This is a genomic window from Achromobacter sp. ACM02, from assembly GCF_014851605.1.
Taxonomy (GTDB): Bacteria; Pseudomonadota; Gammaproteobacteria; order Burkholderiales; family Burkholderiaceae_B; genus Achromobacter; species Achromobacter aegrifaciens.
On the sequence record NZ_JACUZY010000009.1, the window covers coordinates 169406 to 280564 of the forward strand.

General features: G+C 67.0%; 114 protein-coding genes, 6 tRNA genes and 2 pseudogenes (2 of these 122 only partly in view). 62 read left to right on the forward strand and 60 right to left on the reverse strand.

All coding sequences use genetic code 11. From position 1 onward, the window contains the following. Both IB258_RS25245 and IB258_RS25250 read left to right on the forward strand, forming a co-directional pair. Positions 1 to 440, forward strand: partial view of an ABC transporter ATP-binding protein gene (locus IB258_RS25245; RefSeq protein WP_119450587.1) — the 3' portion only. The gene continues 325 nt to the left of window position 1, outside the view; only the last 440 of its 765 coding nucleotides appear in the window; its start codon lies off the left edge, out of view; its stop codon occupies positions 438 to 440. Continuing rightward, positions 437 to 1147: an ABC transporter ATP-binding protein gene (locus tag IB258_RS25250; RefSeq protein ID WP_175214358.1), complete on the forward strand. Its 711-nt coding sequence runs from the start codon at positions 437 to 439 to the stop codon at positions 1145 to 1147. The genes IB258_RS25245 and IB258_RS25250 overlap by 4 nt, the downstream gene beginning before the upstream one ends. Here IB258_RS25250 and IB258_RS25255 read toward each other — a convergent pair. The 7 genes from IB258_RS25255 to IB258_RS25285 all read right to left on the reverse strand — a co-directional run bounded on the left by IB258_RS25255 (position 1144) and on the right by IB258_RS25285 (position 8358). Beyond that, complete coding sequence (locus IB258_RS25255; RefSeq protein ID WP_054451445.1) at positions 1144 to 2700, reverse strand: acetolactate synthase large subunit; 1557 nt, start codon at positions 2698 to 2700, stop codon at positions 1144 to 1146. The genes IB258_RS25250 and IB258_RS25255 overlap by 4 nt on opposite strands. Positions 2701 to 2859: 159 nt before the next feature. Continuing rightward, a complete protein-coding gene (locus tag IB258_RS25260; protein ID WP_054451448.1) occupies positions 2860 to 3612 on the reverse strand; it encodes an amino acid ABC transporter ATP-binding protein in 753 nt (250 codons plus the stop codon). Positions 3613 to 3616: 4 nt separating this feature from the next. After that, positions 3617 to 4309, reverse strand: a complete 693-nt coding sequence (locus IB258_RS25265; protein WP_054451450.1) for an amino acid ABC transporter permease — start codon at positions 4307 to 4309, stop codon at positions 3617 to 3619. A gap of 30 nt (positions 4310 to 4339) precedes the next feature. Then, a complete protein-coding gene (locus tag IB258_RS25270) occupies positions 4340 to 5128 on the reverse strand; it encodes an ABC transporter substrate-binding protein (RefSeq protein WP_192353354.1) in 789 nt (262 codons plus the stop codon). Between the two features lie 42 nt (positions 5129 to 5170). Beyond that, complete coding sequence (locus IB258_RS25275; RefSeq protein WP_175181939.1) at positions 5171 to 6079, reverse strand: arginase family protein; 909 nt, start codon at positions 6077 to 6079, stop codon at positions 5171 to 5173. 270 nt (positions 6080 to 6349) lie between these two features. Further along, a complete protein-coding gene (locus tag IB258_RS25280) occupies positions 6350 to 7216 on the reverse strand; it encodes an IclR family transcriptional regulator (protein WP_119450585.1) in 867 nt (288 codons plus the stop codon). A gap of 119 nt (positions 7217 to 7335) precedes the next feature. After that, entirely contained in the window at positions 7336 to 8358 is a 1023-nt protein-coding gene (locus tag IB258_RS25285) for an amino acid ABC transporter substrate-binding protein (RefSeq protein WP_054451454.1), read from the reverse strand. 337 nt (positions 8359 to 8695) lie between these two features. On the opposite strand from IB258_RS25285, the gene IB258_RS25290 reads away from it, so the two are divergent. Genes IB258_RS25290 through IB258_RS25305 form a run of 4 tightly spaced genes read left to right on the forward strand, consistent with a single transcriptional unit; the run spans position 8696 to position 11890 of the window. Continuing rightward, positions 8696 to 9697: a tripartite tricarboxylate transporter substrate binding protein gene (locus tag IB258_RS25290; RefSeq protein ID WP_192353355.1), complete on the forward strand. Its 1002-nt coding sequence runs from the start codon at positions 8696 to 8698 to the stop codon at positions 9695 to 9697. 17 nt (positions 9698 to 9714) lie between these two features. Further along, positions 9715 to 10395 (forward strand): 3-oxoacid CoA-transferase subunit A, encoded by a 681-nt coding sequence (locus tag IB258_RS25295; protein WP_054451457.1) that lies wholly within the window; start codon positions 9715 to 9717, stop codon positions 10393 to 10395. Between the two features lie 26 nt (positions 10396 to 10421). Then, positions 10422 to 11063: a 3-oxoacid CoA-transferase subunit B gene (locus IB258_RS25300; RefSeq protein ID WP_119450584.1), complete on the forward strand. Its 642-nt coding sequence runs from the start codon at positions 10422 to 10424 to the stop codon at positions 11061 to 11063. Beyond that, positions 11063 to 11890, forward strand: a complete 828-nt coding sequence (locus IB258_RS25305) for an IclR family transcriptional regulator C-terminal domain-containing protein (RefSeq protein ID WP_054451462.1) — start codon at positions 11063 to 11065, stop codon at positions 11888 to 11890. Before IB258_RS25300 ends, IB258_RS25305 begins: the two co-directional genes overlap by 1 nt. 10 nt (positions 11891 to 11900) lie before the next feature. Here the strand turns inward: IB258_RS25305 and IB258_RS25310 are convergent, their stop codons facing one another. From IB258_RS25310 to IB258_RS25335, 6 genes are all read right to left on the reverse strand, one after another. Further along, positions 11901 to 12953, reverse strand: a complete 1053-nt coding sequence (locus tag IB258_RS25310) for an L-threonylcarbamoyladenylate synthase (protein ID WP_054451464.1) — start codon at positions 12951 to 12953, stop codon at positions 11901 to 11903. A gap of 12 nt (positions 12954 to 12965) precedes the next feature. Next, complete coding sequence (locus IB258_RS25315; RefSeq protein ID WP_192353356.1) at positions 12966 to 14156, reverse strand: 5-(carboxyamino)imidazole ribonucleotide synthase; 1191 nt, start codon at positions 14154 to 14156, stop codon at positions 12966 to 12968. A 5-nt stretch (positions 14157 to 14161) separates the two neighbouring features. Next, on the reverse strand, positions 14162 to 14683 hold the full coding sequence (gene purE, locus IB258_RS25320; RefSeq protein ID WP_054451468.1) for a 5-(carboxyamino)imidazole ribonucleotide mutase: 522 nt from the start codon (positions 14681 to 14683) through the stop codon (positions 14162 to 14164). A gap of 103 nt (positions 14684 to 14786) precedes the next feature. Next, positions 14787 to 15359 carry a disulfide bond formation protein B gene (locus IB258_RS25325; RefSeq protein ID WP_119450582.1) on the reverse strand — a complete coding sequence of 191 codons (573 nt, stop codon included), beginning with the start codon at positions 15357 to 15359 and terminating at the stop codon, positions 14787 to 14789. A 9-nt stretch (positions 15360 to 15368) separates the two neighbouring features. Continuing rightward, the gene (locus tag IB258_RS25330; protein WP_013395673.1) at positions 15369 to 15527 is read right to left on the reverse strand and encodes a DUF5993 family protein; all 159 of its coding nucleotides are present in this window, start codon (positions 15525 to 15527) and stop codon (positions 15369 to 15371) included. An 803-nt stretch (positions 15528 to 16330) separates the two neighbouring features. Continuing rightward, entirely contained in the window at positions 16331 to 17212 is an 882-nt protein-coding gene (locus tag IB258_RS25335) for a phosphoribosylaminoimidazolesuccinocarboxamide synthase (RefSeq protein ID WP_049075485.1), read from the reverse strand. A gap of 262 nt (positions 17213 to 17474) precedes the next feature. Between IB258_RS25335 and IB258_RS25340 the strand changes: the two genes are divergently transcribed. Next, entirely contained in the window at positions 17475 to 17930 is a 456-nt protein-coding gene (locus IB258_RS25340) for a GFA family protein (protein ID WP_054451472.1), read from the forward strand. A gap of 101 nt (positions 17931 to 18031) precedes the next feature. Here the strand turns inward: IB258_RS25340 and fba are convergent, their stop codons facing one another. Together fba and IB258_RS25350 are read right to left on the reverse strand one after the other, a co-directional pair. Continuing rightward, positions 18032 to 19096, reverse strand: a complete 1065-nt coding sequence (gene fba / locus IB258_RS25345) for a class II fructose-bisphosphate aldolase (protein ID WP_013395676.1) — start codon at positions 19094 to 19096, stop codon at positions 18032 to 18034. A gap of 202 nt (positions 19097 to 19298) precedes the next feature. Continuing rightward, a complete protein-coding gene (locus IB258_RS25350; RefSeq protein ID WP_192353357.1) occupies positions 19299 to 20198 on the reverse strand; it encodes an SMP-30/gluconolactonase/LRE family protein in 900 nt (299 codons plus the stop codon). A 355-nt stretch (positions 20199 to 20553) separates the two neighbouring features. Here IB258_RS25350 and IB258_RS25355 point away from each other — a divergent pair, with 355 nt between their 5' ends. Then, on the forward strand, positions 20554 to 21852 hold the full coding sequence (locus tag IB258_RS25355) for a dicarboxylate/amino acid:cation symporter (RefSeq protein ID WP_119450666.1): 1299 nt from the start codon (positions 20554 to 20556) through the stop codon (positions 21850 to 21852). Between the two features lie 150 nt (positions 21853 to 22002). Then, a complete protein-coding gene (locus IB258_RS25360; protein WP_125470418.1) occupies positions 22003 to 22383 on the forward strand; it encodes a hypothetical protein in 381 nt (126 codons plus the stop codon). 12 nt (positions 22384 to 22395) lie between these two features. Here the strand turns inward: IB258_RS25360 and IB258_RS25365 are convergent, their stop codons facing one another. The 9 genes from IB258_RS25365 to phnG all read right to left on the reverse strand — a co-directional run bounded on the left by IB258_RS25365 (position 22396) and on the right by phnG (position 29318). Next, a complete protein-coding gene (locus IB258_RS25365) occupies positions 22396 to 22830 on the reverse strand; it encodes a hypothetical protein (RefSeq protein WP_054451475.1) in 435 nt (144 codons plus the stop codon). Between the two features lie 137 nt (positions 22831 to 22967). Continuing rightward, positions 22968 to 23510, reverse strand: coding sequence for an MOSC domain-containing protein (locus tag IB258_RS25370; RefSeq protein WP_119450665.1), 543 nt, complete (start codon positions 23508 to 23510; stop codon positions 22968 to 22970). Positions 23511 to 23533: 23 nt separating this feature from the next. Continuing rightward, positions 23534 to 24733, reverse strand: a complete 1200-nt coding sequence (locus IB258_RS25375) for an alpha-D-ribose 1-methylphosphonate 5-triphosphate diphosphatase (protein ID WP_054451477.1) — start codon at positions 24731 to 24733, stop codon at positions 23534 to 23536. After that, positions 24733 to 25455 (reverse strand): phosphonate C-P lyase system protein PhnL, encoded by a 723-nt coding sequence (phnL, locus tag IB258_RS25380; protein ID WP_054451479.1) that lies wholly within the window; start codon positions 25453 to 25455, stop codon positions 24733 to 24735. Before phnL ends, IB258_RS25375 begins: the two co-directional genes overlap by 1 nt. A 2-nt stretch (positions 25456 to 25457) precedes the next feature. After that, positions 25458 to 26234, reverse strand: coding sequence for a phosphonate C-P lyase system protein PhnK (gene phnK / locus IB258_RS25385; protein WP_013395684.1), 777 nt, complete (start codon positions 26232 to 26234; stop codon positions 25458 to 25460). Further along, positions 26231 to 27115 (reverse strand): alpha-D-ribose 1-methylphosphonate 5-phosphate C-P-lyase PhnJ, encoded by an 885-nt coding sequence (locus IB258_RS25390; protein ID WP_175181919.1) that lies wholly within the window; start codon positions 27113 to 27115, stop codon positions 26231 to 26233. The genes phnK and IB258_RS25390 overlap by 4 nt, the downstream gene beginning before the upstream one ends. Beyond that, positions 27112 to 28227 (reverse strand): carbon-phosphorus lyase complex subunit PhnI, encoded by a 1116-nt coding sequence (locus tag IB258_RS25395; RefSeq protein ID WP_054451483.1) that lies wholly within the window; start codon positions 28225 to 28227, stop codon positions 27112 to 27114. Before IB258_RS25395 ends, IB258_RS25390 begins: the two co-directional genes overlap by 4 nt. Position 28228: 1 nt before the next feature. Next, positions 28229 to 28846: a phosphonate C-P lyase system protein PhnH gene (gene phnH, locus IB258_RS25400; RefSeq protein ID WP_192353358.1), complete on the reverse strand. Its 618-nt coding sequence runs from the start codon at positions 28844 to 28846 to the stop codon at positions 28229 to 28231. Position 28847: 1 nt separating this feature from the next. Further along, positions 28848 to 29318: a phosphonate C-P lyase system protein PhnG gene (gene phnG / locus IB258_RS25405; protein ID WP_125470414.1), complete on the reverse strand. Its 471-nt coding sequence runs from the start codon at positions 29316 to 29318 to the stop codon at positions 28848 to 28850. A gap of 185 nt (positions 29319 to 29503) precedes the next feature. Between phnG and phnF the strand changes: the two genes are divergently transcribed. The 4 genes from phnF (at position 29504) to phnN (ending at position 32850) form a co-directional block, all read left to right on the forward strand. Then, positions 29504 to 30226 (forward strand): phosphonate metabolism transcriptional regulator PhnF, encoded by a 723-nt coding sequence (gene phnF, locus IB258_RS25410; RefSeq protein WP_054451488.1) that lies wholly within the window; start codon positions 29504 to 29506, stop codon positions 30224 to 30226. 103 nt (positions 30227 to 30329) lie between these two features. Further along, entirely contained in the window at positions 30330 to 31529 is a 1200-nt protein-coding gene (locus tag IB258_RS25415; RefSeq protein WP_119451063.1) for an alpha-D-ribose 1-methylphosphonate 5-triphosphate diphosphatase, read from the forward strand. A gap of 2 nt (positions 31530 to 31531) precedes the next feature. Beyond that, positions 31532 to 32275: a DUF1045 domain-containing protein gene (locus IB258_RS25420; protein WP_119451062.1), complete on the forward strand. Its 744-nt coding sequence runs from the start codon at positions 31532 to 31534 to the stop codon at positions 32273 to 32275. Further along, positions 32272 to 32850, forward strand: coding sequence for a phosphonate metabolism protein/1,5-bisphosphokinase (PRPP-forming) PhnN (gene phnN / locus IB258_RS25425; protein ID WP_119451061.1), 579 nt, complete (start codon positions 32272 to 32274; stop codon positions 32848 to 32850). The genes IB258_RS25420 and phnN overlap by 4 nt, the downstream gene beginning before the upstream one ends. Before the next feature lie 9 nt (positions 32851 to 32859). Here phnN and IB258_RS25430 read toward each other — a convergent pair whose 3' ends face one another. Beyond that, positions 32860 to 33825, reverse strand: a complete 966-nt coding sequence (locus tag IB258_RS25430; protein WP_192353359.1) for a LysR family transcriptional regulator — start codon at positions 33823 to 33825, stop codon at positions 32860 to 32862. 105 nt (positions 33826 to 33930) lie between these two features. On the opposite strand from IB258_RS25430, the gene IB258_RS25435 reads away from it, so the two are divergent. Genes IB258_RS25435 through IB258_RS25445 form a run of 3 tightly spaced genes read left to right on the forward strand, consistent with a single transcriptional unit; the run spans position 33931 to position 37305 of the window. After that, positions 33931 to 35766 carry a gamma-glutamyltransferase family protein gene (locus IB258_RS25435; protein WP_192353360.1) on the forward strand — a complete coding sequence of 612 codons (1836 nt, stop codon included), beginning with the start codon at positions 33931 to 33933 and terminating at the stop codon, positions 35764 to 35766. Between the two features lie 55 nt (positions 35767 to 35821). After that, positions 35822 to 36796 carry a tripartite tricarboxylate transporter substrate binding protein gene (locus IB258_RS25440; protein ID WP_054451502.1) on the forward strand — a complete coding sequence of 325 codons (975 nt, stop codon included), beginning with the start codon at positions 35822 to 35824 and terminating at the stop codon, positions 36794 to 36796. Further along, on the forward strand, positions 36793 to 37305 hold the full coding sequence (locus IB258_RS25445; protein WP_054451504.1) for a GAF domain-containing protein: 513 nt from the start codon (positions 36793 to 36795) through the stop codon (positions 37303 to 37305). Before IB258_RS25440 ends, IB258_RS25445 begins: the two co-directional genes overlap by 4 nt. A 32-nt stretch (positions 37306 to 37337) precedes the next feature. On the opposite strand, the gene phnE is transcribed toward IB258_RS25445, so the two are convergent. The 3 genes from phnE to phnC form a co-directional block, all read right to left on the reverse strand. Then, entirely contained in the window at positions 37338 to 38132 is a 795-nt protein-coding gene (gene phnE, locus IB258_RS25450; RefSeq protein WP_054451506.1) for a phosphonate ABC transporter, permease protein PhnE, read from the reverse strand. A gap of 81 nt (positions 38133 to 38213) precedes the next feature. After that, positions 38214 to 39194: a phosphonate ABC transporter substrate-binding protein gene (gene phnD, locus IB258_RS25455; RefSeq protein ID WP_054451508.1), complete on the reverse strand. Its 981-nt coding sequence runs from the start codon at positions 39192 to 39194 to the stop codon at positions 38214 to 38216. Positions 39195 to 39225: 31 nt separating this feature from the next. Then, positions 39226 to 40062, reverse strand: coding sequence for a phosphonate ABC transporter ATP-binding protein (gene phnC, locus IB258_RS25460; protein WP_175162104.1), 837 nt, complete (start codon positions 40060 to 40062; stop codon positions 39226 to 39228). A gap of 195 nt (positions 40063 to 40257) precedes the next feature. Here phnC and IB258_RS25465 point away from each other — a divergent pair, with 195 nt between their 5' ends. From IB258_RS25465 to IB258_RS25485, 5 genes are all read left to right on the forward strand, one after another. Continuing rightward, entirely contained in the window at positions 40258 to 40689 is a 432-nt protein-coding gene (locus IB258_RS25465) for a GFA family protein (RefSeq protein ID WP_054452219.1), read from the forward strand. A 53-nt stretch (positions 40690 to 40742) separates the two neighbouring features. Then, on the forward strand, positions 40743 to 41108 hold the full coding sequence (locus tag IB258_RS25470) for a helix-turn-helix transcriptional regulator (protein WP_054451512.1): 366 nt from the start codon (positions 40743 to 40745) through the stop codon (positions 41106 to 41108). Continuing rightward, positions 41101 to 41640 carry an SRPBCC family protein gene (locus tag IB258_RS25475; protein WP_054451513.1) on the forward strand — a complete coding sequence of 180 codons (540 nt, stop codon included), beginning with the start codon at positions 41101 to 41103 and terminating at the stop codon, positions 41638 to 41640. The genes IB258_RS25470 and IB258_RS25475 overlap by 8 nt, the downstream gene beginning before the upstream one ends. Before the next feature lie 500 nt (positions 41641 to 42140). After that, complete coding sequence (gene infA / locus IB258_RS25480) at positions 42141 to 42404, forward strand: translation initiation factor IF-1 (protein WP_013395703.1); 264 nt, start codon at positions 42141 to 42143, stop codon at positions 42402 to 42404. 153 nt (positions 42405 to 42557) lie between these two features. After that, positions 42558 to 42845 (forward strand): hypothetical protein, encoded by a 288-nt coding sequence (locus tag IB258_RS25485; protein WP_125473395.1) that lies wholly within the window; start codon positions 42558 to 42560, stop codon positions 42843 to 42845. A gap of 34 nt (positions 42846 to 42879) precedes the next feature. On the opposite strand, the gene IB258_RS25490 is transcribed toward IB258_RS25485, so the two are convergent. The 3 genes from IB258_RS25490 to mog form a co-directional block, all read right to left on the reverse strand. Further along, positions 42880 to 43749, reverse strand: coding sequence for a peptidoglycan DD-metalloendopeptidase family protein (locus tag IB258_RS25490; RefSeq protein WP_054452221.1), 870 nt, complete (start codon positions 43747 to 43749; stop codon positions 42880 to 42882). Between the two features lie 5 nt (positions 43750 to 43754). Then, positions 43755 to 44093 (reverse strand): hypothetical protein, encoded by a 339-nt coding sequence (locus tag IB258_RS25495; protein ID WP_054451515.1) that lies wholly within the window; start codon positions 44091 to 44093, stop codon positions 43755 to 43757. Positions 44094 to 44154: 61 nt separating this feature from the next. Further along, positions 44155 to 44787, reverse strand: a complete 633-nt coding sequence (gene mog, locus IB258_RS25500; protein WP_054452223.1) for a molybdopterin adenylyltransferase — start codon at positions 44785 to 44787, stop codon at positions 44155 to 44157. Positions 44788 to 45067: 280 nt separating this feature from the next. On the opposite strand from mog, the gene IB258_RS25505 reads away from it, so the two are divergent. From IB258_RS25505 to IB258_RS25515, 4 genes are all read left to right on the forward strand, one after another. Further along, a complete protein-coding gene (locus tag IB258_RS25505) occupies positions 45068 to 46192 on the forward strand; it encodes a D-alanyl-lipoteichoic acid biosynthesis protein DltD (RefSeq protein ID WP_192353361.1) in 1125 nt (374 codons plus the stop codon). A 13-nt stretch (positions 46193 to 46205) separates the two neighbouring features. After that, entirely contained in the window at positions 46206 to 46331 is a 126-nt protein-coding gene (locus IB258_RS30525; RefSeq protein WP_008162923.1) for a hypothetical protein, read from the forward strand. Between the two features lie 104 nt (positions 46332 to 46435). Next, positions 46436 to 47911, forward strand: coding sequence for an inorganic phosphate transporter (locus IB258_RS25510; RefSeq protein WP_054451517.1), 1476 nt, complete (start codon positions 46436 to 46438; stop codon positions 47909 to 47911). A gap of 97 nt (positions 47912 to 48008) precedes the next feature. Next, positions 48009 to 48662: a DsbA family protein gene (locus IB258_RS25515; protein WP_119451067.1), complete on the forward strand. Its 654-nt coding sequence runs from the start codon at positions 48009 to 48011 to the stop codon at positions 48660 to 48662. 16 nt (positions 48663 to 48678) lie between these two features. On the opposite strand, the gene IB258_RS25520 is transcribed toward IB258_RS25515, so the two are convergent. Genes IB258_RS25520 through IB258_RS25540 form a run of 5 tightly spaced genes read right to left on the reverse strand, consistent with a single transcriptional unit; the run spans position 48679 to position 51711 of the window. After that, complete coding sequence (locus tag IB258_RS25520; protein WP_054451518.1) at positions 48679 to 49293, reverse strand: glutathione S-transferase family protein; 615 nt, start codon at positions 49291 to 49293, stop codon at positions 48679 to 48681. A 42-nt stretch (positions 49294 to 49335) separates the two neighbouring features. Then, a complete protein-coding gene (locus tag IB258_RS25525) occupies positions 49336 to 49683 on the reverse strand; it encodes an AzlD domain-containing protein (RefSeq protein ID WP_192353362.1) in 348 nt (115 codons plus the stop codon). Further along, complete coding sequence (locus IB258_RS25530; protein ID WP_192353363.1) at positions 49680 to 50393, reverse strand: AzlC family ABC transporter permease; 714 nt, start codon at positions 50391 to 50393, stop codon at positions 49680 to 49682. The genes IB258_RS25525 and IB258_RS25530 overlap by 4 nt, the downstream gene beginning before the upstream one ends. Before the next feature lie 53 nt (positions 50394 to 50446). After that, entirely contained in the window at positions 50447 to 50764 is a 318-nt protein-coding gene (locus IB258_RS25535) for a chaperone modulator CbpM (protein WP_054452227.1), read from the reverse strand. Positions 50765 to 50766: 2 nt separating this feature from the next. Continuing rightward, a complete protein-coding gene (locus IB258_RS25540; protein ID WP_054451521.1) occupies positions 50767 to 51711 on the reverse strand; it encodes a DnaJ C-terminal domain-containing protein in 945 nt (314 codons plus the stop codon). Positions 51712 to 51897: 186 nt separating this feature from the next. Here IB258_RS25540 and IB258_RS25545 point away from each other — a divergent pair, with 186 nt between their 5' ends. From IB258_RS25545 to fabI, 8 genes and pseudogenes are all read left to right on the forward strand, one after another. Continuing rightward, on the forward strand, positions 51898 to 52389 hold the full coding sequence (locus IB258_RS25545; RefSeq protein ID WP_119451052.1) for a GNAT family N-acetyltransferase: 492 nt from the start codon (positions 51898 to 51900) through the stop codon (positions 52387 to 52389). Between the two features lie 53 nt (positions 52390 to 52442). Then, the gene (locus IB258_RS25550; RefSeq protein WP_192353364.1) at positions 52443 to 52772 is read left to right on the forward strand and encodes a DHCW motif cupin fold protein; all 330 of its coding nucleotides are present in this window, start codon (positions 52443 to 52445) and stop codon (positions 52770 to 52772) included. A 104-nt stretch (positions 52773 to 52876) separates the two neighbouring features. Further along, the gene (yfcF, locus tag IB258_RS25555) at positions 52877 to 53512 is read left to right on the forward strand and encodes a glutathione transferase (RefSeq protein ID WP_054451524.1); all 636 of its coding nucleotides are present in this window, start codon (positions 52877 to 52879) and stop codon (positions 53510 to 53512) included. 17 nt (positions 53513 to 53529) lie between these two features. Then, entirely contained in the window at positions 53530 to 53925 is a 396-nt protein-coding gene (locus IB258_RS25560) for a VOC family protein (RefSeq protein WP_192353365.1), read from the forward strand. 182 nt (positions 53926 to 54107) lie between these two features. Continuing rightward, positions 54108 to 56495 (forward strand): DUF3141 domain-containing protein, encoded by a 2388-nt coding sequence (locus IB258_RS25565; protein WP_192353366.1) that lies wholly within the window; start codon positions 54108 to 54110, stop codon positions 56493 to 56495. Continuing rightward, positions 56492 to 57436, forward strand: coding sequence for a phosphate acetyltransferase (locus IB258_RS25570; RefSeq protein WP_054451527.1), 945 nt, complete (start codon positions 56492 to 56494; stop codon positions 57434 to 57436). The genes IB258_RS25565 and IB258_RS25570 overlap by 4 nt, the downstream gene beginning before the upstream one ends. A 31-nt stretch (positions 57437 to 57467) precedes the next feature. Continuing rightward, positions 57468 to 58652 (forward strand): acetate/propionate family kinase, encoded by a 1185-nt coding sequence (locus IB258_RS25575; RefSeq protein WP_054451528.1) that lies wholly within the window; start codon positions 57468 to 57470, stop codon positions 58650 to 58652. After that, positions 58649 to 59424, forward strand: a pseudogene (gene fabI / locus IB258_RS25580) (enoyl-ACP reductase FabI). The gene IB258_RS25575 and the pseudogene fabI overlap by 4 nt, the downstream one beginning before the upstream one ends. A 24-nt stretch (positions 59425 to 59448) precedes the next feature. Here the strand turns inward: fabI and IB258_RS25585 are convergent. The 4 genes from IB258_RS25585 to tkt all read right to left on the reverse strand — a co-directional run bounded on the left by IB258_RS25585 (position 59449) and on the right by tkt (position 65645). Next, on the reverse strand, positions 59449 to 61137 hold the full coding sequence (locus IB258_RS25585; RefSeq protein WP_082400760.1) for a SulP family inorganic anion transporter: 1689 nt from the start codon (positions 61135 to 61137) through the stop codon (positions 59449 to 59451). Positions 61138 to 61294: 157 nt separating this feature from the next. Then, the gene (locus IB258_RS25590; RefSeq protein ID WP_119451049.1) at positions 61295 to 62491 is read right to left on the reverse strand and encodes a phosphoglycerate kinase; all 1197 of its coding nucleotides are present in this window, start codon (positions 62489 to 62491) and stop codon (positions 61295 to 61297) included. Positions 62492 to 62583: 92 nt separating this feature from the next. After that, a complete protein-coding gene (gap, locus tag IB258_RS25595; RefSeq protein WP_013395726.1) occupies positions 62584 to 63594 on the reverse strand; it encodes a type I glyceraldehyde-3-phosphate dehydrogenase in 1011 nt (336 codons plus the stop codon). A 14-nt stretch (positions 63595 to 63608) separates the two neighbouring features. After that, a complete protein-coding gene (gene tkt / locus IB258_RS25600) occupies positions 63609 to 65645 on the reverse strand; it encodes a transketolase (RefSeq protein WP_175212460.1) in 2037 nt (678 codons plus the stop codon). A gap of 162 nt (positions 65646 to 65807) precedes the next feature. Between tkt and IB258_RS25605 the strand changes: the two genes are divergently transcribed. Then, the gene (locus IB258_RS25605) at positions 65808 to 66539 is read left to right on the forward strand and encodes a 16S rRNA (uracil(1498)-N(3))-methyltransferase (RefSeq protein WP_192353367.1); all 732 of its coding nucleotides are present in this window, start codon (positions 65808 to 65810) and stop codon (positions 66537 to 66539) included. A gap of 10 nt (positions 66540 to 66549) precedes the next feature. Here the strand turns inward: IB258_RS25605 and IB258_RS25610 are convergent, their stop codons facing one another. The 4 genes from IB258_RS25610 to IB258_RS25625 form a co-directional block, all read right to left on the reverse strand. After that, positions 66550 to 67017 carry a barstar family protein gene (locus IB258_RS25610; protein WP_054451534.1) on the reverse strand — a complete coding sequence of 156 codons (468 nt, stop codon included), beginning with the start codon at positions 67015 to 67017 and terminating at the stop codon, positions 66550 to 66552. Then, a complete protein-coding gene (locus tag IB258_RS25615) occupies positions 67014 to 68246 on the reverse strand; it encodes a patatin-like phospholipase family protein (protein WP_082400761.1) in 1233 nt (410 codons plus the stop codon). Before IB258_RS25615 ends, IB258_RS25610 begins: the two co-directional genes overlap by 4 nt. After that, positions 68227 to 70515 carry an NADP-dependent malic enzyme gene (locus IB258_RS25620; protein ID WP_175162117.1) on the reverse strand — a complete coding sequence of 763 codons (2289 nt, stop codon included), beginning with the start codon at positions 70513 to 70515 and terminating at the stop codon, positions 68227 to 68229. Before IB258_RS25620 ends, IB258_RS25615 begins: the two co-directional genes overlap by 20 nt. Positions 70516 to 70657: 142 nt before the next feature. Continuing rightward, positions 70658 to 71545 (reverse strand): FAD-binding protein, encoded by an 888-nt coding sequence (locus IB258_RS25625; RefSeq protein WP_192353368.1) that lies wholly within the window; start codon positions 71543 to 71545, stop codon positions 70658 to 70660. Positions 71546 to 71587: 42 nt separating this feature from the next. On the opposite strand from IB258_RS25625, the gene IB258_RS25630 reads away from it, so the two are divergent. Then, positions 71588 to 72748, forward strand: a complete 1161-nt coding sequence (locus IB258_RS25630; protein WP_054451536.1) for a pyridoxal phosphate-dependent aminotransferase — start codon at positions 71588 to 71590, stop codon at positions 72746 to 72748. 72 nt (positions 72749 to 72820) lie between these two features. Here the strand turns inward: IB258_RS25630 and IB258_RS25635 are convergent, their stop codons facing one another. Continuing rightward, on the reverse strand, positions 72821 to 73639 hold the full coding sequence (locus IB258_RS25635) for a lytic transglycosylase domain-containing protein (protein WP_054451537.1): 819 nt from the start codon (positions 73637 to 73639) through the stop codon (positions 72821 to 72823). A gap of 81 nt (positions 73640 to 73720) precedes the next feature. Here IB258_RS25635 and ubiD point away from each other — a divergent pair, with 81 nt between their 5' ends. Continuing rightward, on the forward strand, positions 73721 to 75265 hold the full coding sequence (gene ubiD / locus IB258_RS25640; RefSeq protein WP_054451538.1) for a 4-hydroxy-3-polyprenylbenzoate decarboxylase: 1545 nt from the start codon (positions 73721 to 73723) through the stop codon (positions 75263 to 75265). A gap of 64 nt (positions 75266 to 75329) precedes the next feature. Continuing rightward, positions 75330 to 75530 (forward strand): hypothetical protein, encoded by a 201-nt coding sequence (locus IB258_RS25645; RefSeq protein WP_156337322.1) that lies wholly within the window; start codon positions 75330 to 75332, stop codon positions 75528 to 75530. Positions 75531 to 75754: 224 nt separating this feature from the next. On the opposite strand, the gene IB258_RS25650 is transcribed toward IB258_RS25645, so the two are convergent. From IB258_RS25650 to IB258_RS25690, 9 genes and pseudogenes are all read right to left on the reverse strand, one after another. Then, the gene (locus tag IB258_RS25650; RefSeq protein ID WP_054451539.1) at positions 75755 to 76123 is read right to left on the reverse strand and encodes a hypothetical protein; all 369 of its coding nucleotides are present in this window, start codon (positions 76121 to 76123) and stop codon (positions 75755 to 75757) included. Positions 76124 to 76126: 3 nt separating this feature from the next. Beyond that, on the reverse strand, positions 76127 to 76543 hold the full coding sequence (locus IB258_RS25655) for a phage holin family protein (RefSeq protein WP_054451540.1): 417 nt from the start codon (positions 76541 to 76543) through the stop codon (positions 76127 to 76129). A gap of 69 nt (positions 76544 to 76612) precedes the next feature. Continuing rightward, positions 76613 to 76930 (reverse strand): YqjD family protein, encoded by a 318-nt coding sequence (locus tag IB258_RS25660; protein WP_013395739.1) that lies wholly within the window; start codon positions 76928 to 76930, stop codon positions 76613 to 76615. An 83-nt stretch (positions 76931 to 77013) separates the two neighbouring features. Further along, a complete protein-coding gene (locus IB258_RS25665) occupies positions 77014 to 77739 on the reverse strand; it encodes a hypothetical protein (protein ID WP_082400762.1) in 726 nt (241 codons plus the stop codon). 128 nt (positions 77740 to 77867) lie between these two features. Then, on the reverse strand, positions 77868 to 80597 hold the full coding sequence (locus IB258_RS25670; protein WP_192353369.1) for a nitrate reductase: 2730 nt from the start codon (positions 80595 to 80597) through the stop codon (positions 77868 to 77870). Positions 80598 to 80618: 21 nt separating this feature from the next. After that, a pseudogene (locus tag IB258_RS25675) lies at positions 80619 to 81821 on the reverse strand (NAD(P)/FAD-dependent oxidoreductase); the annotation flags it as partial. 8 nt (positions 81822 to 81829) lie between these two features. Beyond that, positions 81830 to 82705 carry an ABC transporter ATP-binding protein gene (locus tag IB258_RS25680; RefSeq protein WP_125473315.1) on the reverse strand — a complete coding sequence of 292 codons (876 nt, stop codon included), beginning with the start codon at positions 82703 to 82705 and terminating at the stop codon, positions 81830 to 81832. A gap of 4 nt (positions 82706 to 82709) precedes the next feature. Next, entirely contained in the window at positions 82710 to 83540 is an 831-nt protein-coding gene (gene ntrB / locus IB258_RS25685; RefSeq protein WP_054451543.1) for a nitrate ABC transporter permease, read from the reverse strand. Between the two features lie 24 nt (positions 83541 to 83564). Continuing rightward, positions 83565 to 84866, reverse strand: a complete 1302-nt coding sequence (locus IB258_RS25690) for a CmpA/NrtA family ABC transporter substrate-binding protein (protein ID WP_054451544.1) — start codon at positions 84864 to 84866, stop codon at positions 83565 to 83567. Between the two features lie 367 nt (positions 84867 to 85233). Between IB258_RS25690 and IB258_RS25695 the strand changes: the two genes are divergently transcribed. Both IB258_RS25695 and cysG read left to right on the forward strand, forming a co-directional pair. Next, entirely contained in the window at positions 85234 to 85845 is a 612-nt protein-coding gene (locus tag IB258_RS25695; protein ID WP_225588907.1) for an ANTAR domain-containing response regulator, read from the forward strand. 103 nt (positions 85846 to 85948) lie between these two features. After that, on the forward strand, positions 85949 to 87364 hold the full coding sequence (gene cysG / locus IB258_RS25700) for a siroheme synthase CysG (RefSeq protein ID WP_192353371.1): 1416 nt from the start codon (positions 85949 to 85951) through the stop codon (positions 87362 to 87364). Positions 87365 to 87450: 86 nt separating this feature from the next. Here the strand turns inward: cysG and upp are convergent, their stop codons facing one another. The 3 genes from upp to IB258_RS25715 all read right to left on the reverse strand — a co-directional run bounded on the left by upp (position 87451) and on the right by IB258_RS25715 (position 91045). Next, a complete protein-coding gene (gene upp / locus IB258_RS25705) occupies positions 87451 to 88089 on the reverse strand; it encodes a uracil phosphoribosyltransferase (protein WP_054451547.1) in 639 nt (212 codons plus the stop codon). A 186-nt stretch (positions 88090 to 88275) separates the two neighbouring features. Then, a complete protein-coding gene (gene dacB, locus IB258_RS25710; RefSeq protein ID WP_192353372.1) occupies positions 88276 to 89724 on the reverse strand; it encodes a D-alanyl-D-alanine carboxypeptidase/D-alanyl-D-alanine-endopeptidase in 1449 nt (482 codons plus the stop codon). A 163-nt stretch (positions 89725 to 89887) separates the two neighbouring features. Beyond that, positions 89888 to 91045 carry an ABC transporter substrate-binding protein gene (locus IB258_RS25715; protein WP_054451549.1) on the reverse strand — a complete coding sequence of 386 codons (1158 nt, stop codon included), beginning with the start codon at positions 91043 to 91045 and terminating at the stop codon, positions 89888 to 89890. 230 nt (positions 91046 to 91275) lie between these two features. On the opposite strand from IB258_RS25715, the gene IB258_RS25720 reads away from it, so the two are divergent. The 6 genes from IB258_RS25720 to secF all read left to right on the forward strand — a co-directional run bounded on the left by IB258_RS25720 (position 91276) and on the right by secF (position 97857). After that, on the forward strand, positions 91276 to 92091 hold the full coding sequence (locus IB258_RS25720; RefSeq protein WP_054451550.1) for an IclR family transcriptional regulator: 816 nt from the start codon (positions 91276 to 91278) through the stop codon (positions 92089 to 92091). 134 nt (positions 92092 to 92225) lie between these two features. Continuing rightward, positions 92226 to 93284, forward strand: a complete 1059-nt coding sequence (gene queA, locus IB258_RS25725; RefSeq protein ID WP_054451551.1) for a tRNA preQ1(34) S-adenosylmethionine ribosyltransferase-isomerase QueA — start codon at positions 92226 to 92228, stop codon at positions 93282 to 93284. Beyond that, entirely contained in the window at positions 93281 to 94417 is a 1137-nt protein-coding gene (gene tgt, locus IB258_RS25730; protein ID WP_192353373.1) for a tRNA guanosine(34) transglycosylase Tgt, read from the forward strand. Before queA ends, tgt begins: the two co-directional genes overlap by 4 nt. Before the next feature lie 114 nt (positions 94418 to 94531). Further along, positions 94532 to 94876, forward strand: coding sequence for a preprotein translocase subunit YajC (gene yajC / locus IB258_RS25735; RefSeq protein ID WP_054451553.1), 345 nt, complete (start codon positions 94532 to 94534; stop codon positions 94874 to 94876). A gap of 111 nt (positions 94877 to 94987) precedes the next feature. After that, complete coding sequence (secD, locus tag IB258_RS25740; RefSeq protein ID WP_054451554.1) at positions 94988 to 96868, forward strand: protein translocase subunit SecD; 1881 nt, start codon at positions 94988 to 94990, stop codon at positions 96866 to 96868. Between the two features lie 53 nt (positions 96869 to 96921). Continuing rightward, positions 96922 to 97857 (forward strand): protein translocase subunit SecF, encoded by a 936-nt coding sequence (secF, locus tag IB258_RS25745; protein WP_054451555.1) that lies wholly within the window; start codon positions 96922 to 96924, stop codon positions 97855 to 97857. 46 nt (positions 97858 to 97903) lie between these two features. On the opposite strand, the gene IB258_RS25750 is transcribed toward secF, so the two are convergent. Beyond that, entirely contained in the window at positions 97904 to 98239 is a 336-nt protein-coding gene (locus IB258_RS25750) for a hypothetical protein (RefSeq protein WP_175181897.1), read from the reverse strand. A 120-nt stretch (positions 98240 to 98359) separates the two neighbouring features. Here IB258_RS25750 and IB258_RS25755 point away from each other — a divergent pair, with 120 nt between their 5' ends. The 5 genes from IB258_RS25755 (at position 98360) to IB258_RS25775 (ending at position 101189) form a co-directional block, all read left to right on the forward strand. Beyond that, positions 98360 to 98674 (forward strand): helix-turn-helix transcriptional regulator, encoded by a 315-nt coding sequence (locus tag IB258_RS25755; RefSeq protein WP_054451557.1) that lies wholly within the window; start codon positions 98360 to 98362, stop codon positions 98672 to 98674. Then, a complete protein-coding gene (locus IB258_RS25760; RefSeq protein WP_054451558.1) occupies positions 98671 to 99030 on the forward strand; it encodes an SRPBCC domain-containing protein in 360 nt (119 codons plus the stop codon). The genes IB258_RS25755 and IB258_RS25760 overlap by 4 nt, the downstream gene beginning before the upstream one ends. Positions 99031 to 99074: 44 nt before the next feature. Then, entirely contained in the window at positions 99075 to 99680 is a 606-nt protein-coding gene (locus tag IB258_RS25765) for an ATP-dependent Clp protease proteolytic subunit (protein ID WP_054451559.1), read from the forward strand. 70 nt (positions 99681 to 99750) lie between these two features. Continuing rightward, the gene (locus IB258_RS25770) at positions 99751 to 100428 is read left to right on the forward strand and encodes a VOC family protein (protein WP_192353374.1); all 678 of its coding nucleotides are present in this window, start codon (positions 99751 to 99753) and stop codon (positions 100426 to 100428) included. Positions 100429 to 100478: 50 nt separating this feature from the next. Then, on the forward strand, positions 100479 to 101189 hold the full coding sequence (locus IB258_RS25775) for an alanyl-tRNA editing protein (RefSeq protein ID WP_175163586.1): 711 nt from the start codon (positions 100479 to 100481) through the stop codon (positions 101187 to 101189). A gap of 338 nt (positions 101190 to 101527) precedes the next feature. Here IB258_RS25775 and IB258_RS25780 read toward each other — a convergent pair whose 3' ends face one another. Further along, a complete protein-coding gene (locus IB258_RS25780; RefSeq protein ID WP_119451035.1) occupies positions 101528 to 102289 on the reverse strand; it encodes a phosphatase PAP2 family protein in 762 nt (253 codons plus the stop codon). 171 nt (positions 102290 to 102460) lie between these two features. Between IB258_RS25780 and miaB the strand changes: the two genes are divergently transcribed. From miaB to lnt, 5 genes are all read left to right on the forward strand, one after another. Continuing rightward, entirely contained in the window at positions 102461 to 103894 is a 1434-nt protein-coding gene (miaB, locus tag IB258_RS25785) for a tRNA (N6-isopentenyl adenosine(37)-C2)-methylthiotransferase MiaB (RefSeq protein WP_054451562.1), read from the forward strand. After that, the gene (locus IB258_RS25790) at positions 103891 to 104916 is read left to right on the forward strand and encodes a PhoH family protein (protein WP_054451563.1); all 1026 of its coding nucleotides are present in this window, start codon (positions 103891 to 103893) and stop codon (positions 104914 to 104916) included. The genes miaB and IB258_RS25790 overlap by 4 nt, the downstream gene beginning before the upstream one ends. Beyond that, positions 104906 to 105379, forward strand: a complete 474-nt coding sequence (gene ybeY / locus IB258_RS25795) for an rRNA maturation RNase YbeY (protein WP_119451034.1) — start codon at positions 104906 to 104908, stop codon at positions 105377 to 105379. Before IB258_RS25790 ends, ybeY begins: the two co-directional genes overlap by 11 nt. Before the next feature lie 237 nt (positions 105380 to 105616). Beyond that, the gene (locus tag IB258_RS25800; protein ID WP_054451565.1) at positions 105617 to 106507 is read left to right on the forward strand and encodes an HlyC/CorC family transporter; all 891 of its coding nucleotides are present in this window, start codon (positions 105617 to 105619) and stop codon (positions 106505 to 106507) included. Then, positions 106504 to 108132 (forward strand): apolipoprotein N-acyltransferase, encoded by a 1629-nt coding sequence (lnt, locus tag IB258_RS25805; RefSeq protein ID WP_119451033.1) that lies wholly within the window; start codon positions 106504 to 106506, stop codon positions 108130 to 108132. The genes IB258_RS25800 and lnt overlap by 4 nt, the downstream gene beginning before the upstream one ends. A 7-nt stretch (positions 108133 to 108139) precedes the next feature. On the opposite strand, the gene IB258_RS25810 is transcribed toward lnt, so the two are convergent. Next, positions 108140 to 109195 (reverse strand): aldo/keto reductase, encoded by a 1056-nt coding sequence (locus IB258_RS25810; RefSeq protein ID WP_192353375.1) that lies wholly within the window; start codon positions 109193 to 109195, stop codon positions 108140 to 108142. Between the two features lie 353 nt (positions 109196 to 109548). On the opposite strand from IB258_RS25810, the gene IB258_RS25815 reads away from it, so the two are divergent. From IB258_RS25815 to IB258_RS25845, 7 genes are all read left to right on the forward strand, one after another. Then, positions 109549 to 109624, forward strand: a tRNA-Ala gene (locus tag IB258_RS25815). Between the two features lie 39 nt (positions 109625 to 109663). After that, positions 109664 to 109739 (forward strand) — tRNA-Glu (locus IB258_RS25820). 64 nt (positions 109740 to 109803) lie between these two features. After that, positions 109804 to 109880 (forward strand) — tRNA-Asp (locus tag IB258_RS25825). Between the two features lie 103 nt (positions 109881 to 109983). Next, a tRNA-Ala gene (locus IB258_RS25830) sits at positions 109984 to 110059 on the forward strand. Positions 110060 to 110098: 39 nt separating this feature from the next. Next, a tRNA-Glu gene (locus IB258_RS25835) sits at positions 110099 to 110174 on the forward strand. Positions 110175 to 110245: 71 nt separating this feature from the next. Beyond that, positions 110246 to 110322: transfer RNA gene (locus IB258_RS25840), tRNA-Asp, on the forward strand. 215 nt (positions 110323 to 110537) lie between these two features. Continuing rightward, on the forward strand, positions 110538 to 111159 hold the start of the coding sequence (locus tag IB258_RS25845) for a PAS domain S-box protein (RefSeq protein ID WP_125473620.1). Its footprint extends 872 nt past the window's final position; the window shows 622 of its 1494 coding nt (coding positions 1-622); the start codon lies at positions 110538 to 110540; the stop codon falls past the right edge of the window.

Consider the following 111159-nt stretch of genomic DNA (forward strand, 5'->3'; position numbering starts at 1 on the left):
GCCAGCGCTTCTGGCACTGGTGGCGGTCCGCCGCCGAATGCCGCCACAGCGCGGAGCTTGCGCGTCACGCGCTGGAGCGCACCGGCCTGGCGGACGACGCCGCGCGCGACGCCGGGCTGCTGCCGCATGGCCGCAAGCGCCAGCTTGAGATCGCCATGTGCCTGGCTGGCGAACCGCAGGTGCTGCTGTTGGACGAACCCCTGGCCGGCATGGGCCCCGAGGAAACCGACCGCATCCTGGAGCTGCTGGAAGCGCTCAAGCCCGGCCACGCAATCCTGCTGGTGGAACACGACATGGACGCGGTCTTCCGCGTCGCCGAAACCATTACCGTCATGGTCAACGGCGCCGCCATCGCCAGCGGCACGCCAGACGCGATCCGCGCCAACCCCGACGTGCGCACCGCCTACCTGGGCGAAGACAGCCATGGAGCCAGCGTATGACCGCTTTGATCGAAGCAGGCGGCCTGCACGTTTACTACGGCGCCAGCCATGTGCTGCGCGGCATCGACATGCATATCGCGCCCGGAGAATCCGTAGGCCTGGTGGGGCGCAACGGCATGGGCAAGACCACGCTGATCCGCAGCCTGATGGGCCATGTCAGAAGCGCCCAGGGCAGCGTGCGCGTGGACGGGCGCGACTGCACCCGTGCGCAGCCCCACGCCATCGCCCGCATGGGCGTGGCCTATGTACCCGAAGGGCGCGGCATCTTTCCCAACCTGAACGTGCGCGAGAACCTGCAGGTGGCAGCGCGCGCCGGCCGCGACGGCCGCCAGGACTGGACCTACGCGCGCGTGCTGGAGGTGTTTCCGCGCCTGCGGGAACGCCTGGGCCATGGCGGCCAGCAGCTATCGGGGGGCGAGCAGCAGATGCTGGCCATCGGCCGGGCGCTGATGACCAATCCCGAACTGCTGATCCTGGACGAAGCCACCGAGGGCCTGGCCCCGCTGATCGTGGCCGAGATCTGGAAAATCATCCGCCAGATCCGCTCCAGCGGCATGTCCACGCTGATCGTGGACCGCAATTACCGGGCGGTGCTGGAACACACCGACCGCTGCCTGGTGATGGAAAAAGGCCAGATCGTGCAGGACGGCGACAGCGCGTCGCTGGCCCGGCAGCCCGAGCAGTTGACGCGCTATCTGGGGGTTTAGATCACCGCTTCAATCAGGAACGGGCCGCGGCGCTTCAGGCCTTCCTGCAGCGCGCGCGCGAAGCCTTCCACCGTATCCACGCTGACCGCTTCCACGCCCATGCCGCGCGCCAGATGCGTCCAGTCCAGGTACGGTTCTTCCAGATCCAGCATGCGGCGGGCGTTGCGCCCGGGTTCCTGCACGCCCACGTTCTTCATCTCGCCGTGCAGGGTGGCGTAGGAACGGTTGGCCAGGATCACGGTCAGACAATCCAGGTTCTCGCGCGCCTGCGTCCATAGCGCCTGCAAGGTGTACATGCCGCTGCCGTCTGCCTGCAGGGTGACGACCTTGCGGTCCGGGCAGGCGACGGCAGCGCCGGTCGCCAGCGGCAGGCCGATGCCGATGGCGCCGCCCGTCAGCATGAGCCAATCGTGCGGCGCGCTGTTGACGCTGTAGAGCGGGAATTCGCGGCCCTGGGTGATGGACTCGTCGCAGACGATGGCCTGCTCCGGCAGATGGTGCGCGACCAGGATGTTGACGGCGGCGCCAGTCAACTTGCCGGACTGCGGCACCTCGTAGTTGGCGGGGGCAGCGGCCAGGCGCGGCGCGTCCTGGGCGATGCCGAGCTCGTCGGCCAGCCACTCCAGCGCATGCGCCAGGTCCTGCTCGGGCGTGCCCAGCACCACCTGCTTGCAGTCGGGCGGCGCCAGCAGGCTGGGCTTGCCAGGATAGGCAAAGAAGCCGACCGGCGCTTTCGCGCCCACCAGCACCAGATGGCGCACGTCCTTCAGCTTGGCCACCGCCAGGTCGATCGGATACGGCAGGCGGTCCACCGGCGTGCGCGAGCCGCCGCGCTCGATGCGGCGGTTGGAGGTTTCCGACACCAGCCGCACGCCGGTGGCGCGCGCGATACGGCCGGCGGCGTTCAGCGCGCGTTCACGCAGCGCGGAACCGCCCAGCATCAGCGTCGTGACTTCGCCCGAGCGGATCGCGGCAACCGCCGCGCGCACCGCGTCGGCCGAGGTCTGGGCCAAGGCCTCGCTCTTGGCCAGCACCGGCGCGGTGTTTTCCGGCAAGTCCGTCCAGGCCGCGTCGGCGGGCAGGATCAGCGTGGCGATGTTGCCCGGCGAGCGGCGCGCCACGCCCACGGCCTCAGCGGCGTCCGCGGACAGGTCGGCGGCCTTGGTGGTGCGCTTGACCCAATGCGACATCGGGCGCGCGACGCCTTCGACGTCGCTGGTCAGCGGCGCGTCGTACTGGACGTGATAGGTGGCGTGGTCGCCCACGATGTTGACCATGGGCGTGCGGGCGCGCTTGGCGTTGTGCAGGTTGGCCAGCCCGTTGCCCAGGCCCGGGCCCAGGTGCAGCAGCGTCGCGGCAGGCTTGTCGGCCATGCGCGCGTAGCCGTCGGCCGCGCCGGTCACCACGCCTTCGAACAGGCCCAGCACGCAGCGCATCTTCGGCTTGCGATCCAATGCCGCGACAAAGTGCATTTCGGATGTGCCGGGGTTCGCGAAGCAAACATCCACGTCGTTGGCCAGCAAGGTATCGCAAAGACTATCAGCGCCGTTCATCGTTTTTCCCTGATCATTTTCCATTGGCGGTGCATGGGCGCATGCGCGCCCGCGTGACATGCATGATAGGTAGCGTAGCCGAAACCGGCTAGAGCCATTTCAGGCCGCCGTCATGGAACCATTCCACAGGTTCCGCCAAACGGAATTTGAAAGGCCCGATCAACCCAGTATCTGCCCCAGGAAGGCCTGCGCGCGTTCGGTGCGCGGCGCGCGGAAGAAATTGTCCGGCGTGTCGGCCTCGACGATGGCGCCCTGGTCCATGAAGACCACGCGGTCGCCGACCTCGCGCGCGAAACCCATTTCATGCGTCACGCACACCATGGTCATGCCGTCGCGCGCCAACGCCACCATGGTGTCCAGCACTTCCTTGACCATCTCGGGGTCCAGCGCGGATGTGGGCTCGTCGAACAGCATGATCTTGGGCCGCATGCACAGCGCCCGCGCAATCGCCACGCGCTGCTTCTGCCCGCCGGACAGCTGGCCCGGGTACTTGGAGGCGTGCTGCGGAATCTTGACGCGCTCCAGGTATTCCATGGCGCGGGCCTCGGCTTCCTCGCGCGGCACGCCCTTCACCAGCATCGGCGCCAGCGTGCAATTGTCCAGCACGGTCAGGTGCGGAAACAGGTTGAAGTGCTGGAACACCATGCCGACCTCGGCGCGGATGCGCTCGATGTTCTTCAGGTCGTCGTTCAGCTCGATGCCGTCGACGACGATGCGGCCTTGCTGGTGTTCCTCGAGCCTGTTCAAGAGCCGGATGGTGGTGGACTTGCCGGAGCCGGACGGCCCGCACAGGATCAGCTTTTCGCCTGGCAACACCTCCAGCGCCAGCTCGTCCAGCACCTTGAAGTCGCCATACCATTTGCATACGCCCTGCATCGTGATGATAGGGGCGGCGTAGTTCAATCCATCCATCGCATCAGGCCTTGGAAATGTCATGGTTTTCGCCCGCGCCACTCCAGTAGCCCGGCACGGTCAGGCGCTTTTCGGAACGGCGGAACACGTAGGACAGCACGCTGCACATGGCGAAGTAGATGACGCCCACCATGGTGTAGACGGTCAGCGCCTGGAAGGTGGCGCCCGCCAGCATTTCGCCCGCGCGCATCAATTCGTAAACGCTGATGACGGCCACCAGCGAGGTTTCCTTGATCAGCACCAGCGCGTAGTTGCCCAGCGCCGGGAACACCGTGCGCAAGGCCTGCGGCAGCACGATGCGGCGCAGCCGCTGCACCTTGCCCAGGCCCAGCGCGCGCGCAGCCTCGTACTGGCCGCTGTCCACCGACTGGATGCCGCTGCGGAAGAGTTCGGCCAGATAGGCGCCGAAGTTCAGCGTCAGGCCCAACACGCCGGCAACGAAACCGTTGATGACCACGCCCATCTCAGGCAGGCCGTAGTAGATGTAGAACAGCTGCAGCAGCAGCGGCGTGCCGCGTATCACGTCGATGTAGAAACGCGCGCCGCGGCTGAGCAGCCGCGACGGCGACAGGCGGCACAGACAGACGACCAGGCCCAGGGCCACCGCCAGGAATGCCGAAGAGAAAAACAGCGCCAGGGTCCAGACCGTGCCCTCGGCGAGGGGGGTCAGGTACATGCGCAGGGTCGCGAGATCCAAGTCGTACTCCTTATCCGTGCCGGTGCGGCGTCACTTGCTCATCAGGTCGGCCACGCCCCACTTCTGCCCGATGGCGGCGAGCTCGCCGTTCTGTTTCATCTTCGCCAGCGCGCCGTTGACCGCCTCCAGCAACGCGGCGTTGCCCTTCTGCACCGCCATGCCCACCTGCCACTTGCGCTGCGGCTGATAGCCCGTGTCCAGCTTCACGCCGGGGATGTTCTTGGTCTTGATCTGGTAGATGATGCTGGGCGGATCCACGATGCCGAGGTCGATGCGGCCGGCGCGCACGTCGGCCAGCAGCGTGGAATAGTCCTGGTACGTCGAAACCTTGGTGCCGGGCATGTCCTTGATCATGTTGAACTGCACCGAGTCCACCAGCACGCCTACGCGCTGGCCCTTCATGTCTTCGAACTTGGCGTACTTCTTGTCGGCCTTGTCGCTGACCACGATGCCCTCGCCCCATTCATAGACCGGCGCCGAGAAGTCGATGGCGCGGGCGCGTTCCTCGGTGATGAAGAGCGGCGCGGACATCACGTCGGCGCGGCCCGAGGTCAGCGTGGGAATCAGGCCGGAGAACGGCACGTCGGACAGCTTGTCCGACACCTTCAGGTGCTTGGCCACGGCCGCGGCCACGTCCACCATGATGCCCTCCAGCTGGTTCGACTTCGGATTCTTGAAGCCGTGCGGCGGCGCGGACGCCGTGGTGACGACGTTCAGGCTCTGGTCCGCGCGGATCTCGTCCAGCGTGCGCGCCTGAGCGCCGCCCTGGGCCAGCAGGCCGGCTACAGCCAGGCCCAGCAGAATGGATTTGAGTTTCATCGTTTTCCCCTTGGATGAATTGGTTGGCGTGGCGCTGCCGGCTCAGGCCGGACGCCCCTGCGGATACTGCTGCACCGCTACCGCCGCCAGCGCGCAGAATTCCTGCATGACGGTGGCTGCCAGGAAGGCCGTGGCCCCCTGCACGTCTTGCGGCGGCGACACGGTGTTCACGTCGAACGCCACGAAGTTCAGGCCCGCGAGCTGGCGCAGCAGCGCCAGCCCTTCCTTGGCCGTAAGTCCGCCCCACTCCGGCGTGCACACGCCCGGCGCGCAGGAAGGATCGAAGATGTCCATGTCGAAGCACAGGTACACGGGCCGCTGGCCGATGCGCTGCTTGATGTTGGCCAGCGCGCCCTTCTGGTCCTGGTCGAAGTCGTCATAGGGCAGGATCGTGTAGCCGACCTCGCGCCCGAACTCCAACACGCCCGGCATGAAGGAACTGCCGCGCGTGCCCACGTGAAAGCTGGAGGCCACGTCCAGCAGCCCTTCTTCGGCGGCACGCGTGAAGGTGGTGGCGGTGTTGTAGCCGGGGATGGGATAGGTGTCGGTGTGCGAATCGAAATGCAGCACCACGAAATCCGGATGGCGGCGCGCCACGGCGCGCAGCTGCGGCAAGGTGACCGCGCCATCACCTCCCATGGAAATCGGAATGGCGCCCGAATCCAGGATGGCGCCTATGCCGGCCTCGATCAGCGGATAGGAGGCGTCCGGATCGCCCGGATGGCAGGCCACATTGCCCACGTCGATGGCGCGCAGGAACTCCGGCGGGTTGTCGATGCCGTGGCGCCGGAAGATATCCACCGGCCGCAGCAGCCTGGACTGCTCGCGGATCGCGTCCGGCCCCTGGCGCGATCCGACCCGGAACGGATGCGTGCCGCAATCGAAGGGAATGCCGACCACGCAGGCGCGCGCCGCGCCCATGCCCGCGGCGCGGACGGCAGGCAGGCCCATGAACCCGGCGACGGGATGAAAACAGACTTCGGCTGGCTGCTGCACAACTCGGCTCCTGGGTGACGACCGTTGCCCTGGATAAGGCTGGGATCACTATTTAGATTCAATCAAATCGCTGTGCGATATGATCGTGTCGAAATAAGAGTAGCGTGCGTACAAGCATCCGGCCAATTAGGGAGTTTCCCCTAATCAGCAGTTTTATATCCGACTAAATTAGTATGAATAACGAACGCGCGTGGTCGGCGCGTCCGGGACCCGGGCCTCCTGGAATCAGGCCTCGTCGCCCGCGAACGGCATCGCGTCGCGCAGGGCGCCGCCCGGCGGCTCCATTTCATAGAAGGGGCGCGACCGCCCCAGCGTGCGCGACGCGCTGATGGCGTGCGCCGTTTCCACCACTTGCGGACCGAACACAGCCTGTGCCTGCTCGAACGACCAGCGGCTGGACGGCACCGATACGTTGACCGCGCCTACCGGCGTGCCACCGGCATCCAGCACCGCGGCGCTGACCGTGATGTCGCCCGGATAGAACTCGCCGTTGGAGCGCGCATAGCCGTGCCTGCGGGCAAACTCCAGCTCGGCCAGGAGCTCGTCCATGCTTGTGATGGTGGCGGCCGTGTAGGCCTTGCGGTCGCACCGTTCCAGGAGACCGCGCGCGACCGCGGGATCCAGCCTGGCCAGCACCGCCCGGCCCGCCGCCGTGCAGTACAGCGGCAGGCGCATGCCCACCGGCATGTTCACGAACATTTCCTTGTGGGTGGCAAAGCGCGCCACGTACACCATGTCCAGACCGTCGGGCTCGGCCAGGCTGCAGGTTTCCTGGCTGTTGCGGTTGAGCGTGTGCAGGAAAGGATTGCCGCCCAGCACCAGCGGGCTGGTCTGCACGTACTTCATGCCCAGCTCCAGCGACCAGGGCCCCAGCGAGAACTTCTTGCTCAAGGGGTCCTTGCGCAGATAGCCCAGCGTCCACAGCGTGTGGGTGAAGCGCTGCACCGAACTCTTGCTCAGTCCGGTCGCTTCGGCCAGCTCCGGCAAGGTCATGGCGGGCTGCCCCTCGCTGAAGGCCCGCAGGACGGAGACGCCGCGCGCCAGCGCGGCGATGAACAGTGGGGAATCCTCGGCGTTTCGGGTCTGCGTCATGGCGCGTGGGCCGTCCAGTGGAAAGCGCATAGCGTACCGCAATACGGTGCAGACGTATCGCGTGGCGATGCCATAAAAAAACGGCCCGGAAATCCGGGCCGTCCTGGCTGGCGCGAATCTTAGCGGATCGGCCAGGGATACATGGCGCCGCCCTTGTTCCACAACGCATTGGTGCCGCGCTGCAAGCCGAGCTTGCTGTCCTTGCCCACGTTGCGCTCGAACACTTCGCTGTAGTTGCCCACTGCCTTGATGGCGTTGTAGGCCCACTTCTCATCCAGCCCCATGTTCTTGCCCGCCCCCGGCGTCACGCCCAGGATGCGGGCGATGTTGGGGTTGTTGCTCTTCAACATTTCGTCGACGTTCTTCTGGGTGATGCCGTATTCCTCGGCCTCCATCAGCGCGAACAGCGTCCAACGCACGATGCCCAGCCAGTTCTCGTCGCCCTGGCGCACCATGGGACCCAGCGGCTCCTTGGAGAAGCGTTCCGGCAGGATCTCGTAGTCGTCCGGCTTGGCGACCTGGGTGGCGCGCACCGCGGCCAGTTGCGAGGCGTCGTCGGTGAAGGCGTCGCAGCGGCCCGATTCGAAGGCGCGCACGACCTCGGTCACCTTGTCGATCACCACCGGCTTGAATTCGATGTTGTTGGTGCGGAACCAGTCGGCCAGGTTGAGCTCGGTGGTGGTGCCGGGCTGCACGCAGACCGTGGCGCCGTTAAGTTCCTTGGCGCTCTTGACGCCCAGCTTCTTGCTCACCAGGATGCCCTGGCCGTCGTAGAAGCTGGCCGCCACGGCCGCCAGGCCCAGCGACGTGTCGCGGGTCTGCGTCAGCGTGACGGTGCGCAGCAGCACGTCCACCTCGCCCGATTGCAGCGCCGTGAAGCGTTGCTGGGTGGACAGCGGCGTGCCCTTGAATTTGGTCGGATCACCGAACACCGCCGCCGCGACCGCGCGGCAGATGTCCACGTCCATGCCTTCCCATTCGCCCTTGCTGTTGGTCGCCGAAAAGCCGGATACGCCGTCGGTCAGGCCGCACTGCACGAATCCTTTTTTCTTCACGGCATCGAGGGTGGGTCCCGCCACCGCCGCCTGGGATGCGCAAGCCAGGGCCAAGGCGCCGGCTGCAAACAAGATGGACCGCTTCATGATCACTTCTCCTGAGTATGGATGCCGCGCCGGCTTGTAAGCCGACTGCGGTTGAAACCGAGCCCTGCCTTACTGGGCCGGCCGCCAGATTAAGCCATGTCCACGGCGTGAACAACGCGAAGGCGCCTAGTGGAAACCCGGAGGACGGGGCGCGATTCCTGAAGGTTGCAGACCTGTCCGGTGAACGAACTTTATCCGCCCGCCAGACCGCGATGGCCGCTTGCCTTGGTGCCATACTTTTTTCGCGTCCCGGGCCCGCCGCTGCCGGCGCCGCGATCTCTCAAAAAATAACGGCCGCGACTACGCGAGCGGCCGATTCATGGAGGAGACCCAACCCATGACCCATGCAAGCCACTTGCAGTCCCGCCGCAGCACCCTCAAATCCCTGCTGGGCACGGCCCTGGCGGCCGCCGGCCTGGCCGCCGGCGCTGGCGTTCACGCCGCAGACGACTGGCCCAGCAAGCCGATCAAAGTCATCGTGCCGTACACGCCGGGTGGCTCGACCGATATCGTCACGCGCATCGTGATGGACAAGCTCGGCCCGCGCCTGAAGCAGACCATCATCATCGAGAACCGCCCCGGCGCCAACAGCAGCGTGGGGGCCGCCATCGCCGCGAAGGCGGAGCCGGACGGCTACACCTTTCTTTCCATCCTGCCCGCCTACATCATCAATTTCCATCTATACAAACTGGGCTACAAGCCCGCCGACCTGACGCCCGTGGTGCAGATGGCGGACCTGCCCCTGTTCCTGTTCGTGGCCGAAGACATTCCCGTGAAGACGGTGGCCGAACTGGTCGACTATGCCCGCAAGAATCCGGACAAGCTCACCTATGCCTCCAGCGGCAACGGTTCCAGCGCGCACCTGACCGGCGCGGACTTCGCGCTGCAAAGCAAGATCACCATGACGCACGTGGCCTACAAAGGCAGCGCCCCCATCCTGGCGGACCTGCTGGGCGGCCGCGTGTCCATGGTCTTCGATCCGATCCTCGTGCCCATGCAGTACGTCAAGCAGAACCGGCTGAAGGCGCTGGCGTTCACCGGCAAGCAGCGCTGGCCGACCGAGCCCTCGATCCCGACCATGGAAGAAGCCGGCCTGCCCGGCTTCGTCACCGGTTCGTGGGCGGGCCTGATGGCGCCGGCCGGCACGCCCACGCAGGTCATCGACCGCATGGCGCGCGAGATCAGCGAGATCGTCAAGGAGCCCGACGTCAGGCAGAAATTCCTGGACGCGGGCTTCCTGCCGGTCAGCGGCACCACCGCGCAATTCGCCGACCTGATGAAGACGGACTCGACGCGCTACGCCGGGATCATCAAGCAGGCGCGTATCACCGTGGACTGAAAGCGCAGGAGCCCCGCATGATCGACAAGTTCTACGACACTCCCGAGACCGCCGTTGCGGACGTCCACGACGGCGCCACCGTGCTGATCAGCGGCTTCGGCGGCGCCGGCATGCCCACCGAACTGATCCACGCTCTGATCGCGCAGGGCGCGCGCGAGCTCACCGTGGTCAGCAACAACGCCGGCAACCACGAAACCGGCCTGGCGGCGTTGATCAAGGCCGGGCGCGTGCGCAAGGTGATCTGCTCGTTTCCCAAGGCGTCGCACTCCTGGGTCTTCGACGAGTTCTACCGCCAGGGCCGCATCGAACTGGAATGCGTGCCGCAAGGCACCATCGCCGAACGCCTGCGGGCGGCCGGCGCCGGCCTGGGCGGGTTCTACACGCCCACGGCCTATGGCACCGAACTGGCGCGCGGGAAGGAAACGCGCATGATCAACGGCCGCGGCCACGTCTTCGAACATCCCTTGCATGGCGACTTCGCGCTGGTGAAGGCCGACCTGGCTGATCGCTGGGGCAACCTCACCTACAACAAGAGCGCGCGCAACTTCGGTCCCGTCATGTGCATGGCGGCCAGGACCGCCATCGTGCAGGTGCGCGCCAAGGTCGCCTTGGGCGAACTCTCGCCAGAGGCCGTGGTGACGCCGGGCATCTTCGTCACGCGCGTCACCCAGGTGGCCAACGCCGCCTTTTCCAGCTAGGGCTGGCCGAATCCCAAGGAGTCCGCATGTTCCAACCCTTGACCCGAGAGGCCATGGCGCGCCGCCTGGCCCAGGACATACCCGACGGCAGCTATGTCAACCTGGGCATCGGCATGCCTGTGCTGGTGGCCGCGCATCTGCCGGCCGGCCGCGAGATCGTGCTGCACAGCGAAAACGGCATCCTGGGCATGGGTCCGCCGCCCGCCGAAGCCGACATCAACCTGGACCTGATCAACGCCGGCAAGCAGCCCGTGACCCTGCTGGAAGGCGGCGCGTATTTCCATCACGCCGATTCGTTCGCGATGATGCGCGGCGGCCACCTGGACATCTGCGTCATGGGCGGCATGCAGGTCGCCGCCAACGGCGACCTGGCCAACTGGTCGCTGGCCAAGCCGGGGGAAGCGCCGGCCGTGGGCGGCGCGATGGACCTGGCGGTGGGCGCGCGCAGCGTCTACATCATGATGGAACACAACAGCAAAAGCGGCGAGCCCAAGATCGTCGAACGCTGCACATATCCGCTGACGGGCGCCGGCGTAGTGGACCGCATCTATACCGACCTGGCCGTCATCGAGGTCACGCCGGACGGGCTGCTGGTTCGGGATATGATCGACGGCATGACCCTCTCAGCCCTCCAGGCGCGCACCGGCGCGCCATTGCGCGCAGCCTGATGCGGCCCAATCTTCCGCCGCCCGGCTACGCCGCGCCGCTCGCGGCGGAAGACCATCCCGACCAGCTGCGCGGCGATCCGGATTACATGCTGACGCTGGCGCGCGGGCTGCATGTGATCCGCGCCTTCGGCACCCGCCGCCATCCGCAGACCGCGGCCGAACTGAGCCGCCGCGCCGGCTTGCCGCGCGCCGTGGTACAGCGCTGCCTGCACACGCTGATCCTGTTGGGCATCGCCGAACAGCACGGCAGGCTCTATGTACTGACCCCGCGCATCCTGGGCCTGGGCTACGCCTATTTCTCGTCCACGCCCTTTGTGTCGCTGGCGCAGCCGGTGCTGGAAGAACTCAGCGCCACGATCAACGAGACCTGCGCGCTGGCCATCATGGAAGGCCACGAGATGCTGTACCTGGCGCGTTCCGAGGTGACCCGCCTGCTGGCGACCTCGATGGGGCTGGGCAGCAGGCTGCCGGCGTACTGCACCTCGATCGGCCGGGTGCTGCTGGCGCAATTGCCTGAACCCGCGCTGGCCCGCTACTTCGCCGCGACCGAGCTTCAGCCGTACACGGAATTCACGCTGGTCACCGAGGACAAGCTGCGCGCCGAACTCGCGCGCATCCGCGAGCAGGACTACGCCGTCGTCGACCAGGAACTGGAACTGAACGTGCGCGCCATCTCCGTGGCGGTGCGCTCGGCCAGCGGCAAGGCCTGCGGCGCGGTCAACGTCAGTGTCAAGGCGGCGCGGGTGCCGCTGAACCGGCTGACGGAGGAGTTCCTGCCGCCGTTGCGGCAGGCGGTGGAGCGGATCGGGGAGTTCCTGGCGGCCTGAAGCGCAAGGCCTACAGGTCCGTCGTATCCAGCGTGAAGGCAGCGGCGGCGCGGCCGATGCGGTCGTTGACCGCGTGCCAGTCATCGGTGGCAGGCGGCGCCTGCACGATGATGCGCGCATAACCCTGCTTGTCCAGGTCGCGCAGCAGGCCGTAAAGGGCCTGCGCATAACGCGCCGGATCGGCTGGCACGCCCTGCCACTGCACCCGCCCGTCAAGCGCATCGGGGCGATCGCCGTAGGCGACCACCACGACCTTGCCTTCGGGCAGGCCCTGCCCCTGCACCACGTCCCGCAGGCGTGCGTCGGAAGCCAGCTCCAGCGCCGTGCGCGGCGCGTAGTGCGCCTTCAGCGTGCCCGATGCCCTGGGCGCGGCGGCGTCGGGCGCGAAGACCTGCACGCCCAGCACGGCCTCGATCTGCGCGGCGCTGATGTGGCCGGGACGCAGCAGCACGGGGCCTGCGCCGCGGTCCAGGCGCGACAGGTCAAGGATGGTGGACTCGATGCCCACTTCCGAGGCGCCCCCTTCCAGCACCGGCATGCCGGCCGCGACTTCCTCGGGGAACTCGCTGCGCACGTGCTCGGCGCGCGTCGGCGACACCTGGCCGAACTTGTTGGCAGATGGCGCCGCGACGCCGCCCTGCCCGTTGGGCTTGCCCGCGGCAAAAGCCGCCAGCAGCGCCTGCGCCACCGGATGCGAGGGGCAGCGGATGCCGATGCTGTCCTGGCCGCCGCTGACCGTGTCGACGATGTGCGGCGCGCGCTTGAGAATCAACGTGAGCGGACCGGGCCAGAAGGCGTCGATCAGCAGGCGCGCCTCTTGCGGCACTTCCGCCGCCCAGTACGACAGATCGCCTTGCGGCGCGATGTGCACAATGACAGGATGGTTGGAAGGCCGGCCCTTGGCGGCGTAGATCTTGGCGACCGCTTGCGGGTTTTCCGCGTCCGCGCCCAGGCCGTAGACGGTCTCGGTGGGAAATGCGGCCAGCTCGCCGTCCAGCATGCGCTGGGCGGCGTGGGCGATCTCCGCGGCGGTGGCGGACGCTGACGGGGACAAGGAAGTCATGGAATCCGCGCTTTACTCGGGAGCCTGCATGCCCAGCGCCGCCGCCACGCGGGCGGCGTCGTCGCGAGCCTGCTGCAGGGTGGGCGCCACGATCGTGATGTGGCCCATCTTGCGGCCACGGCGCGCTTCGCGCTTGCCGTACAGGTGCAGCTTGGCGGTTGGCACGGCCAGCGCGGCGGCCCAATCGGGTTCGCGCTGCGCCGTGGCGGTGGCCGACGGATACCAGATGTCGCCCAGGATGTTCAGCATGACGGCGGGCGCCAGCAGGTCGGAGCCGCCCAGCGGCAGGCCGGCCATGGCGCGCGCCTGCTGCTCGAACTGGCTGCTGAGGCAGGCATCCATGGTGTAGTGGCCGCTGTTGTGCGGGCGCGGCGCGATCTCGTTGACGATCAGGCTGCCGTCCTTGAGCACGAAGAATTCCACGCACAGCACGCCGTGGTAGCCCAACCCCTGCGCGATGGCTTGCGCGGCCTGCGTCGCGCGGGCCTGCCTTTCGGCATGGGCTGCGTCCTGCTGCACCGGCGCCGCGGTCGACACCGCCAGGATGCCGTCGCGGTGCACGTTGCGCGCCACCGGGAACACCACGCTCGCGCCATCGAAGCCGCGCGCCAGCACCACGGAAATTTCGTAGTCCAGCGGCATCAGCGCTTCCAGCACGCAGGCCACGCCGCCGAATTCGGCGAAGGCCGCCAGCGCTTCCTCGCGCGTGTTGATGCGGGCCTGGCCCTTGCCGTCGTAACCCAGGCGCGCGACTTTCAGGATGCCCGGAAACACCCCTTGGGGCGCTGCGCGCAGGTCGGCTTCGCTGCGGATCGCGGCGTGCGGCGCGACAGCAATGCCTTGCGAGGCAATGAACGTCTTTTCGGCGATGCGGTCCTGCACGATGGCCACGGCGTCTCCGGCCGGGCTGACGCGGCAGCGCGTGGCCAGCGTGCGCAGGCTGTCCGCGGGCACGTTCTCGAACTCGGTGGTGACGGCCTGACAGGTCTGGGCCAGGCGCTCGAGGCCGGCCTCGTCGTCATAGGCGGCCTGGATGTGCAGGTCGGCCACCATGCCCGCCGGGCATTCGGCGGCCGGATCCAGCACCGCGACCTTGTAGCCCAGGCTCTGGGCCGCGTGGCAGAACATGCGGCCCAGTTGGCCGCCGCCCAGCAATCCCAGCCAGCCGCCGGGAGCAATCATGAAAGCAGTCGATTGAGTCATTCTGATCAGGCCTCGGGCGGAACCTTCATGTCGCGCGCGGCTTGCGTCTGGCGGGCGCGGAACGCCACCAGCTTCTTGTGCAAGCCCGCGTCCGTGCCGGCCAGGGTAGCGATCAGGTGCAGCGCGGCATTGGCCGCGCCGGCTTCGCCGATCGCGAAAGTGGCCACCGGCACGCCCTTGGGCATTTGCACGATGGACAGCAGCGAATCCTCGCCGCGCAGGTACTTGGAGGGCACCGGCACGCCGAACACCGGCACTTCGGTCAGGGCGGCCATCATGCCCGGCAGGTGCGCCGCGCCGCCGGCGCCGGCGATGATGCCGCGCAGGCCGCGGGCATGCGCCGCCGCGCCGTACTCGGCCATGTCCTGCGGCATGCGGTGCGCGGAGATCACGCGCGCCTCATGGGGAACGCCAAAATCCTCCAGCATCGTGACCGCGTGCTTCATGACCTCCCAATCGCTGGAAGAACCCATAATCACGCCCACCACGGGGGTGGCCTCTGCCGCTGCGGAAGTCTTGGCTGTCATAACCGGTGTCGTAGAGTTGAGACCGCGGCGCAGGGCCGCGGAAAGTCAAAGGACCGCGGACGGATGCCGCGAAACCCGGTATTTTACCCGGCGCCGGCAAGGGCTATGTCGCGGAGGCGGAATCCAGCCATTGGTAGCTGGCGGGGTTGTCCGGACAAGGCCCGAAACCGCACTCCAGCGTGGTGCTGCCCACATTGGCCAGCGCCACCAGGAAAAACAGGGCCATGACCAGCACGCCCAGCACCGACACCGGCTTGCGCAGCATGTTGTCGCCCCATTTGCGGTCGACGGCCAGCATCACGGCGCAGAACACGATGATGGCGGCAAAGGCGATGAACGCCCAGGTGTAGAAGTGCAGGCCCAGGAAGGGCGAGCCGTAGCCCGGATCGCCCGGCGCGATGTGCAGCAGCACTTGCCGGCCGGCGGCCAGCATGCCGCCCAATGCGGCCGCGATGCTCATCGCATAGTGCATGGGCGAAGGCCCCAACCGCATGTTCAGCAAGAAGCCCACGCCCGCAAGCAGCAGCGCCACGCGCTGCAACAGGCACAGCGGACAAGGCAGCTCGTCGTAGGCGATCTGCCAGAAGAAGGCCATGCCCAGGGCGCTGGTGACGCCCAGCAGCGCCAGGCCATTGAGGACGCGCGAGCCGCGCGCGGGATTGCGGGAGAAGATCATTGCCCCCCCTCAGAACGACAAGGCCAGAGGGCTGGTCATGTGGTACTGGCACCAGGCGGCGAACAGCGCCAGCGTCAGCAGCCAGAAGGTCACGCAGGGGCGGCGCCTGCCTAGCATGCCGAACCACACCGCGATCAGGCCAGTCAGGAAAGGCAACATCATTACCATGCTGGGAGCTCCTTTCTGGGGAACGTCCCCATGCAAGCAGCCGGGAATTATAACGTCACAATTCGCAATAAATCCTATCGAAAGCCCTGATAACACTTGCAGGGCAAGCGCTTTTCGGGTCGAAAAAACCGCTCCATCTGGACCGCCCGCGGTAAGTTGGACGTAAATCCAACTTGCTGGGGGCGAAGCGGTAGGGCTTCGAGCTTGCGGGCGTCAGGGTTCTTTAGCCGCCGAGGCTGCCCTGCGCCATTCCGATGCTCGCCCCGGTGGGGCTGCGCTTCGGATGGCTCCGGGGTCCTCGGCTGGCGGTCGCCTAATGCGTTGGCCTCAGACCCCGTTCATAGGTAGATGCCGTGAGGCGGGGGCCGGACGGAGGGATCCGAAGCGCAGCCCCACCGGGGCGAGCATCGGAATCCCGCAGTCCGGACGCCGGCGACTCAAGAACCCCGCCTCACAACACCGAAGCGGCAGGGCCTCGAGCTTGCGGATGTCGGAGTTCTTTAGCCGCCGAGGCTGCCCTGCGCCATTCCGATGCTCGCCCCAATGGGGCTGCGCTTCGGATGGCTCCGGGCCGCCTCGGCTACAGTCGCCTAATGCGTTGGTTTTGGACCCCGTTCAGGGGCAGATGCCGTGAGCCGGCGGCCGGGCGGAGGGATCCGAAGCGCAGCCCCACCGGGGCGAGCATCGGAATCCCGCAGTCCGGACGCTGGCGACTCAAGAACCCCGCCCCACAAAACCGAAGTGCGATCCGGATTTTCTTCATCCAGACGCCTTGGGAGCGGGCTTTCCTTACCCGGCAGCGTTCAGGCGACCAGGCGGTCCAAGGCTTCGCGGTACTTGGCGGCGGTCTTTTCCAGCACGTCCTGCGGCAGGCGCGGCGCGGGCGGGGTCTTGTCCCAGGTCTGGGTTTCCAGCCAGTCACGCACGAATTGCTTGTCGAACGACGGGGGGCTGATGCCCACGCGGTAGCCGTCGGCAGGCCAGAAGCGCGAGGAATCCGGCGTCAGCACTTCGTCCATCAGATACAGCGTGCCGTCGTCGTCCAGCCCGAATTCGAACTTGGTGTCGGCGATGATGATGCCCTTGGTGGCCGCGAACTTGGCGGCTTCGGCATACAGTTTGAGGGTCACGTCGCGGATGCGCTCGGCCATTTCCTGGCCGACTTCCTTGACCACGTGGGCAAAGTCCACGTTCTCGTCGTGCATCCCGAACTCGGCCTTGGCGGCGGGCGTGAAGATCGGTTCGGGCAGCTGGCTTGCCTGTTGCAGGCCGGCGGGCAGCTTGATGCCGCAGACGGCGCCGGTGGCCTGGTAGTCCTTCCAGCCCGAGCCGATCAGGTAGCCGCGGGCGACCGCTTCCACCAGGATGGGCTTCAAGCGCTTGACCACCACGGCGCGGCCGCGCACCTGGTCGACTTCGTCCGGCGCGACCACGTCTTCGGGCTTGATGCCGGTGGAGTGGTTCGGCAGGATGTGGGCCAGCTTCTGCAGCCAGAACTCGGTCAGTTCGGTCAGCACCTGTCCCTTGCCGGGGATGGGGTCGTCAAGAATCACGTCAAACGCGGAGATGCGATCCGATGCGACGATCAGCAACTTGTCGTCGCCCACCGCGTACATGTCGCGCACCTTACCGCGGCCCAGCAGCGGCAAGGACTTGATGCTGGATTGATGCAAAGCAGAAGTCACGGGAATGGCCTATGGCAATAATGAAGATTCCCGCCTCGGGCAAGCGCCAGGGCGGGAAGTAGAACGGAATCCGGGAACTGCGGGCAAGGCCGGCGCGGGCGCGCGGGTCCTGCGAAGCGCATAGGTTACTGCAAATGGGCAGGTTTTGCCGGCCCTCCCCTCGACGCCGCCCGGCGGCCGGGTTAGGCTCTTGCCTCCCCTATGATGCGCGCCGGCCGCCTCTCGCGTCACGGCGCTGACCCCAAGCCGGAGACAAAGCCGTATGCAGGATGCTTCCCTAAAACGCAGCGCCCACGCCGATGCGCAGGTACACCTGACCGGCGGTTGCCAGTGCGGCGCTGTCCGCTACGCCATCACCGATGAACCAATCATGGCGGCAACCTGTCATTGCCGGGACTGCCAGTACTCCAGCGGCGGCGCCCCCGCCCATGCCCTGATCTTCCCGACCGGCTCCATCACGCTGTTGCGCGGCAGCCCCAAAGAGCACCGCTACCGCGGCGAATCCGGCCATACCGTGATGCGCAGCTTCTGTGCGGACTGCGGCACTCCGCTGTTCGGCAATTCGGCGGGCATGGGCTATGACATCGTGCGGGCCGGTTCGCTGGACGATCCGGAAGCCTTCCGCGCCCGCGCCACCCTCTGGACCGAGTCGGCCCCGTCCTGGCACCACGTGGACCGTACCGTGCCGCACTTTCCCCGCAACTCGCCGGCGCCCTAGCGGCGGCGCAGACAAAAAAAGGGCGGTCCGCCTGGGTGGACCGCCCTTTTTTGCGCTTTGGCGCCAGACGCCTTTTGGCGTCACGCGCCTGCGGCAGATGCTTACTGCACCACTTGAGCCAGCTTGCCCGACGCGTATTGCGCGGCGATTTCGGTCAGCGGCAGGGCCTTGATCTTGCTGGCATTGCCGGCGGTGCCGAATTCGGTGTAGCGAGCCACACAGATCGCCTTGGCGGCGGCGCGGGCCGGCTTCAGGTATTCGCGCGGGTCGAACTTTTCCGGGTTTTCAGCGAAGAAGCGGCGGATCGCGCCGGTCATGGCCAGACGGATATCGGTGTCGATATTGATCTTGCGCACGCCGTACTTGATGGCTTCCTGGATTTCCTCGACGGGCACGCCGTAGGTTTCCTTCATGTTGCCGCCGAATTCGCGGATCTCGGCCAGCAGTTCCTGCGGCACGCTGGAGCTGCCGTGCATCACCAGGTGGGTGTTGGGCAGGCGGGCGTGGATTTCCTTGATGCGGGAGATCGACAGGATGTCGCCGGTGGGCTTGCGCGTGAACTTGTAGGCGCCATGGCTGGTGCCGATGGCGATGGCCAGGGCGTCCAGCTGCGTGCGGCGCACGAAGTCGGCGGCTTGTTCCGGGTCGGTCAGCAGCTGATCCATGGTCAGCTTGCCGTCGGCGCCGTGGCCGTCTTCCTTGTCGCCTTCCATGGTTTCCAGGGAACCCAGGCAGCCCAGTTCGCCTTCGACCGTCACGCCCAGCTTGTGGGCGGTATCCACGACCTTCTTGGTCACTTCGACGTTGTAGTCGTAGTCGGCGATGGTCTTGCCGTCTTCCTTGAGCGAGCCGTCCATCATGACGCTGGAGAAGCCCAGGTCGATGGCGCCTTGGCAGATCTTGGGCGACTGGCCGTGATCCTGGTGCATGACCACGGGGATGTGGGGATAGGTTTCCACGGCGGCCTGGATCAGGTACTTCAGGAAGCCTTCGCCCGCGTATTTGCGCGCGCCGGCCGAGGCCTGCATGATCACCGGGCTGTCGGTCTCCGCAGCGGCTTCCATGATGGCCTGGACCTGCTCCAGGTTGTTGACGTTGAAAGCGGGAATGCCGTAGCCGTGCTCGGCGGCGTGGTCGAGCAACTGGCGCATGGAGACTAGGGCCATGAGTGGTCCTCCTTAGGTACTGTCTATTGAAAGATGATTGAAGACTTGCTGAATGGGGTGATTTTACGGGGGATTCGACGAAAGGTCTTGCAACCGCCCGTATCCGGTCCATTCAGATGAGCACGAAAGGCTCAGGCCAGCCTTCGGCTCCCCCGAAGGACCGATGGCGCGGCGGCTTGCGCCGCGCCAGAAACCGCAGCGCCTACGGCCGACCGGCGTGCGGCACGTCCACCCGGGTCATCAGGATGCAGCCTTCGTGCCTGGCCCGGCGGTTGGCCTCGATGAAGTCGGGCGCGGCCGCCATGAACAGGGTCCGGCCGTCCGGCCCGCCCAGGGCGGCGGCGAAGATGCCGAATTCGCCGGTGTCGATCTGCTCCAGGATCTGGCCGCCGCGCGCCACGCGCACGATGCGCTTGCCGATGGCGTCAGCCACCCACAAGGCCCCTTCCGCGTCCAGCGCGCCGCCGTCCGGTCCGATGGCGGAGGCGGCGATCAACACGCCCAGGTCGTCGCTGGCCGGCAAGGGGCCGAAATCGGCCCAGTCGCGGCGCGGCCCCAGCCCGCCATCGGCCAGGATGTCGAACTCGGAAATGCGGTTGCCGAAGGTTTCGTTGACGATCATGGTCTTGCCGTCCGGCGTGATGAACGAACCGTTGGGAAAGCACAGTCCGTCGGCCACCTGGCGCGCCGAGCCGTCGGGATCGACGCGCACGATGCCGGTATTGCGGACCGGCTCGCCCGCCATCAGGTCGAAACCGAAATTGCCCACATAGGCCCGACCCTGCGCATCCACCACCATGTCGTTGACCGGGCCTCCGGTGGACGCCGACAGGTCGGCGTGCACGGCCAGCGTGCCTTCCGTCTCGCGCCGCAAGAGCTTGCGATCCTTCATGGACGCGATCAGCAGGCGGCCGTCCGGCAGCCAGCCCAGCCCGGACGGCTGCTGCGGCACCTTGCAGATCTGCTCGACCTTGCCATCCAGGTCCACGGCGATGACCTGCTCGGTATAGAAGTCCGACGCCCACAAGCGGTTTTCGTGCCAGCGCAGCCCCTCCAGATAGGTGTATCCGGACGCCAGCACGGACAATTCGCGTTTCGGCATTGCCTGGTCTCCTTGTGCGGCCCCGCGCAGGGGCTGTTGTTCGTGTTGCCCTGCGCCGCTGCCGCGCACGCCGGGATCGGTCCATTCTGGCATGAGCGCGAGCGATAGCGCAGCAGTTCCAAATTGATACAACTTCGACATCGCCGGTCCCGAAGCCGCTCCCGGGTAAGCCGCCTTATCCGTCCCCGATCTGACAACTACGTGTCAGGTGCGCGGCGTTAAGATCGCGCCCCAAGGGTAAACCCTGGCCTCTCGGCCTACCCTGGCATTCCCTCTCCGGATCCTCTTGCCCGCCTCTTGCCGGCGCGCCCGCCCTGCCGGGCCAGGCAAACGATCCCTGTTTTCCGTTTTGATCATGAACACTAAGAAGCTGACGCGTTACATCGGCATCGCCATGGTGCTGGGCATCGTGGTGGGCTATTTCTGCCACAACTACGCGCAGAACGAGAAAGAGGCCTTGCAGATCGCCTCGTACTTCAGTCTCGTCACCGACATCTTCCTGCGCATGATCAAGATGATCATCGCGCCGCTGGTCTTCGCCACCCTGGTGACCGGCCTGGCCAGCATGAGCGACGCCAGCGCCGTGGGCCGCATCGGCATGCGCGCCATGGTCTGGTTCATCGCCGCCTCGGCCCTGTCGCTGCTGCTGGGCCTGGCGCTGGTCAACATCTTCCAGCCCGGCGCGCACATGAACCTGGCGCTGCCGGACGCGAACCTGACCTCAGGCCTGAAGACGGGCGACTTCACGCTCAAGGCCTTCATCACGCACGTATTCCCGCGCAGCATCGCCGAGGCCATGGCCAACAACGAGATCCTGCAGATCCTGGTGTTCTCGCTGTTCTTCGGCGCCGCCCTGTCCTTCATCCGCGGCAAGGGCCACAACACCATCTACAACCTGATCGACGAGCTGGCCAAGATCATGTTCCGGGTGACGGACTACGTGATGCGCTTTGCGCCCCTGGGCGTGTTCGCCGCCATGGCCGCCGCCATCACCACCGAGGGCCTGGGCGTGCTGGTGAGCTACGGCAAGCTGATAGGCGAGTTCTATCTGGGCCTGGCGCTGCTGTGGGCCATTCTGTTCGCCGTGGGCTATCTGTTCCTCGGCAAGTCGACCTTCCGCCTGGGCGGTTTGATCAAAGAGCCCACGCTGCTGGCGTTTTCCACGGCCAGCAGCGAATCGGCCTACCCCAAGACCATCGAGGCGCTGACGCGTTTCGGCGTGCCCAAGCGCATCTCGGGCTTCGTGCTGCCGCTGGGCTACTCCTTCAACCTGGACGGCTCGATGATGTACCAGTCCTTCGCGGTACTGTTCATCGCCCAGGCCTACAACATCCAGATGAGCTTTACGCAGCAGCTGACCCTGCTGCTGGTGCTGATGGTGACCAGCAAAGGCATGGCCGGCGTGGCGCGCGCCTCGCTCGTGGTGGTGGCCGCGACCCTGCCGATGTTCCATTTGCCGGAAGCGGGCCTGCTGCTGATCATGGGCATCGACCAGTTCTTCGACATGGGCCGCACCGCCACCAACGTGGTCGGCAACAGCCTGGCCACCGCCGTGATCTCCAAGCTGGAAGGCAATCGCGAAGACACGGCCGATACCGAGTCCGCCGCGGCCGAGGAAGCCCCCGCGGGCCAGGCCGCACGCCAGAACGCCTGACGCAGCGGGCAATGAAAAACGGGCCGCATGGCCCGTTTTTTTTCATGGCTAGCGCCAGCTTGACCGGCGCCATGGCGGGGAGCAACATATAAGCCCTTCGCTTCCCATCCCGGCGCGGCGCGCATGGGCGCCACGCTCAGTCCTCATGCCATGAAACGCCTTAGCCTGCGCTGCGCCCTGGCAGCCGCGGCCCTGATGTCCGCCGCGCCCGCCTCCCACGCCTGGACCCGCATTTCCTGCGAGCTGGGCGGCACCGTGGCCAACCTGCCCGTGGTGATGCGCCAGTACCGCACCGACGGTACGGAACTGACGCAACTGATGTTTCGCTTGAAGGTCAGGAACGCGGACATCCCCGATGGCGCCCGCGCCGATACCGACTGCACCGAATTCGTCGGCCGCGAGATCGACGTGGTGCTGGAGAACACCGCCGCCAACACGGTCCGCAAGGGCAAGACCCTGAAGATGCTGTACCGCTACGACGATTCGCTGGGCCAGAGCCAGGCGACGAAGTTCGAGCTGGACCGGCCCTAGGCGCTGTACGCCCTAGTCGTTGACCGAGCACGAGACGGGCGCGCCGTCCTCGAATTCCACGTCGTAGGTGTGCACCGGATCCCAGGGCAGCGTGAACCACAGTTCATAGCCGTCGCCGTCTTCGTCGAACAGCCACAGCGCGCGCAGCACGGCATGCTGGGCCATGGCTTCGGGGGTTTCTTCCTGCAGCAGCTGGTTGTCGTCCAGGCCGAGCTTCTTGTAGTGCTCGTAGGAGTAGTTTTCCAGCAGGAATTCGGCCGCGGCCAGGATCTGGTCGTCGAGGTCGTCGATGATGGCCTTGACCACCTTGGACGCGCTGCTGTCGGGTTCTTCGCCGTCAGTCTGGATCATCACGTGGATGGGCGGACGGCCCTTGCCGGCGGCGACGTTCTCCGCGGCCCACAGATCGGGTTCCTCGGGATCCTGGGTGAAATTGAATCGTGCCATCGCAAACTCCGGAAAAAGGGCCAGCGCACCGCGGAAATCGCGGCCGCGCCTTTCCCGTCATTTAACCAGATGCACGGCCTCCCGGCTGCGCATATCGGCGATGTTTTTGCGACAGGCCGGCCTTGCGCGGACAGCGTTCAGACACGCTCCAGCGGCAGGTGCGGCAGGTCGGGCAGCGCCACGAGGATGGGATCGCCGGCGCTCACCGTGCCGCCTTCGATCACGATGCCCATGATGCCGGCGCGGCGCATCAGGCTGCCGTCCGGATGGCGGCCCAGCACAGCGGCGGTCAGGCCCTGCTGGTAGTTGTCGAGCTGGGAGCAGGGATTGCGCAGACCGGTGATCTCGACCACCGCATCCGCGCCGATATGCAGGCGCGCCCCGCGCGGCAGGCCCAGCAGGTCGATGCCGCGGGTGGTGATGTTCTCGCCCATGGTGCCTTCGGCCACGTTGAAACCGGCAAGCTGCAGCTCGTCGTGCAGCTCGCCGTGGATCAGGTGGACCTGCCGCAGATTGGGCTGGGCGGGATCCGCCTTGACGCGGGAGCGGTGCTTGACCGTAACGCCCATGTGGGCGTCGCCTTCCACGCCCAGCCCCTTCAGCAACATGATGGCCGGCACCACCGGCTTGCTGAACCCGTGCGTCGGGCTGCAGGCCACGGCTGTCACGATGGGATGCAACACATCTCTCTCCAGGAACCGGTTCAGGCCGCCACGGCCTGCTTTTCAGACGCCCGCTGCTCGCTGGCGCGCACGGGCGGATAGTGCGCCGAGAATACCAGCCGCCCCGCCGACCAGGTATGGCTGATCAGCGGCTGCGTGCCCACTTGCGCCACCGCCACCAGGTCCGCGCGCAGCCCCGGCGCGATGCGCCCGCGGTCGGACAGGCCGCAAGCCTGCGCCGGATTCAGCGTCACCAGCGCGACCGCCTGTGGCAGCGTCAGGTCGGTCTGAGCCGCCACCGTGTAGGCGGCGGCGATCAACGCCGACGGCTGGTAGTCCGAACACAGGCAGCTGGCCACGCCCGCGCGTATGGCATCGATGGCGCGCATGGAACCGCTCTGGCTCTGGCCGCGCAGCACGTTGGGCGCGCCCAGTATGGTGGGCAGTCCGCAGGACACCGCGGCGCGCGCGGTATCCAGGGTGATCGGGAATTCGCTCATCGCGACGCCCAGGTTGCGCATGGTGGCGATGCGCTGGATCGAATCGTCGTCGTGGCTGGCGGTGGGGATGCCCAGTCCCTGCGCATGCGACAGCAGCGCCTCCACCCGCGCCACCGCGCCATCCTTGGCGCGCGTCTTGGCCTGCGCGGCCTCCTCGGCCTGCTCGCGGCTCATGGCATGGTTGCCCATCATGTACTGCAGATAGGACTCCAGCGTCTTGAACTGGCCCTGCCCCGGAGAATGGTCCATCACCGACAGCAGGTCCACCGCGCCCTCGTCCATCAGCGCGCGCAGCACGTCCACCGAGGACGCGTCGGTGACTTCGTAGCGGCAGTGGACGCGGTTGTCGACCAGGCTGTGCTGGCCGAAGGCGCGCACCGTGCGCACCACTTCCGCCGCCGTCTGGTTGTTGCGCACGCCCCACTCGCTGTTGGCGAAGGACAGCGCGTGATACGGCGTGGTGATGCCGGCCGCGGCATTGCGGCGGTCCACCTGGGCCACGGCAAAATCCAGCGGAAACAACACGCGCGAACGCGGCTCGGCTTCCTTTTCGATGGCATCGCAATGCAGGTCGATCAAACCAGGCAGCAAGGTCTGGCCACGGAGATCGATCTCGCGGTCCGCGCGCGCGCCGGCAGGTTCGATGGCGACGATGCGGCCATCGTCGATCAGCACGGCGCTGTCCTCCAGGATGCGGTCCTGCAGTACCACGCGGGCATGGGTGAGATAGGTGCTCTGCATCATTGCTCCAGGTCGGCCAGGGCGGGTTGGGCGGGACGCAAGGCCAGCGTCTGCGTGGCGACTGCATCGCGCACTTCGGCGTCGTGGAAGATGCCCAGCAGGCAGCGGCCTTCTGCCATGGCCTCGCGGATCAGCGCGATCACGACCTGGCGGTTGTCCGCGTCCAGCGACGCGGTGGGTTCATCCAGCAGCAGGATGGGATGGCGCGCGATGAAACCGCGTGCGATATTCACGCGCTGCTGCTCGCCGCCCGAGAACGTGGCGGGCGCCAGTCCCCACAGGCGCGGCGGCACGTTCAAGCGTTGCAGCAGGGCTGCTGCGCGGGAGCGGGCTTCGTCGGCCTCCACGCCCGCTGCGCGCAGGGGTTCGGCCACCACGTCCAGCGCCGACACGCGCGGAATCACGCGCAGGAACTGGCTGACGTAGCCGATCACCTCGCGCCGCAAGGCCAGAATACGTTGTTCGGGGGCGCCGGCCAGCTCCACCCATTCGTCGTTCCAGCGCACCCGGATGCTGCCTTCGGTCGCCAGATAATTGCCGTACAGGCAGCGTAGCAGGGTGCTCTTGCCGGTGCCCGACGGTCCCGCCAGCACCAGGCAGTCGCCCGCCGCCGCGTCGAAGTCGACCGACTCCAGCACGGGCAGGCGCATGCCCCCCTGGTTATGCAGGGTGAACATCTTTCCGAGGCCCCGCACCTCGATCATGGGAGTCTTTTCAGGCATGGTCAGCTCTGCAAAATGGAGGACACCAGCAACTGGGTGTAGGGATGCTGCGGATCGTCGAGGATCTGGTCGGTCAGGCCGCTTTCGACCACTTCGCCGCCGCGCATCACCAGGGTCCGATGCGCCAGCAGGCGCGCCACGGCCAGGTCGTGGGTCACGACGATCGCAGCCAAACCCAGATCGGCCACCAGCTGACGCAGCAGGTCCAGCAAGCGCGCCTGCACCGACACGTCCAGCGAAGCCGTGGGTTCGTCCATGAACACCAGGCGCGGGTGCGTAACGAGGTTGCGGGCGATCTGCAGGCGCTGCTGCATGCCGCCCGAAAACGAGGTGGGCCTGTCATCCAGCCGTCCCGCGTCGATCTCCATTTTCTGAAGCCAGTTGCCAGCGGCCTGACGCAAGTCACCGTAATGCCTGTCGCCCACGGCCATCAACCGCTCCGCGATGTTGGCGCCCGCGCTGACCTGCATGCGCAGGCCGTCGCGGGCGTTCTGCCGCACGAAGCCCCAGTCGGTGCGCGACAGCAGGCGCAGGCGTGCGCCGGGCAGCGCGGCCAGGTCGGTAAAGCCCTGGTCGCGGGTGTCGTACCAGACGCTGCCCGCGTCCGGCCTGGTCTGGTACGACACGGCCGACAGCAGCGTGCTCTTGCCGGAACCGGACTCGCCGACCACGCACAAGACTTCGCCCGGATACAGATCGAAGTTGACGTTGCGGCAGCCGTGCACGCCGTCCCAGGTGCGCGTCATGTTGCGCACTGAAAGCAAAGGTTGGGCGTTCATGCCGCGGTCTCCTGGTTGGCTTGCTGTTGCGCCTGCCGGTCGTTGCAGTACTCGGTGTCGGAGCAGACGAAGCGGCGCGTGCCGGCGTCGTCCAGGATGATTTCATCCAGATAGCTCTCGCGCGATCCGCACAGGTCGCAGCATTCGTTCCAGGTCTCGACCCTGAACGGATGGTCCTCGAAGTCCAGGCTCTTCACCTGCGTGTAGGGCGGCACCGCGTAGACGCGCTTTTCGCGGCCCGCGCCGAACAGCATCAGCGCAGGACTGCGGTCCAGCTTGGGGTTGTCGAACTTGGGGATGGGCGAAGGCCGCATCATGTAGCGTCCGTTCACGATGACAGGATAGTCATAGGTGGTGGCGATATGGCCGTGCTGCGCGATGTCCTCGTACAGCTTGACGTGCATGCCGCCATATTCGGCCAGCGCGTGCATGGTGCGCGTCTCGGTTTCGGAAGGCTCCAGCCAGCGCAGCGGTTCAGGAATGGGCACCTGGAACACCATGATCTGCCCTTCCGCCAGCGGCGTCTCGGGGATGCGGTGGCGGGTCTGGACGATGGTGGCGGCAGAAGTGGATTCCGTCGTCGCCACGCCCGTGACACGGCCGAAGAAGCGGCGGATGTTGATCGCGTTGGTGGTGTCGTCCGAACCCTGGTCGATCACCTTCAGCACGTCGTTTGCGCCAATGATGGACGCCGTGACCTGGATGCCTCCAGTGCCCCAGCCATAGGGCAGCGGCATTTCGCGGCTGCCGAAAGGCACCTGGTAGCCGGGGATGGCGACGGCCTTGAGCAAGGCGCGGCGCAGCATGCGCTTGGTGGATTCGTCCAGATAGGCGAAGTTGTAGTGGTCGTCGCGTTCGACCGTTGCGTGTTGCGTAGTCATGGGGAAACCGCCTCGTCCATCAGATCGTTGCGCGCGGCCTCGGGCGCGGCGCGTTCGGCGCGCATGCGCCGCAACAGTTCAAGATTGGCCTGGAAGTCCACGTAGTGCGGCAGTTTCAAGTGCTGCACGAAACCGGAGGCTTCGACGTTGTCGCTGTGATAGAGCACGAACTCGTGATCATTGGCAGGCGAATCGGCGCGTTCGCCCAGGTCGCGCGCCTTCAGCGCGCGGTCCACCAGCGCCATCGACATGGACTTGCGTTCGCCATAGCCAAAGGTCAGCCCATAGCCCCGGGTGAACTTCGGGCCTTCCTCGGCGCTGCCCGCGAACTGGCTGACCATCTGGCATTCGGTGATCTCGATCTCGCCCACGGTGACGGCGAATCCCAATTCCTCGATGTGCATTTCCACCTCGAGCGCGCCGTAGCGGATCTCGGCGGCGAAGGGGTGGGTATTGCCGTAGCCGCGCTGGGTCGAATAGCCCATGGACAGCAGGAAACCTTCGTCTGCGCGCGCCAGGTTCTGCAGGCGGGCCGCGCGCGAGGCCGGGAAATCCAGCGGCTGCCGGGTCAGGTCGAAGGGTTCGGGATCGCCTTCGGGCACGGCTTCCGCGTCGATCAGGTCGTCATGCGCCAGCAGGTCGGTGACGCGCGGCATCGCGCTATCCAGCGCCTCGCCGCCCGGCGGCAAGGCGTCGGCTTCGCGCTGCGCTTCGAGCGAGAAGTCCAGCAGACGCTGGGTGTAGTCGTAGGTCGGTCCCAGGATCTGGCCGCCAGGCACGTCCTTGAAGGTGGACGAGATGCGGCGCTGCAGGCGCATGCGGCCGGTGTCGATGGGCTGGGTATAGCCAAAGCGCGACAAGGTGGTGCGGTAGGCGCGCAGCAGGAACACCGCTTCGATCAGGTCGCCCGCGGCCTGCTTGATGGCCAGCGCCGCCAGTTGCGGATCGTAGAGCGAGCCCTCCGCCATGACCCGCGATACCGCCAGCGGCATCTGTTCGCGGATCTGGTCCAGGCTCAGCTCGGGCACTTCGCGGTCGCCGCGCCGGTAGTCGTCCAGCATGCGGTAGGAATTGAGGATGGCGCGTTCGCCTCCTTTTACGGCTACGTACATGTCAGTTCTCCTTGCGCGTGCTGCGCGGCAGTGCGCAGATCCGACGCTCGTGCGTCAGGAACACGTCGACACCGAGCGGAAACCGTTGATGATTGAGACGCCACTCGCGCCAGAAACCCTCGGGCAGCCCTGCCGCATGCAGCAGCTGCTGGCTCTTGATACCCGGGCCGCTGAGGATGGCGGGTTCCCCGCCCGACAGGGATTCGACCTCGATCAGCAAGGTGGTAGACAGATCGGGATAGGCCGGATCGCCCTGGTGGCAAGCCGAAAGCGCCGGCGCCTTGCTGCCAGCCGGCACCGCGGCAAAACGCGCGAGCGAGGGCGATGGCACGATGGGGCAGGCGCAATGAAATCGCAGAAACGCGATCGCGTCCACGCTGACGGTTTCAGGCAGCCAGAGCGGCGTGTCCACGTCCACCAACGTCAGCAGCAGCGCGGTCATGGCAGGCGACAGGCCCGCCGGCACGCCGGTTTCGATCAGGATTTCATGGATGCGGCCCGGGTGGGCCATGGCGTCCAGCGCGGCGCGGAACGTGGCCTGCGCGTCGCCGACGGGATCCGCGAATCCGGGGAGCAGCGCCCGGCCCGAGGCCGCGGCGGCTTGTATCTGTTGCTGCATGTCAGTCCTCGCCTCGCACCATCGTGAAGAATTCCACCTTGGTCTGCGCCGCCACGCGGGCCTGGCGCTCGACCCGTTCGGCATGCAGGCGGGCCAGCGGCTGGATCAGCTGTGCCTGCACCGTGTCATGCCATTCCGGCAGTTGCAGCAAGGCGTCGGCCACGGCGGCCTGCTCGGCATGGCGCTGCGAGCGGCCCTGCACATAAGCCACGCCCACCACGCCATCGCCCATCGTCACCGCGCAACGTGTCACGCTCATTTCGCCCAGGTTGAAGCGGGCCCCAGTGCCGCCGCTGCGGGCGCGCACCATGGCCATGCCGGTTTGCGCGGGGCGCAACGTCTGGTGTTCCGGCTTGCCCGCCAGCGCGCAAAAAGCGCCATCCAGCGCGGCCGGATCGGCCAGCGCCAGCACGCGCATCCAGGCGGCGCGTTGCGCGCCCGCCGCATCCTGCCCTGTCTTGGGGTGATCCATCTTTTTCCTCTAAACGTCTAGACGACCGGATGGAGTATGATCGCTCCGAAATGAAAGTTCAACAGCCTGGCGTGAATTTTTGATGACAGTTGCAGCGCGTCCGCAGCGCCTTTGCGGCCGCCGCCGCATGGTGCACAATCACTGCCATTCTTCATGAAGCTGATGTGACAGCACGAGCACACCCTATGGTCGAAAGAGGTTCCGGCATCGCCGTCTGGCGGCAAATCGGCGAGGCGCTGGCGGACGATATCCGCAACAAGCTCTATGCGGCAGGCGAACAGCTGCCGTCCGAGCCCGAGCTGGCCGCCAAGTTTTCCGTCAACCGCCACACCATCCGCCGCGCGATGGGCGAACTCGAACAGGGCGGCCTGGTCCGCATCGAACAAGGCCGCGGCACCTTCGTCCAGGAACACGCGATCGACTACGCCATCGGCAAGCGCACGCGCTTTTCCGAGAACCTGCGCAGCCAGGGCATGCTGGGCCACCAGGAAGTCCTGGGCAGCCAGAGCCTGCGCGCCGGCGACATCGCCAAGCACCTGGGCCTGACGCGTACCGCGCCGCTGTTGCGCGTGCAGATCGTAGGCAAAGCCGAGAACCGCCCGATCAGCGTCTCGGAACATTTCTTCGACGAAAAGCGCTTCCCCGACTTCGCCGACCGCCTGGCGTCGCTGCGCTCGATCTCCAAGGTCTATGCCCACTATGGCATCGGCGACTACACGCGCAAGTGGTCGCGCATCACCGCCGCCCTGCCCACGCCCGAAATCGCCCGCCTGCTGGGCCAGCCCAAGACCCGCCCCATTCTTCAGGTGGAGGCCTTGAATGTGGACCAGGAAGGCTCGCCGCTGCAATATAGCGTGGCGCGCTTCGTGGGCGACATGGTCCAGCTGATGGTGACGGACGACAGCTGACGCAAGGCCGCCGCCTGCGCGCGCAGGCGGCGCGGAAGACTCCGGCCAACGGATTAACTCATCTAGACATCTGGTTGTAATGCAATCCCGCTAACGTCACGCCATGAACACACACACGCACGCCCCCTCGCCCTTGGCCGGTGTCACAGGCCAACGCATCCTGACGCCGCGCGGCGTCGAACAGGCCAGCCTGCGGTTCCATGGCGGACTGATCGAAGGCTCCGCCGCCGCCGCGCCGCGGGGCGCGCCCTGGTTCGACGCCGGCGATCTGCTGGTGTTGCCCGGCATCGTGGACCTGCACGGCGACGCCTTCGAGCGCGCAGTCATGCCGCGGCCCAGCGTGACCTTTCCGTACGACAGCGCCCTGTTCGACGTGGACCGCCAGCTGCTGGCCAACGGCATCACCACCGAGTTCCATGGCGTGACCCTGTCCTGGGAAGGCGGGCTGCGCGGCGAGGCTTACGCCGAACGCATGTTCGACGCGCTGGAAAGAATGCGCTATCTCATGGGCGCGCGGCACTATGTGCACCTGCGCTTCGAAACCCATCACGTGGGCGGCCTGGATATTGCCCAGCAATGGATACGCGACGGCCGCGTGCGCTTCCTGGCGCTGAACGACCACCTGCCCAGCATGGCGCGCCGCCTGGGCGATGAGCGCAAACTGATGCAGTACGCCAACCGCGCCGAGTGCGACCTCGACGTCTTCCAGGACCGGATCCGCGCCGCCATGGCCGCCGCCGATTCGGTGGCGGACGCCATGCGCGAGCTGACCGGCTGCGCGCAGGAAGCGGGCTTGAAGGTGGCCTCGCACGACGATCCGGACGCCGCCACCCGCCGCTACTACCACCAGCTGGGCTGCGGCGTGGCGGAGTTTCCGCTGACCCGCGAGGCCGCCGGCGTGGCCCGCGACCTGGGCGATTCCGTGGTCTTCGGCGCGCCCAACGTCGTGCGCGGGGGCAGCCACACCGGCGCGCCCAGCGCCACCGAAATGGTCCGCGCGGGCCTGTGCGACATCCTGACGTCCGACTATTACTACCCCGCCCCGCTGGCCGCGGTGATGAAGCTGGCCAACGACGGCGTGCTGCCGCTGGCGCAAGCCTGGGATCTGGTGTCCTTGAATCCGGCCCGCGCCGCCGGCCTGAAGGATCGCGGCGCGCTCGCGCCCGGACTGATCGCCGACGCCATCGTGGTGGATGACCAGGTGCCGGGGCTGCCCCGCGTCTGCGCCGCGATCGTGGGCGGCGAACTGCGTTACGCCACGCGCGCCTTCGACGACAGCCACAGCCAGCGCATGGCGGCCTGACCATGCCCCTCGCCCATCGCTACGCCCTGTACCTGGCGCCCACCGGCCCCTGGCGCGAACACGGCAGCCGCTGGCTGGGCCGTTGCGCCGACACCGGCCTGGCGCTGCCGCCGCGGCCGGGCCAGAACGCGGAAGCGCGCAACTGGACCGAAGCGCCGCGCCACTATGGATTGCACGCCACGCTGAAGCCGCCCTTCCGCCTGAACCCGGGCGCAAGGCCCGAACAGGTCGACGCGGCCGCCCGCCAGTTGGCCGCAGGCGGCACGCCGTTCTCGTTGGAACTGGAATGCGAACCGCTGCGCGGCTTCCTGGCCTGGCGCATCGCTGCGTCCGACACGCAGGGACGCGTGCGGATCCAGGCCCTGGCCGAAGCCGCCGTGCGCGACCTGGATCCCTTGCGCGCGCCGCCCACGCCCGAGGAAACCGCGCGCCGCCAACCGCAATCGCTCAGTCCGGCGCAGCAAACCATGCTGGCGCGCTGGGGCTATCCGTACGTATTCGATACCTACGTCTTCCACATTACGTTGACCGGCAAGCTGCAAGGTGAGGCGCTGTCGCAAGCGCAGGCCGAAATCGCCGCGTTCGCCGATCCCTTGCGCGGGCAGCCCATGGCCGTGCCCGGAGTCAGCGTCTACGTGCAGCCCGCGCCGGGCGCGGACTTCGTCGCGGCGAGGCACTACGGTTTTGATGGTTCCAGCATCGATGCGGCTGGAGCCGGCTATCTGCAAGGACCGGCGGCGGCATGAGCGCCTCGGTTCCCGCCGACGGCGCCAGGCTGATCTACCTGATGGGCGCTTCGGGCAGCGGCAAGGACACCTTGCTGCGCCTGCTGCGCGCCGAGCTGCGCGGCGATGAGCCCGTGCTGGTCGCGCATCGCTACATCACCCGCGACAGCGGCGCCACCGAAGACGCGCTAAGCCTGACCGAAGACGAGTTCGGACGCCGCGCCGCCCTGGGCTGCTTTGCCCTGCGCTGGGCCAGCCACGGCCTGCACTACGGCATCGGCATCGAAATAGACGCCTGGCTGTCATGCGGCGCCGCGGTCATCATCAACGGCTCGCGCGCGCACCTGGAACAGGCGCACTCGCGCTACCCGGCCTTGACCGCCGTGGAAGTCACGGTTGATCCCGGCCAGCTCGTCCGCCGCCTGGCGGGACGCGGGCGGGAAAGCGCGGAACAGATCGCGCAGCGCCTGGCGCGGGCGACGCAGGCATTCCCCGTACCGCCACAATGCCGCTTGCTGCGCGTCAGCAACGATGCCGCCCCGGAAACCGCTGCCGCCGCACTGTTGAACATCGCCCGCAACAAGCTCAACGCCTAGCGCCGCCGTTCAACGCGGGTCGCCCTGGCCCCAGGGCGCGGCGGCGTCTCCGCACAGATCCAGCAGGATCTCCGAAAAGCATTCCTCCGCTGCGAGCGGCTGTTCGCGCTTGCGCCGTATCAGGTTGATCGGCGGCAGTTCCCAGCCGAAGTCCCAGGGCACCAAGCCCAGCTTGCCGCGCTGGCAGAGTTCGCGCGCGATGTCTTCCGGCACCACGGAGATGAGGGTCTCGTTCATCGTCAGCATGCCTTCGATCACGTCGGTGGAGTACGCCTCCAGCACCGGCGATGGCGGCTGCAATTCGGCGCGGATGAAATGCTCCACGATCAGTTGCCGCGTCGGCGTGTTGGCCGCCGGCAGCACCCAGTCCATCGCCGCCACAGCGGCCCAGTCCGGCTTGCGCCGCGCCAGCCGCTGCGCAAGCCGGCCATGCGCGATCAGGCGCGGCCGCTGGCGGTACAGCACGCGGTGGATCAGATCCTCCGGCGCCACGGTCGAGGTGGCGCGGCTGATGATGCAGTCCAGTTCGTGCCGGCGCAGCATGGGCACCAGATGGTCGGTGGTGGCGCGGTGCAGGCTGAGCGTCACGCCGTGGCGCTGGTGCAGGCGGCTGATGGCCGCCGTCAGCAAGGCGCTGGACACGTAGGGCACCACGCCCACCTGCAGATGCGCGGAACGGCCGGCGTGCAGGGCCTCGACCTCGCGCGCCCACAGGTCCAGGTCGCTGAGCATGTGGCGCGCGCGCACCAGGGCCAGGTCGCCCAGCGGCGTGGGTTGCAGGCCGCGACCGGTGCGCGTGAACAGCGGCGCGCCGAAGATGCCCTCGATCTCCGTGAGCGCCTTGGTGACGGCGGGCTGGCTGATGCCGGCCGCGGCGGCCACGCGCGTGAGCGAGCCGTGCCTGGCGATTTCGATCAGCAGCGCCAGGTGGCGATGCTTGAGACGGTTGGCGAGACGGGCGGCATCCCAGGTCACGATCTTTCCTATAACCAATTGGATATTCAATTATGCCAACAAAGGAAAAATCAGTTATTTCATGACCCTATACTGCAAGCATCCCCTGCTGCCCGGACCGGCCTCATGAGCGCATCCTTCACCACCCGCCCCGAAATACGCGGCACTTTCGGCGTGGTCTCTTCCACCCATTGGCTGGCCTCGCAAGTGGCCATGAGCGTGCTGGAGCGCGGCGGCAATGCCTATGACGCGGCGGTCGCGGGCGGCTTCACCCTGCAGATCGTGGAACCGCACCTGAACGGTCCGGGCGGCGAAGTGCCCATCCTGCTCTGGAGCGAACGAGAACAGCGCATGCGCGCGCTCTGCGGCCAGGGCCCCGCGCCCGCGCTGGCCACGCCCGCCTATTTCCGCGGCCTGGGCCTGGACCTGGTGCCCGGCATCGGCCTGCTGCCCGCCACGGTGCCCGGCGCCTTCGGCGCCTGGCTGACCCTGCTGCGCGACTACGGCACCTGGGAACTGGCCGATGTGCTGCGCCCGGCGATCGACTATGCGCGCAACGGCTTTCCGCTGGTGCCGCGCATTTCGCAGGCCATTCTGGCGGTGCAGGCGCTGTTCCGCGACGAATGGACCAGTTCGCGCGAGGTCTGGCTGCCGAACGGCCGCGTACCTGCGCCCGATGCGCTGTTCCGCACGCCCGCCATCGCCGCCACCTATACCCGCATCCTGGACGAGGCGCACGCCCGCAGCACCGACCGGCGCGGCCGCATCGACGCTGCGCTGGAGGTCTGGTACCGCGGTTTCGTGGCCGACGCGATCGACGACTATTACACGCAGGCCGAGGTACGCGATACCACGGGCCAGCGCAACCGCGGCCTGCTGCGCAAATCCGATCTGGCCGATTGGCGCGCCACCTACGACGAGCCTCTGACTGTCCAATACGGCCGCTACACCGTGGCCAAGTGCGGGGTCTGGTCGCAAGGCCCGGTCCACCTGCAGCAACTGGCGATACTGCGGCACCTGGGCCTGGACGGGCTGGAGCCGACCTCGCCGCAATTCGTGCACTACGTGGCCGAGGCGGCCAAGCTGGCCTTCGCCGACCGCACCGCCTGGTACGGCGACCCTGCCTGCACGCAGGTGCCGCTGGCCGCTTTGCTCAGCGATGAGTACGCCCGCTCCCGCGCGGCAGGCATCGGCGCGCACGCTTCGTCCGAGTTCCTGCCGGGCAGCCCAGGCGGCCAGACACCGCGCCTGCCCGACCTGGACGCAGCCGTGCGCACCCTGGCTGCCTCCGACACCCGCTTCGGCGTGGGCGAACCGACCTTCGCCGCACTGCCGCCGGTAGCCGAATGGGCGGCGCGCGAGATCTTCGTGGGCGATACCTGCCAGATCGACGTCATCGACCGCGACGGCAATATGGTGGCCGCCACGCCGTCGGGCGGCTGGCTGTCGTCCAGCCCCGTCGTGCCCGACCTGGGCTTCCCGCTGACCACGCGCCTGCAGATGACCTGGCTGGACGAAGGCGTGCCGGGCCAACTGCAACCGGGCAAGCGTCCCTGCACCACGCTGTCGCCCGGCCTCGCGCTGCGCGACGGGCAGCCTTACATGGCATTCGGCACGCCGGGCGGCGACCAGCAGGACCAATGGACGGTGGCATTCTTCCTGCGCCATGTCATGGGCATGAATCTGCAGGAGGCGATCGAAGCGCCCTCCTGGCATATCGATCACTTCCCGGGCTCGTTCTGGCCGCGCAGCCTTACCTTGAACCGGCTGACCGTGGAATCGCGCATGCCGGCCGCCACGCTGGAGGCGCTGCGCGCGGCGGGCCACGAGGTCAAGGTGGGGCCGGACTGGTCCGAAGGCCGCATCAGCGCCTGCACCCGCGAGCCTGCCGCGGGCGGCGGCCTGCTGCTGCGCGCCGGCGCCAACCCGCGCGGCATGCAGGGCTATGCCGCCGGCCGCTGAACCTGTTTCATTCAACCGGCATGCAGACCGGATATCAAGCAAAGGGGTAAACACCATGAAACTGCAATTCAAACGACTGCTGCGCTCGTTCGCGCTGGGGTTGGCGCTGGCCGCGCCCGCGCTCACCCACGCCGCGTGGCCCGAAAAACCCATCACGCTGATCGTGCCGTGGGCTGCGGGCGGCTCTACCGACATCCTGGCGCGCGTGCTGTCCGAAGGATTGACCCAGTCGCTGGGCCAGCCCGTCATCGTGGAAAACCGCTCGGGCGCGTCCGGCAACATCGGCACCACCTTCGTGGCGCGCGCCAAGCCGGACGGCTACACCTTGCTGGTGGGCTCGATGAGCACGCACACGATGAACCAGGCGCTCTACTCCAGCATGCCGTTCGACGGAGTGAAGGACTTCACGCCCATCGCCGAGCTCGCGCTGGTCACCAACACCCTGGTGGTGAACCCGTCGGTCCCCGCGTCCAACGTGAAGGAGTTCATCGCCTACCTGAAGGCCAATCCCGGCACCGTGGCCTATGCCTCCGCCGGCCAGGGCTCCACCAACCATCTGAGCGCCGCGCTGTTCGAGAAGGCCGCCGGCGTGAAAATGATGCACATCCCCTATCGCGGCGGCGCGCCCGCGGTGCTGGACACCGTGGCCGGCCGCACGCAGGTGCTGTTCAGCGCCGGCACGCAGACCCTGCCGCATGTGCAGAACAACAAGCTGAAGCTGCTGGCCGTCACCGAGGAAGCGCGTTCGCCGCTGTTGCCCGAGGTGCCCACGGTAGCCGAGACCTTGCCGGGCTACGAGCTGTCGGTCTGGTACGGCGCCTTCGGCCCGGCAGGCATGCCGCCCGAACTGACCGCACGCCTGAACCGCGAGATCAACCTGATCCTCAAGCGTCCCGAAGTCATCAAGAAAATGGGCGACATGGGCGTGCTGCTGACCGAGACCACGCCGGAGCAATTCGGCCAGATCCTGGCGCGCGACGCCGACAAGTACGGCAAGCTGATCAAAGAACTGGGAATCACCGCCGAATGACCGTGAGCATCCAATCCACCGCGCCGGCGCAGGCCGGCGTGGCCGCCATCGCCCGGGCCTACGCGGCCGCCGATCCGGTCGCGGCCTTGCGCGCCATCGACGCCCATGCGCACGCCGCGCTGGCGCACACGCTGTGCACGGTCAACCGCTATGACGCGCAGGCCATGCGGGTGCTGCGGCTGTATAGCTCCAACCCCGAGGCCTATCCGCCCGGCGGCAGCAAGGACAAGAGCGGCACCGCCTGGGGCCGCCACGTCCTGCTCGAGCAAAAGCTGTTCGTCGGCGAAGGCGAGGACGCGATCCGCGAATTCTTCGACGACCATGACGCGATCCAGCGTCTGGGCCTGCGCTCGGTCATCAATGTGCCGGTGGTGTACGGCGGGGTCTGCCTGGGCACCGTCAACTTCCTGATGCCGCGCGCGGCGGTTTCGGATGCCGATGTGCAGGCCGCGCAGCTGGCGGGCCTGCTGGCGCTGCCTGCGTTCCAGGCGCTGCTTCCGCAGGCCTGAGGCCGCGGGGCCCGCCCGGGCCCCGCGCATGCTCAGATGAGCGCGCGCCGGATGCGCGCCGACGCCATGTCGATGATGACCACGAAAGCCACGATGATGATCATCACGGCGCAGGTTTCGGCGTAGCGGAAACTGCGGATGATCTCCCACAGCACGGTGCCGATGCCGCCCGCGCCGACGATGCCGACCACCGAGGCCGAACGCACGTTGGATTCGAAGCGGTACAGCGAATACGAGATCCACAGCGGCAGCACCTGCGGAATCACGCCGTAGACGATTTCCTCCAGCGCGTTCGCGCCGGTGGCGCGCACGCCTTCCACCGGACGCGGATCGATGGCCTCGACGGCTTCCGAGAACAGCTTGGCCAGCACGCCGGTGGTGTGCACCCACAGCGCCAGCACGCCGGCGAACGGGCCCAGCCCGACCGCCACGATGAACAGCATGGCGAACACCATTTCGTTGATGGCGCGGCACGCGTCCATCAGGCGTCGCATGGGCTGGTACACCCAGGCCGGCACCATGTTCGACGAGCACAGCAGCCCCAGCGGCACGGCGACCACGATGGCCAGGAAGGTGCCCCAGACCGCGATCTGCACGGTGACGATCATCTCGTCCAGGTACATGCGCCAGTCGCGGAAATTGGGCGGAAAGAAGTCGGCGGCGAACTGGGCCATATTGCCCGAATCGCGCAGCAGGTCCAGGGGCCGCATGTCGGCGCCCTTCCACGACATGACCAGCAACGCCAGCACGACGGCCCATACGAGCAGGACTGGCAGCGAGGAGCGCGGCGCGGCGGAAAGGCGGGAGGTCTGCATGGCTACGTTCATAGAAAAGGCGATCCGCTAGTTGGGTTTCAGTTGCGGGCAAGCCGGCGCGCCCCGCGGTGCGCCGGCTTGCCGCTTGCAGGCTTATTGCTTGGCGGCTGGCTGGCCCAGGCTGGCCAGCTTGCTGTCCAGCTCGGCCAGCTGTTTCTGCTTTTCGGCCTGGCCCAGCGTGGCGTCGGCTTCGACCTTGGCTTTCTCGCGCGCCAGTTCGATCTGGCGGATCGGCACCAGCTGCTGGTTGTCGGAGGCGCGGAAGCCCTGGTAGGTCAGCGCCTTCAGGTTGGCCAATTCGCGCTCGGCGTCCTTGCCCTTGCCATAGTTGACGAAGAAGTCGCGGATGCGGACCTTCAGGTCTGCCGGCAGGTCGGTGCGCATGACCAGCGGATCGGCGGGGATCAGCGGCGACTTCCACAGCACGCGCACGCTGTCGTTTGCATCCTTGCCCGTGTTCAGGCGATAGCGCTCCAGCGCCTCGGTGTTGTTGACGGCCACGTCGACCTGCTTGTTGATGACCGACAGCAGATTGGTTTCGTGGTTGCTGGCGCGCACCGTCTTGAAGAAGGTCTTGGGTTCGATCTTGTTGGCGGCCCACAGGTAGTAGCCGGGCACAGCCGTACCCGAGGTCGAATTGGGATCGCCCGCGCCGTAGCTCAGCGTGCCGCCGCGCTTGAGCACGTCGTCCAGGGTCTTCAGGTTGCTGTCCTTGTTGACGATCAGCAGCGACCAGTAGCCGGGGTTGCCGTCCTTATCGATGACGGAGGCGAACACCTCGCCCTTGGCGCGGTCCACCGCCTCGATTGCGGACTTGTTGCCGAACCAGCCCATCTGCACCTTGTTGAAGCGCATGCCTTCGATGATGCCGGCATAGTCGGACGCGAAGAAGGGCTTGACCGGTACGCCGATCGCGCGGCTCAGGTCGTCGATGACCGGCTGCCATACGGACTTCAGGTTGGTCGACGATTCCGTCGAGATGATGCCGAAGTTCAGGGTCTTGGCGTCTTGCGCGTAGGCCTGCGCGGACAGGGCCGCGGCGGCGATCAGGGTGACAAAGGTTCTGCGTAGCATGGAAGGCTCCGGGGGGAAATGGGTCGGGATATCAGGCGGCTTGCGCCAGGCGGGACAGCGGCGCCATGCCGGGCATGGCCGGCGCTTGCGGCGCATATTCGGGAAGGAGTTCGCTCAATTCGGAGCCATACAGGTCGCTCAGCATCGAAGGCGTGAGCGCGGCGGAGGGGCCGTCATAGACGACCTTGCCATGGCGCAGCGCCACCACCCGCGGGCAGTAGCGCAGGGCCACGTCCACCTGGTGCAGCGACACCACTACGGCCACCTTGCGGCCGCGGTTGATCTGGGCCAGCGTGTCCATCACGCGGCGCGAGGATTCCGGATCCAGCGAGGCGATGGGTTCGTCGGCCAGGATGACGCGGGCGTTCTGCACCAGCGTGCGGGCGATGGCCGCGCGCTGCTGCTGGCCGCCGGACAGCGTCGAGGCGCGCTGAAATGCGTAGTCGTCTATACCAACCTGGGCAAGCGCTTCGAGGCCTTGCTGCACTTCGCCGCGCAGGAACCAGCGCGTCAGGCTGCGCCACAACGGCACGCGCGGCAGCAGCCCGGTCAGCACGTTGGTGATGACCGGCAGGCGACCGACCAGATTGAATTGCTGGAACACGAAACCGATGCCGGCGCGCGCGGAGCGCACGTCGCGGCTCAGGCGGCCATCGCGCTGGATCATGCGGCCGTTTACGGCCACGCTGCCCGAGTCGCCGGCCACGAAACCCGACAGATGGCGCAGCAGCGTCGACTTGCCCGAACCCGAGGCGCCGAGCAAGGCCACCATCTCGCCGTCGGCCACTTGCAGGTTCACGCCGTCCAGCGCCTTGGCGCCGGCGTGGAAGCTCTTGCTGAGCCCTTGTACTTCGATGGCGTAGGTCATCGTTGAATCCCCTTGGATGTGTTCATGGCGGCATTCTGTTTTCACGGCATGACAGCACGATGACCTGGGAATCGATTCATTTGGCTGAAAATAGGGACACTGGAACGATCTGAAAGACGTTCGTCACAAAGGCCGTCTCCAGCCCGGCGCGCCGCAGGTATATTGGGGATATTCCCCACCAGCCTGGCGTTCATCATGATCAAAGGTTCCTGCCTGTGCAGCCGCGTCGCCTACGAGATCACGGGTCCGCTCACCGACGCCCTCAACTGCCATTGCACGATCTGCCGCAAGGCGCATGGCGCGGCATTCCGCAGCCGGGCGACGGTCCAGGTCAAGGACTTCGCCTGGACCCGCGGAGAAAACCACGTCACCTGGTACTGCTCGTCCCCGGGCAGCTACCGCGGCTTTTGCGAAGCCTGCGGCACGCCCCTCCTGACCCGCTTCGACCAGACGCCGGACGTCTACGGCCTGCCTCTAGGTCCGCTGGACGACGACCCGGGCATCAAGCCGGCAGCCCACTGCCACGTGGCCAGCAAGGCGCCCTGGTTCGACATCACCGACGGCCTGCCGCAGTACCCCGATGCGTATGGGGCGATGGAAGAAGACCATCCGCAGGCGGTTACATAAAAATTCAACCGAGTAGTTGAATTTTTTGGCGAGGCCAGACTATATTCAACCTCATGGTTGAATCTATTCCCTCCCCCGTCCTCGATGCCGTCTTTCGCGCGCTGGCCGACCCCACGCGCCGCGACATGCTGCGCAGCCTGGCCGGTGGCGAGCAGACCATCGGCGAACTGGCGGCGCCCCACAGCATGAGTTTCGCGGGCGCCTCCAAGCATGTGCAGGCCCTGGAACGCGCCGGTCTGGTGCGGCGCTCCATCCGCGGCCGCACGCACGTATGCAGCCTCAATCCCGAACCCATGGCCGAGGCCATGCAGTGGCTGCGCTTCTATGAGCAATTCTGGTCGGGCAAGCTGGGCGCGCTGGAAGCCGCGCTCGCCGCCAGCCGGTCCCCGGCCGCGTCTTCTGGAGAACCACATGAGTGATCACGGCGTCGTTCTGGACCCCACCTCCATCCGCTTCACGCGGATACTGCCCGCCAGCGTCGACGAGGTCTGGGCTTTTCTCACCGAATCCGAAAAACGCGGGCGCTGGCTGGCATCCGGCGACATGGAACTGCGCGAAGGCGGCGGCGTGACGCTGCGCTTCGTGCATGCGGACCTGTCCTCGGTGGCAGAACCGGTGCCTGACGCCTACAAGCCGTACGAAGGCGGCGTCACCACGCAAGGCGTCATCACCCGCTGCGAACCGCCGCATTTGCTGGCTTTCACCTGGGGCGGCTCCCCCGGCCATCCTTCCGAGGTCACCTTCGAGCTGTCGCCTCAGGGCGAGGAAACGCGCCTGGTGCTGACCCACCGCAAGCTGTCCTCGCGTGACGGCATGGTGGACGTGGCTGGCGGCTGGCATGTGCACCTGGGCGTGCTCGAAGCCCGCCTGGCCGGCCGTGCCCCCGGTCCGTTCTGGTCCGTGCTTAACCGGGTGGAAGCCGAATACCGTGAACGGATCCCGGCTCGCTAGAGTCGTTGAACAGCAACTATCGCAGCGCGGCTACAGATAAATACTGGCTAAATATTGCGCTTTGCAGTACCATAAGTCCGTGATTTTTCCGCAAAAACCGGGCTTCGGTCACTCTGCGTGCCAACCTGTACCGCCTGCGGGCAATGCTCCGGGGCAACCCGGGACGTGCCTGATTTTTCCGGAAAAACCCCTCCGCCACCGGGCGCGCCTCCACCTCCATAGTTGCGCGGCCTGGCAGCACAAGCTCCACCCCGCTTCTTCCGGCGATTTGCGCAAAACGCGCCGCCGCGACCAAGCCGCGCACCGCGCGCACACTGCCCACGCGGCGCGAGTATCCGTCATTTCAGACATCCGCTTCGGATGCCGTGGCCCTTACCCGCGCTTGCCCGGACGTTTTACGTTCAAACCGCTGGACCCGCCCGTTCGGGTCCGACGCGCTTGCCGCCTCGCGCGGCGCGCCATGCCGTCGGTATGGCTGCGCGTTTTGATAGGAGAAAAGAATGGCTAAAGAAGAACTCATCGAACTGGACGGCATCGTTGACGAAGTGCTGCCCGATAGCCGCTACCGTGTGAAGCTGGACAACGGCATCGAAGTCGGCGCCTACGCCTCCGGCCGCATCCGCAAGCACCGCATCCGCATCCTGGCCGGCGACCGCGTCACCCTGGAAATGTCGCCGTATGACCTGACCAAGGGCCGCATCAACTTCCGCCACAAGGACGAGCGCGGTCCCGCGCCGCAGCGTCCCCAGCAATTCCGCCGCTAAGCCAGGGCGACAGGGCCGGCCCTGCGCCGGCTCCCTTTTTCGCGCCAGCCTTAAACCTGGGCCGCGCGATGCCGTAATGCGTGGAGCGCCCGTTCATGAAAGAATGGCGCCCTCTGCCCGGCGCGACGCCCGGCAGGATGAGCATGAAGCAAGATGGACCTGACACAAGATCTGCAAGCCGCCGCTGACCAGCTTGCCCTGGCGCGAAGAAAATTCGTCAAGGGCGAGGAAGGCCTGCGCCTGCTGCATCAGTCGCGCGAGGCCTTCATCAACAGCCTGCGCAATACCGGCCTGACCTACGCCGAGGCCAAGACCAAGTACGACAACTGCCTGGACGAGCAGGAAGCCGAGCAGTTCGAAGTGCGGCAGCAGATGGACTATGCCGAGCGCGTGCATCAGCACGTGCTGCAACTGATCGCGCAGCAGGCCGCAACGGCCTGAGGGCGCGGGTCCGCGCCCCCATCCCGGGACAGGATCAGGGCTTGAACGCCCCGATGAAGATGGCCGGATCGACGCGCGCGTCGTTCAGGCTGACGTTCCAGTGCAGGTGCGGGCCGGTGGCGCGGCCGGTGGCGCCCACCTTGCCCACCAATCCGCCGCGCGGCACTTCGTCGCCGACCTTCACGTCGATCGCCGACATGTGGCAGAACATGCTGACGAAGCCCTGGCCATGGTCCAGGAACACCGTCTTGCCATTGAAGAAGTAATCCCCCACCAGCACGACCACGCCAGCGGCCGGCGCCTTGATCGGCGTGCCCGAGGGCACTGCGAAATCCAGGCCCGAATGCGGATTGCGCTCTTCGCCATTGAAGAAGCGGCGCAGGCCGAAGGGACTGGACAGGCGGCCGCCGTTCACCGGGCGATCCAGCAGCAGGTTGCTGGGCGTGATGCCAGCGCGGTAGGCGCGGTTGGCGGCGGCCTGCTCGGCCTGCTCGCGTTCGATGCGCTTCATGTCGTCCGGATCCGGATTGACCTGGCGCGGATTCTTCAGCGTGATGTGCTGGGCCTTGTATTCCTTGGCGCCGACCTTGAAGGACACTGAACGCTTGCCTTGCGCGTCCTTGATATCCACCTGCTGCTCGCCCGGCTTCACGCTGAGCGGGATGCCGACCACGGCGATCCACTGCTTGCCCTCTTCACGCACGACCAGCACGCGCCGGCCCAGGAAGCTGACCTCGGGCGCGCGTTCGGCATTGCCCAGGCCCAGGACGGCGACGCCGCCAGGCACGGGAACGTTTAGCTTGCGGCTGATGAAACCGCTCTGCTGCTGCGCGCGGGCCGGCAGGCCCAGGCAAAGGGCGGCCGCGGCCAGGCCCAGCCGCAGGACGTCGCGACGATGCTGCATGGCGTTCACAGGCACAGGTTGGCGGGCTCGATGATGCTTTGGTCGCGGCGGGCGATGCGCGTGGACAGGCGCGCTTCGGTCTTGCCCTTCCAGTGCGTGGTCGTCAGCACGGCTTCGACACCCAGGCTGTCCTCCTGGATCAATTCAAAGCCGTTGCGCACCGCCTTCTGCTGGAAATTGATGCCCAGGTTCTTCCAGGATTCGGCGACGCAGGCCGTGTAGTCCTCGGGCGTACGTTGGGTGGAACCGTAGAAGACCGGATCGCGGTCGCGCACGTCTTTGACGTTGGCGCAGGCCGACAAGGCTGCCAGGACAGTAAGGGACAAAGCGGTGCGGACCTTCATGGCGATGGAACTCTCGAGCGGTTGGAGGTGGATGGGGCGGCCAATATAACGCAGCGCCAGGTCAAGCCTGCGGCGCGCGCCGGGCCGATTTGGGGCGGAAGGCCGCGATGACTTCCGGCCGGGTTTCGGCGTATGGGCCGCCGATAAGATCGATGCAATAGGGAATGGCGGCGAAGATCCCCGGCACCAGCACGGCGCCGTCCTCGCCCTTCAGTCCTTCCAGCGTTTCGCGGATGGATTTCGGCTGGCCGGGCAGGTTCACGATCAGGGCGGCGTGCGCGGGCGTTTCCCGGATGACCGCCACCTGGCGCGACAGGATGGCCGTGGGCACGAAGCGCAGGCTGATCTGGCGCATCTGTTCGCCGAAGCCGGGCATTTCCTTGGTGCCGACGGCGAGCGTGGCCTCGGGCGTGACGTCGCGGCGCGCCGGGCCGGTGCCGCCGGTGGTCAGGACCAGGTCGCAGCCGCAGCCGTCCACCAGTTCGATCAGCGTCTGGGAAATGCGTGCGGGTTCGTCGGGGATCAGGCGGTCCACCGCCTGCCAGGGCGAGGCCAGGGCGCCGCCCAGCCATTCGCGCAGCGCGGGCAGCCCCAGGTCCTGATAGGTGCCGCTGGAGGCGCGATCGGAAACGGACACCAGGCCCACGATCAGTTCGTCGGGGTGCTTGCGGGCGATACGGGTAGTGGCGGTCATGGGCTGCGCAATCTTGGTAAGAAACTGTCGGGCGGCGCGGATGCGGCCGTGGGCGAGGTCAATCATGGAAATCCAGAAGAGGCCCGCCAGAGCGATGCTATCGCATTCCTTCCCTGCGGGAATCGCGTCAGCAGGCAGCGCGCCGGCGGCGGCCCCTGTCGCAAAAAGGCGAATCGGCTTTGGCCCCGCTTTCCCGCGCTTGTTCCGGACATGTCCGCTCGATAACATCCGCTAACAAACCTATCCCAATAAAGAGGGCCCCGAGCGGCATTGGTTCCCCATGTTCAAACGCACACTACGGCAGCATGCGCTGGCGGCGGCGCTGGCCCTGGCCGCGGCGGCGGCCGCCGGATGGGGCGCCCTGCACTCCCTGGCGCTGAAGACGGAACCCGTGCCGGCGGCCGCTCCGGGCATCTACATCCCCAACCTGGGCAATACGCTGGAGGAACAGACGCGCAACCTGTCCCGCATGAGCCAGGCCTTGCGCACGGGCGACAGGCTGGTGATCCTGGGTTCGTCGGAGCTGACCAGCAACGACCTGCGCTTCGTGCCGTACCGCTACCTGGCCGACGAATTGCAGATGCCGGTGCTGGCCTATGGCCATTCGGGATTCCAGTCTCTGGGCATGCAGCTGGTGCTGGCGGCGATGGCCGAGGACCTGTCGCCGGCCTCGCGCGTGGTGGTGATGCTGTCGCCGGGCTGGTTTGACGGTGACGGCGGGCTGGGTCCGGACGAATTCAAGGAACACGCCAATCCGCTGCTGCCCCGCCTGCTGCGGCAGCCCGAGGGCCGGGCGGAGGTGGTCCGCTGGCTGCAGGCCAAGGGCGACGCGGGCGTCGCCTGGTCCATGGCGGCCGAGCAGGCCTACGTCTTCCGCCAGCGGCTGGTCAACCTGTGGGCGCCCGTCCACGCAGCGCCTGCCCCCGAGCGCGAACGCGAGGGGCCGCCCGCGGCCGCCCGGGTGGTGGACTGGGAGGCGCTGGCTGCCGAAGCCCAGGGCGCAGAACAGGCCCTGATGGGCGGCAACCGCTACGCCGTGCGCGATGAATTCTTCAATAAATACCTGCGCAGCATTCCCGAGGGCGGCAAGACTGCCTATCTGCCCCAGCCGCTGACCGGCCGGGACGAGCTACGCGAACTGGACGCGCTGATGGCGCTGCTGCGGGAGCGCGGCGTCAATGCCCTGTTCGTCATGCAGCCGCTGCATCCGCTGGTGTTCAAGGACCTGGACCGCTTCGGGCCGGTGCAGCGGGAAGTCGCGGCGCTGTGCCAGCGCTATGCCATGCGCTGCATGGACATGTACAGCGCCCCCTTCGAGGTGGGGATGCTGCGGGACGTACAGCACCTGGGGGAACTGGGCTGGCTGCGCGTGAACCAGAAGATCGCTGAAGTGTTCTACCCATGAAGGATGGCCGGCAATGAAACGAACCCTGTGGCTGTGCCTGCTCTACCTGGGCGTCCTGGCGGTGATGGTGATCCAGGCGGATACCTCGGCGAACCTGGGCAAACCGATGGAAATCGAGTTCCAGTATTCGAAATTCTGACCCCGGGCGGGGTCAGCTGGCCGCACTTGGTAGCCGCAAGCAACCAGTGACAGGTCACAAATCTGCAATAATCGGCTCCTCTCGCCGGAACCTCCCCCGCCTCCATGTTCGACCTCTTCCACGGCCTAGACCTCTGGGTCGGCCTCAGCCTTGCGCTGGCCCTGACATTCGTCCTGGCCTTCGAATTCATCAACGGATTCCATGACACGGCGAACGCCGTGGCCACGGTCATCTACACCAAGGCCATGCCGCCGCATCTGGCGGTGGTGCTTTCCGGCATATTCAACTTCCTGGGCGTGCTGCTGGGCGGGGTGGGCGTGGCCTATGCCATCGTGCACCTGCTGCCGGTGGAGCTGCTGATCAACGTGGACACGGGCCGCGGGCTGGCCATGGTGTTCGCCATGCTGGCCGCGGCCATCGCCTGGAACCTGGGCACTTGGTACTTCGGCATTCCGGCGTCCAGCTCGCACACGCTGATCGGCTCGATCCTGGGCGTGGGCCTGGCCAACGCGCTGATCACCGACCTGCCGCTGGCGGACGGCGTCAACTGGGGCAAGGCCATCGACATCGGCCTGTCGCTGGTGGTGTCGCCGGTGGCCGGCTTCCTGGTGGCGGGCGGCCTGCTGCTGGCGCTCAAGCGCTGGCTGCCGCTGTCCAAGATGCACAAGACGCCGGAACAGCGCCGCGCCATCGACAATAAAAAGCATCCGCCCTTCTGGAACCGCCTGGTGCTGGTGCTGTCCGCCATGGGCGTGAGCTTCGTGCACGGCTCCAACGACGGACAGAAAGGGATTGGCCTGATCATGCTGGTGCTGATCGGCATCGTGCCCGCCAACTTCGTGCTGGACACCAACAGCACCACCTACCAGATCGAGCGCACCCGCGACGCCGCCAACCACCTGAACGTGTTCTACCAGCGCAATGAAGCCATGCTGGGCGAATACCTGGCGCTCAAGCGCGTGGACGCGACCACCGAACTGCCGCGCAACTTCCGCTGCGACCCCGAACTGACCATGCCGACCATCGCCGCGCTGCAGGCCGATCTGCACGGCGTGTCCAACTACGCCGACCTGTCGGCCGAGAAGCGCATCTCCGTGCGCCGCTACCTGCTTTGCCTGGACGACACGGCCAAGAAGGTCGCGCGCATCGAAGGGCTGCCGGCCCGCGAACGCGCCGACCTGCAACGCCTGCGCGCCGACCTGACAGCCACCACCGAATACGCCCCCTTCTGGGTGATCGTGGCAGTCGCCCTGGCGCTGGGCGCGGGCACCATGGTCGGCTGGCGCCGCGTGGTGCTGACGGTGGGCGAGAAGATCGGCAAGCAGGGCATGACCTATGCGCAGGGCATGTCCGCACAAGTCACCGCCATGGGCGCCATCGGCATCGCCAACGTCTTCAGCCTGCCTGTTTCCACCACCCACGTGCTGTCCTCGGGCGTGGCCGGGACCATGATCGCCAACAAGAGCGGCCTGCAAGGCAGCACCGTACGCAACATCCTGATGGCCTGGGTGCTGACCCTGCCCGCCTCGATGCTGCTGGCCGCCGGCCTGTTCTGGATCGGCGTGCAGATCGCCGGCTGATGATTCGCGGCCGTGCAGGCAATCTGCACGGCCGATGCAACACTCTGGCTATCCCGCCAGGCTTCCTGCCAGCCGTGCCCGCGTCTACCATGGCGCCATGGCTACCTCAAATCCCACCCTGCATTACATTTTCGACCCGCTCTGCGGCTGGTGCTATGGCGCCGCGCCGCTGGTGGAGGCGGCTCGAGCCGTCTCCGGGCTGGACATCGCGCTGCATGGCGGCGGCATGATGACGGGCGGCAACCGCCAGCCGGTCACCGACAGACTGCGCCGCTACGTCATGCCGCATGACGAGCGCATCGCCGGCCTGACCGGCCAGCCCTTCGGCGAAGACTATTTCAACGGCCTGTTGCGCGATGAGGGCGCGGTGTTCGATTCCGAGCCGCCCACCACTGCCATCCTGGCCGCGCAGACGCTGGCCGGTCGCGGCCTCGACCTGCTCAAGCGCATCCAGCGCGCCCACTACGTACAGGGGCTGCGCATCGCCGATCCGGCCGTACTGGCCTCCCTGGCGGCCGACATCGGCCTGGACCCGGCAGCCTTCCGCGCGGCCTATGACGCAGCCCAGGGCGCCGAAACCGCCACGCACATCGCCGCCAGCCGCAGGCTGCTGGCGCAGGTCGGCGGCAGCGGTTTTCCCACCCTGGCACTGGAGCGAGATGGCGTCTACGAGATGCTGGAGCCCAGCCGCTACCTGGGCCGTCCGCAGGAATGGCAGGCGGACCTCGGCGCGCGCATCGGCCGCGCTTGAAGGCGGGCGCCCCGCGTCAGGCTTCCTCGATGTCCCCGTCGCGCTGCAAGGCGCGGTGCATGGCCGGACGGTCGCCCAGCCGCTCCGCGTAGGCGGTGAACACAGGGGTCTCGGGCAGAACCTTCACCTGCATCATGTATTGCAGGGTGCCGCCCAGCACGATGTCCGCGGCCGAGAACTTGTCGCCCAGGAAGAACGGCCGCGCCTGCAAGACCCGGGTCAGCACCTGCTCGACCTCCTCGGCCGAACCCCAGCCCAGCGCGCCGCCCGGATGCGGCGTCTTGAAGGCGCGCTCGGCCATGGCCGGTTCGAACACGCCGGTGGAATAGGCCAGCCAGGTCAGGTAGGGCCCGCGCAGGGGGTCGCCCACCACCGGACCCAGCCCCGCTTGGGGGAACAGGTCGGTCAGGTAAAGGGCGATTGCCGGCGTCTCGAACACGGGCACGCCGTCGTGCACCAGGGCCGGCACCTTGCGATGCGGGTGGATGTCGATGTAGTCCGAGGGCATGTGGCCCGCGCTGTCGGTGCCGCGGATGGACACCATTTCGGTGTCGTAAGGCACGCCTAGTTCCTCGAGCAGCCAAAGTATCCGGAACGAGCGCGAACGCGGCGCATGATAAAGCGTAAGCATGGTCGGTCTCCGTGGAAGTCCGACCATTTTGCCCCGCGGGTCTTACGCCGCCAAGGCCAGCAACACCCCGTATCCCGCCATGCCCAGCAGCACCGCGACGCCGGCATTGCTGACCAGGCGGGCCGCCACGGCGGTCACGACCAGGCCGCCTGCGTAGGGGCCGAGGTTCGCCGCCTGGTCGCCGGCGGCCAGCAGGTCGGGCACGATCACCGCCGCGGCGATCCCAGCCAGCAGCGACGGCCCCAGGGCGGCCAGCGCCGAGCCTTCGCGCGACAGGTGGCGCAGCAGGCGGCTGCGCTTGGACAGCATGAAGGGCAAGGCGCGCGTCAGATAGGTGATGGCCGCCATGGCGATCACCGCGCCCCAGAAACCCAGTCCGTCGGTGTTCATGCGGACCTCCTCATTCGATACGCCACGCAGCCGATGATCGCGCCGGCCAGGATGGCCAGGCTGGTATGGCCCAGCGCGGCCACGGCCCCGGCTCCGGCCACCGCCGCAACGATGGGCAGGCCCATGCCGCGCTTCGCGCTCTGGCACACCAGGGCCATGAACAGCGCCGGCAGCGCAAAGCGCATCACCTGTGACAGCATGGGGTAGTGGCGCTCCAGGCCGTCTCCCGCATAGACGCCGACGGCCGTGCCGGCGATCCAGGTCAGCCAAGCGCCCAGCCCCAGCGCGATCATCCAGCGCTGGCGGCCCGCGGGTTCCACGGTCTGCAAACGGTTGAAAGCGGTGGCGAAGACTTCATCGGTGAGCAGGAAGGCGACCTTCAGGCGCTCATTCAGTCCCGCCGGCAGGAACCGCGACAACAGCGGGCCGTACAGCAGATGGCGGGCGTTGAGCAGCGAGCACAGCGCCACCACCCACAGCCACGGGGTGCCGGCCTTGATGGAAGCGAGCAGCAGGAACTGGCTGGCGCCGGCATAGACCAGCACGGAAATCAGCACCACCTGCAGCGGAGACAGGCCCGCGGCCACGCCCGCGATGCCGAAGGTCACGGCCACCGGGAAGTAGCCGATCATGACGGGCAGGCAGGATTTCAGGCCGTCGATGCGGGCGCTGCCCGCCAGAGCGGGCGCATGGGCTGGAGGGGTCTGCAAGGTGTTCCGCTGGTCTCTTCAACAACCAGCTAGTTTACCCACCCGCGCACAGCCTACTTGTCCTCCAGGCCCAGCGCGCGCAGCTGCGCCTTCAGGCGACGGACTTCCTGGCTCAGGTCCAGGATCAGCGCCGCAGCGTCCAGGCCGGCGCCGTAATCCCGCACCAGGCGGCGGGCGTCCAGCGCGCGTTGCAGGTCGGCGCTGTAGAAGCGCCATTCGGCGGGCCTGGGACCGCTGGCATTGACGATGCCGACTTCGACCAGCCTGACGACCCATTCGACTTCCTCGCCGCAGGCGCGGGCCAGGTCGTCGGCGGAAAGCGGCCGGGACTTGCCCACGACCGTGGCGGTGGTGACGACTATTTTTTTCATGGTCATACCCCCAGGTGGCGCCGCGGATTGAAGGGCAGGTCCTGCTGCAGCTTGCGGTAGGCCTCCTTGGCCGCTTCGCTATCGGCGGGCGGCAACACCAGGTCCAGCACCAGGTAGAGGTCTCCGGGCGGATCGCCCGGAATGCCGCGGCCGCGCAGGCGCAGCTTGCGGCCGTTGGCGGACCCCGGGGGGATCGACACTTCGACCGTGCCGCCCGGCGTGGGCGCATGCACGCTGGCGCCGAGTGCCGCTTCCCACGGCGCCACCGGCAGCGTCATGTAGAGGTCGCGGCCGTCGGCGCGGTAGCGCGGATGCGGCTTGAAGCGGACTTCCAGATAGAGATCGCCGTTCTCGCCGCCGCCGTAGCCGGGCATGCCCTGCCCGGCCAGCCGGATGTACTGGCCTTCGCGCACGCCGGCGGGGATGCGCACGCTGAGCGTGCGGGTCTGCATGTGGGGGCGGCCCTGCTCGTCCATCTGCATGGAACGCAGGCTGATGTCGCGCGTGGCGCCCTTGAGCGCGTCTTCGAGGTCCACCTCGATCGCGGCGTGGTGGTCCTCGCCGCGCGCGCGGAATTCCTGTTGCTGCTGCGCCCCGCCGCGCCGGTTGCGGCCGCCGAACAGCGAAGAGAAGAACTCGCTGAACTGGGCCTCGTCGCCGGGCGCGGCGCCGCGGTGGAACTCGAAGCCTTCGTCCCAGCCGGGCGGCGGCTGGAAGCTGCCCTCGGGCGAGACGCCCGCGGCCAGATTGTCGTAGGCCTGGCGCTTTTCCTTGTCGCGCAGCACGTCATAGGCTTCGTTGACGTCGCGCATGCGCGTTTCGGCGTCGCTTTCCTTGCTGACGTCGGGATGGTATTTGCGGGCGAGCTTGCGGTAGGCGCGCCGGATGTCGTCTTCGGAGGCGTCCCGCTCCACGCCCAGCATGCTGTAGTAGTCCTTGAACTCCATGTGCAGCCCTTGGCAAAGCGTTGCGGCCGCTTCCGGTTGCGCCGGGTCCGGCCTGGGATATCAAGAAGATAGGGGTTATGGGGCGATTTTTCAATGCGCCTTGTCAGGCGTCGGGCATCGCGCATAATGTCCGGTTGGCGCCCGGATGCGCCAGCCCCGACCACGACAGGCCCACAGGAACAGATCGTGCTGGAAATCATCGACGCAGACTTCAACAATCCCGAACACGGCCGCCAGGTGCTGGCCATGCTGAACGAGTACGCCAGCGGCCCCATGGGGGGCAACGCTCCCCTGCCCGCCTACGCACAGCAGAACCTGATCGCCGAACTGGCCCGCCGCCCGACGGCGCGGGCGCTGCTGGCCCGCATCGACGGCGAAGCCGCCGGCGTCGCGGTCTATCTCGAAGGCTTCTCCACCTTCGCCTGTCGCCCGCTGCTCAATCTGCACGACCTGGGCGTCGCGGAAAAATTCCAGGGCCGCGGCGTGGGCAAGGCCCTGCTGTCGGCGCTGGAAGAGCGGGCGCGTGACCTGGGCTGCTGCAAGATCACCCTGGAAGTGCTGGAAGGCAACGCGGTCGCCCAGGGGCTGTACCGCAAGCTCGGTTTCGAAGGCTATGCCCTGGACGAAACCACCGGCCGCGCGATGTTCTGGCACAAGAAACTGCCCGCGCTGGCGTAGTCTCCATTCTTTGGCGGACGCCATTGCGTCCGCGTCACAACGCAGGAATCACCATGAAGATGAGCAACATCCCCTTCGGCACCACCGACTGGTCCGAGGTCGAGCGCACCGAACACGCTGGCGAGATCGGCATGGCCTATTGGCGCACCCGGCAGTTCGGCGACCTGCGCGTGCGCATGGTCGAGTACACGGCCGGCTACCTGGCCGACCACTGGTGCAGCAAGGGCCACATCCTGTTCTGTCTGGAAGGCGAACTGCACACCGAGCTGGAAGACGGCCGGCAATTCGTGCTGACGCCGGGCATGAGCTACCAGGTCGCCGACCAGGCCGAACCGCACCGCTCATCCACCGCGACCGGCGCCAAGCTCTTCATCGTCGACTGAAGCCCCCCGGCGCGACAGCCCGGCCGCAGATGCGTTACGCTTTGACGTATCCGCGGCCCGCCGCCGCGGCACATGCCGTTACCCGTCAAACCGGAGACTAGATTTTGGGCGCCCCGCTTACGCTATTCGTCGATTCCCTGTTCCTCAGCCCCTACGCCATGTCGGCCTATGTGGCGCTGACTGAAAAACAGCTGCCGTTCGAGGTGCGCCCCATCGATCTGGAAGCGGGCGAGCAGCGCATGCAGCCCTACCAAAGCCGCGCGCTGACCTCGCGGGTGCCGGCCTTGACCCACGCGGATTTCAGCCTGACCGAATCCAGCGCCATCACCGAATACCTGGAAGACGCCTTCCCCGCCCCCGAGCACCCGGCGCTGTATCCGCGCGACCTGCGCCAGCGCGCCCGCGCCCGCCAACTGCAGGCCTGGCTGCGCAGCGACCTGGGAGCGCTGCGTCAGGAACGCCCCACGGAAACCGTGTTCTACGGCGCCGCCGGCCTGCCGTTGTCGGACGCCGCCCATGCCGCCGCGGCCAAGCTCATCCACGTGGGCGCCCATCTGCTGGGCGCGGACCGGACCTCGCTGTTCGATGAATGGTGCATCGCCGATACTGACCTCGCGGTCATGATCAAGCGCTTGTTCCAGGACGACCTGCCCGACGCCCTGCGCGCCTACGCCGACGCCCAGTGGCAGCGCCCCTCCGTCCAGAAATGGCTGGAGCACAACGCCGCCGCGCGCGCCTGAACCGCCCGGGAGCCGCGATGCAACTGCTGGATCACGTCTCCGTCACCGTTTCCCGCCTGGACGCCGCCCGCCCCTTCTATGACGCCGTCATGCAGGCCTTGGGCGCGGCCAAGGTCTATGACCGCCCCGACGCGCTAGGCTACGGCGAGCGCTGCCGGGCAGGCAGCAGCCAGCACAGCTATCTCTCCGTGTTCGCCGATGACGCAGCCGCCCCCGCGGCGCGCCGGCACTGGTGCTTCAAGGCGCCCAGCCGCGCCGCCGTCGACGCTTTCCATGCCGCCGGCATGGCCCACGGCGGACGCGACGACGGCGCCCCGGGCTTGCGCGAGCACTACCACCCGCAGTATTACGCGGCCTTCCTGCTGGACCCTTCCGGCAACCGCATCGAAGCGGTGTGCCACGACCCTGACTGAACCGCTGCCCGGCTGACCAGTCCTAAAGGGGACGGATATATCGGCCACTGCTTGACCTGCATCAAGACGCTTGATGTTGCACCGCAACATCAGTTGCGGTGTAATGGGGAGGTCAACTCGGCCGGTTCCACTCTGAATCGGCGCGGCGGCCCGCCGCCGCAAGCAACCTACAGGAGATCGCCATGGCCGGATCTGGCAACGATCGCGTACCCGCCCCGCCCTTCAACCCCTGGACTGCCGCCTACGAATACGCGGTGGACGCCTGGCAGCGCGGCGTGCTGTACGCCGATGTGATGCGCCAGCGTGGCAACCAGTACCACGAGCACATGGCCAAGCGCGCGCCCAACGTGCTGAGCATGGAGTCCGAACTGGTCATGGACGGCCGCTGTCTGCCGCGCCCCGTCAATTACGGCCTGCTGCGCATCAAACCGCCGGACGGCGTGGAAACCGACCCCATCAAACGGCCCTTCCTGGTGGTCGATCCGCGCGCCGGGCACGGCCCCGGCATCGGCGGCTTCAAGCCTGAAAGCGAGATCGGTGTGGCGCTGCGCGCCGGCCACCCCTGCTACTTCGCCACCTTCCTGCCGCAGCCCATGCCGACCCAGACCGTCGAGGACGTGATGATGGCCGAGGCGCGCTTCCTGGAAGAGATCATCGCGCTGCACCCCAACGCCGAAGGCAAGCCGGTGGTGGTCGCCAATTGCCAGGCCGGCTGGCAGATCATGATGACCGCCGCGGTCCGTCCCGAACTGTTCGGCCCCATCATCGTGGCGGGCGCGCCGCTGTCCTACTGGGCGGGCTGGCGCGGCATGAATCCCATGCGCTATGCCGGCGGCCTGCTGGGCGGCAGCTGGCTCACCGCCCTGACCAGCGACCTGGGCGACGGCAAGTTCGATGGCGCCTGGCTGGTGCAGAACTTCGAGAACCTGAATCCAGCCAACACCCTGTGGTCCAAGCAGTACAACCTGTACTCCAACGTCGACACCGAGGCCAAGCGCTACCTCAGCTTCGAAAAATGGTGGGGCGGCCACGTCTTCCTGAACGGCCCGGAAATCCAGTACATCGTCGACAACCTGTTCGTCGGCAACCGCCTGGCCACCGCCGGCCTGGTGACCTCGGACGGCATCCGCATCGACCTGCGCAACATCCGCTCGCCCATCGTGGTGTTCTGCTCCAAGGGCGACAACATCACGCCTCCGCCGCAGGCGCTGGGCTGGATCCCCGATCTGTACCAGGACGAATCCGAAGTGCTGGCGCACGGCCAGACCATCGTCTATGCGGTGCACGAAAGCATCGGCCATCTGGGCATCTTCGTGTCCGGCAGCGTGGCGCGCAAGGAGCACCAGGAATTCACGTCCAACATCGACATGATCGACGTGCTGCCGCCGGGCATCTACCAGGCGGAGATCGCCGACAAGACGCCCGACACGCCGAACGCCGACCTGGCCTATGGCAACTACGTGCTGTCGTTCGAGCAGCGCACGCTGGATGACGTGCGCGCCATCGTCGAGCGCAACGAAGAGGACGACCGCCGCTTCGCCGCCGTCGCCCGCATTTCCGACATCAACCTGGGCATGTACCGCAGCTTCGTGCAACCCTGGCTGCGCGCCCTGGTGACGCCGCAATCGGCGGAATGGTCGCAGCGCCTGCATCCGCTGCGCCTGCCCTATGAACTGATCTCCGACCGCAATCCGGCCATCGCGCCGATTGCCCAAGTCGCCGAACAGGTGCGCGAACACCGCCAGCCGGTGTCGGCCGACAACCCCTTCCTGATGGCCCAGGAAATGTTCTCGAACCTGATCGAGACCAGCCTGAACATCTGGCAGGAACTGCGCGATTCCGCCGACGAACGCACCTTCATGGGCGTTTACGGTTCGCCGCTGGTGCAGGACCTGGCCGGCCTGGGCGCGCGCTCCGGCCCGCCGCGCAAGCATCCGGGCGTGTCGCCCGAGCACCGCCGCTTCATGGAAGAGCGCGCCGCCGAGCTGCGTTCGCTGATGCTGGAAGGCGGCCTGCGCGTTGCCGCGATCCGCATGCTGCTGTATGTGTCGGGCGCCGAAGGCGGCCTGGACGAACGCAGCTACGCGCTGATCCGCAAGATGCGCGCCGAATCGGACACCGCGCTGTCGTTGCAGGAATTCAAGGACATCATCCGCGACCAGGCGTTGATGATGACCCTGGACGCCGCCGGCGCCATCCAGGCCATACCGCACCTGCTGGACAATGCGCCCGCCGCCGCAATCCGCGAAACGCTGGACACCATGAAGCATGTGCTGGAAGCCGCCGAGCCCCTGAGCGAGGCCGCCCGCATCAGCCTGGACGAGATGGAACGCATCTTCGAGTACGCCGAGCGCCGTGCGCAGAAGCGTGAGGAGGCTCAACAGCCGGCGCCCAGGAAAACGGCGACCGTTGCGCGCAAATCGGTGCGCGCTGCGGCGGCCAGGCCCGAAGCGGCCTCGGCCTCGGCCGCGGCCGAGCCTGCCGTCCCGGTGCGCGCCAAGAAGCGTAGCGCCTCCGCCAAACCCGCCGCGCGTCCCGCGCGCAAATCCGCCAAGGCGAAATCCGCATGACGCTGCCTCCCACCTCCCACTACGACAGGCTCATCGCGCGCGCGCAGACGCTGGCGCCGGCGCATTGCGCCATCGCCCACCCCTGCGACGAACCCTCGCTGTCGGCCGCGCTCGAAGCCCGCGACCTGGGCCTGCTCAAGCCCATCCTGGTGGGCCCCGAGCAGAAGATCCGCGCCGTCGCTGCCGAGCACAAGTTCGACCTGGGCGATGCGCGCATCGTCGACGCGCCGCACAGCCACGCGGCAGCCGAATGCGCGGTCGCCCTGGTACGCAGCGGCGAAGCCGAACTGCTGATGAAGGGCAGCCTGCACACGGACGAACTCATGCACGAAGTGGTGGCGCGCAACACCGGGCTGCGCAGCAGCCGGCGCATCAGCCACGTCTTCATCATGGAAGTGCCGACCTACGCCGAACCGCTCTTCATCACCGATGCGGCGATCAACATCTTTCCGGACCTGGAAACCAAGGCCGACATCATCCGCAACGTGATCGACCTGCACCACGGCCTGGGCCTGGGCGAGCCGCGCGTGGCGATCCTGTCGGCGGTCGAACAGGTCAACCCCAGCATCCCCAGCACCATCGAAGCCGCGGCGCTGTGCAAGATGGCCGACCGCGGCCAGATCGAGGGCGGCCTGCTGGACGGCCCGCTGGCGCTGGACAACGCCATCAGCCCCGACGCCGCGCGCATCAAGGGCATACGCTCGCCGGTGGCCGGCGTGGCCCAGGTGCTGGTGGTGCCCGACCTGGAAGCCGGCAACATGCTGGCCAAGAACCTGACCTTCCTGGCCAATGCCGAGGCAGCCGGCATCGTGCTGGGCGCGCGCGTGCCCATCATCCTGACCAGCCGCGCCGACAGCCCACGCTCGCGCCTCGCGTCCTGCGCGGTAGCCGCCATCTACGCCCACCACCTGGCCCAGCAACAGGCCCGCCCGCTCGCTTGAAGCGCCCCTCGGAATCCGGAATCACAGCGCCATGACCGACACCATCCTCGTCATCAACGCCGGCAGTTCCAGCATCAAGTTCTACCTGTACGACATCGACGGGGCGCAGGAGCTGGCCCCGCGCCTGGGCGGCCAGCTCGAAGGCATAGGCACCTCGCACCCGAAGCTGAAGGTGCGCGACGCCGCCGGCCAGACCCTGGTCGAACGCGAAATCGCGCCCAGCCACGCGCCCGACGTGCCCAACGGCCAGGAAGTCGTCGGCACCTGGCTCAGCGGCCACCTGGGCGGCGCCCCGCTGGCGGTAGGCCACCGCGTGGTGCACGGCGGCCCCGAGCTGTCCGAGCCGGTACTGATCGACGACGCCATCCTGGCCAAGCTCGACACCTTCACGCCGCTGGCGCCGCTGCACCAGCCGAACAACCTGGCGCCCATCCGCGTGATCCGCGAGCGCCGGCCCTGGATTCCGCAGGTCGCCTGCTTCGACACCGCGTTCCACCGCAGCCACTCCGACGTGGCCGACCGCTACGCGCTGCCGGAACGGCTGTACCAGGAAGGCGTGCGCCGCTACGGCTTCCATGGCCTGTCCTACGAGTACATCGCGCAGCGCCTGAAGAAAGCGCTGCCGGACATCGCCGACGGCAAGATCATTGCGGCCCATCTGGGCTCGGGCGTTTCCGCCTGCGCCATGCATCACGGCAAGAGCGTGGACAGCACCATGGGCTTCACCGCGCTGGAAGGCCTGCCCATGGGCACCCGCCCCGGCCGCCTGGATCCGGGCGTGGTGCTGTGGATGATGGAACGCGGCATGACCCATGACGAGATCGAGCACCTGCTCTATCACGACTGCGGCATGAAGGGCCTGTCCGGCATCAGCAACGACATGCGCGAACTGCTGGCCAGCGACGCGCCCTCGGCCAAGCTGGCGCTGCAGTACTTCGCCTGGCGCGTGGCCGAGGGCATGATAGGCCTGGCCTGCGCCATGAACGGCGTGGACGGCATCGTCTTCACCGCCGGCGTGGGCGAGAATTCCGCCGAGATCCGCCAGGCCATCAGCGAGCACTGGGGCTGGCTGGGCATCAAGCTGGATCCCGAACGCAACGCCCGCCATGGCCCCCGCATCTCGGCCGACGACAGCCGCATCGGCGTCTACGTGGTGCGCACCAACGAAGAACTGATCATCGCCCAGCACACGCTGGAACTGGTGAGGCAGCGATGAGCGCGCTGCTGCCGCTGGCGGGCAAGCGCGGCCTGGTGACGGGCATCGCGAATGCGGATTCGATCGCCTGGGGCTGCGCCAAGGCCTTCCACGCCCTGGGCGCGGAGCTGGCCGTGACCTACCTGAACGACAAGGCCCTGCGCCATGTGGAGCCACTGGCCCGCCAGGTGGAGGCGCCGCTGCTCTTGCCGCTGGACCTGATGCGCGAAGGCCAGCTCGAAGCCGTGTTCGACAGCGTCGCCGCCGAATGGGGCCAGCTGGATTTCGTGCTGCATTCCATCGCCTTCGCCCCGCGCGACGACCTGCATGGCCGCGTGACCGACTGCTCGCGCGAGGGCTTTTTGCAGGCCATGGATGTGTCCTGCTGGTCCTTCATCCGCATGGCCAAGCTGGCCGAGCCGCTGATGCGCAACGGCGGCGCGTTGTTCTGCATGAGCTACTACGGGTCGCAGATGGTGGTCGAGCACTACAACATGATGGGGCCGGTAAAGGCCGCGCTGGAGTCCGCCACCCGCTACCTGGCGGCGGAACTGGGCCCGCAGGGCATACGCGTGCACGCGATATCACCAGGGCCGCTGAAGACGCGCGCCGCCTCGGGCATCGCCGAATTCGATACGCTGCTGGACCGCGCCCAGTCGAAGGCTCCCGCGCGCAGCCTGGTGTCCATCGACGATACGTGGGCGAAGCCACCGCCTGGCTCGCGACCGACGCCGCCCGCCGCATGACGGGGCAGACGATATACATCGACGGCGGCTACCACATCATCGATTAAGCCAAGGCGCCCAGCCGGGGCGCCTTAGCCCAGCGCCGCGGGCGGTGCCTGGCGCCAGCGTTCGATCGCTTCCACGGCCTGCTCGGGGCTGCCGAAGATCTTGTCGCGGCCGATCTTCTTGACCAGGCCGGAGCGTTCCAGCGCGGTGCGGAACTGGCCGTGTCCGCCCGCCACCAGCAGCGTGATGCCGCGCTCGTCCAGCACATGCTTCAGTTCATACAGCGCCTCGACCGCGTCGGCATCGGCCTGGGTCATGGCTTCGGCGTCCAGCACGAACCAGCGCACGTCGCCTGCCTGCTCGATGACCTCGCGCGCACGCCGGCGGAAGGCGTCGGCGTTGAAGAACCACACCGAAGACTCGAACAGCCAGATCACCGTGCCCGGTACCGGCTGGGCCTCGGGATTCAGGTGCAGCTTGCCCAACACCGTTTCGCCGGGCAAACGGCCCAACAAGGCGTCGCGCGGATTGCCCGACACGTACATCGCATACAGCAGCGTGGCGCCCACCGACACGGCCACGCCCTGCAACACGCCAAAGCCCACCACGCCCACCGCGGCAAGGATGCCGAACGCCAGCTCGATGCGCGAGATGCGCGCCAGGCGCATGAAGGCGTGCCCATCGAACAAGCTGATGGCGGCCAGCAGCAGGATGGCCGACAGCACGGCCTGCGGCAGCCAGAACAGCGGCCCGCTCAAAAGGCTCACCACCACCGCCAGCGCCAGCGCCGCGGTGACGCTGACCAGCGGCGAAGAACCGCCAGCCACCAGTCCCACCGCCGTGCGCGAGTCCGCGCCCGTCACCACGAAGCCCTGGAACAGGCCCGCCGCCATATTGGCCGCGCCAAAGCCCACCAGCTCGCGGTTGGGATCCACGTGTTCGCCCGTGCGTGCGGCGAAGCTGCGCGCCGTCACGATGCCGCTGGAGAAGCTCACCACCAGCACACCCGCCGCGCCCAGCAGGATGCCGTCCACGCCCTCCAGGCGCACCGGCAGGCTCAGGGCCGGCAAGCCGGCAGGCACTTCTCCCACGACGGCGATGCCCAGGCCGGGGAAGTTGAACAGCCAGGACAGCACGCAGGCCAGCACCACCAGCAGGATGGGGCCGGGCCAGTTCGGCCGCCAGCGCTTGACCGCCACCAGCAAGGCGCAGGACGTCAGGCCCAGGATCAGGGTGGGAATCTGGATTTCCGGCAGGCGCCGCGACAGCTCCAGGAACGGATGCACCAGTCCGCTGTTGCGCAGGCCCACGCCAGTCAGGCCGCTCAACTGCGACAACGCCAGCGTGATCGCCACGCCCGCCATGTAACCGATCAGCACCGGCCGCGACAGCAGGTTGGCCAGCACGCCCAGCCGCAGGGCGCGCGCGATCAGGCAGCCCACCCCCACCGTCAGGGCGATGCCGGTGGCGGCCACCAGCCGGTCTTCCGGCGTGGTCAGCGCCATGCCGGTCAGGGTGGCGGCGATCAGGGTGCAGGTGGCAGTATCGGGCCCGACGATCAAGGTGCGCGACGAGCCGAACAAGGCATAGCCCAGCATCCCGGCGATCGCCGCCCACAGGCCCGCCACCGGCGGCACGCCCATCATGGCGGCATAGGCCAGGCCCACCGGGAGCGCCACCGCCGCCACGCTCAGGCCGGCGGTGATGTCGCGCCGCGCCGATTCCCGGGTGATGCCGCGGAAATTGTTGAGGCCGGGAATGAAGCGTAGGTTCATGGTGCTGCGGAGAAATCGGGGATGAAGCGAGCCCGGGGCGCGCCGGTTTGCGCCAAGGCTACACCAAGCCAGCCAAACCTGGGCAGCCTGGATCAAGGCGCCGGCATAAAAAAAGCCGCCCCATCGGGGCGGCTTCGGCCTTGCATGGCAAGACGTATTACTTGGCGTAGCGGGCTTCCAGCACGGCCACGGCAGGCAGGGTCTTGCCTTCCAGGAATTCCAGGAAAGCGCCGCCGCCGGTCGAGATATAGCCCACCTGCTCGCCGATGCCGTACTTGGCAATGGCGGCCAGGGTGTCGCCGCCGCCGGCGATCGAGAAGCCTTCCGATTCGGCGATCGCCCGCGCCACCACTTCGGTGCCGTTGGCGAACTGGTCGAATTCGAACACGCCGACCGGGCCGTTCCACACGATCGTGCCGGCCTGCTTCAGGATCTCGGCCAGTTGCGCCGCGGTCTTGGGACCGATGTCCAGGATCATGTCGTCGTCGGCCACGTCTTCGGCTGCCTTGACGGTGGCTTCGGCGTCGGCGCCAAAGGACTTGGCGCACACCACGTCCACCGGAATCGGCACGGCCGCGCCGCGCTGCTTCATGATGTCGATCACGGCGCGCGCCTGGTCGACCTGATCGGGTTCAGCCAGCGACTTGCCGATGGACAGGCCGGCAGCCAGCATGAAGGTGTTGGCGATGCCGCCGCCCACGACCAGCTGGTCGACCTTGTCGGCCAGCGATTGCAGGATCGACAGCTTGGTCGACACCTTGGAGCCGCCCACGATGGCGACCAGCGGACGCTTGGGCTCGTGCAACGCGCGGCCCAGGGCTTCCAGTTCGGCGGCCAGCAGCGGGCCGGCGCAGGCCACGGGTGCGAAACGCGCGATGCCGTGGGTGGTGGCTTCGGCGCGGTGGGCGGTGCCGAACGCATCGTTGACGTAGACGTCGCACAGCGCGGCCATCTTCTTGGACAGCGTTTCGTCGTCTTTCTTTTCGCCGACGTTGACGCGGCAGTTTTCCAGCAGCACGACCTGGCCGTGATCGACCTGGACGCCGTCGACCCAGTCGCGCACCAGCTGCACAGGCATGCCCAGCAGTTCGGACAGGCGCTGGCCGACCTTGGCCAGCGAATCGGCCTCGGTCAGCACGCCTTCCTTGGGACGGCCCAGGTGGGAGGTGACCATGACAGCGGCGCCGGCGTCCAGCGCCATGCGGATGCCGGGCACCGAGGCGCGGATGCGGGTGTCTTCGCTGATGCGGCCGGCGTCGTCGAACGGCACGTTGAGATCGGCGCGGATGAACACGCGCTTGCCGGACAGGGCGCCGGACTTGGCCAGCGCGGACAGAGTGTTGACCTTGGACATATTTGGATTCCTACGATGGGCGTACAAAGGGGACGAACCCATTTTCCGCATACGCGGAAAACAAATCCGTCCCCTCTATCTAGCCGTGTTGCTTACTTGGCCGACATCAGCGCGACGGTGGTGTCGAGCATGCGGTTCGAGAAGCCCCACTCGTTGTCGTACCAGGACGAGACCTTGACCAGACGGCCCGAAACCTTGGTCAGCGACGCGTCAACGGTGCTGGAGGCCGGGTTGTGGTTGTAGTCGACCGAAACCAGGGGCTCGGTGTTGTAGTCCAGGATGCCCTTGAGCTCGCCTTCCGAGGCGGCCTTCAGGATGCCGTTCACTTCTTCGGCGGTCGTGTCGCGGCTGGCCACGAACGACAGGTCGACCAGCGACACGTTGATGGTCGGGACGCGGATGGCGTAGCCGTCCAGCTTGCCGTTCAGTTCCGGCAGCACCAGGCCCACGGCGGCGGCAGCGCCGGTCTTCGTGGGGATCATGCTCATGGTGGCCGAACGCGCGCGGCGCAGGTCTTCGTGGTAGACGTCGGTCAGGACCTGGTCGTTGGTGTAGGCGTGGACGGTGGTCATCAGGCCGTTTTCCAGGCCCAGCTTGTCGTTCAGCGGCTTGACCAGGGGGGCCAGGCAGTTGGTGGTGCACGAAGCGTTGGAGATGACGGTGTCGGTGGCCTTCAGCACGCCGTGGTTCACGCCGTACACGATGGTGGCGTCAACGTCCTTGCCGCCGGGGGCCGAGATGATGACTTTCTTGGCGCCGCCCTTGATGTGCGCGCCGGCCTTTTCCTTGGTCGTGAAGAAGCCCGTGCACTCCAGCACCACGTCGACCTTCAGCTCGCCCCAGGGCAGCTCGGCCGGGTTGCGGTTGGCCAGCACGCGGATCTTGTCGCCGTTGACGACCATGAAGTCGCCGTCGACTTCGACGGTGCCCGGGAACTTGCCGTGGGCGGTGTCGTAGCGCGTCAGGTGCGCGTTGGTCTTGGGATCGCCCAGGTCATTGATGGCGACGATTTCGATATCGTGCTTCTTGCCACCTTCGTAGTGGGCACGCAGGATGTTGCGGCCGATGCGACCGTAACCGTTGATGGCGACGCGAATGGTCATGACTAAGCTCCTTTTTACAAAACTTGCTTGACGGTCTCGGCCACCTTGTCGGCGGTCAGCCCGAAGAACTTGAACAGTGCGCCGGCCGGCGCGGATTCACCGTAGCGGTCGATGCCGACGACGGCGCCTTCCAGGCCCACGTACTTGTGCCAGAAGGCGGTAACCCCGGCTTCGACGGCCACCCGCGGCAGGCCCTTGGGCAGCACGGATTGCTTCCAGGCGGCGTCCTGGCGGTCGAACACGTCGGTGCTGGGCATGGAGACCACGCGCACGGCGATGCCGTCCTTGGCCAGCTGCGCCTGCGCGTCCAGCGCGATGGCGACTTCCGAGCCGGTGGCGATGATGACTGCGCGGGCGCCTTCGGCATCGCGCAGCACATAGCCGCCGCGGGCGATGGCCTCGACGGTGGCGGCGTCGCGCTGCACGAACGGCAGGTTCTGGCGCGACAGCAACAGGGCCGTCGGGCCGCCGTCGTGCACGTCCATGCCGATGCTGGTCGGGCGCGTCACGGCCGCGTTCCAGGCCACGGCGGTTTCAGCCGTATCGCAAGGACGCCACAGCGACAGGTTGGGGATCAGTCGCAGGCTGGCTGCGTGCTCGATCGACTGGTGGGTCGGGCCGTCTTCGCCCAGGCCGATGGAGTCGTGGGTGAACACGTGGACCACGCGCTGCTTCATCAGCGCGGCCATGCGGATGGCGTTGCGCGAGTAGTCGGAGAACGTCAGGAACGTGCCGCCGAACGGCAGGTAGCCGCCGTGCAGGGCCACGCCGTTCATGATGGCGGCCATGCCGAATTCGCGCACGCCGTAGTTGATGTGGCGGCCGAACTGGATGCCCTTGTCGCCGGCGCGGACGGCGGCAACGCCCTTCCAGTCGGTGAAGTTGGAACCGGTCAGGTCGGCCGAGCCGCCCAGCATTTCCGGCAGCAGCGGCGCCAGCGCGGTGATGGCGAACTGCGACGCCTTGCGGGTGGCGACGGTTTCGGCCTTTTCCAGCGTGGCGTCCAGGAACGCCTTGAACTGTTCGGCGTAGCCGGCGGGCATTTCGCCCTTCATGCGGCGCTTGAATTCAGCGGCTTCGGCGGGGAATTCGGTGGCGTAGGCGTCGAACGCCGACTGCCATTCAGCCTGGGCGGCGGCGCCCTGCTTGCGGCCATCCCAGCCGTCGTAGATGTCTTGCGGAATCTGGAACGGTTCCGACGACCAGCCCAGCGCGGCGCGGGTGGCGGCGATCTCGTCCTTGCCCAGCGGCGCGCCGTGCACGTTGTGCGTGCCGGCCATGTTGGGCGAACCCTTGCCGATGACGGTGCGGCAGACGATCAGCGTGGGTTTTTCCGATTGCGAACGCGCGGCCTTGATGGCGGCGTCCACGGCGGCGACGTCATGGCCGTCGATGCCGCGGATCACGTTCCAGCCGTAGCCTTCGAAGCGCTTGGCGGTGTCGTCGGCAAACCAGTGTTCCACGTGGCCGTCGATGGAAATGCCGTTGTCGTCATACAGCACGACCAGCTTGCCCAGCTTCAGCGTGCCAGCCAGCGAGCAGACTTCGTGCGAGATGCCTTCCATCAGGCAGCCGTCGCCGGTGAAGGCGTAGGTGTGGTGGTCGACGATGGTGTGGCCGGGCTTGTTGAATTCAGCAGCCAGCAGCGCTTCGGCCAGCGCCATGCCCACGGCATTGCCCAGGCCCTGGCCCAGCGGACCGGTGGTCGTTTCCACGCCCGGGGTGATGCCCACTTCGGGGTGGCCCGGCGTCTTGGAATGCAGCTGGCGGAAATTCTTCAGTTCTTCGATCGGCAGGTCGTAGCCGGTCAGGTGCAGCAAGGCGTAGATCAGCATCGAGCCGTGGCCGTTGGACAGCACGAAGCGGTCGCGGTTGGCCCAGGCGGGATCCTTGGGATTGTGACGCAGGTTGCCGGCCCACAGGGCTTGGGCGATTTCCGCCATGCCCATGGGAGCACCCGGGTGCCCGGAGTTCGCTTGTTGCACGGCGTCCATCGCGAGGGCGCGGATGGCATCCGCCAAGGCAAGTTTAGGGGCGGTCGGATTGCTCATTCGGAAGGCTCTTTGAAGCTGGCGGGCCTACGGTCAAAATAGGGGCCAGTTGAGTAGGTTGCGAAGCATGGGATTTTAGCATCCAGGGGTTTCCCCGACGCCATCGGCCATAAGGCGGCCCGTGCTAGGCTTCCTTTCTGAATAAAAGAACCATAGATGTCCATGTCAGCCCCCCGCTTCTTCTGCGATATCCCCCTGAGTACCGGCGCCCGCGTGGCGCTTCCCGCAGCCCTGGCGCACCATGCGCTGCGCGTGCTGCGCCTGCGCGCCGGCGAGGCCGTGGCGCTGTTCAACGGCCAGGGCGGCGAGTATCCCGCCACGCTCGAAGTGGAAGGCAAGGCTGGTTTTGCCCAATTGGGCGAATTCCAGCCGCGCGAGGCCGAACTGGGCGGACGCGTCACCCTGGTGCAAGGCCTGCCTTCGGGGGACAAGATGGACTGGGTGGTGGAAAAGGCCGTGGAGCTGGGCGCCGCGCGCGTCAGCCCCATCGCCGCCCAACGCAGCGTGCTGCAGCTGTCGGGCGCCCGGCTCGACAAGCGCGTGGCGCATTGGCAGCGCATCGCGCAGTCCGCCAGCGAACAATGCGGCCGCAACCGGCTGATGACGGTGGACGCGCCGCTGACCCTGGCCGAATGGCTGCAACAGCCCGCCGAGGGCCTGCGCCTGCTGTGCCACCCGGAAGCGCAGGACGATCTTGCCGGCGCGCTGCGAGCCGCCCCCGGCCTGCAGGCGCTGACCCTGCTGGTGGGGCCGGAAGGAGGATGGTCGGACAAGGAATTGGCCCAGGCCCGCGAGGCGGGCGTGCAGGCGGTGCGATTCGGCCCCCGGGTGCTGCGCACCGAAACCGCGGGGCTGGCGCTGCTGTCAGCGGCCAGCGCGCTATTGGCCTGGTAGAACGGCCGGGTCAGTGGTCTTCGCCGTAGGGCGCTGCCGCTACCCCGGGCTCGGGGTCCGGATGGCGTCCGGCGTGTTCGATGACATACGAAAAAACGCGGCCGTTTTCGCGGGCGAAATCGGCCGCGTCGGAGCAGACGGTTTCGATGCGGCCCGAGTCTTCTTCCAGTGCCGGATCGCCCGAATGCAGCTTGTACAGCCACAGCACCACGCCGGTCTTGTGGTCCAGCACGGTATCGCACAGGCAGTCGTAGAGGGCGTCCAGGTTGCCGCCGAAGTATTCGGGGAAATCCACTGCCTTGACGATGGCGCGCAACACCGCGGAACGGCTGCGGGCAGGATCGCAATTGGCGACGAACAGGGCCAGGCCAAGCTCATGGGCGGCGTCCACCACGGCCTTCTTGTCCAGCCCGTCATGGGCCAGCGCACCGCCGCGCATCAGTTGCCGCTGCAGAGTAGATTGGCCATTGCGCGTCATGCCTGAGCCCCCTTGAAAAAGGCGATCACTTCGTCGTTACGCTGCATCGTATCGGCATAACCCAGTTCAATCAATCGCTTGGTGTAGCTGGATTCAAATAAGAGGTAGGACATCAGCGAACCGCCGCCGGGACGGTCTGGATCGGACGATACACCGAGTACGCGGAAAAGAGCACGGGCCTGGGCCGGCATATCCTGCAAATGTTCCAGCGCCATGACGTCCAGCGACTGGCTGGGCGTGATCGTCAGGACCTCGATGCGGCGCGCATGCCCGTGCTGCGCGCCTTCCGGGCCGGACTGATCCATCAGGAAGTTGATGCGCTCCAGGCGCTCGACGTCGGCCGACAGGCCGTCCAGGAAGATGCTGGCCAGCGCATGCCCGCCGACCTGGGCCAGCGACGGGTAAGGCGGCGAGTCTTCGCGGTTTTCCGGGTGGGTTTCGTCGCGGAAACCCGTGCCGATCACCAGCACGCGATGCGCGCCCAGGTGAATGGCCGGACTGATGGGCGCGAGCTGGCGCATCGAACCGTCGCCGCACCACTCCCCCTTGCCGTGCACCTGCACCTGCCGGGCCGGAAAGACGAAGGGGATGGCGGACGAAGCCATCAGGTGGTCGATGCCGATGGGCGTGGGCAACGCCAGGCGCAGATAGCGGTGCCAGGGCTCGATGGGCGTGTGCGCCTGGTAGAAGGTCAGGTGCTCGCCGCTGGTGTAGCCCGAGGCCGTGATCGCCAACGCCGACAGCGCGCCGGTTTCCAGGTTGGTGCGCAGATGCTGGAAGTCCAGCACCCGCTCCAGCAGAGCCTGCATGGGACTGTTGTCCAGCAGCGAATGGGGCCGCTTGCGCGTCAGGCCCGAGTACATCCACCCCAGCGACAGCAGGCCCAGCCAGCGCACGCCGGTACGGATCAGGCCGGGCGCGTCGGCCCGGTAGATCATGTCGGTATTCAGGGAAGACCACAGCCGGCGGATGCGGCGCACGCCCAGATGGGGCCGGTCGGCGCGGCAGGCCAGCGCGGCGGCATTGATGGCGCCGGCGGACGTGCCGCAGATGATGTGAAAGGGATTCTGGAAACGCGAATGCCAGTCCGGATCCAGCAATTCCATGATGGCGCTGAGCACGCCCACCTGATAGGCGGCGCGAGCGCCGCCTCCGGTCAGGACCAGGCCGGTCGGCGTGCGCGGGCACGCCGGACCGGGTGGCGTCACGTCAACGCGGCGTATTGACATCGACCACCGTCATCGCGGTCATGTTGACGATGCGGCGCACGGTGGAGCTGGAGGTCAGGATGTGCACCGGTGCGTTGGCGCCCAGCAGGAACGGACCCACCGCAACGTTGCTGCCTGCGGCGGTCTTCAACAGGTTGTAGGCGATGTTGCCCGAGTCCACGTTCGGGCACACCAGCAGATTGGCCTGACCCTTGAGCGTGGACGACGGCAGGATGCGCATGCGCAGCGCTTCGTCCAGCGCGCAGTCGCCGTGCATTTCACCGTCGATCTCGAGTTCCGGCGCGGCCTGGCGCACCAGTTCCAGCGCGCGGCGCATCTTCGCGCCCGAGGCCGAACTGCCCGAACCGAAGTTCGAGCGCGACAGCAGCGCGACCTTGGGCGCCAGATACATGCGGCGCATCTCGTTGGCGGCGGCGATGGTGAACTCGGCGATCTGCTCGGCCGAAGGTTCATCGTTGACGTGCGTGTCCACCAGCACCACCGTGCGCTCGTTGAGCAGCAGGATGTTCATGGCGGCATACACATTGTGACCGGGACGGCGGCCGATGACCTCGTCCACGAAGCGCAGGTGATCATGGTAGGCGCCGACCGACCCGCAGACCATGCCGTCGGCGTCGCCCAGGCGCACCATCATGGCGCCGATCAAGGTCATGCGGCGGCGCATTTCCACGCGCGCCATTTCCTTGGTGATGCCGCGGCGGCACATCAGCTCCCAGTACGTGGTCCAGTACTGGTGGAAGCGTTCATCGTATTCGGGATTGGTGACTTCGACGTCTTCTCCGAGGCGCAACCGCAGGCCCAGCTTTTCGATGCGGGTCAGCAGTACCGACGGACGGCCCACCAGGATGGGACGGGCCAGACCTTCATCGACGATCACCTGCACCGCGCGCAGCACGCGCTCGTCTTCGCCTTCAGCGAACACGATGCGCGCCGGGCCGCCCTCGCGCACGATGCGCTTGGACGCCGAGAACAGCGGCTTCATGAAGGCGCCCGAGTGGTACACGAACTGCTGCAGCTGCTCTTCGTAGGCTTCCAGGTCCGCCAGCGGACGCGTGGCCACACCGCCTTCCATCGCGGCCTTGGCCACCGCCGGCGCGATGCGCACGATCAGGCGCGGATCGAAGGGCTTGGGGATCAGGTATTCGGGGCCGAACGAAATATCGAAGGTGCCGTAGGCCGCGGCCACGACTTCGTTCTGTTCTTCTTCCGCCAGCTCGGCGATGGCGTACACCGCCGCCTTTTCCATTTCACGGGTGATGGTGGTGGCGCCCACATCCAGCGCGCCGCGGAAAATGTACGGGAAGCAGAGCACGTTGTTGACCTGGTTCGGATAGTCCGAACGGCCGGTCGCCATGACCACGTCGTCGCGCACCGATTGCGCCAGTTCCGGCAGGATCTCGGGCGTGGGATTGGCCAGCGCCAGGATCAGCGGGCGCGGACCCATGGCCGCGACCATTTCCGGCTTGAGCACGCCGCCCGCCGACAGGCCCAGGAACACGTCGGCGCCCTGGATCACTTCGGCCAGCTTGCGGGCGTCGGTCTTTTGCGCGAAGCGCGCCTTGTCCGGATCCATCAGCACCGTGCGGCCTTCGTAGACCACGCCTTCGATGTCGGTGACCCAGATGTTTTCCAGCGGCAGGCCCAGGTCCACCATCAGGTCCAGGCAGGCCAGCGCGGCGGCGCCTGCGCCCGAGGTCACCACCTTCACCTGCTTGATGTCCTTGCCCACGACCTTCAGGCCGTTGATGAAGGCGGCGGACACACAGATCGCGGTGCCGTGCTGGTCGTCGTGGAAGACGGGGATCTTCATGCGCTCGCGCAGCTTGCGCTCGACGGTGAAGCACTCCGGGGCCTTGATGTCTTCGAGGTTGATACCGCCGAAGGTGGCTTCCAGGCCCGCGATGATCTCGACCAGCTTGTCCGGGTCGGTCTCATTGATTTCGATATCGAAGACGTCCAGGCCGGCGAACTTCTTGAACAGCACCGCCTTGCCTTCCATCACCGGCTTGGAAGCCAATGCGCCGATGTTGCCCAGGCCCAGCACCGCGGTGCCGTTGGTGATCACGCCCACCAGGTTGCCGCGCGCCGTGTAGCGGTACACATTGGCCGGATCGGCCACGATTTCTTCGCAGGCCGCCGCCACGCCAGGCGAGTACGCCAGGGCCAGGTCCCGCTGGTTGGTGAGCTGCTTGGTCGGCGTGACCGAGATTTTGCCGGGGCGTCCAAGCTCATGATATTCAAGGGCGGCTTTGCGGAGATTGGCATCCATAGGGGCGGCTACTGGCTAGAGTGTGTGACACGAAAGGGGGGAATTCTATTCCGATGGCGGGCGCCGCGATACCTCGGCAATGCCCGCCTGCCCCTTGGATAAGCGGGCTCGTCCCATGTTAGCGCTGGCTTACAAATTGTCGCTATTCCGCGATGTGGAATGAGAGAAAACGTCCATCGGGATCGAACAGGGCCTTCACCCGAGAGTCCAGGCGGGTGGTAGCCAGCCCCGGCGGCTCGTTCGGGCAGGCAGGAGCGTGCGGCGCCGGCCCGGCGTCTGCCAGTGTCACCGACTGCACCCAGGCCAGCGTACCGCCGTGCCCCAGCAGCAGATGCGCCAGGTTGACGGTGGCGGGCGCTTCCGGCTTGAGCGCGTCCAGCCGGTAGCGGCCCAGCCAATGCTCGCCGTCCCGGGTGGCGAAGGCGTCCCCCCCCGACGCCAGCTGGAACAGCGCCGGCACCAGGCGCTGCACGGTGGCGGAACGCAAGGGCTGGACGTCCGACTCGCCGAACGGCCCCAACGTTTCCTCTATGCCGTCAGCCAGCATCACGTCCAGCGCCACCACGCCGGAGTCGGCGCAGCGCCCGGCGGGCCAGTGGGCCTTGGCCGCCAGCCATGCAGCCAGCGTCAAGCCCCCGGGCAGGCCGGCGAACTGGCGCAGCCCGGCCTGCGCCAACATCGCCAGCGGCGTGCCCGGCTGCGCGCGCCAGCGCCCGGTTTCGCCGGACAGGCGCACCAGGCCGGCCGTGGCGGACGGGTCCACCGTGAGGAGCGGACCATGGACGGTCTCGAAAGGCCCTTCGGCGCCCGCCAGCGCCAGCGTCACGTGGTACTCGGCGCACAGCGTGCGCGCGTGCGCCACATCCGCGTCGCGCGCCGGCGTCAGGAGGCCCCGCGGGCCGCCCTCTCCCGCCTCGCCCGAATCTCGGACAGATCCCTGACAGAGCAGGCTCAACCGCTCCATGAAGGCCGACCACGGGCTGCGGGCCGGACGACGGCCCAGGAGGAAAGCGCGCCGGGATGGCTGCATGACTACAATTCCTTTTTCGCTACAAACGCCTTCGAGAATCCGATGCCCCGCCTTGCCCATCGCACCAATGACTTCCTGACCTTCCAGGTAATGGAACTATTCAAGCAGGCGCAAGCGCTGCAGGCGGCCGGCAAGGACATTATCAGCCTGGGCATCGGCGAACCGGACTTTACCGCGCCCCCCCAGGTCGTGGAAGCGCTGGAGCGCGCGGCGCGCGCCGGCCTCAGCGGCTACAGCCCCTCGGCCGGCCTGACGCCGCTGCGCGAGGCCATTGCCCAGTTCTACCACGAGCAGTTCGGCGCCAGGATCAACCCGGCTCGCGTGATCGTCACCGCGGGCGCCTCCGGCGCCCTGACGCTGGCCTGCGCGGCGCTCGTCAACCAGGGCGGAGAAGTGCTGATGCCGGATCCGTCCTACCCCGCAAACAGCAATTTCGTGCTGGCGGCGGGCGGCGTGCCGCGCCTGATCCCCAGCACGGCGGCCAAGCGCTTCCAGCTGTCGGCGCAGGACGTGGCCAGCCACTGGACGCCCGCCACCCAGGGCGTGCTGGTCGCCTCGCCCAGCAACCCTACCGGCACCTCCATCGACCATGGCGAGCTGGCCGAGCTGCTGGCGCAGGTCCGCGCCCGCGACGGCTTCGCCATCGTCGATGAAATCTACCTGGGACTGTCCTATGAAGGCCAGCCGCGCTCGGCCCTGACGCTGGACGACGACGTCATCGTCATCAACAGCTTCTCGAAGTACTTCCACATGACGGGCTGGCGCCTGGGCTGGATGATCGTGCCCGAGGACATGGTGGCGCCGGTGGAGAAAATCGCCGCCAGCCTGGCGATCTGCGCGCCCACGCTGGCCCAGCATGCCGCGCTGGCCTGCTTCCAGCCAGGAGCAATGAAGACCTTCGAACACCGCCGCGAGGCCTTCAAGCAGCGCCGCGACTACCTGCTGCCGGAATTCGAGCGCATGGGGATCCAGGTGCCGGTGAAGCCCGACGGCGCCTTCTATATTTATGCCGACATCGCCAACCTGGGCATGGATAGCGCCGCGTTCTCGCAGCGCCTGCTGCTGGAGGCCGGCGTGGCCGCGGTGCCGGGCCTGGACTTCGGTCCGGCCCACGGCAAGCACACCATGCGCTTTTCCTATGCCACGGGCCTGGACCGTCTGGAAGAGGCCGTCGCCCGCATCGGCCGGCTGCTGCAGGGCTGAGTCCGACAGCCAAACCGCGAAAAACAAAGCGCGTCCCTAGGGACGCGCTTTGCATTCAGGCCAGGACGGGAATCAGTCGCGCGCCAGCGCGATCCCGGAGGCCAGCGCCAGGCGGCGGCGTTCCGCCTGCACCTTGGCGCCGTAGCCGTTGTCGTCCGGTCCCGTGGCGCCGACGTAGCATGCCAGGCCGCCATCGACCGAGCCGCGGCGATTGATGCAATCGCGCAGGATTGTGGCTCCGACCCCGATATTTGCGGCCGGGTCCAGCGCGGTCTTGCCGACCGCGTCGAATTTGTCCTGGTGCACGCTGGTCATCACCTGCATCAGCCCCTGGGCGCCCACGTGGCTTTCGGCCAGCGGGTTGTAGCGGGACTCGATGGCGATCACGGCCAGCACCAGCAGCGGGTCCAGCTTCTTTTCGCGGCTTACCTTGTACACGGTATTCAGCAGCGGGCCGGTGGCGTCATACGCGACCTTGTACTTGCGCGAAATATAGTTGCGCAAGGCTTCTGCCTGCGGGCCAGTGGCGCTCATCGCAACGGGCTTGGGCGCCGCAGGCGCGACACGGGCGGGCCCCAGCATGCCGGTGGCATTGCTGGCGGGAGCAGAAGGAACGGCCATGGCAATTGCCGACGACATGTCGGAACCCAGTTCGGAACCGGCTTCGGATTCGGTGCCGGTTTGCATGGATGTAGGCGCTAGGGCGGTCAACAAGGCTTTGTGCACTTGCAATGCCTGGTCGCGCAAACCAGGCAGGGCGAATCCCATGCTTACCGTCACAATGACCGCAATGCCCAGATAAACGGAGCAAATGCGCAGGGACTCGGCAAGATATTGGTGCACTCCTTGGGCCAGGCTTCGGAACAGGCTGGCCACTGACGCATCGGGCATAAAACCTCCTGCGTTAAAAAGAGGGAGTCAATGTTAACCTCTCTGCCTACCCAATATGTAACCAAATAGCTGGGATCTGTAGTGAAATACCGCGACCTTAGAGACTTCATCGCCCAACTTGAACGCATGGGCGAGCTCAGACGCATCGCTGCGCCGGTGTCCACCCGGCTGGAAATGACTGAAATATCCGACCGCGTCCTGCGTGCGGAGGGCCCTGCCCTGCTGTTCGAAAACGCGCAGCACAATGGCCAGACGGCGCAGATGCCGGTGCTGGCCAACCTGTTCGGCACCCCGGCCCGCGTCGCCCGCGGCATGGGCGCCGACGACGTCAGCGCCCTGCGCGACATCGGCGAACTGCTCGCTTCGCTGCGCGAGCCCGAAGCGCCCAAGGGCCTGCGCGATGCGTTGGCCAAGGTCTCGATGCTGAAGTCCGCGCTGTGGGACATGAGCCCCAAGAACGTCAAAAGCCCCGCCTGCCAGGAAATCGTCTGGGAAGGCAAGGACGTCGACCTGAACCGCCTGCCGATCCAGACCTGCTGGCCCGGCGACGTGGCGCCGCTGTTGACCTGGGGCCTGGTGATCACGCGCGGCCCCAACGCCCGCCGCCAGAACCTGGGCATCTACCGGCAGCAATTGCTGGGCCCCAACAAGCTGATCATGCGCTGGCTGTCGCACCGCGGCGGCGCGCTGGATTTCCGCGACCACGCCCTGGCGCATCCCGGCACGCCCTTCCCCATCGCCGTGGCCCTGGGCGCCGACCCCGCCACCACGCTGGGCGCGGTCACGCCGGTGCCCGACAGCCTGTCCGAATATCAGTTCGCCGGCCTCTTGCGCGGATCCCGCACCGAGGTTGCCAAGGCGCTGGGCAGCGACCTGTCCGTGCCGGCCTGGGCCGAGATCGTGCTGGAAGGCCACCTGCTGCCGTCATCCGACCCGCGCGCCATCGCACCCGTCGTGCCCGAAGGCGTCAACCCGCCGCCGAACACCGATTACGAAATGGCGCTGGAAGGTCCCTACGGCGACCACACCGGCTACTACAACGAGCAGGACTGGTTCCCCGTCTTCACGGTGGAGCGGATCACGATGCGGCGCAATCCCATCTACCACTCCACCTACACCGGCAAGCCGCCCGACGAGCCCGCCGTGCTGGGCGTGGCGCTCAACGAGGTCTTCGTGCCGCTGCTGCGCCGCCAGTTGCCCGAGATCGTGGACTTCTACCTGCCGCCGGAAGGCTGCAGCTACCGCCTGGCAGTGGTGTCGATCCGCAAGCAGTATGCCGGCCACGCCAAGCGCGTCATGTTCGGCCTGTGGAGCATCCTGCGCCAGTTCATGTACACCAAGTTCATCGTGGTGGTGGACGAGGACATCAATCCGCGCGACTGGAAGGAAGTGGTCTGGGCGATGACCACCCGCATGGACCCGGTGCGCGACACCTTGCTGGTGGAAAACACGCCCATCGACTACCTGGACTTCGCCTCGCCGGTCTCCGGCCTGGGTGGCAAGATGGGCATGGACGCCACCAACAAATGGCCCGGCGAGACCAATCGGGAATGGGGCACCCCCATCACCATGGATGCGGACGTCAAGAAGCGGGTGGATGAGATGTGGGGGCAGCTGGGGCTGTAAACAGCGGGCGGGCGCAGCGCCCCTCCGATATGCAACCTGGATTTCAGCAGGGCAGGATCAGAAAATGCTGATCCTGCCCTGGATCCAGCCGGGCGACCAAGGCACTGTTCTCCTGCGCACTGCGCGCAACCAATCCCGTCAGCACGGCCAACGAATTGACCCGATGCGTCTGCGCCAGATGAGCGTATCGATCAGCAGTGGACGGTACTGCAATGTATGGGGCATATCGCCGAACCTGGAAGAAGGGTCAGGCCGTCGCCGTTGACGGTGGCCGATGGAAATACATACAATCTTCGTAAGGTTGGTGATGGCTTCCAATGGGCGCAAGCCTACGACCCATCATGTAAGACCTGATACCCACCCCGGCCTGGAGCCGGGGCTTTTGCTTTCTGGCTGGCCCGAATCGGCAAGCAGAACGTTGCGCCAGCCCCAGCATAAAAAAACCCGCCAAAAACAATGGTGGGTTTTTTGTTGGGCGAAGCCGCAGCCTCAGCGCTTGCCAGCGTCCAGATCATCATCACGGCGCGAGTTCTGCCAGGCCTTGAACAATTGCCAGCCGACAAAGGCGCCGCCGGCGATCTTCAGAAGCTTGGAGCGCTTGCCGCCGCGCATGATCATGGCGGACAGCGATGAACTGACGATGGGATAGCGACGCGCCAGGCTGATTGCCTGCAAGGCCCAGCGCGATGCGCCTCCGGAAGCCAGACCCGGCAGCAGCCCCTTGAGGAGCGCGGCCGGTTCCAGCTTGCGTCCGGTGGACGCGATGCTCTGCGCCAGCGATTCGCGTTCGATGGCGGCGCGGGCGCGCAGCAGTTCGATGCGCACGGCGCGGTCGACGGTGGGAGACCTTTTCATCATGCTTCAGCCCTCCTCGCGCCGGCGCGCCTGCGCTTCGTCGTCGTCCTGCGCGTCGCGCACCCGATCCAGCAATTCGGCGTCGCGCCCAAGCTCTTCGAGCGTGGCCGCGAACGGCGGCGCGCCGTAGACCAGCCCGCGGCGCACCGCCACCAGCAAGGCCACGCCAACCAGACCGTAGAAACCCGCCAACAGGCCCAGGGCCAGATAGCGGTCTTCAGTGGGCCAGAACGCCACCGCGACCGTGACGGTGAAGACCAGTACCGCCAGCGTCAGGAACAGCAGCGCAGCAAACGCCATGCCCAAGAGCTTGAGCAGGCGCGCCTTTTCGTCCGCTGCTTCCAGAGCCAGCAATTCCAGGCGCGTGCGCAACAGCCCGACCACGCTGGAGGCAACGCCGAAAACAGATTTTCGTAGACCCATGGCTGAGAAGGACGCCGGGCGGGAAGCGCGGCCTTGCGCCCGCGCCGCCCGCCCGGATGTCCTGCCCTATCAGCGGCGGCTGATCAGCAAGCCGAGCAGCAGGCCGGTCACGCCTGCGATGCCGATGGCTTGCCAGGGATTGTCGTGCACGTAGTCATCGGTCGCGCGGGCAGCCTTGCGGCCGCGTTCCAGCACGGCGTCCTGCGCTTCGTACAGGGCTTCACGCGTGCGCTTCAGGGACGTCAGCGCACGGTCGCGCAATTCGTTGGCCTTGTCGCCCGTGCTGCTGGCAGCTTCGCGCAGCAGGCTTTCGGCGTCATTCAGGCTGGACTTGACACTGTCGATGAGTTTTTCTTTTGCGACTTCTTCGGATTTTCTCGTGGCCATTATTTGAGCTCCTGTTGTGTGTCAATGACGGAACCATCATACCAGCCGCCATGCGGGAGACACGGCGCGCTTGCTACGGTGTGCTACTTGATTTGCGTAATCTCAACGGCGGATTTGACGCCGCCCTGATCGATGTCCTGCTTCATCACCAGATTGATCGCCGGACAGTACCAGTCCGTCACGGTGGTGTTCATGCCCGGGATGGGAATGGTCAGGCCCTGGAACGTGGCCATGGTGGGATCCGAATTGCGGGTGTAGGTAATCGGATGGCAGGACTGCGCGCCCAGCGCGGTGCTCACCGAAGTCTTCTGCCCCACGGTTTTCTCGCCGATGCGCACCGTGGTGCTGGGCTGGCCGCCGACGGGCGCCTCTTTGCCGATCTTCAGGCGGAACGACGAGCCAGGCAATTTCTGGCCGGCGCTGAGTTTGCCGTCATAGGCGAAGAGACCCAGCATGCGCAGGTCGAACTGGCCTTCGGAAGGCTTGGGCGCTTCGCCCGCGGAGGCATAGCGCAGGAAGGTAGCCTGGCCGCCCTTGACCGTCATCAGGTAATCCAGCTTGGACTTGCCCGGGGGCAGGCCCGCATAGCTGAACGTGGCCACGCCCTGCACGCGCGCGCGGCAGTTGTCGCCATTGCTTTTTGTAACTTCGGCGAAAGTAAGGTCGGCGCCCAGCGCCAGATTGCCGCTGCCGGTCAGTTGCACCGCGCCGCCGTCATGCATGAACTGCGCATCGCACACGCCGGCCTGCGCCGCAGCGGCCGCGCCCAGCGCGCCCACCGTAAAAACCAGGGATGCCATTTTTCGCATCGTCACAAGCCACTCCATGAATCCGGATAAAAACCGCCCGCGCCTGGCGCATGGCTGGCTTGATACTACACCGGTTGCGAGACGCGGCGCGTGTCGGAACGTGTCGGCCGCAGCCAAGCTGGCGGCGGCTATGCCGGTGCGGCGGCGCGCGCGGCGCGGCCGCTCAGGGCCTGGATCTCCGGCACGCAGGAACCGCAGCCGGTGCCGCAACCCAGCGCAGTCTTCAAGGCCGCCAGATCGCAGCCCCGGGCGATGCCGGCAAGGATCGCGGCCTCGCTCACGCCATTGCAGACGCAGACCGTGCGCGAGCGGACCGCGCCCGCAATCCGTCCGGTCAGCAGCGCCGCCACGCTGGCCGGCGCATCGCCGCCGCCGGCCCAGGACAACAGCGCATCCTGCGCCCGCAGATCGCCTGCCAGCAGAAAGCCGCGCAAGGCGCCTTGCTCCACCTTCACCCTGCGCATCTGGCCGCGCGCGGGATCGTCGAAAGCCACGTCGGGCAGGCGCAGGTCCAGCGCATCCGCCATCGCATCCAGGACCTCTGCCGACGGCGCGGCGGGGGCTGCCAGACGCATCCGCACGCCACCCGCGCCCGCCGGCAGCACGACCGCGTAGTCGAAGCGCCGCAGCCAGGGCGCCAGCAGCGCGCGCAACACGACGCTGTCGCCCTGCAGCCAGCCCGCAGCCTGCCACGCCAGGCCGGCCGGTTCGGCGGACACGGCGCTGTGCTTGAGTTCCGGCTGGCGCGAGAGAGGATCGGCAGCCGGATTGGTCAGCGCGTTGACCCCATGTCCCGCCATGTAGGCGCTGCCCCAATGCATGGGCAGGAACACCAGTCCCTCTGCCAGCGAGTCGTCTTCCTGCACGGGTAGCACCACACTACCCCGGCGCGATGCCAGCCTGGCCAGCGCGCCGGCTTCGAGCTTGAGCCGGCGCATGTCCTCGGGATGCATGGACACCCAGGGTTCCTCGACATGCTGCGTCAGCGCGCGGGCCAGGGATGTGCGCGCCATGGTGTGCCAGTGGTCGCGCAAGCGGCCGGTGGTGAGCCGCAGCGGATATTCCTGCGTAGCGGCTTCGGCGACTGGGCGGTAATCCACATCGCAGAAACGGGCGCGTCCGCTGGCGGTGGGGAACATGCCATCGGCATACAGGCGCGCAGTACCCTGCCCTTGCCGATACGGCCATTGCTGCGGTCCGTGCGCATGCAGCGCCGCGTAATCCAGCCCGCTGTAATCCAGGTCCCGGCCCGCGGTTGTGCGGGCATGTTCGGCAAAGACCTCGCTTTCATCCCGATAGGCGAATAGCGCCGCCTTGGGCGGGGCCATGCGGGCGGCCAGGCGCAGCGCGACCTCCTGTGCCAGCCGCCAGTCCGGCAGCGCGTCGCCAGGCGGATCGATCGCGGCGTGCACCCGGCTGATGCGCCGTTCCGAATTGGTCACGGTGCCGGACTTCTCGGGCCAGGTCGCGGCGGGCAGCACCAGGTCGGCGTAGGCCAGGGTCTCGGTGCCTGCATACGCCTCCTGCACGATGACGAAGTCGGCGCGCTCCAGCGCCGCGCGCACCCGGGCCTGGTCTGGCAGGGACTGCGCCGGGTTGGTGGCCGCGATCCACAGCACCTTGATGCGCCCATCCAGCGCCGCGTCGAACATCTCCAGCGCGGTGACGCCCGGCGCCTGCGGCAAGGCGCCCACGCCCCACAGTGCGGCCGTCGCCTCACGGTCGGCCGCGGACGCGGGATCGCGGTGGCCCGGCAGCAGCGTGGCCATGCCGCCCGCCTCGCGCCCGCCCATCGCGTTGGGCTGCCCCGTCAGCGAAAACGGCCCCGCCCCCGGCTTGCCGATCTGCCCGGTCGCCAGATGCAGATGTATCAGGGCGGCGTTCTTGTCGGTGCCGCTGGTCGACTGGTTCAAGCCCATGGTGTAGAGCGACAGCGCCGCGCCGGCCGCGCCGAACCAGCGCGCCGCCTGGACGATGTCCTCCGCCGGCACGCCGCAGATCTCTTGCGCCGCTTGCGGCGTGTACCGCCGCGCGCGCGCCATCAAAGGCTCGAAGCCTTCCGTATGCCGCTGGATGTAGCCGTGGTCCAGCAACCCCTCCTGCTCCATGACATTGAGCATGGCGTGGAACAAGACCACATCCGTACCCGGCGCCAGCTGCAGGTGCAGATCGGCGAAGGCCGCGGTATCGGTGCGCCGCGGATCCGCGACGATCACCTTGATGCCAGGACGCCGCGCCCGCGCGGCCTCCAGCCGCCGGAACAGCACGGGATGCGCATAGGCCATGTTGGAGCCGGCGATCAGCACCGTGTCCGCCAGGTCCAGGTCCTCGTAGCAGGCCGGTGGCGCATCCGCGCCGAGCGTGCGCTTGTAGCCCGAGACCGCACTGGACATGCACAGGCGCGAATTGGTGTCGATGTTGTTGGTGCCGGCCAGCGCGCGAGCCAGCTTGTTGAAGACCGCGTAATCCTCGGTCAGCAACTGCCCCGACAGGTAGAAGCCCACCGCGTCCGGGCCATGCTGCGCGATGGCGTCGGCCAGCCTGGCCGCGGCGATATCCAGCGCCTGGTCCAGCGCGATGGCGCGCCGGGGGTGCGCACGCGTCTCGCGCCATTGCGCCGACAGCACACGCGCGCCATCGCGCCGCACCGTGTCCGCCAGCGCCAGGCCCTTGCTGCAGAGCCGGCCATGGTTGGCGGGATGCTGCTCGTCGCCGCGCACGCGCAGCACCGCGCCATCGCGCGCTTGCACCCGCACGCCGCAGCCGGTGCCGCAATAGCAGCATACCGACGCCACTTCGCGCACGCCTTGCGGCGCTGCGTCCGCGATATCGATCCGGCGAATCATGGGCGCGTCCATCCCTTATTCCTCCGCCGCGCCTTCGCCGTGCATGAGCCGCTCGCGCAATGCGCCGATGCGCCGGCCCTCGCGGATCAAGCGCACATACCAGGCGCTATCCGCCGTGTCGCCGTACAGGCAGGCGCCCACCAGCTTGTCGTCGCGGATCACCAGTTTCTTGTAGACGCCGCCAGGCGTATCGGCCAGCGTGATCGACTCGGTCTGTTGCCCTCCGGCGAAATCGCCGGCGGAAAACAGGTCGATGCCGGTGACCTTGAGCCGGGTCGACGTCACGCTGCCTTCGTAGCGGCCAATGCCGTGCAGCGCCAGATGGTTGGCCGCCACCTTCGCCTGCTCATACAAGGGCGCGACCAACCCATAGGCGGTGCCGCGATGGCTCACGCACTCACCCACCGCGTAAATGCGCGGGTCATAAGTCTGCAAGGTGTCGCTGACCACCACGCCGCGGTTCACATGCAGCCCGCAACGTTCGGCCAGGTCCGTGTTGGGTCTGACGCCCACCGCCATCACCACCAGGTCCGCCGGAATTTCTGCGCCGTCCGCGAAGCGCAGCGCACGCACCCGCCCGTCGGCCCCGCCCAGGATCTCGCGGGTCTGGCGCCCCAGCAGGAACTTCAGGCCGCGCGCCTCCAGGCCGCGGCGCAGCATGGCCGCGGCGCCGCCGTCCAGCTGCCTGTCCAGCAGCGATGCCCCCAGATGCACCACGGCGACGTCCATGCCGCGCGCGGCCAGGCCATTGGCGGCCTCCAGGCCCAGCAGGCCGCCTCCTATCACCACTGCGTGCCGGTAGCGCGAGGACGCCTCTATCATCCGGTTCACGTCGCCAATATCGCGAAAGGCGACGACGCCGTCCAGATCACTACCGGGCACCGGCAGAATGAACGGATTCGAGCCGGTGGCCAGCAACAGCCGGTCATAGGGCGTCTCTGACCCATCGTCCGCCAGCACGGTACGACGGGCGCGGTTGACGTCCACGACCTTGCGGTTCAACAACAGGCGGATGCCGTGGCGGACGTACCAGTCCTCATCGTTGAGCACGATATCCCGCAAGCTCTGTTCGCCGGTCAGCACCGGCGACAGCAGAATGCGGTTGTAGTTGGGATGCGGCTCGGCGCCGAATACCGTGATCTCGTACAGGTCGGGCGTCAGCTTCAGCAGCTCTTCCAGCGTGCGTATGCCCGCCATGCCGTTGCCGACCACCACCAGCTTCTGCTTCGCATCCATGGCGGTCCCTACGCGGCGGCGCGCGACGCCCCGGCCTCGGCCAGCGGCTGCGGGTCCGCATCCAGCGCCGCGTTGGCCTGGAGCGCCGCCTGCGAGCGCTCGGGATTGCCATGGCGGCGATGCAGAAAGTCGACCACCGCGGCCCGGCACGCCAGATAGGCCGCGTCATTGGCCAGCCGTACGCGGTCGCGCGGACGGGACAAAGGCACGGGCAGGATTTCGCCGATGGTCGCGGCCGGGCCGTTGGTCAGCATCACGATACGGTCGGACAACAGTACGGCTTCGTCGACGTCGTGCGTGACCATGACGGTGGTGGTGTGCGTCTTGGCGACGATCTTCAGCAATTCGTCCTGCAGGTGCGCACGGGTCAGCGCGTCGAGCGCGCCAAAGGGCTCGTCCATCAGCAGCACGCCCGGCTCGATCGCCAGCGCACGCGCGATGCCGACGCGCTGCTTCATGCCGCCGGAAATCTCGCGCGGCAGCTTGTTCTGCGCTGGCAGCAAGCCCACCAGGTCCAGCGCCGCGCGTGTGCGCTCGACCAGCTGCGGGCGCTTCTCCTTGGCGCCGAACACCCGCTCCACCGCCAGGTACACGTTCTGGAAGCAGCTCAGCCAGGGCAGCAGCGAATGGTTCTGGAACACCACGGCGCGGTCCGGGCCGGGGCCCGTGATCTCGCGCTCCGCGCACAGCAGCACGCCGCTGGTGGGGCGGGTCAGGCCGGCGATGAGATTGAGCAAGGTCGATTTGCCGCAACCGGAATGGCCGATCAGCGTAATGAACTCGCCCTGCTCCACGGTCAGGTCGATGTCGCGCAGTGCCACGAAAGCGCCCTTGCGGGTGTTGAACGTCTGGCCCACGCGCTCGATGCGTACGTATTTCTTCATGGCGCTATTCCTCGGTATAGGTGTAGCGGCGGGCCAGGGCGACCAGCAGGGTTTCCAGCAGCAGCCCGACGATGCCGATCACGAAAATGGCGATGACGATGTGCTCCACCTTCAGGTTGTTCCATTCGTCCCAAAGCCAGAAGCCGATGCCCGTGCCGCCGGTCAACATTTCCGCCGCCACGATCACCAGCCACGCGGTGCCGATCGACAGGCGCACGCCGGTCAGCATGTAGGGCAGCACGGCGGGCAGCAGCACCTTGGTGGTCACCTTCCATTCGGACAGGTTCAGCACCCGCGCCACGTTCAGGTAATCCTGCGGCACGCGCGCCACGCCGACCGCGGTGTTGATGATCATCGGCCAGATCGAACAGATGAAGATGGCCCAGATGGCGGCCGGGTTGGCCGCCTTGAACAGCAGCAGCCCCAGAGGCAGCCAGGCCAGCGGCGACACCGGCCGCAGCAGGCTGACGATGGGCGAGAACATTGCCCGCACCGCCGCATAGCGGCCGATGGCGAAACCCGCGGGGATGCCGACCAGCGCGGCCAGGCCGAAGCCCACCGCCACGCGCTGCAACGATGCCAGCAGGTTCCAGCCTATGCCTTTGTCATTGGGGCCGTTGTCGTAGAACGGATCGGAAAACAGCTCGACGGCGGCGCGCCAGGTCACGCCTGGCGTGGGAATCTCCGGTATCCGCATCGCCACCACCTGCCACACCAGCACAAACAGTGCGAAGCCCGCCACGGGCCCCACCACGGCCCGCAACGCGGATTCCAGGCGCTCGCGCCAGAGGGCGAGGAGTTCATCGCCGCGGCTCATACTCGTTGCGTCAGACATTGCATGCCCCTTTCGTATCGGCGCTCAGGCCTTGACCTTGAATCCGTCGGCGTAGGCGGCAGGGTTGCTGCCGTCCCAGACCACGCCGTCGATGAGTTTCGAACTGCGCATCTCGCTGGCCGGCAACGCCGCGCCAGCGGCCTGCGCGGCCTGCTTGTAGAGGTCTATCCGGTTGATCTGTTTCGCCATCGCCAGATAATCGGGATGTTCCTTCAGCAGCCCCCAGCGCTTGTGCTGCGTCAGGAACCACATGCCGTCGCTCAGATACGGGAAATTGGCGGCGCCGTCGGCGTAGAAGCGCATGGCGTGCTCGTCCGTCCAGCTTTTCCCCAGCCCATCGTCATAGCGGCCCAGCATGCGATCGACGATGCCGCTCGCGTCCGTGTTGACATAGGACTTGGCCGCGATGGTCTCGGCGGTTTTCTGGCGGTTGGCGGGCGAGGCGTCGATCCATTTGCTGGCCTCCAGGATGGCGGCCGTGACTGCGCGCGCGGTGTTCGGGTGGCGCGACACGAAGTCCGCGCTCGTGCCCAGCACCTTTTCGGGATGGTCGGTCCAGATGCCCTGCGAAGTGACGGCGGTGTAGCCGATCTTGTCCAGGATGGCGCGCGCCCCCCAGGGTTCGCCCACGCAGTAGCCGTCCATGTTGCCCACGCGCATGTTGGCGACCATCTGCGGCGGCGGCACGGTGATGACCTTGGCGTCCTTCATGGGATGGATGCCGTAGGTCGCCAGCCAGTAGTAAAGCCACATCGCGTGCGTGCCGGTGGGAAAGGTCTGCGCAAACGTGTACTCGCGCTTGTCGGACGCCATCAGCTTGGCCAGCGATTCGCCGTCGCGCACACCCGCCGCCAGCAGCTTGTTCGACAGCGTGATGGCCTGGCCGTTCTGGTTCAGGCTCATCAGCACGGCCATGTCCTTCTTCGGCCCGCCTATGCCCAGGTGCACGCCGTAGACCAGGCCGTACAGCACGTGGGCCATGTCCAGCTCGCCGTTCATGAGCTTGTCGCGCACGGCGGCCCAGGACGCTTCCTTGGACGGCGTGATCGTCACGCCGTGCTTCTTGTCCAGGCCCAGCACCGAAGCCATCACGACCGAGGCGCAGTCGGTCAGCGGAATGAAGCCGATCTTGACCTCGGTCTTCTCGGGCGCGTCGGTGCCGGCGGCCCAGGCGCCGGCACGCACCAGCGGATCGACCAGCGACAGCAGGCTGGCGCCGGCCACCGCGCGCGCCGTGCCGCAAAGCCATTTACGGCGTGCGGCGTTGGCGCTGAGATCCCCGGCCGCGGCGGCTTCTGTGGAGGGGCTACGGGTCGATGGCGTCATGCATGGCTCCTGGCAAAAAAAAACGTCCCGCGCGCCCCGGATTCCCATCCGGTGGCGCTGCGGAACGTCGTTGTCCCTTGCCGCAGGTCGCGGCGCGTTGCGTCGGGCAACCTTCGTTGGCCGCCCGCTTTCACTGAAGCAAACGCTGTGCCAGAAAGAAAAAAACATGGCCTGAAAGGCCGCCAGCCCGCGCCCCCGCTGACGCTGCCTCGCCAATCGGCGCGCACTCCGCGTTGACGGAAAACAGGGTGCGAACCAACTTGGTGCACCTCCGGTTGCGGCAGCGCACCATCCGCGTGCGGAGTGCGCTCCGCGGCTGTGCGCGACTGGCGGCCGGCGCGGCGCAACACGATGGCATGGAACTTGCGTGACTGAAAGCATCAGGGGGAATCTCATGCTCAAGGTCATGCTGCTCAACGATGGCGAGGGACGCGCGGCGTCGCTGCGGCAAACGCTGGCCGCAGCCGGCGTACATGTCGTGGCCGAAATGGCGCCGGACATGGATCTGGCCGCCGCCATCGCCCAAGCTGCACCCGATGTGGTGTTGATAGACAGCGACGCCCCCGGCCGCGACACGCTGGAGAACGTATGCGTGGCCAGCGAACACAGCGACCGCCCGGTCGTGATGTTCACCGACAACGGCAATCGCGAAACCATACGCAGCGCCTTGCGCGCAGGCGTCGCGGCCTACGTGGTCGGCGACGTGCCTGCCGGACGCATCGAGCCGCTGCTGACGGTGGCGATCGAGCGCTTCGCCATGGAGAAGTCGCGGCGCGAAGAACTGCGCGAAGCGCAATTGCGCCTGGCCGACCGCCAATGGGTGGAAAAGGCCAAGGGCATCCTGATGAAGGCGCGGGCGATTTCCGAGGATGAGGCCCACGGCCTGTTGCGCCAGCGCGCCATGCAAAGCCAGAAGAGGCTGGGCGAAGTCGCGCGGGAGGTCGTGGAAATGAGCGCGTGGCTGGGCAAGGCCACTTAATAAGCTTTGGTTATATGGAACAAAGAAATCAAAAGTTGTGGGGATGAAGCCCCCTTCCTATGATCCAACGACACTATGCCGGGTACGCCCGAGGCTGGCATTCATGAAGCTTTTCCCGATTTTTGCCGATTTGAAAGACAGGCTGGTCCTGGTGGTGGGCGGCGGCGCCGTCGCCGAACGCAAGACGCTGTCCCTGCTGGAAGCCTCCGCCGACGTGCTGGTGGGAGCGCCGGAACTGACGCCCACCCTGGCCGCGCTGGCCGCCGAAGGCCGCATCCGCCATTTGTCCGGCCGATTCGATCCCGCCTGGCTCGACGAAGTCTGGCTGGCGGTCGCCGCCACCGACGACCGCGAGACCAACGCCGCCGTCTCGGAGGCTGCCGGCGCCCGGCGCATCTTCAGCAACGTGGTGGACGATCCTGAGCTGTCGTCCTTCCAGGTGCCCTCCATCGTCGACCGCTCGCCCGTCATCGTCGCCATTTCCTCGTCCGGCGTGGCGCCGGTGCTGGCGCGGCGCATCCGGGAACGCATCGAATCGCTGTTCGACCATACCCTGGGCCAGTTGGCCGGACTGGCCGCCAGCTACCGCAAGCGCATCCGCGCCAGCCATCCCGACCTGGGCGCGCGCCGCCGCTTCTACGACTGGCTGCTGGACGGCCCGGTGGCCGGCTTGCTGCGCCAGCAGCAGCCGGCCCAGGCCGAAGCCGCGTTGGCGGGGGCCTTGGCGGCGCCGCGAACGCCCGACGCCGGCAGCGTGGTGCTGGTGGGCGCCGGCCCCGGCGACCCCGGCCTGCTGACGCTGAAGGCATTGCGCGCGCTGAACGAGGCCGACGTCATCCTGCACGACCGTCTGGTCAGCGCCGGCGTCATGTCGCTGGCGCGCCGCGACGCCGAGCGCGTATCGGTCGGCAAGCTACCCGGCGAAGACCATAACGCCACCCAGGCCCGCATCCACAGGCTGATGGTCGAGCACGCGCGCGCCGGCCGCCGCGTGGTGCGGCTCAAGGGCGGCGACGCCTTCATCTTCGGCCGGGGCGGAGAGGAACTGGAATACCTGCGCGCGCACGGCGTGCGTTATGAAGTGGTGCCCGGCATCACCGCCGCGCTGGCCTGTGCGGCCTATGCCGGCATCCCGCTGACGCACCGGGAACACGCCCAGTCCGTCCGCCTGGTCACCGCGCATTGCCGCGAAGACGAGGACAACCTGGACTGGCCTGCCCTGGCCCGCGAAAAGCAAACCCTGGCTTTCTACATGGGCGTGGGGCAACTGGATCTGCTGACTGGCCGCCTGCTGGCCCACGGCCGTTCTCCCGACACGCCGTTCGCGCTGATCGAGAACGGCAGCCGGCCCGAGCAACGCGTGCTTTCGGGCACGCTGGAACAGCTGCCGGCCCTGGCCGCCGAACACGCGATCCGCTCACCCGCGCTCTTGATCGTGGGCGAAGTGGCGGGATTGGCTTCGCAATTGCAGTGGTTCGGCCAGCACCTGGACGGACGCCTGGAGCGTCTGGCAGCCTGAGGGGCCGGGGGGCCGGGGGGCCGGGGGCCCAATGCAAAACGCCAGCCTGCGGGCTGGCGTTTTTGTTCGTGGCCGTACCCCGGCCGCTATTCCGTCTTCTGCGTGGTGCCGAAGATGCGGTCGCCGGCGTCGCCCAGGCCAGGCATGATGTAGCCGTGTTCATTCAGGCCGTCGTCGATGGACGCGGTGTAGATGTGCACGTCGGGGTGCTTGGCCAGCACGGTATCGATGCCCACGGGCGCGGCGACCAGCACCAGGGCGCGGATTTCCTTGCAGCCCGCGCGCTTGAGCAGGTCAATCGCGGCGACCATCGAACCGCCGGTGGCCAGCATCGGGTCGACGATCAGCGCCAGGCGCTGGTCCAGTTCGCCCACCAGGCGTTCCAGGTAGGTATGCGCTTCCAGCGTTTCTTCATTGCGGGCCACGCCCACCACGCTGACCTTGGCGCCTGGAATCAGGCTGAGCACGCCGTCCAGCATGCCGATGCCGGCGCGCAGGATGGGCACCACGGTGACCTTCTTGCCTGCGATCTTTTCGACTTGCACCGAACCGCACCAACCTTCGACGGTGGCCGGCGCCAGCGGCAGGTCCTTGGACGCTTCATAAGTGAGCAGCGCGCCCACTTCCTGGGACAGCTCACGGAAGCTCTTGGTGCTGAGGTCGGCGCGGCGCATGATCCCGAGCTTGTGGCGGATCAGCGGATGGCGGATTTCGTGCACGGGCATGTGCGTAACTCTCCAGAGTATTGATAGACAGGGTATTCGCCTCAGGCGGAACCATGACGGCGCGGCGCGCTTTGCATCGCCCAGCCGTCGAGCCACATTTGAGGATCGTAATCGGTTTGGAAGGGAATTGTTATTGACCGCCCGCAGGATGATCCGAAGATACTCGCCGGCGAGGCGGAGGCATGTTTATTGTTCAGTGAGCCAGGCGATCAGCGCGTCGTCGAAGGCCCGCACGGCGCCCGCCTGTTCATGGTTGACGATGCTGACCACCACGTAGCGCTTGCCGCTGGCGCCCAGCACGTAGCCCGCGATGGAACGTACGTCGCGCAGCGAGCCTGTCTTCAGGTGGGCCATGCCCGCCGTGCCGTCGCCCTTGAGGCGACGACGTACCGTGCCGTCCACTCCCGCGATCGCAAAGGATGAAATGTACTCGGGCATGACCGGCGAGTTCCAGGCCACGGTCAGCATCGACGCCAGGCTGTCGGCCGACACCCGCGCGTCGCGCGACAGGCCGGCGCCGTTGTCGATGACCAGCTCGGGCATGTCCAGGCCCTGCCTGGCCAGCAGCCCCTTGGCCACGGCTTCGCTGCTGGAGACCGTGGCGGGCCGGCGGCCGCGCTCGGCGCCCAAGGTCAGCAGCAAGGTGCGCGCCATGACGTTGTTGCTGCGCTTGTTGATCTGGCGGATCGCCTCGGCCAGCGTGGGCGAATCATGCGAGGCCAGCACCACCGCGTCGGGCGGCACCATGCCGGAACGGACCTGGCCCTTGAAAGTGCCGCCCAGCTCCTTCCAGAGCATGCGGAACACTTCGGTGGCGTACTCGGGCTGGGACAGCGCCAGGCGATACAGGCTGAATTCGCCGCAGGAGCCGGCCACCTTGCCGTTCACGCGGATGGTCACGCCCTGCTGGGTGATCACCGGCTCGGTCGTCACCACCGGGGGGCCCGGGCAACGGGCATCGCTCCATTCGACGCGGCCCTCGATCTTCAGGCCCGGCAGCGGCGGATCGATCAGTGGCACCCATTTATTGGCGGCGGGGTCCGGCGTGAAGAGCAGCCGCATCGCGCCAAAACCCACCATCAGGGCGTCCGGACTGGCGTTGTAGGCCCGGTCCGGGGCGCCGTCGAAGGCACCCGGGTCGGTCGCGACCTGGCCGAAGATGCTGCGGTCGATGACCAGGTCATTGATCTGCTTGACGCCGCGCAGGCGCAGTTCGCGCAGCAGCACCCACAGGTCCTGCAGCAGGAATTGCGGATCGCCGCCAGCCCGCAGGTACAGCGGGCCGCTCAGCACACCCTTGGCGTCGGGACGCGCGCCCGGCGCCGTCATGAATTCGGTGCGCCAGACGTAGTTGGGCCCCAGCTCGGACAACGCGGCCCAGGTCGTGACCAGCTTCATCACCGAGGCGGGATTGCGCGACTCCTTGGCGTTCAGCGCCACCAGGCGCGGCCCGCCCACCTCCTGCACCACCAGGGACAGGGAACTGTCGGGCAGCTTGCTGGCTTTCCAGGCGTTCACCACGTTGGGCGGCAGGCCGGGCACCTGCGCCCAGGCCGCGCCCGCCACCGCGGCCAGCAGCCCGCCGGCCAGCCATCGCTTCAGCCCGCCCCTACGCTTATACGCTTGTCCCGTCATGCCACGCCCACCCGGTTGCTCGTCCTGCAAAACCGAGAGCATACAAAACCTGGACGAATTGCGGCGTGGGAGGCCCTCCCACCGTCAGCCCCGAACAAGCAAAAAAGGCCTCTTGAGGACGCGGCAGATACATATTGCATGCGCAACGCCGGGGCCTTCCTCCTTATTTCTGCAGCCTCCACTTGCCGGAAGCCACGGTCGCCATCACCAGCGCCCGCTCATCCAACCCGTTGTGGTCGGTGGGACTCATGTTGACCACGCCGGTCGCGGTGGGCAGGTTCTTGACGTTCTCCAGCGCATCGCGCAGCGCCGCCCTGAATTCGGGCGTGCCGGGCTTCGCGGTCTTCAGTGCCACCGGGATGGCCTGCTGCAGCAAGAGGCCGACGTCCCAGGTATAGGCGGCGAACAGGGACACGCTGCCCGCGCCGTTGGCCGCTTCATACTTCTTGGCGAAGGCCTGGGCGGTGGACTTGACGGGGTTGGTATCCGGCAGCAGGTCGGCCACCATCACCGGTCCCACCGGCACCCAGGCGCCCTCGCAGGCATCGCCGCAGACCCGCAGGAAGTCGTTGTTGGCCACGCCGTGGTTGAAATAGATCTTGCCCTTGTAGCCGCGTTCGCGCAGCGCCCGCGCCGGCATCGCGGCGGGCGTGCCGGAGGCGCCGACCACCACGGCGTCAGGCGCCGCGCCGATCACCTTCAGGGTCTGGGCCACGGCGGACGTGTCGGTGGGCGCGAAGGCTTCCTTGCCCACCACCTCGATGCCATGCTTCTTGGCCGCCTTCTCGATTTCCACCCAGAAGGTTTCGCCCAGCGCGTTGTTGAAACCGATGAAGGCCAGCTTCTTCACGCCGTTGGCCGCCGCATGCCGCGCGATGCCCTCGGCCATCAGCGAATCGGAGTGCGGAGTCTTGAACACCCAGCGGCGCTTGTCGTCCATGGGCTCGATCAGCCGCGCCGACGAGGCCAGCGTAATCACCGGCGTGGCGCCGCTGGCCACGGTGTCCAGCATGGCCATGGTGTTGGGCGTGGTGGTGGACCCGACGATCAGGTCCACCTTGTTCTCCGAGATCAGCTTGTGGGAATTGCTGACGGCGCGAGTGGTGTCGGAAGCGTCGTCCAGCACCACGTACTCGACCTTGACGCCCCCGATCTCGGTGGGCAGCAGGCTGATCGTGTTGCGTTCGGGGATGCCCAGCGAGGCCTGGGGACCGGTGGTGGACAGGGTGGCGCCGATTTTCACCTGGGCCAGCGCGGGCGCGGCGCCCGCTGCCAGCAGGGCGGCCAGCGCGGCGGCCATGAGGGTACGACGAGGGGTCATGCGGAGTCTCCTTGGATACGCGGATGTCTTATGCTTTGCGCCGATCCGCTACGGCGTGGAACTCTGTTTATACGGCGGGGAACCCGGCTGGCGGGCGCCTCGGTGGCCCGCTGCGGGTTTGTCCGAACGGCCTCGCAGCGCGGCTGCGTTCTTGCTGGTCTCCACGTTGCCAGTGACTGGCAAGCGCTGTATTTTTTAGTGATACACGTATTCTAATAAGAGACAAACTCATGTCAACAGATAGCAGCACGGGGATCCAATCAGCCGAAATCGCCCTGGACGTGCTGACGCGGCTGGCCGAATTGGGCGGCGCCCTGTCCGTGTCCGAGCTCGGCCGCAGCCTGGACATGCCGCGCGCCAAGGTGCACCGTTACCTGGTGTCGCTGGAGCGGCGCGGCTATGTGGAGCAGGACGCGGCCAGCGCCCGCTACCGGCTGGGCCCGCAGGCGCTGCACACCGGACTGGCGGCGCTGGCCGAAGTGGATTTCGTGAAGCTGGCGGCCGGCAGCCTGGACGGCCTGAGCGCCGCCATCGGCCAGACCGTGTTCATCTCGGTCTGGGGCCAGCACGGTCCCACCATCGTGCAATGGCGCGACGCGCGGCTGCCGGTGACCGTCAACGTGCGGGTGGGCTCGGTGCTGCCGCTGCTCAACAGCGCCACCGGCCGGGTCTTCGCCGCGTGGCTGCCCGAAGCCCTGGCCCTGCCGCGGGCGCTGTCCGAATGGGAGGCGCTGCAGGCGCATGATCCCGAGGCCGCCCGCAAGCTGGATGCGACTGAACCGCCCGCCGATCTCGCCGCCGCGCTGCGCCGCCAGTGGCAGGCGACCCGCAAGCGCGGCTACGCCAGCGTCAGCGGTCACCTGCTGCACGGCATCAATTCGGCCTCGGTGCCGGTGCTGGATGCCCAGGGTCATCTGGCCGGCGCCATCACCAGCCTGGGACTGCACGGGGGATTCGACCTGTCGGCCGACGGCGAACCGGTGCGGGCGCTGACGGCGGCGGCCGCGGATTGCTCGCGCCGGCTGGGCTGGAGCCCGGCGCGCTGAACCCAGCCGGGAGGCCCATCCGTCCCCAGGACAGGCAGCCCGATCTTGCGGGCGCTTTACAATACAGGGTTGCCCCGGGCCTGCCTGGCCCGTTTCCGCCCTCTTTTTGCCGCCCTTGCCGGACGGATAGCCGCGTGTCCCAGCCCCTCACCGTCGCCGATTTCAATTACGAACTGCCGCCCGAGCTCATCGCCCAGGCGCCCGCCGCCGAACGCACCGGCAGCCGCCTGCTGCACCTGGACGGCGCGGGCCAGCTGCACGACCGGCAGTTCGCCGACCTGGCCTCGCTGCTGCGTCCGCAAGACCTGCTTATCTTCAACGACACCCGCGTCATCAAGGCGCGGCTGAACGGCCACAAGATCACTGGCGGCAAGATCGAGGTGCTGGTCGAACGCATCACCGAACCCGACCGCGTCCTGGCCCATGTGCGCGCCAGCAAGTCGCCCGGTCCGGGCATGGTGCTGCGCCTGGCCGACGCCTTCGAAGCCACCGTGCTGGGCCGCGAAGGCGAACTCTTCGACATCCGCTTCCCAGGCCCCGTGCTGGACCTGCTGGACGCGCACGGCGCCACTCCGCTGCCGCCCTACATCACGCACGAAGCCGACACCGGCGACGACGAGCGCTACCAAACGGTCTACGCCCGCGAGCCCGGCGCCGTGGCCGCGCCCACCGCCGGCCTGCATTTCGACCAACCCACGCTGGACCGCCTGGCCGCGATGGGCGTGGAACGCGCCTTCGTCACGCTGCACGTGGGCGCGGGCACCTTCCAGCCGGTGCGCGTGGACAACCTGGCCGACCACGTCATGCACGCCGAATGGTTCACCGTGCCGCAAGCCACGGTCGACGCGATCGCCGCCGCCCGCAGCCGCGGCGGCCGGGTCATCGCCGTCGGCACCACCAGCGTACGCGCCCTGGAATCCGCCGCCGCCCAGACCGAAGGGCGCACCGCCCCCGGCCTGCCGCTGGCCGCCGCCCAGGGCGATACCCGCCTCTTCATCACCCCCGGTTACCGGTACCGCGTCATCGACGCCCTGGTCACCAACTTCCACCTGCCCCAGTCGACCCTGCTGATGCTGGTGTCGGCGCTGGCCGGCGTAGAACCGATACGCCGCGCCTACGCCCACGCCGTTGCCGAGCGCTACCGCTTCTTCAGCTATGGCGACGCCATGTTTATCGAGTCCCCCGCCCCATGACCGGACTGAATTTCGAACTGCTCGCCACCGACGGCGGCGCCCGCCGCGGCCGCATCGCGCTGAACCACGGCGTGGTCGAGACGCCCATCTTCATGCCTGTGGGCACCTATGGCAGCGTCAAGGCCATGATGCCGCACGAACTGAAAGAGATCGGCTCGCAGATCGTGCTGGGCAACACCTTCCACCTGTGGCTGCGCCCGGGCACGGAAATCATGGAAAAGCATGGCGGCCTGCATGGCTTCATGCAGTGGGACAAGCCCATCCTGACCGATTCCGGCGGATTCCAGGTGTTCAGCCTGCAAGGCATGCGCAAGATCACCGAGGAAGGCGTCAAGTTCGCGTCCCCGATCGACGGCGCGCGGCTGTTCCTGACGCCGGAAGAATCCATGCGCATCCAGCGCTCGCTGAATTCCGACATCGTCATGGTGTTCGACGAGTGCACGCCCTATGAAATCGACGGCCGCCCCGCCACCGTCGAAGAGGCCGCCCGCTCCATGCGCATGTCGCTGCGCTGGGCGCGCCGCTCACGCGAGGAGTTCGACCGCCTGCAGAACCCCAACGCCCTGTTCGGCATCGTCCAGGGCGGCATGTACGAAGCCCTGCGCGACGAATCCCTGGCCGGGCTGCAGGAGATCGGCTTCCACGGGTACGCCATCGGCGGCCTGTCGGTCGGCGAGCCCAAGGAAGACATGATGCGCATCCTGGCGCATGTCACGCCCAAGCTGCCGGCCCAGGCGCCGCGCTACCTGATGGGCGTAGGCACGCCGGAAGACCTGGTCGAAGGCGTGAGCCGCGGCGTCGACATGTTCGACTGCGTCATGCCGACCCGCAACGCCCGCAATGGCTGGTTGTTCACGCGCTTTGGCGACGTCAAGATCCGCAACGCCAAGTACCGCGACGACACCCGACCGCTGGACCCCAGCTGCAGCTGCCATACCTGCGCGAATTTCTCGCGTGCCTACCTGCACCACCTGCAGCGCGCCAACGAAATCACCGGCGCGCGCCTGAACACCCTGCACAACCTGCATTTCTATCTGACCATCATGAAGGAAATGCGCGAAGCCATCGCCGAAGGCCGCTTCGACGCCTGGCGCGCGCAGTTCGCGGCAGACCGGGCGCGGGGGGTGGATTAGAATTTCAGGACCTATATACAATAGTCGGCTTGCCCTATCCATGGCTCGCGCGGGGATGGGCGCAGAAAAACACTAGATACAAACACCCAAACAGACTAAACGCAGGAGAATTCAATGTCCGTTATCGATACCGCCAGCCTCGTCGTGGCTCAGGCCGCCGCCCCCGAGGGTAACGCGCTGATGGGCATGCTGCCCATCATCCTGATGTTCGTGATCCTCTACTTCCTGATGATCCGTCCCCAGATGAAGCGCCAGAAGGAACACCGCAACCTGATCGCCGCCCTGGCCAAGGGCGACGAAGTGGTCACCGCCGGCGGCATGCTCGGCAAGGTCACCAAGGTCAACGACAGCTACGTCACCGTCGAAGTCTCCGAACTGGCCGACAAGCCGGTCGAAGTGATCATGCAGAAGTCCTCGGTCTCGACCGTGCTGCCCAAGGGAACCATCAAGGCCCTGTAAGCGTCCCACAGGAGCCCCCATCGGGCTCCTGTTGCTTGATGGCCCTGTCGCCGCCCGCCGCGCTTGCCGCCCGGGCGGCCCTTTCATCACTTTTACATGAAGTAGCCGGCAATGAACCGCTATCCCCTTTGGAAGTACATTACGGTCCTGGTCGCGGTCATCATCGGCCTGCTGTACACGCTTCCCAACTTCTACGGCGAATCCCCGGCCGTCCAGGTTTCCAGCGCCAAGGCCACGATCAAGGTCGATCCCGCCATGCTGAGCCGGGTCGAACAGATCCTGACCGACGCCAAGATCCCCAATGAAGGGGTCTATTACGAACAGAACGGCACGCTCGGCACCGTGCGCGCCCGCTTCACGTCGACCGACCTGCAGCTGCAGGCGCGCGACCTGATCGACAAATCCCTCAACACCGTCGCCGGCGACCCCCACTACACGGTCGCGCTGAACCTGCTGCCCGCTTCGCCCGCCTGGATGCGCGCGCTGGGCTGGTTCGCGCCCAAGCCGATGTACCTGGGCCTGGACCTGCGCGGCGGCGTGCACTTCCTGCTGCAAGTGGACATGCAGGGCGCCCTGACCGCCCGCTACGACTCCCTGGCCGCCGACGTGCGCTCCGTGCTGCGCGACCAGAAGGTCAATGTGGCCGGCGTCGAACGCTCGGGCATGGCCATTGCCGCCACCTTCGCCAATACGGACGACCGCGACCGCGCCATTTCCACGCTGCGCAGCCGCCTGCCCGACCTGGAATTCACCGAGCGCATGGAAAACGGCAAGCCGCTGCTGATGGCTGCGCTGAACCCGGCCGCCGTCACCCGCGTGCAGGATTCCGCGCTCAAGCAGAACATCAACACGCTGCACAACCGGATCAACGAACTGGGCGTGGCCGAACCGGTCATCCAGCAGCAAGGCGCCGACCGCATCGTGGTGCAGCTGCCCGGCGTGCAGGACGTGGCCAAGGCCAAGGAACTGCTGGGCCGCACCGCCACGCTGGAAATCCGCATGGTCGACGACTCCCCCGCCGCGCAGGCCGCGCTGCTGGGCGGCAGCGTGCCCTTCGGCCTTGAACGCTACAACGACCGCGACGGCCGTCCCATCCTGGTCCGCCGCCAGGTCATCCTGACCGGTGAAAACCTGCAGGATGCCCAACCCGGCCGCGACTCGCAGACCCAGCAGGCCGCCGTCCACCTGACCCTGGACTCCAAGGGCGCCCGCATTTTCCGCGACGTCACCCGCGACAACATCGGCAAGCGCATGGCCATCCTGCTGTTCGAAAACGGCAAGGGCGAAGTGGTCACGGCTCCGGTCATCCGCGGCGAAATCGCCGGCGGCCAGGTGCAGATCTCGGGCAGCATGAGCTCCGAAGAGGCCGCCGACACCGCGCTGCTGCTGCGCGCCGGCGCCCTGGCTGCGCCCATGTCCATCATCGAGGAACGCACCATCGGCCCGAGCCTGGGCGCAGACAACATCGCCAAGGGCTTCTACTCGACGCTGTACGGCTTCCTGGCCATCGCCGCCTTCATCATCCTGTACTACCACCTGTTCGGCGTGTTCTCCACGATCGGCCTGACCATGAACGTGCTGCTGCTGCTGGCGCTGCTATCCATGCTGCAGGCCACGCTGACCCTGCCGGGCATCGCGGCAATCGCGCTGACGCTGGGCATGGCCATCGACTCGAACGTGCTGATCAACGAGCGGATACGCGAGGAACTGCGCGCAGGCGCAAGTCCGCAGCAAGCCATCCATCACGGCTTCGAACGCGCCTGGGGCACCATTCTCGACTCGAACCTCACCACGCTGATCGTGGGCCTGGCGCTGCTGGCCTTCGGTTCCGGCCCGATCCGGGGCTTCGCCGTGGTGCACGTGCTGGGCATCCTGACCTCGATGTTCTCGTCGGTGGTGGGTGTGCGCGCGCTGGCCAACCTCTGGTACGGCCGCAAGAAGAAGCTCACGTCGATCTCCATCGGTGAAGTCTGGAAACCGAAGACCAACTGAACATGAGCGCGGGCGGCCCGGCCGCCCGCCACAGATAAAGCCTAAGGCGAAAAATGGAATTTTTCCGTATTCACCGCACCATCCCGTTCATGCGCCACGCGCTGGTGCTGAACATCATCAGCCTCGTCACATTCCTGGCGGCTGTTTTCTTCATCGTCACGCGCGGCTTCCACCTGTCGATCGAATTCACCGGCGGCACGGTCATGGAAGTCAACTACGCCCAGACGGCGCAGCTTGAAAACGTGCGCGGCGTGGTCTCCAAGCTGGGCTACACCGACTTCCAGGTGCAGAACTTCGGCACCTCGCACGACGTCATGATCCGCCTGCCGTTGCAGGAAGGCCAGACCTCGGCCACGCAGAGCGAAACCGTCATGGCCGCGCTGAAGACCGCCGACTCCGGCGTCGAACTGCGCCGCGTCGAGTTCGTGGGCCCGCAGGTGGGCCAGGAGCTGCTGCACAACGGCCTGATGGCCCTGCTGGTCGTGGTCATCGGCATCATGGTCTACCTGGGCTTCCGCTTCGAATGGAAGTTCGCCGTCGCCGGCGTGATCGCCAACCTGCACGACGTGGTGATCATCCTGGGCTTCTTCGCCTTCTTCCAGTGGGAATTTTCGCTGTCGGTGCTGGCGGGCGTGCTGGCGGTGCTGGGCTACTCCGTGAACGAATCCGTGGTCATCATGGACCGGATCCGCGAGAACTTCCGCAAGTACCGCAAGGCGGACGTGCATGAAGTCATCAACAGCGCCATCACGCAGACCATCTCCCGGACCATCATCACCCACGGTTCCACGCAGATGATGGTGCTGGCCATGCTGTTCTTCGGCGGCCCCACCCTGCACTACTTCGCCATGGCCCTGACCATCGGCATCTGGTTCGGCATCTACTCGTCGGTGTTCGTGGCCGCGGCCCTGGCCATGTGGCTGGGCGTCAAGCGCGAAGACCTGGTCAAGCCGGTCAAGAAGGAAGGCGAGGAAGGCGAAGCCGCCTGATCCGTTTCCGCTTGAAGACAAACCCGCCGCAATCACGGCGGGTTTTTTATTGCGCGGCGCTTGCCGTCTTACGCCTGGCCAGGAACCGCAGGGCCAAGCCGCTCGGAACCACGGCGAACTGCAGCAAGCCGGCGTAGAGCCAGGCCCAGGTCCAGCGGAAACGCCACGGAATGAATTCAGGCACCCCGTTGTCGTCAAAGTACGGGTCATGAATGACCAGCGCCAGGCCGACCAGATACGAAAGCACAAGGCATCCCGCCACGAACAGCCACCGCCGCGTAGCCGGGGCCTTCCAACCAAGACGCCGGCCATGCACGGCGCCGGCCGCCAGGCTGATCAGCAGGCTGGCCGCGAACAAGACGGGGAATAGAAGAAAAGCCACGGCGTCGCTCCCGACTGCAGGTCCGGCGCCATTGTGCCAGCCGCGATCGCAAATGGCTCTCGGACGCGCACAGGGTGCTTTCCGCTTGACCAATACATAAGTATTGACTAATGTATTGTCATGCTCGAAACCGACATCTTCAAGGCCCTGGCCGATCCGACCCGCCGTGCCATCTTCGAAAAGCTCGCCGCCGGCGGCATGAACGCCAGCGCCCTGCGCGTCGGCATGGAGATCAGCCAGCCAGCCATGTCGCAGCACCTTGCGGTGCTGCGCAAGGCCCGCCTGGTGCGCGAGGAAAAACAAGGCCGTTTCGTGAACTATGAAGTCGACCCCGACGGGCTTGCGCTCATCGCCGGATGGCTGGCGAAGTACCGCGCCTACTGGCCGGCCCGCATCGAAGCCCTGAACGCCCTGCTCAAGGACATGGACCAATGAAGCCGACCGCGCCGCAAGACCCGCCCCAGGACATCGTGCTCGAATACGAACTCGACGCGCCGCCCGAAAAAGTCTGGCGCGCCATCAGCATCCCCGAATTCCGCGAGCAATGGCTGCCTGGACGGGCGCTGGCCAGCGCCGAACCCGCGGACGCGACGCCTGCCGAAGAAATCCAATACCGCATGCGCGACGAGGAGCCGCCTTTCCTCGAAAGCCTGGTGACCTTCCAGATCCGGCCCGTCGCCGACGGCCGCACGCTCCTGCGCATCATCCACGCGCTGGACGACGCGCGGTTCGAACGCCGCGGGCGCCCAGCCGCCAACGACGCCGGCCCCTTCCTCATGCGCGCCGCCTGAACCCGGCCCAAGCGCAAGGCAATCGCAACCCAGGAGATTCGTCCATGCAGGACGTGATGCAATACGTACCCATGGTGGTCGAGCAGTCCGGCCGCGGCGAGCGGTCCTTCGACATCTATTCGCGACTGCTGCGCGACCGCATCATCTTCCTGAACGGCGAAGTCAACGACTCGGTGTCGGCGCTGGTCTGCGCCCAGCTGCTGTTCCTGGAATCCGAGAACCCCACCAAGCCCATCCATCTCTACATCAACTCCCCTGGCGGCGTCATCACCAGCGGCCTGGCCATGTACGACACCATGCAGTTCATCACTGCGCCGGTGCACACGCTGTGCATGGGCACGGCGCGCTCCATGGGCTCGTTCCTGCTGATGGCGGGCGAACCCGGCGAACGATGCGCGCTGGCCAATGCCAGCGTGCACGTGCATCAGCCTTTAGGCGGCTTCCAGGGCCAGGCCTCGGACGTGCTCATCCACGCCGAGGAAATGCGCAGGACCAAGGACCGCGTCACGCGCGTCTACGCCCAGCACTGCGGACGCAGCTACGAAGACGTAGAGCGCACACTGGACCGCGACTGCTACATGAGCGCGGAGGAAGCGCTGGAATGGGGCCTGATAGACCGGGTGCTGAAGCGCCGGGACCTGGGCGTCTGACACTGTACCGCCCGCCCCCGTCGCGCTGTACGGGTACGGATCCGCGCGGATTCGCTACCATAGCCGGACCATGAAACTCGTCATCGATCACCTCGTCATCGCCGCCGCGGACCTGGACAGCGGCACCGAATACGTCGCAGCACTGCTCGGCATCGCCCCCTCGGGCGGCGGCGCGCATCCGCGCATGGGCACCCACAACCGGGTGCTGGGCATGGCCGGCGGCATCTACCTCGAAGTCATCGCCATCGATCCTCAGGCCCCGGCGCCTGCGCGGCCACGTTGGTTCGGGCTGGATCAGGACGCCGTCCGCGCCCGCATCGCCCAGGGTCCCTACCTGGCGCATTGGGCGGCGCGGGTCGAAGCGCCGCTGGATCTGACGCGTATGCGGGCGGAGCATCCCGCACGCATCCCGCCCGCCATTCCCATGGAACGCGGGCAGTTGCGCTGGCGGCTGACGGTGCCCGACGACGGCAGCCTGCCCGCCTGGCGCGAAGCGGGCCATGCGGCCGGCGACGGTCTGCTGCCCACGCTGATCCAGTGGGACGTGGCCGACTACCCCGGCGTCAGCCTGCCGCGCCAGCACCTCACACTCAAGCAACTGTCCGGCAGCCATCCGCAGGCCGGGCTGCTGCGCCAAGGGCTGGCCTGGCTGGGCGCGGACCACCTGATCCAGGTGGAACAGGTCGACGGCCCGCCGCGCCTGAGCGCACAGATCGAAACGGCCGGCGGCCTGAAGATCCTGGCCTGATCGTCCGCCCCGCCTTGCAAAAAAAACCAGAACATCCGGAGACCCTTTACATGAATGCCACCCGCAAGCGATTCGACGAAGACCCTTACCTGGACCGATGCGAGGCCACCGTGATCGCGGTCAGCCCCGAGGGCGTCGAACTGGACGAGACTGTCTGCTACGCGCGCAGCGGCGGCCAGGCGGGAGACAGCGGCACTTTGACGCTGGCCGACGGCCGCGCGCTGACGCTTGCCGACACCGTCTACGCCGAAGACCGCAAGCGCATCCTGCACGTGCTGGAAGGCGGCATCGCACCGCAAGTGGGCGACCGCGTCTCGGTGACCATCGACTGGCCGCGGCGCCACCGCCTCATGCGCCTGCACACCTGTCTGCATCTGCTGGGCGCGCTGGTGCCCGCCCCCGTGACCGGCTGCAGCATTTCACCCGACTCCGCGCGCGTCGACTTCGACCTGCCCGAATCCACGCTGGACAAGGCCGACCTGACCGAACGCCTGAACGCCTTGATCCAGGCCCGCACCGGCGTCAGCATCAACTGCATCACGCCCGAGGAACTGGCCGCCGAACCCGACCTGGTGCGTACCGTGGGCGCTGCGCCCCCGGCCGGCACCGCCAGCATACGCATCGTCGAAATCCCGGGCGTGGATCGCCAGCCCTGTGGTGGCACGCACGTGGCCAACACCGGCGAGATCGGCGCGGTGATCGTTACGAAGATCGAGAAAAAGAGCCGCACCAACCGGCGCGTGGTGGTGAATTTCGCGTAAGGCGTAGTCTGGAGCCCGCCCCTGGCCGGAATCATGTATGTGTTGTTCGGCCGCCCGCGCGGCCGAACAACACGGGCAGCCCACGACTCGCCCCCGACCACAGCTCCAGCAGCGCAACTAGCCAAGACGCACGTAGCCCGTCGTCGCGGGCGGCGTGGCAGCTCGCAACCTCGATGCGCCCGAGGGAATCTGAAGGAAAGGCCGAAGGCCTTGACGAAGATGACGACGGGGGAGTCCGGAGCGAACGCTCCGGACCGCAATCGTGGGCGCGAGCCGCCACGCCGCCCGCGACGACGGGCGACCTACGAAGCACAACCCAACGCCAGCAGCAGCGGACCTTACTTCTTCCACCAGCGCCAGGGCGCGCGCAGGGGCCATTGGTAGCTGGCGCCCAGCACGCGGGGCGCCAATACGTGCCCGACCAGCACCGCGATGCCCGCGGCCGTCATCACGTCCGACAGATAGTGGTCCAGGTTGACCAGCCGGCTCATCGCCACCAGCGCCGCCAGCAGCAGGAAGACCCAGCGCCAGCGCGGCGCCAGGATGCCCAGCACCACAGCCACGGCGAATGCCGCATAGGTGTGGCTGGAGGGGAAGGAGTTGTACAGCTGGGCGCGCGAGAACGACTCGCCCACCCCGTAGATGCCTTTTTCGAAGAACAGCTCGGGACGCGCCCGCGCCACCGAACGCTTGAGCACCAGCACCACCAGTCCGCCTACCGCCAGGGTCGACAGCATCAGCAGGCTGCCGCGCGCCATGCTGGCGTAGCTCATGCGTACCGGATTGCGCCAGCCGCGCGCCAGGCCGACCAACCCGATCACGTAGAAGGCCAGCGCCACACCAATATAAGGGCCGCTTTCGCCGAGTTCACCGATCCATTCGAAGGATTCGTTCACGCCTTCAGATACCGACTGCTTGATCCACACCGCCAGCGGCAGGTCCACCCACAACGCGCACGCGCTGGCGGCCAGCGCCAGGGCGCAGCCCAGCAGCACCCAGGTCAGCGCGGAAAAGGGGTTGCGGAACTGGTCCGGCGCGGGGCCGGCTGAGGCGTCGGATACGGGAGCGGCCGCCGAAGGCGTCAGGGGATTACTGTTCATCGATACCGCTATCGGGAAATGAGAAACGTTCCTGGGCTGCAAAATCAGCCCAGCACGCTATCGTAACGGCCTGCGCGCGCCAGACCAAGAAGCAAATGCGGGCAAGGGTTAAAATCCCGGGTTTCCTACCATTCTCTGCCCCCGGGATCTACACCCGTCACGGCGACCATCATGCAAGAAACCACCCTCAAGCGCGCCGACGCCGCGCCCGACGGCGCCAGCGCCGCCCTCCCCGCCGCGGACGCCGGCTCCCCCCGCAAGCTGTACATCCGCACCTTCGGCTGCCAGATGAACGAGTACGACTCGGACAAGATGGCCGACGTGCTGCGCGGCGACCAGGGCCTGGAACTCACCGACAACCCGGAAGACGCCGACGTCATCCTGTTCAACACCTGTTCGGTGCGCGAGAAGGCGCAGGAAAAGGTCTTCTCGGACCTGGGCCGCGTGCAGCACCTGAAGAAGACCAATCCCAACCTGGTGATCGGCGTGGGCGGCTGCGTGGCCAGCCAGGAAGGCGAAGCCATCGTCAAGCGCGCGCCCTACGTGGACGTGGTGTTCGGTCCGCAGACGCTGCATCGCCTGCCGGACCTGATCAAGCGCCGCCGCGACGAAGGCCGCTCGCAGGTGGACATCAGCTTCCCCGAGATCGAAAAGTTCGACAACATGCCGCCGCCCCGCGTGGACGGCGCCACGGCGTTCGTGTCCATCATGGAAGGCTGTAGCAAATACTGCAGCTTCTGTGTCGTGCCCTACACGCGCGGCGAGGAAGTCTCGCGCCCCTTCGAGGACGTGCTGGTGGAGGTCGCCGACCTGGCCGACCAGGGCGTGAAGGAAGTGACGCTGCTGGGCCAGAACGTCAACGCCTACCGCGGCCGCATGACCGACAGCGACGAGATCGCCGACTTCGCCATGCTGCTGGAATACGTGCACGAAATCCCGGGCATCGAGCGCATCCGCTACACCACCTCGCACCCCAAGGAAATGACCCAGCGCATGGTGGACGCCTACGCCCGCCTGCCCAAGCTGGTGTCCTTCCTGCACCTGCCGGTGCAGGCCGGCAGCGACCGCGTGCTGGCGGCCATGAAGCGCGGCTACACCACCCTGGAATTCAAGTCGGTGGTGCGCCGCCTGCGCGCCGCCCGCCCCGACCTGACGCTGTCCTCGGACTTCATCGTGGGCTTTCCCGGCGAAACCGAGGAAGACTTCGAAAAGACCATGAAGCTGATCGAGGACGTCGGCTTCGACACCTCGTTCTCGTTCGTGTATTCGCGCCGCCCGGGCACGCCCGCCGCCGACCTGCACGACGACACGCCGCAAGACGTGAAGCTGCGCCGCCTGCAGCGCCTGCAGGCGCTGATCAACGAGCAGGCGGCCACGATCGCCCGCAACATGGTCGGCACGCGCCAGCGCCTGCTGGTCGAAGGCCCCTCGCGCCGCGACCCGAACGAACTGATGGGCCGCACCGAGAACAACCGCATCGTGAACTTCGCCGCGCCCGCGCGGCTCATCGGACAAATGGTCGACGTCATCATCACCGAAGCGCACACCAATTCGCTGCGCGCCCGGGTCGCCGACGTGGACCGCACTCCCCAAGAGGCCGAATGACCACTCCCCGCTCCCGCGCCCGCCGCAGCATGCCCATCGTCGTCACCCTGGACGGCGACAACACCCATCTGGCCAATCTCTGCGGCCCGCTGGACGAAAACCTGCGGCAGCTGGCCGACGGCATGAACGTCAAGCTCTCGCGCCGCGGCAGCCGAGTCACCATCGAAGGCGAACTCGCGGAACTCGCCGGCCGGATACTGCGCCGCTTCCACGAACAGGCCGTGCACCGCGCCCTGTCGGTCGACGACATCCAGCTCGGGCTGGTCGAGATCGGCGTCGGGCGGCAGGAACAGGAACTGAAGGAAGAGCAGGCCCGCGAGGCCGACCCGCTGCCCGCCCTGGACGACGAAAGCGACAGCATCGCCCTGCGCACCAAGCGCAGCGACCTGCGTCCGCGCACGCCGCGCCAGCGCGACTACCTGAACAACATCCTCAAGCACGACATCACCTTCGGCGTCGGTCCCGCCGGCACCGGCAAGACCTGGCTGGCCGTGGCCTGCGCCATCGACGCAATGGAGCGCGACACCGTGCAACGCCTGGTGCTGACACGCCCCGCGGTCGAAGCCGGCGAACGCCTGGGCTTTCTGCCGGGCGACCTGGCGCAGAAGGTGGACCCGTACCTGCGCCCGCTGTACGACGCGCTGTACGACCTGATGGGCTTCGAAAAGGTGCAGCGCCTGTTCGAAAAGCAGACCATCGAAATCGCGCCGCTGGCCTACATGCGCGGCCGCACGCTCAACCACGCCTTCGTCATCCTGGACGAAGCGCAGAACACCACGCCGGAACAGATGAAGATGTTCCTGACGCGGATCGGCTTCGGCAGCAAGGCGGTCATTACCGGCGACCCGTCGCAGGTGGACTTGCCGCGTGGCCAGGACAGCGGCCTGGCGCATGCGGTGAAGGTGCTGCACGACGTGCAGGGCATCGCCACCACCCGATTCACCAGCCGAGACGTCGTGCGCCATCCCCTGGTCGCCCGCATCGTCGACGCCTACGACCGCGCCGCCGAAGATGAAACCTGAACTGTCCCTGTCCGTGCAATACGGCGTCGAGGAAGCCCGCCTGCCCCGCTGGCGCCTGCGCCGCTGGGCCGAACGCGCGCTGGCGGGCGCGGCCGACGACGGCCTGGTCGCGTTTTCCGCGGCGGAGCTGAGCTTGCGGCTGGTTGGCGCGGCCGAAGGCCGGCGCCTGAACCGCGACTTCCGCGGCCGCGACTATGCCACCAATGTGCTGACCTTCGAATACGGCGTGGATCCGCTGGGCGTTGCGCGCGGCGACATCGTCATGTGCGTGCCGGTGCTGGTGCGCGAGGCCCGCGAACAGCGCAAGGCGCTCCTGGACCACGCCGCCCATCTCACCATCCACGGCGTGCTGCACGCGCTGGGCTACGACCACATCAAGGCCCGCGACGCCAAGCGCATGGAGGCCCTGGAGACCGCCACGCTGGCCGCCATGCGCATCGCCGATCCTTACATGGCAGCCTGACTCGCGGACTCGGGTCAACCCTGAGAAAAATTGGCCCCCACGCTGCGCGCCTTAGGCGCTTGCTGCCCCCCGAGGGGGCGATTTTTGCCTTGGGGCGGCCCGGCGGCAAAAATTGCCGAAAAATGGCGTCCAGCAAGGCGCAGATGGCGGCGGTTCCCCTCATTTTGAGGGCCGCCGTTACAAATTGCAGGCCAGTATCGGTTATGCTGGGCCCTCCATAACTTGTCCTCCCGGACGATGTCTGACCCTTATCCTGCTCCCGAAGCGACGCCTGCTCGCTCCTCCAAACCTGCCGCCAAATCCCTTCTAGACCGCCTGCTTTCCCTCGTGCGCCGCGAGCCTGAGGACCGCGAAGGCATCAAGGCCGTTCTGGAAGCCGCGCACGAACGCCAACTGCTCGACGCGGAATCCTACAAGATGATCAAGGGCGCGCTCGCCGTGTCCGAAGGCACCGTGGGCGACATCATGGTCCCGCGTTCGCGCATGGATCTGCTGGACGTCACGCAGCCCATTCCCTACCTGGTCGCCTCGGTCATCGAGACCGCCCACTCGCGCTTCCCCGTCTACGAAGGCGATCGCGACAACATCATCGGCATCCTGCTGGCCAAGGATCTGCTGCGCTGCATGCTGGAACCCGGCATCGAGGTGCGCACGCTGGTGCGGCCCGCCGTCTTCATCCCCGAATCCAAGCGCCTGAACGTGCTGCTGCACGAGTTCCGCGCCAGCCGCAACCACCAGGCCATCGTCATCGATGAGCATGGCGGCATTTCCGGCCTGGTGACGATGGAAGACGTGCTGGAACAGATCGTCGGCGATATCGAAGACGAATTCGACGAAACCGAGGAAGACTCGATCTTCCCCGAAGGCGAAAACCAGTGGCGCGTCCTGGCGGCCACCGACATCTCGCACTTCAACGACGTATTCGGCTGCCAGTTGCCCGACGACGAGTACGACAGCGTCGGCGGCTGGATGGGCGGACAGCTGGGCCGCATCCCGCGCCGCGGCGACATCGCCGAATTCGACGGCCTGCGCCTGGAAGTGGCCCGCGGCGACGCGCGCCGCGCCATCTGGCTGCGCGTCAAGCGCAACGCCGCACCCCAAGCCCCCCGCTCCTCCGAAGACGCATGACCCAGTCCCCGCGCAGCCATAAACTGCGCGGCGCCGCCGGCCTGGTGCTGGCGGGCGCCGTGCACGCCCTGACTTTTTCGCCCGGTCCCCTGCCGGATTGGGCCTTGGCGGCCACACAGGTCCTGATGCTGGCCATCGTTGCGCGCGTGACCCTGTATGCGCCCTCGGCCAAACAGGCCTGGCTGCGCGGCTGGCTGTTCAGCTTCGCCAGCTACTCGCTGGGCCTCTACTGGATTTTCATCAGCCTGCACCGCTACGGCGATCTGGCCGCGCCGCTGGCCGTGGCCGCGGTGCTGGCGCTGTCGGCCTTCCTGGCGCTGTTCCCGGCCACGGCCAGCGCGCTGGCGCGCCGCTACGCGCCGCTGGAGCCGGGCTCTCCGCCCTCCCGCATACTGTCGGGCACGCTGGCCTGGGCTGCGATGTGGGCGGCCTTCGAATGGCTGCGCGCCGTGCTGCTGACGGGCTTTCCCTGGCTCAATATCGGTTACGCGCAAGTCGATAGCCCCATCGCAGGCTGGGCGCCGCTGCTTGGCGTGCACGGCATGGCCTTCCTGGCCGCCTTCGTCGCCGCTGCCCTCGCCAGCCTCTGGCAGCCCTCGCGCAAAAGCGGGACTGGCTCGCGCCACGCCCTGGCCGCCGGTATCGCGCTGGCCCTGGCCGCCGCTGGCTGGCCGCTGTCCCGCATCGACTGGTCCACGCCGTCCGGCGATCCGCTGAACGTGCGCCTGGTCCAGGGCAACATCGAGCAGTCGCAGAAGTTCGACCCTGCCCTGCTCGACCAGAGCCTGGTGCGCCACCTGGACCTGGCAGCCATGCCGCCGGCTCCCGGCGTGCCCGCGCCGCAGTTGATCATCTTGCCGGAAACCGTGCTGCCCATCTTCCAGGACCAGCTGGATCCGCGCGTCTGGGCGGTCTGGCGCGACCTGGCCGCCCAGCGCAATACCACCATCGCCATGGGCGTGCCGCTGCACGACCGCGTCAATGGCCGCGAGCGCTACACCAACAGCGTCATGGGCTTTGACGGCAATACCCCGGTCGAACAGCTCGTGGCCGGCACCACCGCCATGCGCTACGACAAGCGCCACCTGGTGCCCTGGGGCGAATACGTGCCGCCCGGATTCCACTGGTTCGTCGACATGCTGAACATTCCGCTGGGCGACTTCGATCGCGGCGCGGTACGCCAGACGCCCTTCGCGGTCGGCGGCCAGCACATCGCGTTCAACATCTGCTACGAAGACCTGTTCGGCCCCGACCTGTTGCCCGCGCTGCAACCCGGCCCCAACGGCGAACCGGGCGCGACGATACTGGTGAACGTGAGCAACCTGGGCTGGTTCGGCGACTCCTGGGCCTTGCGCCAGCATCTGCAGATCGGCCGCGTGCGCACCATGGAAACGGCGCGGCCCATGCTGACCTCCACCAACACCGGCATCACCGCCGCCATTGACGCCAAAGGCCGCGTCGCGGCCCAGCTTGCGCCGCTGCAGGCCGGTGTGCTGCCGGTGGCCGTGCAAGGCATGACGGGGCTGACGCCATACGCGCGCTTTGGCGACAAGACGGCGCTGGCCCTGATCGGCCTGGCGCTGATCGCCGCGTTCGGCAGCGGCCGCAAGACGCGTCGCGCCTGAGGCGCCCTCAAGCGAACAGATTCGCCGGCAGCGCGCCGCTCTCCCCGGGCGGGCGCAGCGGCCCGCTTCCGGCGCCGGTACGCTCGATCGCGTCCGCGATGGCGTCCATGTCATCGCCATCCAGTTCCAGCGACGCTGCGCCCAGCAGTCCATTCACCTGAGCCGCGCTGCGGGCGCCCACGATCGCGCCCGTGACGCCCGGCCAGGCCAGCGTCCAGGCCGCCGCCACGGCCGCCACCGTGGCGCCGTGGCGTTCGGCGATGGGCTTGAACGCATCGGCCAGCGCCAGGTTGCGCTCGATGCCGGGCGAGGCGAACTCCGCGTTGCGCGCGCGCCAATCATCCGCCGGCAGAGCACGGGCGCGCTCCACGCTGAAGGCGCCGGTCAGCAGGCCGGACTGCATCGGGCTGTAGACGATCACGCCCGTGCCGTTACGTTCGCACCACGGAATCAGCTCCGCGCCCGCGGCGCGCTGAATGGCCGAAAACGGCGGCTGCAGCGTATCCACATGCCCCAGCGCTTCTGCCTGCTGCAGCTGGGCAAGATTGTGGTTGGACAGGCCCACCGCCCTGACCTTGCCCTCCCGCTTCAGATCCAGCAGTTCCTGCCAGTACAGCTCCAGCGGCGTGCCATCGCCCGCCGGCCAGTGCATCTGGTAGAGATCGATGCGTTCGACGCCCAGCCTGCGCAACGAATCTTCGACTTCGCGCCGGATGCTGGCCGGCGCGCCGGTGCGCCGCGGCATCGCCTGCGGCTGTTCCGCAGACCAGGTCAGGCCGCACTTTGTGAACACGTAAGGCCGGGCGTCAGGCGCCATCTGCGCCAGCGCGCGGCGCACGATCTCCTCGGAATGCCCCAGGCCGTACACCGCCGCGGTATCGATCCAGTTGATGCCGCGCTCGACGGCCCGGCGGATCGCCGCCACCGAATCGGCGTCGTCCTGCGGCCCCCACCCCACCGCCCAACCGCTGCCGCCGATGGCCCAGGCGCCCAGCCCGATGCGGGTGATGTCCATGCCGCTCTGGCCCAGCGGGCGTGTGGGAAACGAAGTCTTGCTGCTCATGGCGATGTCCGTGTGTGCAGGTCCGGTGCAAAAAATGCCGGATCGACGAAAAAAATTTCCGCTCACGATAGCATTCTCACAAGTCTTTGATTTACTTGATTTCTGCATCAATAACGCTAGCTCAAGCTGAGCAATAAAAGCGCAAAATCGGCCCAAAAATGCCTTCCAGCCCCCTTTTTTTCACGACTTTTTAGCTTTTTGTCTCATCGCGACTTGCACACCCAATTTAGTTCGTGCATAATCTCGTTTCTTCGCCAACGGCACTAAACAAAACCGGCAACGAACTACGAAAAAGCACTCGGTAAAACGTGTGTTCGGTTTCGTAAAACGTTGAACGGGCTGATTAGAAAGACGGGGGTATAGCTCAGCTGGGAGAGCGCTTGCATGGCATGCAAGAGGTCAGCGGTTCGATCCCGCTTACCTCCACCAGTCAACGGCGAAGGATGCAGTACCAGTTTGCAAGTCCAAGTCCCCTTCGTCTAGAGGCCTAGGACATCACCCTTTCACGGTGAGTACAGGGGTTCGAATCCCCTAGGGGACGCCAGTTCTTCTGGCAGCAGTATGTAGTGATGCAGTTGAAGTGACAATGTAGTTGAGTACGCCGCTGCGGAGCGGTAGTTCAGTTGGTTAGAATACCGGCCTGTCACGCCGGGGGTCGCGGGTTCGAGCCCCGTCCGCTCCGCCAAAGCTCTCGCTCAGAGTCTTTCAAGAGCTCCGTTTTTCGGGGCTTTTTTGCTTTATATAGTGTGAGACCTTGTTGTCTGTAGTTTGGGGCATCGAGGATCCTGGGGGGTATAGCTCAGCTGGGAGAGCGCTTGCATGGCATGCAAGAGGTCAGCGGTTCGATCCCGCTTACCTCCACCAGTAAGCAGTACGGTAGTAAAGTAGTTCTGTTTTGTTCAGGTCCCCTTCGTCTAGAGGCCTAGGACATCACCCTTTCACGGTGAGTACAGGGGTTCGAATCCCCTAGGGGACGCCAGTCTTTCTGGCATGTAGTACCAAACTGCCTTGACACCGCAGTGCATTGAAGAAGTCAGAGTAAACCGCTGCGGAGCGGTAGTTCAGTTGGTTAGAATACCGGCCTGTCACGCCGGGGGTCGCGGGTTCGAGCCCCGTCCGCTCCGCCAAGCACATCACGCAGTTCGCAAGCGCCTCGGCCTTGCCAGCCATAGAAAGCTCCGGTTTCCGGAGCTTTTTTGCATTCCGGCCCGCATCATCTAGCGGCAGCCATCTTCCCCGCCATTGCCCCCTACGCTCAGACTCGTCCATTTCGCCATCTGGACAGCCTTTCAGTGCGCCTTCATTCTCTTTGCGTCGTGCCCTGCGAAAAGAAGAGGACTACGTGACCGCGAACGCCGCCGCTCCCCATCCGCACCGCCAGCATCTGCAACGCATCATCGCAGGCCTGAACGAAGGCATCATCCTGCTCGAAGCGGACGGCGCCATCGCCTGGGCCAATGCCAGCGCGCTCAAGCTGCATGGCACCGATAACCTGGATGAACTGGGCGGCACGCCAGCCGGCTACCGCAAGCGCTACAGCCTCAGCTACCGCAATCATCACCGCGTGCCAGCGCGCCAATATCCGCTGGACCTGCTGGCCGCGGCCGAGCCGTTCGACGAACTGCTGCTGGACCTGGAACGCAAGGACGATGACGCGTTCCTGCGCAACATACGCGCCAGCGGCCTGAACCTGGACGGCAGCGACGGGACCGACTACCGCGTCCTGATCCTGCATGACCAGACTGAGCAGATCAATGCCGAAGTACGCTTCGAGCGCGCCTTCGGCGCCAATCCCGCGCCCGCCCTCATCTGCCGCCTGTCCGACCTGCGCTATGTGAAGGTGAACCAGGGCTTCCTGGAGATGACCGGCTATGCACGCGACGCCATCGTGGGCAGGTCGGCCTATGAGCTGGACGTGCTGGACGGCGGCGACGACAAGGACAACGCGATCGCCAGCCTCAACG

Bases quoted from the DNA above. Each gene is read 5' to 3' on its own strand.
- IB258_RS25250 (WP_175214358.1), top strand. From the start codon at position 437: ATGACCGCTTTGATCGAAGCAGGCGGCCTGCACGTTTACTACGGCGCC.
- IB258_RS25255 (WP_054451445.1), bottom strand. From the start codon at position 2,700: ATGAACGGCGCTGATAGTCTTTGCGATACCTTGCTGGCCAACGACGTG.
- IB258_RS25260 (WP_054451448.1), bottom strand. From the start codon at position 3,612: ATGGATGGATTGAACTACGCCGCCCCTATCATCACGATGCAGGGCGTA.
- IB258_RS25270 (WP_192353354.1), bottom strand. From the start codon at position 5,128: ATGAAACTCAAATCCATTCTGCTGGGCCTGGCTGTAGCCGGCCTGCTG.
- IB258_RS25275 (WP_175181939.1), bottom strand. From the start codon at position 6,079: ATGGGCCTGCCTGCCGTCCGCGCCGCGGGCATGGGCGCGGCGCGCGCC.
- IB258_RS25280 (WP_119450585.1), bottom strand. From the start codon at position 7,216: ATGACGCAGACCCGAAACGCCGAGGATTCCCCACTGTTCATCGCCGCG.
- IB258_RS25285 (WP_054451454.1), bottom strand. From the start codon at position 8,358: ATGAAGCGGTCCATCTTGTTTGCAGCCGGCGCCTTGGCCCTGGCTTGC.
- IB258_RS25290 (WP_192353355.1), top strand. From the start codon at position 8,696: ATGACCCATGCAAGCCACTTGCAGTCCCGCCGCAGCACCCTCAAATCC.
- IB258_RS25295 (WP_054451457.1), top strand. From the start codon at position 9,715: ATGATCGACAAGTTCTACGACACTCCCGAGACCGCCGTTGCGGACGTC.
- IB258_RS25300 (WP_119450584.1), top strand. From the start codon at position 10,422: ATGTTCCAACCCTTGACCCGAGAGGCCATGGCGCGCCGCCTGGCCCAG.
- IB258_RS25305 (WP_054451462.1), top strand. From the start codon at position 11,063: ATGCGGCCCAATCTTCCGCCGCCCGGCTACGCCGCGCCGCTCGCGGCG.
- IB258_RS25310 (WP_054451464.1), bottom strand. From the start codon at position 12,953: ATGACTTCCTTGTCCCCGTCAGCGTCCGCCACCGCCGCGGAGATCGCC.
- IB258_RS25315 (WP_192353356.1), bottom strand. From the start codon at position 14,156: ATGACTCAATCGACTGCTTTCATGATTGCTCCCGGCGGCTGGCTGGGA.
- purE (WP_054451468.1), bottom strand. From the start codon at position 14,683: ATGACAGCCAAGACTTCCGCAGCGGCAGAGGCCACCCCCGTGGTGGGC.
- IB258_RS25325 (WP_119450582.1), bottom strand. From the start codon at position 15,359: ATGATCTTCTCCCGCAATCCCGCGCGCGGCTCGCGCGTCCTCAATGGC.
- IB258_RS25330 (WP_013395673.1), bottom strand. From the start codon at position 15,527: ATGGTAATGATGTTGCCTTTCCTGACTGGCCTGATCGCGGTGTGGTTC.
- IB258_RS25340 (WP_054451472.1), top strand. From the start codon at position 17,475: ATGCAGGATGCTTCCCTAAAACGCAGCGCCCACGCCGATGCGCAGGTA.
- fba (WP_013395676.1), bottom strand. From the start codon at position 19,096: ATGGCCCTAGTCTCCATGCGCCAGTTGCTCGACCACGCCGCCGAGCAC.
- IB258_RS25350 (WP_192353357.1), bottom strand. From the start codon at position 20,198: ATGCCGAAACGCGAATTGTCCGTGCTGGCGTCCGGATACACCTATCTG.
- IB258_RS25355 (WP_119450666.1), top strand. From the start codon at position 20,554: ATGAACACTAAGAAGCTGACGCGTTACATCGGCATCGCCATGGTGCTG.
- IB258_RS25360 (WP_125470418.1), top strand. From the start codon at position 22,003: ATGAAACGCCTTAGCCTGCGCTGCGCCCTGGCAGCCGCGGCCCTGATG.
- IB258_RS25365 (WP_054451475.1), bottom strand. From the start codon at position 22,830: ATGGCACGATTCAATTTCACCCAGGATCCCGAGGAACCCGATCTGTGG.
- IB258_RS25375 (WP_054451477.1), bottom strand. From the start codon at position 24,733: ATGCAGAGCACCTATCTCACCCATGCCCGCGTGGTACTGCAGGACCGC.
- phnL (WP_054451479.1), bottom strand. From the start codon at position 25,455: ATGCCTGAAAAGACTCCCATGATCGAGGTGCGGGGCCTCGGAAAGATG.
- phnK (WP_013395684.1), bottom strand. From the start codon at position 26,234: ATGAACGCCCAACCTTTGCTTTCAGTGCGCAACATGACGCGCACCTGG.
- IB258_RS25390 (WP_175181919.1), bottom strand. From the start codon at position 27,115: ATGACTACGCAACACGCAACGGTCGAACGCGACGACCACTACAACTTC.
- IB258_RS25395 (WP_054451483.1), bottom strand. From the start codon at position 28,227: ATGTACGTAGCCGTAAAAGGAGGCGAACGCGCCATCCTCAATTCCTAC.
- phnH (WP_192353358.1), bottom strand. From the start codon at position 28,846: ATGCAGCAACAGATACAAGCCGCCGCGGCCTCGGGCCGGGCGCTGCTC.
- phnG (WP_125470414.1), bottom strand. From the start codon at position 29,318: ATGGATCACCCCAAGACAGGGCAGGATGCGGCGGGCGCGCAACGCGCC.
- phnF (WP_054451488.1), top strand. From the start codon at position 29,504: ATGGTCGAAAGAGGTTCCGGCATCGCCGTCTGGCGGCAAATCGGCGAG.
- IB258_RS25415 (WP_119451063.1), top strand. From the start codon at position 30,330: ATGAACACACACACGCACGCCCCCTCGCCCTTGGCCGGTGTCACAGGC.
- IB258_RS25420 (WP_119451062.1), top strand. From the start codon at position 31,532: ATGCCCCTCGCCCATCGCTACGCCCTGTACCTGGCGCCCACCGGCCCC.
- phnN (WP_119451061.1), top strand. From the start codon at position 32,272: ATGAGCGCCTCGGTTCCCGCCGACGGCGCCAGGCTGATCTACCTGATG.
- IB258_RS25435 (WP_192353360.1), top strand. From the start codon at position 33,931: ATGAGCGCATCCTTCACCACCCGCCCCGAAATACGCGGCACTTTCGGC.
- IB258_RS25440 (WP_054451502.1), top strand. From the start codon at position 35,822: ATGAAACTGCAATTCAAACGACTGCTGCGCTCGTTCGCGCTGGGGTTG.
- IB258_RS25445 (WP_054451504.1), top strand. From the start codon at position 36,793: ATGACCGTGAGCATCCAATCCACCGCGCCGGCGCAGGCCGGCGTGGCC.
- phnE (WP_054451506.1), bottom strand. From the start codon at position 38,132: ATGAACGTAGCCATGCAGACCTCCCGCCTTTCCGCCGCGCCGCGCTCC.
- phnD (WP_054451508.1), bottom strand. From the start codon at position 39,194: ATGCTACGCAGAACCTTTGTCACCCTGATCGCCGCCGCGGCCCTGTCC.
- phnC (WP_175162104.1), bottom strand. From the start codon at position 40,062: ATGACCTACGCCATCGAAGTACAAGGGCTCAGCAAGAGCTTCCACGCC.
- IB258_RS25465 (WP_054452219.1), top strand. From the start codon at position 40,258: ATGATCAAAGGTTCCTGCCTGTGCAGCCGCGTCGCCTACGAGATCACG.
- IB258_RS25470 (WP_054451512.1), top strand. From the start codon at position 40,743: ATGGTTGAATCTATTCCCTCCCCCGTCCTCGATGCCGTCTTTCGCGCG.
- IB258_RS25475 (WP_054451513.1), top strand. From the start codon at position 41,101: ATGAGTGATCACGGCGTCGTTCTGGACCCCACCTCCATCCGCTTCACG.
- infA (WP_013395703.1), top strand. From the start codon at position 42,141: ATGGCTAAAGAAGAACTCATCGAACTGGACGGCATCGTTGACGAAGTG.
- IB258_RS25485 (WP_125473395.1), top strand. From the start codon at position 42,558: ATGGACCTGACACAAGATCTGCAAGCCGCCGCTGACCAGCTTGCCCTG.
- IB258_RS25490 (WP_054452221.1), bottom strand. From the start codon at position 43,749: ATGCAGCATCGTCGCGACGTCCTGCGGCTGGGCCTGGCCGCGGCCGCC.
- IB258_RS25495 (WP_054451515.1), bottom strand. From the start codon at position 44,093: ATGAAGGTCCGCACCGCTTTGTCCCTTACTGTCCTGGCAGCCTTGTCG.
- mog (WP_054452223.1), bottom strand. From the start codon at position 44,787: ATGACCGCCACTACCCGTATCGCCCGCAAGCACCCCGACGAACTGATC.
- IB258_RS25505 (WP_192353361.1), top strand. From the start codon at position 45,068: ATGTTCAAACGCACACTACGGCAGCATGCGCTGGCGGCGGCGCTGGCC.
- IB258_RS30525 (WP_008162923.1), top strand. From the start codon at position 46,206: ATGAAACGAACCCTGTGGCTGTGCCTGCTCTACCTGGGCGTCCTGGCG.
- IB258_RS25510 (WP_054451517.1), top strand. From the start codon at position 46,436: ATGTTCGACCTCTTCCACGGCCTAGACCTCTGGGTCGGCCTCAGCCTT.
- IB258_RS25515 (WP_119451067.1), top strand. From the start codon at position 48,009: ATGGCTACCTCAAATCCCACCCTGCATTACATTTTCGACCCGCTCTGC.
- IB258_RS25520 (WP_054451518.1), bottom strand. From the start codon at position 49,293: ATGCTTACGCTTTATCATGCGCCGCGTTCGCGCTCGTTCCGGATACTT.
- IB258_RS25525 (WP_192353362.1), bottom strand. From the start codon at position 49,683: ATGAACACCGACGGACTGGGTTTCTGGGGCGCGGTGATCGCCATGGCG.
- IB258_RS25535 (WP_054452227.1), bottom strand. From the start codon at position 50,764: ATGAAAAAAATAGTCGTCACCACCGCCACGGTCGTGGGCAAGTCCCGG.
- IB258_RS25540 (WP_054451521.1), bottom strand. From the start codon at position 51,711: ATGGAGTTCAAGGACTACTACAGCATGCTGGGCGTGGAGCGGGACGCC.
- IB258_RS25550 (WP_192353364.1), top strand. From the start codon at position 52,443: ATGAAGATGAGCAACATCCCCTTCGGCACCACCGACTGGTCCGAGGTC.
- IB258_RS25560 (WP_192353365.1), top strand. From the start codon at position 53,530: ATGCAACTGCTGGATCACGTCTCCGTCACCGTTTCCCGCCTGGACGCC.
- IB258_RS25565 (WP_192353366.1), top strand. From the start codon at position 54,108: ATGGCCGGATCTGGCAACGATCGCGTACCCGCCCCGCCCTTCAACCCC.
- IB258_RS25570 (WP_054451527.1), top strand. From the start codon at position 56,492: ATGACGCTGCCTCCCACCTCCCACTACGACAGGCTCATCGCGCGCGCG.
- IB258_RS25575 (WP_054451528.1), top strand. From the start codon at position 57,468: ATGACCGACACCATCCTCGTCATCAACGCCGGCAGTTCCAGCATCAAG.
- IB258_RS25585 (WP_082400760.1), bottom strand. From the start codon at position 61,137: ATGAACCTACGCTTCATTCCCGGCCTCAACAATTTCCGCGGCATCACC.
- IB258_RS25590 (WP_119451049.1), bottom strand. From the start codon at position 62,491: ATGTCCAAGGTCAACACTCTGTCCGCGCTGGCCAAGTCCGGCGCCCTG.
- gap (WP_013395726.1), bottom strand. From the start codon at position 63,594: ATGACCATTCGCGTCGCCATCAACGGTTACGGTCGCATCGGCCGCAAC.
- tkt (WP_175212460.1), bottom strand. From the start codon at position 65,645: ATGAGCAATCCGACCGCCCCTAAACTTGCCTTGGCGGATGCCATCCGC.
- IB258_RS25605 (WP_192353367.1), top strand. From the start codon at position 65,808: ATGTCAGCCCCCCGCTTCTTCTGCGATATCCCCCTGAGTACCGGCGCC.
- IB258_RS25610 (WP_054451534.1), bottom strand. From the start codon at position 67,017: ATGACGCGCAATGGCCAATCTACTCTGCAGCGGCAACTGATGCGCGGC.
- IB258_RS25615 (WP_082400761.1), bottom strand. From the start codon at position 68,246: ATGTCAATACGCCGCGTTGACGTGACGCCACCCGGTCCGGCGTGCCCG.
- IB258_RS25620 (WP_175162117.1), bottom strand. From the start codon at position 70,515: ATGGATGCCAATCTCCGCAAAGCCGCCCTTGAATATCATGAGCTTGGA.
- IB258_RS25625 (WP_192353368.1), bottom strand. From the start codon at position 71,545: ATGCAGCCATCCCGGCGCGCTTTCCTCCTGGGCCGTCGTCCGGCCCGC.
- IB258_RS25630 (WP_054451536.1), top strand. From the start codon at position 71,588: ATGCCCCGCCTTGCCCATCGCACCAATGACTTCCTGACCTTCCAGGTA.
- IB258_RS25635 (WP_054451537.1), bottom strand. From the start codon at position 73,639: ATGCCCGATGCGTCAGTGGCCAGCCTGTTCCGAAGCCTGGCCCAAGGA.
- IB258_RS25645 (WP_156337322.1), top strand. From the start codon at position 75,330: ATGCTGATCCTGCCCTGGATCCAGCCGGGCGACCAAGGCACTGTTCTC.
- IB258_RS25650 (WP_054451539.1), bottom strand. From the start codon at position 76,123: ATGATGAAAAGGTCTCCCACCGTCGACCGCGCCGTGCGCATCGAACTG.
- IB258_RS25655 (WP_054451540.1), bottom strand. From the start codon at position 76,543: ATGGGTCTACGAAAATCTGTTTTCGGCGTTGCCTCCAGCGTGGTCGGG.
- IB258_RS25660 (WP_013395739.1), bottom strand. From the start codon at position 76,930: ATGGCCACGAGAAAATCCGAAGAAGTCGCAAAAGAAAAACTCATCGAC.
- IB258_RS25665 (WP_082400762.1), bottom strand. From the start codon at position 77,739: ATGCGAAAAATGGCATCCCTGGTTTTTACGGTGGGCGCGCTGGGCGCG.
- IB258_RS25670 (WP_192353369.1), bottom strand. From the start codon at position 80,597: ATGGACGCGCCCATGATTCGCCGGATCGATATCGCGGACGCAGCGCCG.
- IB258_RS25680 (WP_125473315.1), bottom strand. From the start codon at position 82,705: ATGAAGAAATACGTACGCATCGAGCGCGTGGGCCAGACGTTCAACACC.
- ntrB (WP_054451543.1), bottom strand. From the start codon at position 83,540: ATGTCTGACGCAACGAGTATGAGCCGCGGCGATGAACTCCTCGCCCTC.
- IB258_RS25690 (WP_054451544.1), bottom strand. From the start codon at position 84,866: ATGACGCCATCGACCCGTAGCCCCTCCACAGAAGCCGCCGCGGCCGGG.
- cysG (WP_192353371.1), top strand. From the start codon at position 85,949: ATGAAGCTTTTCCCGATTTTTGCCGATTTGAAAGACAGGCTGGTCCTG.
- upp (WP_054451547.1), bottom strand. From the start codon at position 88,089: ATGCCCGTGCACGAAATCCGCCATCCGCTGATCCGCCACAAGCTCGGG.
- dacB (WP_192353372.1), bottom strand. From the start codon at position 89,724: ATGACGGGACAAGCGTATAAGCGTAGGGGCGGGCTGAAGCGATGGCTG.
- IB258_RS25715 (WP_054451549.1), bottom strand. From the start codon at position 91,045: ATGACCCCTCGTCGTACCCTCATGGCCGCCGCGCTGGCCGCCCTGCTG.
- IB258_RS25720 (WP_054451550.1), top strand. From the start codon at position 91,276: ATGTCAACAGATAGCAGCACGGGGATCCAATCAGCCGAAATCGCCCTG.
- tgt (WP_192353373.1), top strand. From the start codon at position 93,281: ATGACCGGACTGAATTTCGAACTGCTCGCCACCGACGGCGGCGCCCGC.
- yajC (WP_054451553.1), top strand. From the start codon at position 94,532: ATGTCCGTTATCGATACCGCCAGCCTCGTCGTGGCTCAGGCCGCCGCC.
- secD (WP_054451554.1), top strand. From the start codon at position 94,988: ATGAACCGCTATCCCCTTTGGAAGTACATTACGGTCCTGGTCGCGGTC.
- secF (WP_054451555.1), top strand. From the start codon at position 96,922: ATGGAATTTTTCCGTATTCACCGCACCATCCCGTTCATGCGCCACGCG.
- IB258_RS25755 (WP_054451557.1), top strand. From the start codon at position 98,360: ATGCTCGAAACCGACATCTTCAAGGCCCTGGCCGATCCGACCCGCCGT.
- IB258_RS25760 (WP_054451558.1), top strand. From the start codon at position 98,671: ATGAAGCCGACCGCGCCGCAAGACCCGCCCCAGGACATCGTGCTCGAA.
- IB258_RS25765 (WP_054451559.1), top strand. From the start codon at position 99,075: ATGCAGGACGTGATGCAATACGTACCCATGGTGGTCGAGCAGTCCGGC.
- IB258_RS25770 (WP_192353374.1), top strand. From the start codon at position 99,751: ATGAAACTCGTCATCGATCACCTCGTCATCGCCGCCGCGGACCTGGAC.
- IB258_RS25775 (WP_175163586.1), top strand. From the start codon at position 100,479: ATGAATGCCACCCGCAAGCGATTCGACGAAGACCCTTACCTGGACCGA.
- IB258_RS25780 (WP_119451035.1), bottom strand. From the start codon at position 102,289: ATGAACAGTAATCCCCTGACGCCTTCGGCGGCCGCTCCCGTATCCGAC.
- miaB (WP_054451562.1), top strand. From the start codon at position 102,461: ATGCAAGAAACCACCCTCAAGCGCGCCGACGCCGCGCCCGACGGCGCC.
- IB258_RS25790 (WP_054451563.1), top strand. From the start codon at position 103,891: ATGACCACTCCCCGCTCCCGCGCCCGCCGCAGCATGCCCATCGTCGTC.
- ybeY (WP_119451034.1), top strand. From the start codon at position 104,906: ATGAAACCTGAACTGTCCCTGTCCGTGCAATACGGCGTCGAGGAAGCC.
- IB258_RS25800 (WP_054451565.1), top strand. From the start codon at position 105,617: ATGTCTGACCCTTATCCTGCTCCCGAAGCGACGCCTGCTCGCTCCTCC.
- lnt (WP_119451033.1), top strand. From the start codon at position 106,504: ATGACCCAGTCCCCGCGCAGCCATAAACTGCGCGGCGCCGCCGGCCTG.
- IB258_RS25810 (WP_192353375.1), bottom strand. From the start codon at position 109,195: ATGAGCAGCAAGACTTCGTTTCCCACACGCCCGCTGGGCCAGAGCGGC.